This window comes from Alysiella filiformis (assembly GCF_014054525.1).
GTDB classification, from domain to species: domain Bacteria; phylum Pseudomonadota; class Gammaproteobacteria; order Burkholderiales; family Neisseriaceae; genus Simonsiella; species Simonsiella filiformis.
The window spans coordinates 2,073,324-2,188,666 of record NZ_CP059564.1 but is presented as its reverse complement, the minus strand read 5'-3'; the positions used below and the strand labels follow the sequence as shown (position 1 = coordinate 2,188,666).

The 115,343-nt window shown below is 44.7% G+C and carries 106 protein-coding genes, 4 tRNA genes and 2 pseudogenes (2 of these 112 cut by a window edge); 53 read left to right on the top strand and 59 right to left on the bottom strand.

Features of this window, described 5'->3' with window-relative positions:
- A protein-coding gene (locus H3L97_RS10740; RefSeq protein WP_097114455.1) for an HAD family hydrolase crosses the window boundary here: on the top strand, positions 1 to 1,475 show its 3' portion. It extends 490 nt beyond the left edge of the window; only the last 1,475 of its 1,965 coding nucleotides appear in the window; its start codon lies off the left edge, out of view; it ends in the stop codon at positions 1,473 to 1,475.
- Positions 1,476 to 1,487: 12 nt separating this feature from the next.
- Complete coding sequence (gene aroE / locus H3L97_RS10735) at positions 1,488 to 2,303, top strand: shikimate dehydrogenase (protein WP_097114454.1); 816 nt, start codon at positions 1,488 to 1,490, stop codon at positions 2,301 to 2,303.
- A 42-nt stretch (positions 2,304 to 2,345) separates the two neighbouring features.
- Here the strand turns inward: aroE and H3L97_RS10730 are convergent, their stop codons facing one another.
- The 3 genes from H3L97_RS10730 to H3L97_RS10720 form a co-directional block, all read right to left on the bottom strand.
- Complete coding sequence (locus H3L97_RS10730) at positions 2,346 to 3,005, bottom strand: phosphoesterase (RefSeq protein WP_097114453.1); 660 nt, start codon at positions 3,003 to 3,005, stop codon at positions 2,346 to 2,348.
- A 113-nt stretch (positions 3,006 to 3,118) separates the two neighbouring features.
- On the bottom strand, positions 3,119 to 4,600 hold the full coding sequence (locus tag H3L97_RS10725) for an RNA ligase (RefSeq protein WP_097114496.1): 1,482 nt from the start codon (positions 4,598 to 4,600) through the stop codon (positions 3,119 to 3,121).
- Positions 4,601 to 4,818: 218 nt separating this feature from the next.
- Positions 4,819 to 6,384: a TROVE domain-containing protein gene (locus tag H3L97_RS10720; protein WP_143269145.1), complete on the bottom strand. Its 1,566-nt coding sequence runs from the start codon at positions 6,382 to 6,384 to the stop codon at positions 4,819 to 4,821.
- A 928-nt stretch (positions 6,385 to 7,312) separates the two neighbouring features.
- Here H3L97_RS10720 and putA point away from each other — a divergent pair.
- From putA to H3L97_RS10685, 7 genes are all read left to right on the top strand, one after another.
- Positions 7,313 to 10,903, top strand: coding sequence for a bifunctional proline dehydrogenase/L-glutamate gamma-semialdehyde dehydrogenase PutA (gene putA / locus H3L97_RS10715; protein ID WP_097114452.1), 3,591 nt, complete (start codon positions 7,313 to 7,315; stop codon positions 10,901 to 10,903).
- Between the two features lie 94 nt (positions 10,904 to 10,997).
- Positions 10,998 to 11,294 (top strand): hypothetical protein, encoded by a 297-nt coding sequence (locus H3L97_RS10710; RefSeq protein ID WP_097114451.1) that lies wholly within the window; start codon positions 10,998 to 11,000, stop codon positions 11,292 to 11,294.
- 11 nt (positions 11,295 to 11,305) lie between these two features.
- Complete coding sequence (locus tag H3L97_RS10705) at positions 11,306 to 11,713, top strand: NUDIX domain-containing protein (protein WP_097114450.1); 408 nt, start codon at positions 11,306 to 11,308, stop codon at positions 11,711 to 11,713.
- Between the two features lie 108 nt (positions 11,714 to 11,821).
- A tRNA-Val gene (locus H3L97_RS10700) sits at positions 11,822 to 11,897 on the top strand.
- 34 nt (positions 11,898 to 11,931) lie between these two features.
- Positions 11,932 to 12,008: transfer RNA gene (locus H3L97_RS10695), tRNA-Asp, on the top strand.
- Positions 12,009 to 12,058: 50 nt separating this feature from the next.
- A tRNA-Val gene (locus H3L97_RS10690) sits at positions 12,059 to 12,134 on the top strand.
- Positions 12,135 to 12,358: 224 nt separating this feature from the next.
- Entirely contained in the window at positions 12,359 to 12,850 is a 492-nt protein-coding gene (locus H3L97_RS10685; protein ID WP_097114448.1) for a DUF302 domain-containing protein, read from the top strand.
- Between the two features lie 66 nt (positions 12,851 to 12,916).
- Here the strand turns inward: H3L97_RS10685 and H3L97_RS10680 are convergent, their stop codons facing one another.
- The 3 genes from H3L97_RS10680 to H3L97_RS10670 are packed head-to-tail and all read right to left on the bottom strand — an operon-like array spanning position 12,917 to position 15,110.
- Complete coding sequence (locus H3L97_RS10680; RefSeq protein ID WP_097114447.1) at positions 12,917 to 13,357, bottom strand: ExbD/TolR family protein; 441 nt, start codon at positions 13,355 to 13,357, stop codon at positions 12,917 to 12,919.
- Between the two features lie 4 nt (positions 13,358 to 13,361).
- The gene (locus H3L97_RS10675; protein WP_097114446.1) at positions 13,362 to 14,021 is read right to left on the bottom strand and encodes a MotA/TolQ/ExbB proton channel family protein; all 660 of its coding nucleotides are present in this window, start codon (positions 14,019 to 14,021) and stop codon (positions 13,362 to 13,364) included.
- Positions 14,022 to 14,078: 57 nt separating this feature from the next.
- Positions 14,079 to 15,110 carry an energy transducer TonB gene (locus tag H3L97_RS10670; RefSeq protein ID WP_179655842.1) on the bottom strand — a complete coding sequence of 344 codons (1,032 nt, stop codon included), beginning with the start codon at positions 15,108 to 15,110 and terminating at the stop codon, positions 14,079 to 14,081.
- Positions 15,111 to 15,243: 133 nt separating this feature from the next.
- Between H3L97_RS10670 and mutS the strand changes: the two genes are divergently transcribed.
- The 3 genes and pseudogenes from mutS to H3L97_RS10655 all read left to right on the top strand — a co-directional run.
- Entirely contained in the window at positions 15,244 to 17,805 is a 2,562-nt protein-coding gene (gene mutS / locus H3L97_RS10665) for a DNA mismatch repair protein MutS (protein ID WP_097114444.1), read from the top strand.
- 513 nt (positions 17,806 to 18,318) lie between these two features.
- On the top strand, positions 18,319 to 18,825 hold the full coding sequence (locus H3L97_RS10660; RefSeq protein ID WP_097114443.1) for a hypothetical protein: 507 nt from the start codon (positions 18,319 to 18,321) through the stop codon (positions 18,823 to 18,825).
- Between the two features lie 651 nt (positions 18,826 to 19,476).
- Positions 19,477 to 23,700: pseudogene (locus H3L97_RS10655) on the top strand (calcium-binding protein); the annotation flags it as partial.
- Positions 23,701 to 23,770: 70 nt separating this feature from the next.
- Here H3L97_RS10655 and rng read toward each other — a convergent pair.
- Positions 23,771 to 25,267, bottom strand: coding sequence for a ribonuclease G (gene rng, locus H3L97_RS10650; protein WP_097113499.1), 1,497 nt, complete (start codon positions 25,265 to 25,267; stop codon positions 23,771 to 23,773).
- Between the two features lie 35 nt (positions 25,268 to 25,302).
- Positions 25,303 to 25,950, bottom strand: a complete 648-nt coding sequence (locus H3L97_RS10645; protein ID WP_097113301.1) for a TetR family transcriptional regulator — start codon at positions 25,948 to 25,950, stop codon at positions 25,303 to 25,305.
- 226 nt (positions 25,951 to 26,176) lie between these two features.
- On the opposite strand from H3L97_RS10645, the gene H3L97_RS10640 reads away from it, so the two are divergent.
- The 3 genes from H3L97_RS10640 (at position 26,177) to H3L97_RS10630 (ending at position 32,396) form a co-directional block, all read left to right on the top strand.
- A complete protein-coding gene (locus H3L97_RS10640; protein ID WP_097113302.1) occupies positions 26,177 to 27,475 on the top strand; it encodes an efflux RND transporter periplasmic adaptor subunit in 1,299 nt (432 codons plus the stop codon).
- A 9-nt stretch (positions 27,476 to 27,484) separates the two neighbouring features.
- Positions 27,485 to 30,736 (top strand): efflux RND transporter permease subunit, encoded by a 3,252-nt coding sequence (locus H3L97_RS10635; protein WP_097113303.1) that lies wholly within the window; start codon positions 27,485 to 27,487, stop codon positions 30,734 to 30,736.
- Positions 30,737 to 30,851: 115 nt separating this feature from the next.
- Positions 30,852 to 32,396 (top strand): efflux transporter outer membrane subunit, encoded by a 1,545-nt coding sequence (locus H3L97_RS10630; RefSeq protein ID WP_097113304.1) that lies wholly within the window; start codon positions 30,852 to 30,854, stop codon positions 32,394 to 32,396.
- A 118-nt stretch (positions 32,397 to 32,514) separates the two neighbouring features.
- Here H3L97_RS10630 and H3L97_RS10625 read toward each other — a convergent pair whose 3' ends face one another.
- Together H3L97_RS10625 and H3L97_RS10620 are read right to left on the bottom strand one after the other, a co-directional pair.
- Entirely contained in the window at positions 32,515 to 32,835 is a 321-nt protein-coding gene (locus H3L97_RS10625; RefSeq protein WP_097113305.1) for a hypothetical protein, read from the bottom strand.
- A 407-nt stretch (positions 32,836 to 33,242) separates the two neighbouring features.
- Positions 33,243 to 34,436 carry a class I SAM-dependent methyltransferase gene (locus H3L97_RS10620; protein ID WP_371271211.1) on the bottom strand — a complete coding sequence of 398 codons (1,194 nt, stop codon included), beginning with the start codon at positions 34,434 to 34,436 and terminating at the stop codon, positions 33,243 to 33,245.
- Positions 34,437 to 34,513: 77 nt separating this feature from the next.
- Between H3L97_RS10620 and H3L97_RS12100 the strand changes: the two genes are divergently transcribed.
- The 17 genes from H3L97_RS12100 to H3L97_RS10540 all read left to right on the top strand — a co-directional run bounded on the left by H3L97_RS12100 (position 34,514) and on the right by H3L97_RS10540 (position 49,876).
- Positions 34,514 to 34,648, top strand: a complete 135-nt coding sequence (locus tag H3L97_RS12100) for a hypothetical protein (RefSeq protein ID WP_257010971.1) — start codon at positions 34,514 to 34,516, stop codon at positions 34,646 to 34,648.
- A 75-nt stretch (positions 34,649 to 34,723) separates the two neighbouring features.
- Positions 34,724 to 35,683 carry a 16S rRNA (cytosine(1402)-N(4))-methyltransferase RsmH gene (gene rsmH / locus H3L97_RS10615; protein WP_097113306.1) on the top strand — a complete coding sequence of 320 codons (960 nt, stop codon included), beginning with the start codon at positions 34,724 to 34,726 and terminating at the stop codon, positions 35,681 to 35,683.
- 34 nt (positions 35,684 to 35,717) lie between these two features.
- Positions 35,718 to 36,056 carry a cell division protein FtsL gene (locus H3L97_RS10610; protein ID WP_224446351.1) on the top strand — a complete coding sequence of 113 codons (339 nt, stop codon included), beginning with the start codon at positions 35,718 to 35,720 and terminating at the stop codon, positions 36,054 to 36,056.
- An 8-nt stretch (positions 36,057 to 36,064) separates the two neighbouring features.
- Entirely contained in the window at positions 36,065 to 37,867 is a 1,803-nt protein-coding gene (locus H3L97_RS10605) for a peptidoglycan D,D-transpeptidase FtsI family protein (RefSeq protein ID WP_097113307.1), read from the top strand.
- Positions 37,868 to 37,939: 72 nt separating this feature from the next.
- The gene (locus tag H3L97_RS10600; RefSeq protein WP_097113308.1) at positions 37,940 to 38,476 is read left to right on the top strand and encodes a hypothetical protein; all 537 of its coding nucleotides are present in this window, start codon (positions 37,940 to 37,942) and stop codon (positions 38,474 to 38,476) included.
- Between the two features lie 464 nt (positions 38,477 to 38,940).
- Positions 38,941 to 40,077, top strand: a complete 1,137-nt coding sequence (locus tag H3L97_RS10595) for a glycerate kinase (RefSeq protein ID WP_097113310.1) — start codon at positions 38,941 to 38,943, stop codon at positions 40,075 to 40,077.
- A 270-nt stretch (positions 40,078 to 40,347) separates the two neighbouring features.
- Complete coding sequence (locus H3L97_RS10590) at positions 40,348 to 41,601, top strand: GntP family permease (RefSeq protein WP_097113311.1); 1,254 nt, start codon at positions 40,348 to 40,350, stop codon at positions 41,599 to 41,601.
- A gap of 218 nt (positions 41,602 to 41,819) precedes the next feature.
- A complete protein-coding gene (locus H3L97_RS10585; RefSeq protein WP_097113312.1) occupies positions 41,820 to 43,349 on the top strand; it encodes a UDP-N-acetylmuramoyl-L-alanyl-D-glutamate--2,6-diaminopimelate ligase in 1,530 nt (509 codons plus the stop codon).
- 28 nt (positions 43,350 to 43,377) lie between these two features.
- Positions 43,378 to 44,385 (top strand): phospholipase D-like domain-containing protein, encoded by a 1,008-nt coding sequence (locus tag H3L97_RS10580; RefSeq protein ID WP_097113313.1) that lies wholly within the window; start codon positions 43,378 to 43,380, stop codon positions 44,383 to 44,385.
- Positions 44,386 to 44,749: 364 nt separating this feature from the next.
- A complete protein-coding gene (locus H3L97_RS10575) occupies positions 44,750 to 45,076 on the top strand; it encodes a hypothetical protein (protein ID WP_097113315.1) in 327 nt (108 codons plus the stop codon).
- A 29-nt stretch (positions 45,077 to 45,105) separates the two neighbouring features.
- Positions 45,106 to 45,747, top strand: coding sequence for a sulfatase-like hydrolase/transferase (locus H3L97_RS10570; protein WP_097113316.1), 642 nt, complete (start codon positions 45,106 to 45,108; stop codon positions 45,745 to 45,747).
- 126 nt (positions 45,748 to 45,873) lie between these two features.
- Positions 45,874 to 46,176, top strand: coding sequence for a type II toxin-antitoxin system Phd/YefM family antitoxin (locus tag H3L97_RS10565; protein WP_097113317.1), 303 nt, complete (start codon positions 45,874 to 45,876; stop codon positions 46,174 to 46,176).
- Entirely contained in the window at positions 46,163 to 46,573 is a 411-nt protein-coding gene (locus tag H3L97_RS10560; RefSeq protein ID WP_097113318.1) for a type II toxin-antitoxin system VapC family toxin, read from the top strand. Before H3L97_RS10565 ends, H3L97_RS10560 begins: the two co-directional genes overlap by 14 nt.
- Positions 46,574 to 46,624: 51 nt before the next feature.
- A complete protein-coding gene (locus H3L97_RS10555; RefSeq protein ID WP_097113319.1) occupies positions 46,625 to 47,446 on the top strand; it encodes an NYN domain-containing protein in 822 nt (273 codons plus the stop codon).
- A gap of 62 nt (positions 47,447 to 47,508) precedes the next feature.
- Positions 47,509 to 48,864, top strand: a complete 1,356-nt coding sequence (locus H3L97_RS10550; protein ID WP_097113320.1) for a UDP-N-acetylmuramoyl-tripeptide--D-alanyl-D-alanine ligase — start codon at positions 47,509 to 47,511, stop codon at positions 48,862 to 48,864.
- 322 nt (positions 48,865 to 49,186) lie between these two features.
- Entirely contained in the window at positions 49,187 to 49,456 is a 270-nt protein-coding gene (locus H3L97_RS10545; protein ID WP_097113321.1) for a type II toxin-antitoxin system prevent-host-death family antitoxin, read from the top strand.
- Positions 49,457 to 49,876 (top strand): type II toxin-antitoxin system VapC family toxin, encoded by a 420-nt coding sequence (locus H3L97_RS10540; protein WP_097113322.1) that lies wholly within the window; start codon positions 49,457 to 49,459, stop codon positions 49,874 to 49,876.
- A gap of 53 nt (positions 49,877 to 49,929) precedes the next feature.
- Here H3L97_RS10540 and H3L97_RS10535 read toward each other — a convergent pair whose 3' ends face one another.
- Positions 49,930 to 50,652 carry a 16S rRNA (uracil(1498)-N(3))-methyltransferase gene (locus H3L97_RS10535; RefSeq protein ID WP_097113323.1) on the bottom strand — a complete coding sequence of 241 codons (723 nt, stop codon included), beginning with the start codon at positions 50,650 to 50,652 and terminating at the stop codon, positions 49,930 to 49,932.
- Between the two features lie 62 nt (positions 50,653 to 50,714).
- Between H3L97_RS10535 and H3L97_RS10530 the strand changes: the two genes are divergently transcribed.
- Positions 50,715 to 51,518 carry an inositol monophosphatase family protein gene (locus H3L97_RS10530; protein ID WP_097113324.1) on the top strand — a complete coding sequence of 268 codons (804 nt, stop codon included), beginning with the start codon at positions 50,715 to 50,717 and terminating at the stop codon, positions 51,516 to 51,518.
- A gap of 661 nt (positions 51,519 to 52,179) precedes the next feature.
- Here the strand turns inward: H3L97_RS10530 and mraY are convergent.
- The 11 genes from mraY to H3L97_RS10475 all read right to left on the bottom strand — a co-directional run bounded on the left by mraY (position 52,180) and on the right by H3L97_RS10475 (position 58,925).
- Positions 52,180 to 53,265 carry a phospho-N-acetylmuramoyl-pentapeptide-transferase gene (gene mraY / locus H3L97_RS10525; RefSeq protein WP_097113326.1) on the bottom strand — a complete coding sequence of 362 codons (1,086 nt, stop codon included), beginning with the start codon at positions 53,263 to 53,265 and terminating at the stop codon, positions 52,180 to 52,182.
- A 105-nt stretch (positions 53,266 to 53,370) separates the two neighbouring features.
- Positions 53,371 to 54,066, bottom strand: a complete 696-nt coding sequence (locus H3L97_RS10520; RefSeq protein ID WP_097113327.1) for an aspartate/glutamate racemase family protein — start codon at positions 54,064 to 54,066, stop codon at positions 53,371 to 53,373.
- 31 nt (positions 54,067 to 54,097) lie between these two features.
- Positions 54,098 to 54,376 carry a type II toxin-antitoxin system RelB/DinJ family antitoxin gene (locus H3L97_RS10515; RefSeq protein ID WP_097113328.1) on the bottom strand — a complete coding sequence of 93 codons (279 nt, stop codon included), beginning with the start codon at positions 54,374 to 54,376 and terminating at the stop codon, positions 54,098 to 54,100.
- Between the two features lie 73 nt (positions 54,377 to 54,449).
- A complete protein-coding gene (locus H3L97_RS10510) occupies positions 54,450 to 55,115 on the bottom strand; it encodes a methionine ABC transporter permease (RefSeq protein ID WP_034295050.1) in 666 nt (221 codons plus the stop codon).
- Positions 55,116 to 55,166: 51 nt separating this feature from the next.
- Positions 55,167 to 55,613 (bottom strand): hypothetical protein, encoded by a 447-nt coding sequence (locus H3L97_RS10505; protein WP_097113329.1) that lies wholly within the window; start codon positions 55,611 to 55,613, stop codon positions 55,167 to 55,169.
- 31 nt (positions 55,614 to 55,644) lie between these two features.
- Positions 55,645 to 55,848 (bottom strand): lysozyme inhibitor LprI family protein, encoded by a 204-nt coding sequence (locus H3L97_RS10500; RefSeq protein WP_097113330.1) that lies wholly within the window; start codon positions 55,846 to 55,848, stop codon positions 55,645 to 55,647.
- Positions 55,826 to 56,014, bottom strand: a complete 189-nt coding sequence (locus tag H3L97_RS10495) for a lysozyme inhibitor LprI family protein (RefSeq protein ID WP_143269085.1) — start codon at positions 56,012 to 56,014, stop codon at positions 55,826 to 55,828. Before H3L97_RS10495 ends, H3L97_RS10500 begins: the two co-directional genes overlap by 23 nt.
- Before the next feature lie 37 nt (positions 56,015 to 56,051).
- Positions 56,052 to 56,855, bottom strand: a complete 804-nt coding sequence (locus tag H3L97_RS10490) for a hypothetical protein (RefSeq protein WP_097113332.1) — start codon at positions 56,853 to 56,855, stop codon at positions 56,052 to 56,054.
- A gap of 30 nt (positions 56,856 to 56,885) precedes the next feature.
- On the bottom strand, positions 56,886 to 57,461 hold the full coding sequence (locus tag H3L97_RS10485; protein ID WP_097113333.1) for a GNAT family N-acetyltransferase: 576 nt from the start codon (positions 57,459 to 57,461) through the stop codon (positions 56,886 to 56,888).
- A gap of 32 nt (positions 57,462 to 57,493) precedes the next feature.
- On the bottom strand, positions 57,494 to 57,925 hold the full coding sequence (locus tag H3L97_RS10480) for an META domain-containing protein (RefSeq protein ID WP_097113334.1): 432 nt from the start codon (positions 57,923 to 57,925) through the stop codon (positions 57,494 to 57,496).
- Positions 57,926 to 58,001: 76 nt separating this feature from the next.
- Positions 58,002 to 58,925: a MetQ/NlpA family ABC transporter substrate-binding protein gene (locus H3L97_RS10475; RefSeq protein WP_097113335.1), complete on the bottom strand. Its 924-nt coding sequence runs from the start codon at positions 58,923 to 58,925 to the stop codon at positions 58,002 to 58,004.
- A 547-nt stretch (positions 58,926 to 59,472) separates the two neighbouring features.
- Here H3L97_RS10475 and glnA point away from each other — a divergent pair.
- Positions 59,473 to 60,891: a type I glutamate--ammonia ligase gene (gene glnA, locus H3L97_RS10470; RefSeq protein ID WP_097113336.1), complete on the top strand. Its 1,419-nt coding sequence runs from the start codon at positions 59,473 to 59,475 to the stop codon at positions 60,889 to 60,891.
- A 282-nt stretch (positions 60,892 to 61,173) separates the two neighbouring features.
- Entirely contained in the window at positions 61,174 to 61,911 is a 738-nt protein-coding gene (locus H3L97_RS10465) for a methionine ABC transporter ATP-binding protein (protein ID WP_097113337.1), read from the top strand.
- 55 nt (positions 61,912 to 61,966) lie between these two features.
- On the opposite strand, the gene H3L97_RS10460 is transcribed toward H3L97_RS10465, so the two are convergent.
- From H3L97_RS10460 to H3L97_RS10450, 3 genes are all read right to left on the bottom strand, one after another.
- Entirely contained in the window at positions 61,967 to 63,589 is a 1,623-nt protein-coding gene (locus H3L97_RS10460) for a ShlB/FhaC/HecB family hemolysin secretion/activation protein (protein WP_179655760.1), read from the bottom strand.
- 77 nt (positions 63,590 to 63,666) lie between these two features.
- The gene (locus tag H3L97_RS10455; RefSeq protein ID WP_097113339.1) at positions 63,667 to 68,586 is read right to left on the bottom strand and encodes a two-partner secretion domain-containing protein; all 4,920 of its coding nucleotides are present in this window, start codon (positions 68,584 to 68,586) and stop codon (positions 63,667 to 63,669) included.
- Between the two features lie 185 nt (positions 68,587 to 68,771).
- Positions 68,772 to 68,858, bottom strand: a tRNA-Leu gene (locus H3L97_RS10450).
- A gap of 85 nt (positions 68,859 to 68,943) precedes the next feature.
- On the opposite strand from H3L97_RS10450, the gene rnr reads away from it, so the two are divergent.
- The gene (gene rnr, locus H3L97_RS10445; RefSeq protein ID WP_097113340.1) at positions 68,944 to 71,349 is read left to right on the top strand and encodes a ribonuclease R; all 2,406 of its coding nucleotides are present in this window, start codon (positions 68,944 to 68,946) and stop codon (positions 71,347 to 71,349) included.
- A gap of 50 nt (positions 71,350 to 71,399) precedes the next feature.
- On the opposite strand, the gene rfbC is transcribed toward rnr, so the two are convergent.
- The 28 genes and pseudogenes from rfbC to sodA form a co-directional block, all read right to left on the bottom strand.
- Complete coding sequence (gene rfbC, locus H3L97_RS10440; RefSeq protein WP_097113341.1) at positions 71,400 to 71,942, bottom strand: dTDP-4-dehydrorhamnose 3,5-epimerase; 543 nt, start codon at positions 71,940 to 71,942, stop codon at positions 71,400 to 71,402.
- Between the two features lie 46 nt (positions 71,943 to 71,988).
- Positions 71,989 to 72,375: an SMI1/KNR4 family protein gene (locus tag H3L97_RS10435; protein WP_179655761.1), complete on the bottom strand. Its 387-nt coding sequence runs from the start codon at positions 72,373 to 72,375 to the stop codon at positions 71,989 to 71,991.
- A 74-nt stretch (positions 72,376 to 72,449) separates the two neighbouring features.
- Positions 72,450 to 72,626, bottom strand: a pseudogene (locus H3L97_RS10430) (dTDP-4-dehydrorhamnose 3,5-epimerase family protein); the annotation flags it as partial.
- Between the two features lie 23 nt (positions 72,627 to 72,649).
- Positions 72,650 to 73,027, bottom strand: coding sequence for a hypothetical protein (locus tag H3L97_RS10425; protein ID WP_097113342.1), 378 nt, complete (start codon positions 73,025 to 73,027; stop codon positions 72,650 to 72,652).
- A 119-nt stretch (positions 73,028 to 73,146) separates the two neighbouring features.
- Positions 73,147 to 73,419: a hypothetical protein gene (locus H3L97_RS10420; protein ID WP_097113343.1), complete on the bottom strand. Its 273-nt coding sequence runs from the start codon at positions 73,417 to 73,419 to the stop codon at positions 73,147 to 73,149.
- A gap of 44 nt (positions 73,420 to 73,463) precedes the next feature.
- Positions 73,464 to 73,664 (bottom strand): hypothetical protein, encoded by a 201-nt coding sequence (locus H3L97_RS10415; protein ID WP_097113344.1) that lies wholly within the window; start codon positions 73,662 to 73,664, stop codon positions 73,464 to 73,466.
- A 48-nt stretch (positions 73,665 to 73,712) separates the two neighbouring features.
- The gene (locus H3L97_RS10410; protein ID WP_143269086.1) at positions 73,713 to 74,204 is read right to left on the bottom strand and encodes a hypothetical protein; all 492 of its coding nucleotides are present in this window, start codon (positions 74,202 to 74,204) and stop codon (positions 73,713 to 73,715) included.
- Positions 74,197 to 75,069 carry a dTDP-4-dehydrorhamnose reductase gene (gene rfbD, locus H3L97_RS10405; RefSeq protein ID WP_218839667.1) on the bottom strand — a complete coding sequence of 291 codons (873 nt, stop codon included), beginning with the start codon at positions 75,067 to 75,069 and terminating at the stop codon, positions 74,197 to 74,199. The genes H3L97_RS10410 and rfbD overlap by 8 nt, the downstream gene beginning before the upstream one ends.
- 54 nt (positions 75,070 to 75,123) lie before the next feature.
- On the bottom strand, positions 75,124 to 75,522 hold the full coding sequence (locus H3L97_RS10400) for a hypothetical protein (RefSeq protein ID WP_097113347.1): 399 nt from the start codon (positions 75,520 to 75,522) through the stop codon (positions 75,124 to 75,126).
- A 2-nt stretch (positions 75,523 to 75,524) separates the two neighbouring features.
- On the bottom strand, positions 75,525 to 75,641 hold the full coding sequence (locus tag H3L97_RS12150; protein WP_306454126.1) for a sugar nucleotide-binding protein: 117 nt from the start codon (positions 75,639 to 75,641) through the stop codon (positions 75,525 to 75,527).
- 13 nt (positions 75,642 to 75,654) lie between these two features.
- Complete coding sequence (locus H3L97_RS10390; protein WP_097113348.1) at positions 75,655 to 76,023, bottom strand: hypothetical protein; 369 nt, start codon at positions 76,021 to 76,023, stop codon at positions 75,655 to 75,657.
- Between the two features lie 211 nt (positions 76,024 to 76,234).
- Positions 76,235 to 76,870 (bottom strand): hypothetical protein, encoded by a 636-nt coding sequence (locus H3L97_RS10385; RefSeq protein ID WP_097113349.1) that lies wholly within the window; start codon positions 76,868 to 76,870, stop codon positions 76,235 to 76,237.
- A gap of 68 nt (positions 76,871 to 76,938) precedes the next feature.
- On the bottom strand, positions 76,939 to 77,043 hold the full coding sequence (locus H3L97_RS10380; RefSeq protein WP_097113350.1) for a methionine/alanine import family NSS transporter small subunit: 105 nt from the start codon (positions 77,041 to 77,043) through the stop codon (positions 76,939 to 76,941).
- A gap of 1 nt (position 77,044) precedes the next feature.
- Positions 77,045 to 78,538 carry a sodium-dependent transporter gene (locus H3L97_RS10375; RefSeq protein WP_097113351.1) on the bottom strand — a complete coding sequence of 498 codons (1,494 nt, stop codon included), beginning with the start codon at positions 78,536 to 78,538 and terminating at the stop codon, positions 77,045 to 77,047.
- 269 nt (positions 78,539 to 78,807) lie between these two features.
- Positions 78,808 to 78,912, bottom strand: a complete 105-nt coding sequence (locus H3L97_RS10370; RefSeq protein ID WP_101597820.1) for a methionine/alanine import family NSS transporter small subunit — start codon at positions 78,910 to 78,912, stop codon at positions 78,808 to 78,810.
- 2 nt (positions 78,913 to 78,914) lie between these two features.
- Positions 78,915 to 80,408, bottom strand: coding sequence for a sodium-dependent transporter (locus H3L97_RS10365; protein ID WP_097113354.1), 1,494 nt, complete (start codon positions 80,406 to 80,408; stop codon positions 78,915 to 78,917).
- Positions 80,409 to 80,517: 109 nt separating this feature from the next.
- Complete coding sequence (rfbA, locus tag H3L97_RS10360; RefSeq protein WP_097113355.1) at positions 80,518 to 81,402, bottom strand: glucose-1-phosphate thymidylyltransferase RfbA; 885 nt, start codon at positions 81,400 to 81,402, stop codon at positions 80,518 to 80,520.
- Positions 81,403 to 81,450: 48 nt separating this feature from the next.
- The gene (locus H3L97_RS10355) at positions 81,451 to 81,909 is read right to left on the bottom strand and encodes an SRPBCC family protein (protein ID WP_034292264.1); all 459 of its coding nucleotides are present in this window, start codon (positions 81,907 to 81,909) and stop codon (positions 81,451 to 81,453) included.
- A 27-nt stretch (positions 81,910 to 81,936) separates the two neighbouring features.
- Positions 81,937 to 82,530 carry a WG repeat-containing protein gene (locus H3L97_RS10350; RefSeq protein WP_097113356.1) on the bottom strand — a complete coding sequence of 198 codons (594 nt, stop codon included), beginning with the start codon at positions 82,528 to 82,530 and terminating at the stop codon, positions 81,937 to 81,939.
- 19 nt (positions 82,531 to 82,549) lie between these two features.
- On the bottom strand, positions 82,550 to 83,614 hold the full coding sequence (gene rfbB / locus H3L97_RS10345) for a dTDP-glucose 4,6-dehydratase (protein WP_097113357.1): 1,065 nt from the start codon (positions 83,612 to 83,614) through the stop codon (positions 82,550 to 82,552).
- A gap of 126 nt (positions 83,615 to 83,740) precedes the next feature.
- A complete protein-coding gene (locus H3L97_RS10340; protein WP_097113358.1) occupies positions 83,741 to 86,563 on the bottom strand; it encodes a tetratricopeptide repeat protein in 2,823 nt (940 codons plus the stop codon).
- 188 nt (positions 86,564 to 86,751) lie between these two features.
- The gene (locus tag H3L97_RS10335; protein WP_097113359.1) at positions 86,752 to 87,636 is read right to left on the bottom strand and encodes a hypothetical protein; all 885 of its coding nucleotides are present in this window, start codon (positions 87,634 to 87,636) and stop codon (positions 86,752 to 86,754) included.
- Positions 87,637 to 87,923: 287 nt separating this feature from the next.
- On the bottom strand, positions 87,924 to 88,964 hold the full coding sequence (locus tag H3L97_RS10330) for a glycosyltransferase family 2 protein (protein WP_097113360.1): 1,041 nt from the start codon (positions 88,962 to 88,964) through the stop codon (positions 87,924 to 87,926).
- Positions 88,965 to 88,975: 11 nt separating this feature from the next.
- On the bottom strand, positions 88,976 to 91,948 hold the full coding sequence (locus H3L97_RS10325) for a CDP-glycerol glycerophosphotransferase family protein (protein WP_224446352.1): 2,973 nt from the start codon (positions 91,946 to 91,948) through the stop codon (positions 88,976 to 88,978).
- A gap of 5 nt (positions 91,949 to 91,953) precedes the next feature.
- Positions 91,954 to 93,228 carry a tetratricopeptide repeat protein gene (locus H3L97_RS10320; protein ID WP_097113361.1) on the bottom strand — a complete coding sequence of 425 codons (1,275 nt, stop codon included), beginning with the start codon at positions 93,226 to 93,228 and terminating at the stop codon, positions 91,954 to 91,956.
- 9 nt (positions 93,229 to 93,237) lie between these two features.
- On the bottom strand, positions 93,238 to 93,642 hold the full coding sequence (gene tagD, locus H3L97_RS10315) for a glycerol-3-phosphate cytidylyltransferase (RefSeq protein WP_097113362.1): 405 nt from the start codon (positions 93,640 to 93,642) through the stop codon (positions 93,238 to 93,240).
- A gap of 88 nt (positions 93,643 to 93,730) precedes the next feature.
- On the bottom strand, positions 93,731 to 95,071 hold the full coding sequence (gene argG / locus H3L97_RS10310) for an argininosuccinate synthase (protein ID WP_097113503.1): 1,341 nt from the start codon (positions 95,069 to 95,071) through the stop codon (positions 93,731 to 93,733).
- A gap of 115 nt (positions 95,072 to 95,186) precedes the next feature.
- Positions 95,187 to 95,807 carry a superoxide dismutase [Mn] gene (gene sodA / locus H3L97_RS10305; RefSeq protein WP_097113363.1) on the bottom strand — a complete coding sequence of 207 codons (621 nt, stop codon included), beginning with the start codon at positions 95,805 to 95,807 and terminating at the stop codon, positions 95,187 to 95,189.
- 234 nt (positions 95,808 to 96,041) lie between these two features.
- Here sodA and H3L97_RS10300 point away from each other — a divergent pair, with 234 nt between their 5' ends.
- On the top strand, positions 96,042 to 96,551 hold the full coding sequence (locus H3L97_RS10300; protein WP_097113364.1) for a hypothetical protein: 510 nt from the start codon (positions 96,042 to 96,044) through the stop codon (positions 96,549 to 96,551).
- Positions 96,552 to 96,782: 231 nt separating this feature from the next.
- Positions 96,783 to 97,259 carry a transcription elongation factor GreA gene (gene greA / locus H3L97_RS10295; RefSeq protein WP_097113365.1) on the top strand — a complete coding sequence of 159 codons (477 nt, stop codon included), beginning with the start codon at positions 96,783 to 96,785 and terminating at the stop codon, positions 97,257 to 97,259.
- Between the two features lie 64 nt (positions 97,260 to 97,323).
- On the opposite strand, the gene H3L97_RS10290 is transcribed toward greA, so the two are convergent.
- The 3 genes from H3L97_RS10290 to H3L97_RS10280 form a co-directional block, all read right to left on the bottom strand.
- Entirely contained in the window at positions 97,324 to 97,794 is a 471-nt protein-coding gene (locus H3L97_RS10290; RefSeq protein ID WP_097113366.1) for an outer membrane lipoprotein, read from the bottom strand.
- Positions 97,795 to 97,890: 96 nt separating this feature from the next.
- On the bottom strand, positions 97,891 to 98,427 hold the full coding sequence (locus H3L97_RS10285) for a DUF2726 domain-containing protein (protein WP_097113367.1): 537 nt from the start codon (positions 98,425 to 98,427) through the stop codon (positions 97,891 to 97,893).
- Positions 98,424 to 99,335: an AraC family transcriptional regulator gene (locus tag H3L97_RS10280; RefSeq protein ID WP_097113368.1), complete on the bottom strand. Its 912-nt coding sequence runs from the start codon at positions 99,333 to 99,335 to the stop codon at positions 98,424 to 98,426. Before H3L97_RS10280 ends, H3L97_RS10285 begins: the two co-directional genes overlap by 4 nt.
- Positions 99,336 to 99,364: 29 nt before the next feature.
- On the opposite strand from H3L97_RS10280, the gene H3L97_RS10275 reads away from it, so the two are divergent.
- A complete protein-coding gene (locus tag H3L97_RS10275) occupies positions 99,365 to 99,979 on the top strand; it encodes an HAD family hydrolase (RefSeq protein WP_097113369.1) in 615 nt (204 codons plus the stop codon).
- Between the two features lie 4 nt (positions 99,980 to 99,983).
- On the opposite strand, the gene H3L97_RS10270 is transcribed toward H3L97_RS10275, so the two are convergent.
- Positions 99,984 to 100,652, bottom strand: a complete 669-nt coding sequence (locus tag H3L97_RS10270) for an HAD family hydrolase (RefSeq protein WP_097113370.1) — start codon at positions 100,650 to 100,652, stop codon at positions 99,984 to 99,986.
- Positions 100,653 to 100,843: 191 nt separating this feature from the next.
- On the opposite strand from H3L97_RS10270, the gene H3L97_RS10265 reads away from it, so the two are divergent.
- From H3L97_RS10265 to H3L97_RS10225, 10 genes are all read left to right on the top strand, one after another.
- Positions 100,844 to 102,016 carry an extracellular solute-binding protein gene (locus tag H3L97_RS10265; RefSeq protein ID WP_097113371.1) on the top strand — a complete coding sequence of 391 codons (1,173 nt, stop codon included), beginning with the start codon at positions 100,844 to 100,846 and terminating at the stop codon, positions 102,014 to 102,016.
- 192 nt (positions 102,017 to 102,208) lie between these two features.
- Positions 102,209 to 103,249 (top strand): porin family protein, encoded by a 1,041-nt coding sequence (locus H3L97_RS10260; protein WP_097113372.1) that lies wholly within the window; start codon positions 102,209 to 102,211, stop codon positions 103,247 to 103,249.
- A 456-nt stretch (positions 103,250 to 103,705) separates the two neighbouring features.
- Positions 103,706 to 104,056 carry a RidA family protein gene (locus H3L97_RS10255; RefSeq protein ID WP_097113504.1) on the top strand — a complete coding sequence of 117 codons (351 nt, stop codon included), beginning with the start codon at positions 103,706 to 103,708 and terminating at the stop codon, positions 104,054 to 104,056.
- 240 nt (positions 104,057 to 104,296) lie between these two features.
- Positions 104,297 to 105,088: an enoyl-ACP reductase FabI gene (fabI, locus tag H3L97_RS10250; RefSeq protein ID WP_097113373.1), complete on the top strand. Its 792-nt coding sequence runs from the start codon at positions 104,297 to 104,299 to the stop codon at positions 105,086 to 105,088.
- Between the two features lie 134 nt (positions 105,089 to 105,222).
- Complete coding sequence (locus tag H3L97_RS10245) at positions 105,223 to 106,068, top strand: hypothetical protein (RefSeq protein ID WP_097113374.1); 846 nt, start codon at positions 105,223 to 105,225, stop codon at positions 106,066 to 106,068.
- An 8-nt stretch (positions 106,069 to 106,076) separates the two neighbouring features.
- Positions 106,077 to 107,411, top strand: a complete 1,335-nt coding sequence (murD, locus tag H3L97_RS10240; RefSeq protein ID WP_179655762.1) for a UDP-N-acetylmuramoyl-L-alanine--D-glutamate ligase — start codon at positions 106,077 to 106,079, stop codon at positions 107,409 to 107,411.
- Between the two features lie 396 nt (positions 107,412 to 107,807).
- A complete protein-coding gene (locus tag H3L97_RS10235) occupies positions 107,808 to 109,898 on the top strand; it encodes a TonB-dependent receptor domain-containing protein (protein ID WP_097113376.1) in 2,091 nt (696 codons plus the stop codon).
- Positions 109,899 to 110,024 (top strand): hypothetical protein, encoded by a 126-nt coding sequence (locus H3L97_RS12095; protein ID WP_257010974.1) that lies wholly within the window; start codon positions 109,899 to 109,901, stop codon positions 110,022 to 110,024. It abuts the gene before it with no gap.
- A gap of 14 nt (positions 110,025 to 110,038) precedes the next feature.
- A complete protein-coding gene (locus tag H3L97_RS10230; protein WP_097113377.1) occupies positions 110,039 to 110,323 on the top strand; it encodes a virulence factor in 285 nt (94 codons plus the stop codon).
- A gap of 84 nt (positions 110,324 to 110,407) precedes the next feature.
- The gene (locus H3L97_RS10225; RefSeq protein ID WP_097113378.1) at positions 110,408 to 111,433 is read left to right on the top strand and encodes a siderophore ABC transporter substrate-binding protein; all 1,026 of its coding nucleotides are present in this window, start codon (positions 110,408 to 110,410) and stop codon (positions 111,431 to 111,433) included.
- 132 nt (positions 111,434 to 111,565) lie between these two features.
- On the opposite strand, the gene yiaA is transcribed toward H3L97_RS10225, so the two are convergent.
- Positions 111,566 to 112,036 carry an inner membrane protein YiaA gene (gene yiaA / locus H3L97_RS10220; protein ID WP_097113379.1) on the bottom strand — a complete coding sequence of 157 codons (471 nt, stop codon included), beginning with the start codon at positions 112,034 to 112,036 and terminating at the stop codon, positions 111,566 to 111,568.
- Between the two features lie 118 nt (positions 112,037 to 112,154).
- Between yiaA and H3L97_RS10215 the strand changes: the two genes are divergently transcribed.
- The 4 genes from H3L97_RS10215 to H3L97_RS10200 are packed head-to-tail and all read left to right on the top strand — an operon-like array spanning position 112,155 to position 115,142.
- Entirely contained in the window at positions 112,155 to 112,841 is a 687-nt protein-coding gene (locus H3L97_RS10215) for a hypothetical protein (protein WP_097113380.1), read from the top strand.
- Positions 112,842 to 112,874: 33 nt separating this feature from the next.
- Complete coding sequence (locus H3L97_RS10210; protein ID WP_097113381.1) at positions 112,875 to 113,840, top strand: ABC transporter permease; 966 nt, start codon at positions 112,875 to 112,877, stop codon at positions 113,838 to 113,840.
- A 38-nt stretch (positions 113,841 to 113,878) separates the two neighbouring features.
- Positions 113,879 to 114,163, top strand: coding sequence for a hypothetical protein (locus tag H3L97_RS10205; protein WP_097113382.1), 285 nt, complete (start codon positions 113,879 to 113,881; stop codon positions 114,161 to 114,163).
- 25 nt (positions 114,164 to 114,188) lie between these two features.
- Complete coding sequence (locus tag H3L97_RS10200; protein WP_097113383.1) at positions 114,189 to 115,142, top strand: iron chelate uptake ABC transporter family permease subunit; 954 nt, start codon at positions 114,189 to 114,191, stop codon at positions 115,140 to 115,142.
- A gap of 183 nt (positions 115,143 to 115,325) precedes the next feature.
- Here H3L97_RS10200 and H3L97_RS10195 read toward each other — a convergent pair whose 3' ends face one another.
- A protein-coding gene (locus H3L97_RS10195) for a MarR family winged helix-turn-helix transcriptional regulator (RefSeq protein ID WP_097113384.1) crosses the window boundary here: on the bottom strand, positions 115,326 to 115,343 show its 3' end. 408 nt of this gene lie beyond the right edge of the window; only the last 18 of its 426 coding nucleotides appear in the window; the start codon falls outside the window, past its right edge; the stop codon is at positions 115,326 to 115,328.

Below are 115,343 nucleotides of genomic sequence, written 5' to 3'. Positions count from 1 at the left end.
AGGCAGCCAACGCCGATACGGTTTTTGTGTCGGGCGATTACCGTTGCAATAAGCATGGCGGCAAATTGTATCAGTTGGTGCAAAAGAAATTGAATTTGAGTTTGTCCAGTTGGTTGCATTTTGGCGACAATCTTCATGCCGATGTGCAAGCGGCACAAAAAGTGGGTTTGTCATCGCAACATGCCACTTGGTCAAAAGTACACAATGTGCCACGCACTTTGCCGCGCATTGCCGATGTGCTGCCTGAATCCATTGTGGCAGGCATCAAATTGCCGCAACACCGCGCCATTTACCAGCCTGAAAATGATTACCAAAAAATCGGCTATGAAATATTTGGTACTTTGCTGTTTGGTTTTTACGTTTGGCTCAACCGAAAATTGCAGGCATTTGAACCCGATAAAATTCTGTTTTTTGCCCGCGATGCGTATTTGATTGAAAAAATTCATCAAATCATTCAGCCCAATTCGCCTTATCCCAGTGAATATGTGTATTTATCGCGCAAATCGGTGTATCCATTGAGTTTGGTGGATTTTCCTTTGCAGCGTTTGCATTTTTTGATTGGTGGCAAATCGCGCCGCAGCCTGAAAAACATTGCCGATGCCTATCACATTGATGTGCATCATCATGCGCTGACCATGAACCAATGCGGTCTCAACCCCGATAGCATCATCACACCTGAAAATTATGGGGCGTTTTTCCAATTTTTTTCCACTTGTTTTCAAGAAATCAATGCACAAAGTTGCCGTTTGCGTGATGAATTTGCGCCATATTTTACCAATATGATTCAAAACCATAAAAAAATTGCGGTGATTGACATTGGTTGGTCGGGCAACATTCAGGCAGCCGTGTCGCGCATCATCATGCCATATAAGCAAGATGTTGAATTATCGGGATTTTATTTGGGTCTTTTCCCCGAGGCAGGTTTAAACATTCGTGAAAATTGCAGCATGGCAGGCTATTTTCATCATTTGAACGACCGCCCAGAATACAATCAACTGATTTCAACAGGCGGTGCAGAATTATTGGAATTTGTTTTGACTTCGCCAGATGGTTCCACCATTGCTTATGAAAAAGATGAAACAGGCAAAATTGTGCCGATTTTTGAAAAGAAAGACAAAAACGAACAAGATTATGAACGCAAAGCTTTGGAAGTTCAAAAAGGCGTGTTGGCATTTGCCAAAGATTATGCGTTTTTGTGCCAACATTTTCCGCTTGAAGCTTTGGACAGCCTCAAATGGGCAGACCCATTTTGCGAATTGGTACGCAACCCCACACGCGAACAAATTGCATTATTGGCAGATTTAACCCATTCCGATACAGGCAGCAACACCAATCGTGAAGTGTTGGCAGAAAAAATGTCGTGGTTTGATATTGTGTTCCGCACCAAAAAATACCGTACCAGCTACGATAAAGCCTTTTGGAAAAAAGCGTTTTACTATCGCAACAACCGTGCACCGTGGAAATATCGCGGTTAAGGGGGAAACAAGATGGCTGCTCAATACACCGTTTTTGGCAACCCCATTGCCCACAGTAAATCGCCGCAAATCCACACCCTGTTTGCGGCACAGCAGGGCGCGACCATTTGGTATGAACGCATTTTGGTGGAAAATTCGCCCCAGCATTTTCAGGCAGCCGTGCGGCAATTTTTCGCGCAAGGCGGCTTGGGGGCGAATGTTACCGTGCCATTTAAACAATATGCGTTTGATTTAGCAGATGAATTATCGCAACGCGCCCAAGCAGCAGGTGCAGTAAACACCCTGATTTTGCTGCCTGAAAACCGCATTCGTGGCGACAACACCGATGGTGTGGGTTTGGTGCATGATATTCAGCACAATTTGACATTTTCTTTGCAAAACAAAAAGGTGCTGATTATCGGTGCAGGTGGCGCAACGCGCGGAGTGATTTTGCCGATTGCCGAGCAAAATCCCGCCAGCATAACCGTTGCCAATCGCACCCACAGCAAAGCCATTGAATTGGCAAAACAATTTGGCATTCAGGCAGCCGAATTTGCCGATTTGCAGCAATACGACATCATCATCAATGCCACATCAAGCGGTTTGCAAGGCGATGTGCCAGATGTGCCAGCGCGTGTGTTTGCAGGCTGCCAGTTGGCTTACGATATGCTTTATGCCGCCCAGCCCACGCCATTTATGCAATTTGCCCAGCAAAATGGTGCGGCGCAAACGGCTGATGGCTTGGGTATGCTGGTGTGTCAAGCTGCCTATGCTTTTGAATTGTGGCGCGATTTTGTACCTGAAACCGCCAGCGTCATCGCCCAAATGCGCGAAAACATGAATGCCTAAAACAAAGCAGCCTGAAAACATTTTCAGGCTGCTTTTTGGTTTTTATGCGTTATTTCGCTTCAAAATCACACGCAATTTCCGTGTATTTTCAGCCACATCTGCCACAGGAAAATCCGCCGATTTGTCGCCAAAATACGAGATTGTCGGCAAATGTCGCAGAAAATCGTCCACATCTTGCGCCGTGAGAAAACGCCCATGCAAATCCCAACCCACATTCAACACGCGCCCACGCAAAGTCGCCACGCGGTCGTGAATGTGTCCGTGCAGATGATACCAACCTTTGTGGCAACCGTCCCATTCCAAAATCGGATAATGGAATAAAATCAAAGTGTTTTTGATTTCAGGCAGCCTTAATTGCAAATAATCTTGCGCGGACGACAACATCGGCAAACCGTCATGTTTCGTTTGATTGAGCAGGCGGTCAATGTGCTGGCGGATTTGCCCGTCATGGTTGCCGTAAATCAAGTGGTGCGTGCCGTTCAAACGAGATAATACGCGCTCTATCTGCTTGAAATCGTGCGCGAAAGACAAATCGCCCAAATTGTAAACCACATCTTCTGGCGACACGGTTTCGTTCCAACGCGCAATCAAAAATTCGTCCAATTCCGCCACATTGTGGGCGTTGGGGCGAAAAGTCGGGCAGAATTTCACAATGTTTTGATGTGAAAAATGCCAATCTGATGTAAAGAAAATTTTTGCCATTTCTATATCTTTCAATAAGTTAGTTTGTAGGGTGCAACTTGTTGCACCATTTGAATTTTGTGGTGTTTGGTGCAACAAGTTGGCACCCTACATCAAAATGTTTTCAGGCAGCCTTAAACCGAATTTTTCAAAAAATCCTGAATAAACGCGATTTTATCCAGCTCCGTCATTTCATTGAAAATCGCTTTATTTTCAGCAATATAATCCGCCAAAGGATAAAATTCCTCGTCCAAATTGCGCTTATCCAATTTGCGCCCCAAACTCGTCTCCGAACTGCGCCCAAACAATTTGGACACCAAATAATACGGCGATTTCAGCTTAAACAACATCGTTTCCGTTGCCGCGTCAAACACCATAAAGCCTTCGTGTTCCACCGTTTTCAGCAGCGATTTTAATTCGCCAAATTCAATATTTTCAATGGTTTGTGGGCGTTTTATATCAAATCGTGCCGCCACATCGTCCAGTTCGCGCTCACGCCATTGTCGCCCTGTTGCCACTTCAATCGCGCCAATCAGCGTTGCGCCAAAATCTTCGCGGATAATATGCACATCGCTCGGGTCGCAAACTTCAAACAAAAACGTGTGATTGGGGTACGCTACAAACAGATTTTCGTATTGAGCACAATGATTTTGCGTCATTTTGGCAAAATCGCTGTCCAGCGAACCTGTGGTGGAAAACAGCGTTTTGCCATCAAATGCCGCACCCAAACTGGGGTGGTTTTCAGGCAGCCTGACGTGGGTGCAGCAGCCCAAAAAACCGTTCACTTTCACCACCGCATTCACGCGATGATTATCCGCAATTTCAATCGGATATTTGCTGTTACGCGCCACACGTTCCGAATAATTGAACACTTTTTTGAATGGGCGAACAATGATTTTGCCAAATTTATCAATGATTAAACCACGCATTTCCAACAAAGCATCATCAAAACGGTTTTCGTAAAACACTTGGCGGCGGTATTTCAACACGCGCAATTCGGGGTAAAGGCGTGAAGTTTTTGCCGTGAAATTGCGTTGCCCATTTTGCAAATACCTTTGTGTAACAAAGGTTTGTTGCTCATCATCAAAATCCAAAGGCTGGCTGCGGAAAGTCGCCATTTCGTCCAAAATCGCCTGTTGCGCGGCAGAAATGGGGCGAGCGGCTGGCACATGAATTTCGCCTTTCACGCGATTTTCATTCAAACGTTGGTATGCCGCCAAAACTTCGTGTTCAGGCACATTGTGGGCATTGGGATAAAAATTGTGCAAGCGGTAAACTTCTGTTTCAAAATGATGTTTTTTTGCCAAATCCAGCAGCGCACGGCAAGCGTTGGCTTTTTGATTGGTGTTGGAATTGATGATTAAAATGTCGGCATGGCGGTGCTGTTGTCCGAATTTCAGCGCGTTTTTGAAAGTTGCCGCGCCTTTTTTCTGCGCTTTTTCAACGGCTTCGGGCGACCAACGATAAACGCCCTGTTCATCGGTCAATTCCTTATCGTTTTCAATGTGATGGATAATCGCTTGCGGATAATCACGTTGAAATTGTGCGATTTTTTCTAAGGCAAATGTGGATTTGCCTGAACCTTGATGTCCGCGTAAAAGTATGAATTTTTGCATGATTTTGTCTTTCTTTTTGGTTTCAGGCTGCCTGAAAATGTACAACCCATTTGTCCCCTCCCCCGTCTAAAACGGGGGAGGGCTAGGGTGGGGGAAAATCTTGGATAAACAATAATTTGTGCAACTCCACGAACCACCCCCACCCTAACCCTCCCCCGCCAGACGGGGGAGGGAATAGAGTTCAGGCAGACTGAAAAAATATTGTTCATAAAATTTATTTATAATTCAATCGCTTGAATTTGCTTGACCCACATATCGCCATGTAAATCTTGCTCTGCAAACGCTCCAATCACACCAAAAACATGGTCGCTAAACCCGCCAATATTCAAAATATCGTTCCGATTTTGCGCTTGCGTGGTCGCGTTGGGCTGAATGTCCAAGCAGACCAATTTGGCGTTTGGACAACGCTGTTTTAACTTATCCCATTCTTTTTTCAGGGAGGTTTGGCTGCCAAAATGCTGTTCGCGGTCTGCCCAACTTTCGTTGTCGGACACCATAATCAGCAAATCCACATCGGCTTTTTCCGCGTTCAATTTGGCGAGCGGTGCGCTGCAAGTCGTGCCGCCACCACCGATTTTTGCCAATTTTTCTGCGTTGGTCATGATGCTGTCGCGTGGATTGATTTTTACGCCTACCACGATGTTTTCAAAGGGTAAAATGCGCGCTTGCGGATTTTGGCGCAACACGGCAGCCGACACCAAAGCCGCCACGTCTATGCAGCGCGTTTTGCTGGTCGCGCTGCCACGATAGCCCGTTGCAGGGCTTTGCATGGAACCCGATACATCGGGACAAACCACAATATTTCCTTTAAAAACAGGTACATTTTCCACCGCGTGTTCCATTGCGTCTTGCAGGGCATGGCTGATGTCTCTGGGCAAATTGCAGGCTGCCTGAAATGCAGTCAGCAACTGATACGGTAAAACACGCGATTTTTTAACCAGTTGTTTATCCGCAATTTTTTTTGCAATGGCGTGGGTGTTTTTGTTTTTGTCAAACACACCATGCCTTTGAAATGTATTCAGATTTTGGCGAACTTGTTGCCATGAGCCGTTCAGCGCGATTTGCGTCCACGCGCCCGTGTCCAAATCCAAAGACGTGAGCATTTGAAATGGCACATCGGGCAATTTGCCTGCGCGATTTTGTTTATATAATTCAAAAGATTGTGTAATGGGTGGCAAATCTTCAAAACGGTATTCGCGCCCAATCAGCCACGCAAACCAAGCCGCTTGCCATGTTTCACGCGGTTTGGGGTGCACCATTTTGACCAGGTCCGCCAACGATGGCGCGTTGCCGATTGCCGCGTTAAGTAATTGTTTTTCATCGGCATGGAGCAGCCAATTTTGCACCAATTTTTTCGGGCGCGTTCCCAGCGATTTGCGTCCAGTCGCGCCACTTCGCAGCATTTGCACGAAGTTACGCAACATTTTGCCGTTGTCAATCACGCGCTCAAAAATTTGGGCGCACAATGCCACGTCTTTTTGCGCCAAAATCGCCAATAAAAACGCGGGCATGTCTTTCATTGCGCCTTTTTCGCGGGCGTAAATCGCGGTTTGGGCGATGAATTTTGGGGAAACGTGTTCGCATAATTGGCGCACTTGGTCTAATTGTTCGGCGGCGTTGGCATAATAAGTGTTGTTAAAACAGCCAGTTGTGGCGAATTGTGCCAATGCGTGTTCGGGCGTGAAGGCGTAGGCAATGCCGCCTGCTTGGTTGTGGGTGTGGGTGGCGTTTTCTTGGTTTTTATTTTTATGAAACAAGGTGTTGAATATGTTTTTGTTTGCCATGATGTTTTTCCTTTGTGCAATAAAAAGGCTGCCTGAAACAAGGGTTTTCAGGCAGCCTTAAAAAATGGGTGGGCGACTAGAATTAACAAGACCTTACCGCACACCGAAATGCACGGATAGGATTCGAACCTATAAAATAACCGATGTAATCTTGTTGGCATTCGCCCAAAAAGGGGTGGCGACCAAAATGTGTAAGATGATTTCTCCAATTAAAATGTAATCTTACACGCATTCGCCAAAAACTGAATTATCCTTGTTAATCAAAAGCCTGTCAAGATTTGCCTGAAAATCATCGGCAGGCTGCCTGAAAAAAGGTGGGGCGTGGCGACCAAGTTTGCAGAAATTCAACCCGATGTTTTGCCAATTAAACTACTTCGCGATAAGTATTTGGCGCGAAAGCAGGATTTGCACCCACATCTTCGGGGGTGGCTGTAATTTCTGCGGCATTCGCCTTGCCCCAAAACTGGGGCGCAACCCACAACAAGAATTGAAGAAATGTTTCGTGCTCTAACCTTCTGAGCTACTCTGCCATAATGGAAATTGGCGGCAGAGACGGGACTCGAACCCGCGACCACGAGCTTCGTAGGCTGTAATTCCTTCGGCATTTGTGTGTTGCGTTAATGGAGTCATCGCAAAGTGCGTGCCAACTGTTTTTCAGGCTGCCTGAAATGTTTTCAATATATTGATTTTAAATGAAATAAAATTTTTCAGGCAGCCTGAATGCGGTTGATGTTGTATTGATTTTCTATTTTTTTATCTATAAAAATATTTTTTAAGATAGGATAAATGAGCAGCCCATGCCACAACTTTCTTGCACTGGGCTATCGCATGAAAACGCAAATTCCGTTAATATTGAACTGCTGCTTAAAACGCTTTCAGGCAGCCTGAAACACGGTTTCCAACAAAAATTGTTTTCAAAGATTTTGCCATGTTCCATTTTACCCATAGTCAAGCCAATCCTTTGCGCGAAAAAATCACTGCCACTTATCGTAAAGATGAAGCCACGGTGGTGGCAGAATTGTTCCAACTCGCCCAATTTACCCATCAAGAACAAAGCGAAATCATGGCGCGCGCCCATGTTTTAGCCGAAAAAATCCACATCAAACAAAATAAATTGGCAGGCGCATCGGCATTCATTCGCGATTTTTCCCTGTCAGAAGACGGGCATATTGCCTTGGCAACGCTGGTTGAAAGCCTGTTGCGGATTCCCGATGAAACCACACGCTACAAATTGGTGTGGGACAAACTCAACGAAATTGACGATTGGGAACGCTACGCCAAACACCGCAAATCGGCATTGGTGGATTTGGGCGGATTGGGCTTGCGTTTGCGCCAAAAAAGCCATGACGACAACAGCCCACAAGCCACTTGGGTGCGCGTGGCAGAAAAAAACATGGAACAAACCTTCCGCATGCTGGCTGAACACTTTACCGCAGGCGAATATTTTGCCGATGCCATCAAAATTGCCAAGAAAAAAGCCAAACAAGGCTACCACTATGCCTTTGATTTGTCGTATTTGCCCGCGCAAACCCAAGCCGAAGCCCATCGCGCCTACGATGATTACGAACGCGCCATTCGCTTATTGGGCGATGAAACAGGCAAAACCTCGGTGTACGACAATCCCCATTTGGCATTGAAATTGTCGGCACTGTTTCCGCGCTACGAACACACCCAGCGCGACCGCGTGATGATTGAATTTTATCCGCGCATTAAAGCCTTGTATGTGTTGGCAAAACGCTATCACGTTGCCATGCTGATTGATTCCGAAGAATCCGATACTTTGGAAATGTCTTTGGACATCATGGAAGAATTGCTGGCTGAACACGATTTATTGGGCTTTGAAGGTTTGGGTTTTACCGTGCAAGCCTATCAAAAACGCAGTATGTTGGTGGTGCGGCATTTGATTGATTTGGCAGAAAAAAATCAACAAAAATTGATGATACGCTTGGTTAAAGGCGCATTTTGGGAAAGCGAAATCAAATCGGCACAACAGCGCGGTTTGAATGGCTATTCGGTGTTCACGCAAAAGGCGCATACCGAATTGTCGTTTTTGGTGTGTGCGCGTATGCTGTTGGCAAACCCTGCTTGGATTTACCCACAATTTGCCACCCACAATCCCTACACCATTGCCGCCATTGAAAAATTGGGCGGCAGCCAAGCCTATGAATTTCAAATTTTGCAAGGCGCAGGAGAAACCCTGTTTGAACAATTACAACACAACAAAGCCGAACACAAACCGCAGCGTTATCGCATTTGTGCGCCTGTGGGCAAAGTGGAAACGCTGTTGCCCTATTTGGTGCGCAGGCTGGCTGAAAGCGTGGCTGCCGATGCTGCCGCTCGCCATTTGATTCACGAAAAAAATGCGTGGATTCAGCCACCGCAAGATTTGGTTTTGAGAACACAAGGCAAACCCAATTCGCATATTGTGTTGCCGCGATTTTTGTATGGCAGGCAGCGTCTCAATCCCAATGGTTTGGATTTCAGCAGCGATATGGTGTTGATTCGTTTGCAAGAATTAATGAATGAGACTTTTGACGCAGGCAAAATTCATGCCCAATCGCTCATTCCCATGAAAGCGGCGCATGGCAACACCATTTCGGTGGTCAATCCAGCCGACCACAACGACATTTTGGGTTCGGTGGCGTTTATGCCCATGGCGGCGATGTTTAACGTGATTGCCACCGCCAAAAACATGGAAAAACGTTGGACAAACACCTCGCCCGATAAGCGTGTGGAATTGCTGCTCAAAGCCGCCAATTTGATTGAGGCGTATATGCCCGAACTCATGGCGTTAGTCATACGCGAAACGGGCAAAACGCTAGAAAGTGCCATTCGTGAAATCCGACAAGCGGTGGATTTTTGCCGCTATTATGCCCAAGAAGCCGAAAGCACCTGTGCAGGACGTGCGCCCATCGGCACGGTGGTGGCAATCAGCCCTTGGAATGCGCCTTTGTCGGTGTTTGTGGGGCAAATTGCGGCGGCTTTGGCGGTGGGCAACACCGTGATTGCCAAACCTTCGCCATTTAGCAGCTTAACCGCGTTTCGGGCAGTGCAGATTTTGCATGAAGCGGGTTTTGCCAAAGCCGCATTGCAATTGGTGTTGGGCGACAAAGAAATTGGCGAAGCACTCATCGCCGATACGCGCATTAACGGCATTTTGTTTACAGGCAGCATTGAAGTGGCACAAAAAATCCACCAAAAGCTGGCTGAACGCGATGATTTACCCGTGTTCATTGCCGAAACAGGCGGACAAAACGCCATGATTGCCGACAGCAGCGCGTCATTGGAGCAGTTGTGTAAAGATGTGATTTTGTCGGCATTTGGCAGTGCAGGGCAAAATGCCAATGCCTTGCGGATTTTGTGTGTGCAAGAAGACATTGCCGATGCGATGATAGACAAAATTCAAGGCGCAATGGACGAATTGCAAATTGGCAATCCCATGGACATTTCCACCGATATTGGACCGATTATCAACCAAGAAGCGCAAAAACGGGTGTTGGCGCATGTGGACAAAATCAAATCATCGGCACGGTTTTTTCATCAAATTGTGCTGCCTGAAACGCACACGCGCTATGCCACATTTGTGCCGCCCACCGCGATTGAATTGCACAATTTAGAACAAATTCAACATGAAGTATTTGGGCCCGTGTTGCACATTTTGCGTTATCGTGCCGAAGATTTGGGTCGCATGATAGACCAAATCAACAGCAAAGGTTACGCACTTTCGGTGGGCGTACACAGCCGCATTAACCACACGATTAACTTTGCCGCCAACCGCATTGAAGCAGGCAGCATTTACATCAACCGCGATTTAAAATCCGTTACCGCAGGCGTGCAACCTTTGGGTGGACACGGTTTGTCGGGAACCGGTCCCAAAGCAGGCGCATCGTTTTATTTGCAAAAACTCACGCAGGGTAAGTGGTTGTTGCCTAAGCGTTTTAGCCGTTTGGGGCAAATTGATGCAAATGCCTTGGCGGTGGTGGAGCAAATCATTGCCGAAGGCAGCTTTTCGCGTGAAGAGCAGGTGCAATTTGCCTTGGCATTGGGCAAGGTACGCAACAACCACACCTTGCGTTTGGCTCAACTGACGCTCAAAGGGCAACTGGGCGAACACGATGTGATGACATGGCGCGCCCCAAAACACATTTGGTTGCAGGGCGGTACATTGGCAACATCGTTGGCGGCACTCATTCCCATGCTGGCATCGGGTATGCAGCTTGTGATTGACAGCCAGCACCCTTTGGTAGCCCACCAAGCCAGCCTGAAAAACTGGGTTAAATTGAGCGAAGACCCCATGAATCACCCCAATATCAGCCATGTGGTGTGTTTGGATAAACCACTTGCAGCATGGAAACAGAAGTTGGCACAACGCGCTGGTGCCATTGTGAAAATCATGGACGCATCAGACGGTCATTTGGACGTGTTGCCTTTGTTTGAAGAAGTGGTGTTTTGCAACAACAAAACCGCCATGGGGGCGAATTTCAATCTGCTCATTCCCAAAGAAAGCGACAAAAAATAAGCTGGTGGGCGTTTTTCAGGCAGCCTGACGGTACACGAAAAAATACAGTTTTTGCTGTATGATTTTAATTTAAAATGAAAATTTAAGGAAAACAATGAAATATTTAAACATTTTGGGCAATGCCTTATTCATCAGCAATGTGGTGGTGGGGATTTTGCAAATTCATTGGGCAATCATTGCCCTGTTTGCCGTGCTGCACATGGTGGCGCGTCATCTTTACATACAAGCCGAATTGAAAGCCGCCCAAGGGCAAGATGAAGAACTGAACAAAATTCAGGCAGCCATGCCAGCCGTGCGTCATGCGGCAACGGTGGTCAGTTCCATTGTGGTGGCAGCCATTTTGTATGGTTTGGGCTATGGTGCGCGCGCCTTGGTCAATGCCATTATGTAAGGGGGGGCGCAATGAAACCCATATTGAACGTGGTGGCAGGCATTGTGTTTAATGCCCATGGCGAAATTTTGTTGAGTTCACGTCCAGAAGGCAAAGCCTATGCAGGTTATTGGGAATTTGCAGGTGGCAAAATTGAAGCAGGCGAAACCCATTTGGCAGCCTTAAAACGCGAATTTTTTGAAGAATTGGGTGTGCAGATTCATGACGCAAGCGCATGGTTAAGCCCTTGTTATGAATACGAACACGCGATTGTGAATTTGCATTTTTACTTGGTGCAGGCAGGGCAATGGGCTGGTGAAATTCAAGCCAAAGAAGGGCAAAATTTCACATGGCGCAAGCCCAATCAGGTTGCCGATTTGCCCATTTTGCCAGCCAATTATGAAATTATCCAAGCATTGTGCGATTTAAATTTCAATTAAAAATAATGATTTGTGTTAAATCCATTTAATTTTTGCAAAATAATGCTTGCGCGGCAAAACAAAATTTGGTTTAATAACGACTTCGCAACACAGCGAACAAAACAAATCGGGTGATTAGCTCAGTTGGTAGAGCGTCTGCCTTACAAGCAGAATGTCGGCGGTTCGACTCCGTCATCACCCACCAGCTTTTATCGGTTGCTTTAACGGCAGTCGGTTACGCGGTGGTAGCTCAGTTGGTTAGAGTACTGGCCTGTCACGCCAGTGGTCGCGGGTTCGAGCCCCGTCCACCGCGCCAAAATCAATTCTCTTTAAGTTTTCGCTTAAAGAGAATTTTCCTTTCAAATCGGGTGATTAGCTCAGTTGGTAGAGCGTCTGCCTTACAAGCAGAATGTCGGCGGTTCGACTCCGTCATCACCCACCAAATTTTCCCTTTGGGCTTTGGCTTGAAGGGATTTTTTGCATTGGGCTGGTCAATTTTTTTCAAAAGGACAATGGGGCAGGGCGTAACGGTTTCAGGCCGCCCAAAAGCCACGTTCACTTTGTCGCCTTGACGCAAAAAATGGTTTAAATATCGCAACGCATTTTCAGGCTGCCTGAAATGATTTACAATCCACTTTTCCCTTTTATTTTTATAGAAAGTTGATTATGCGCCACATTTTATTGTTGATTACCGCCACTTTTGCCTTGTCTGCTTGCGCTCAAACGCAATCTGCGGCACAGGTTCATCATCATGCTTCTCATCATCAAACCCATTCCAAAATCATGCAATCTGTTGAAAGTAAATACAATTTTTCTGAAACCGTATCGCGTTTAACCAATGCCGTAAAAGGCAAAGGCATGACCGTGTTTGCCACCATTGACCACCAAGCAGCAGCAAAACAAGCGGGTTTGACCATGCAGCCTGCCACCGTGATTGTGTTTGGCACACCCAAAGCAGGCACGCCTTTGATGATTAAAGACCCCACTTTGGCATTGCAACTGCCCTTGCGCGTGTTGGTAACGGAAGTGGACGGTAAAGTGCAAGTGGTGTTCAACGACACCCGTGCCATCATTGCTGGCACAAAAATTGAATACAGCGATGTGGAAAACAATTTGGCAAACGCCGAAAAATTGATTGCGGCAACGGTAACGCAATAAATTTTCATAAAAAAAGCTGCCTGAAAATGCGAAACATCATTTTCAGGCAGCTTTGTTTTGGCGAAGTTATGGTGTGCCGTTTTCCACTTTCATGCGAAAGCCGATTTTGCTCAAACCTGCTTCACGCGCGGCTTCCAATACTTTAACCACATGGTCGTAAGCCACGTCTTTGTCGGCATCGATTGCCACCACGGTGTTGGGGTCTTTTTGCGCGATTTGGCTAAACTGGCTTTTAATTGCCGCCAAATCCACTTTGGCATTGGAATCGGAGCCGATTGCGTATTGTCCTTTTTCGTCAATGGCGATTTCAAGCGGTTTCACGTCCACTTTGGCTTGCTCTGTTTTGCTGGATGTGGTGGGCAGTTCCAAAGGCAGCGAATGCGTTAAAACAGGCATGGTAATCATGAACACAATCAACAAAACCAACATCACGTCCACCAAAGGCGTTACGTTGATGTCGGACATTGGCGCGTCTTCATCGCCATCGCCCATAGAGCCAAAAGCCATAATTTTAATCCTTTAAGTTAATCAAATAAACGTGCAAATCGTGGGCAAAGTTGTGCAAATACCGTGCAAACATCTTGTTTTTGCGTGTGAAAAAATTGTAGCCCAACACGGCAGGAATCGCCACAAATAAACCAATGGTGGTTGCCACCAAAGCCTCGCCAATTGGACCTGCTACGGCGGCAATGCTCATTTGCCCTTTTTCGGTAATGCTGATGAGCGCGTGGTAAATGCCCCAAACTGTGCCAAGCAAACCAATAAACGGCGCGGTTGAACCCACCGATGCCAACACGCTCAAACCGCCATCGTAGCGATTGAGGATTTTGGTGTAGCTGTGGCGGATTTCGCGTTCCAAGAAATCGCTTTTGGGCAGGCTGGCTGAAAGCATTTTTTGTTGGCTGTCGGCAAATTGTTTGCGTGCAAAAAAGGCATCGCGCACCAATTCGGCAATGGGCGAATCGTTGTTTTGAATCAGCTTTTCGGCGGCTTCTGTGTTTTCGGCTTGCCAAAATGCGGTGTCAATGGCGTTGCTGCTGCTTTTGGCTTTTTGCAGGGCGATAAAACGCCAAATCATGATGCACCATGTGGCAATGCTCATCACAATCAGCGATAAAAATACGCCAATTAAAACAACATCGCCGCTTTTAAATGCAAGGGTTAAATCCATAATGTTCTCTTTTCATGAAAATAATTGCTTGGAATGGGTTTCAGGCTGCCTGAAACATCAATCGTCCAGTTTAAAGTTGTAGCCTGCCACAAATCGGGTTCGCATGGGCACACCGCCTTGTGATTTGGGTTTGTAGCTTGCGCTGGCGGCAGCGTCTTTGGCGGCACGGTCAAGTCGGGGCGAGCCACTTGATTTGACCACTTTGGCACTTTCCACATTGCCGCTTGCGCTGACGATGACTTCCACTTTAACTGTGCCTTCTTCTTCGCGCTCACGCGCGGCAGCAGGGTAGGGTGGAGCAGGTTTGGTGATGTAACCGCCATCGGCAATGCCTGTGGGATTGTGCGGTTTGTCATCGCCTTTTTTGTCATCGCCTTTCAAGCCTTTGCCTGAATCTTTACCGTTTTGGCTGCCCACGCCATTGCTGGGGTTGCTGCTGTTGGGGTTGCTGCCACCACCGCCATTGGTTTTGCCGTTGGGCGATGTGTTGGCGGCATGGCTGTTGCCTGAACCTTTGCTGTTGGCATTTTTGTTGTCGCCATCGCCATGTGTGTCGCTTGACGCATTGGCTGCTGATTTTTTGTTGAAATGGCTGAAATCGGTTTTCTTTTCAGCCGTTTTGTCTGTTTTTTCAACGGTTTTTTCAGCCGCTTTGGATGTGGTGGGTTCAACGGTTTTTTCTGTCGTTTTTTTGGGCTTTTTCGGTTTGGGTTCGAGGATTTTTTTGGCTTGAACCAAATCGGCAGGCTCATTGTCTTTCACCACTGCTTTAACCTGTGGTTTTTCAACAGGTTTCTCCACCGCTTTGGGGGGCGGTGGTGATTTTTTTTGTGGTGGGGGTGGTGTGATTTTTTTGGGCGGCGGCGGTGGAGGTGGTGCGGCTGGGGCAGGTGGTAAAGCAGGTGCGCCATCGCGTCCTGCTTCGCCGTTGCCGTCTGGCGCACCCAAATCCACAAAGGTTAATTGGTCGGCGATGGGTGGCTCGGGTGGTTTTTTTTGTGATAAAACATAGAGCCATATCCCGCCAACAATGTGCGCCGCGCTAACCGCAAACACAATCGCTGTTTTGAGTGGGGTATCTTTTTTCATGGGCGCGTATGCTAATGCAAACGGTTCTTGTTTGCAAGCTGTTTTCCAACTATTTTTAACATTTTCATAACTTGATTTTTCAGGCTGCCTGAAAATGCTAAAATCACGCCCATTTTTGAATTTGAGACCGACCATGACCGCCACCAAACCCCCATCGCCCATGATGCAACAATATCTCGCCATTAAATCACAACACCTTGATAAATTGGTGTTTTACCGCATGGGCGATTTTTACGAACTGTTTTTTGATGACGCAGTCGAAGCCGCCAAATTGTTGGACATCACGCTGACCACGCGCGGACAGCATTTGGGCGAACCCATCAAAATGGCAGGTGTGCCACACCACGCGATTGAACAGCATTTGATTAAATTGGTTAAACTGGGGCGCAGTGCCGCCATTTGCGAACAAGTGGGCGAAGTGGGCGCAAACAAATTGGTGGAACGCAAAGTAACACGCATTGTTACCGCAGGCACGCTCACCGATTCGGCTTTGTTGGAAGACAAGCAAACCAATCGCATTGCCGCCCTGTGCGTGGGCAAAAAACAAACCGCTTTGGCATGGGCGGCTTTGGAAAGCGGCGAATTTCGCACCAAAATCATCAACATCAACAAATTGGCAGACGAATTGGCGCGTTTGCAAGTGGCAGAATTGCTGGCAGACAACGATTTCAGGCTGCCTGAAAATTGCCCCAAAATCCCAATCAGCCGTTTGAATGCGTGGCAATTTGCACCCGACACCGCTTTCACGCTTTTAACCGATTATTTTGGCAGCCAAGATTTGCGCGGTTTTGGCTTGGATTTGGCGGAACATTCGGCGGCAATCGCGGCAGCAGGCGCATTGTTGAATTATTTGAAATTGACCCAAAATCAACTGCCACCTCATATGGAAGCGATTGTTTTTGAAAAAGAAAATCAATTCGTGGAAATGGATGCCGCCACACGCCGCAATTTGGAAATCACGGCAACATTGAGTGGCAAAAAATCGCCCACGCTTTTTTCTGTTTTAGATGAATGTGTTACCCACATGGGCAGCCGTTATTTGGCGCATTGTTTGCACCACCCTTTGCGTCATCGCGCCCACATACAGGCACGTTTGGACGCGGTGCAGGTGTTGCTGGAAAACGACTTTGCCGCCATTTCAGGCAGCCTGAAACACATCGCCGACATGGAACGCATTGCCGCGCGTGTGGCTTTGGGTTCGGCACGACCGCGCGATTTGTCGGCATTGCGCGACAGCTTATTGATTTTGCAAGATTTGTCTTTGCCGAAAAGTGCTTTGCTTGATACGCTGGCGGCGTGTTTTCCGCAAACTTTGTCGGTGGCGCGGATTTTGCAGGCAGCCTTAATGCCCGAACCGTCCGTGTGGCTCAAAGACGGCAATGTCATCAATCATCAATACAATCAAGAACTTGACGAATTGCGCCATTTGCAAACGCATGGCGATGATTTTCTTCAAGAATTGGCGCAGCGCGAACAACAACGCACCCAACTTTCCACGCTCAAAGTGGAATTTAACCGCGTGCATGGTTTTTACATTGAATTGTCCAAAGGGCAAGCGGAACACGCACCCAGCGATTATCAACGCCGCCAAACGCTCAAAAATGCCGAACGATTCATCACGCCCGAATTAAAAGCATTTGAAGACAAATTTTTGGCAGCGCAAGACAAGGCTTTGGCTTTGGAGAAAGTGTTGTACGAACAATTATTGCAGCAATTACAGGCAGCCTTAAACCCAATCCAACAAGCCGCCAAAGCCGTGGCAATACTGGATATGCTGTGCAGTTTCGCCCGCACCGCCCACAAGCAGCATTACACCATGCCGCGATTTACCGATGTGCCACAAATCCACATTCAGGCAGGGCGACACCCCGTGGTGGAGCAGCAAGTCAAACATTTTACCGCCAACGATGTGGCACTCACACCGCAACAATCCTTGTGTTTGCTCACAGGACCCAATATGGGCGGCAAATCCACTTATATGCGCCAAGTTGCCCTGATTGCATTGATGGCGCACACAGGCAGCTTTGTGCCAGCCGAACGCGCCATCATCGGCAACATAGACCAAATCTTCACACGCATAGGCGCAAGCGATGACTTGGCAAGCAACCGTTCCACCTTTATGGTAGAAATGTCGGAAACCGCCTACATTTTGCACCACGCCACACCCCAATCGCTGGTGTTGATGGACGAAGTAGGGCGCGGCACGTCCACCTTTGACGGATTGGCATTGGCGCACGCCATAGCCTTGCATTTATTGCAAAAAAATCAATCATTGGCATTGTTTGCCACCCACTATTTTGAATTGACCAAGCTGCCTGAAAGCCAGCCCCGCGCCTTCAATCGCCATTTATCCGCATTGGAGCAGGGGCAAGACATTGTTTTTCTTCATCAAGTGCAAGATGGCGCGGCAGAAAAAAGCTACGGCATAGCCGTGGCGAAATTGGCAGGATTGCCGCCACGTGCCCTAAAAATGGCGCAAAAACAACTGCATTTACTGGAAAACCAATCGTCCCATCCACAGTTGGATTTGTTTGCCGAGCCAACTGAATTGCCGCCCGATGACGATGTGGCAGACATTGCAGGCAGCCAAATTGCCGAAAAATTGCGCCAAATCAACCCCGATGAATTGACAGCGCGGCAGGCTTTGGATTTGGTTTACGAATGGAAAAGGCTGGCTGAAAATACGCCAGAATGATTTTCCTGCGTGGCGTAGGGGCAGATTGCATATCTGCCCCTTTTTTGCGGCATTGGCTCAAAGGGCGGATATGAAAAAAGATTTGACAAGTTGGGATAATAAATGGTAAAAAATCGTTAATTTGAATAAGGCTAAATGGTTCATTGTTTTATTCAACGAACAATCGGTATTGGATTGAAATGAATTTGTTATTTGCGGTTTAGTGCATTTTTATTTTCAGGCAGCCTGAAAATGAATTTTGATGAAAAGCAATGATGTAAGGAATAACAGAACGCGTGGGTGCAAGCACCCACCCTACGTTGGCTAACTAAAATTCAAACCACAATGCAATGTGAAAAAAGATTTGACAAATTTCATCAATAATATGGTAAAAAATGTTAATTTAAATAAGGCTAAATGGACAATAGCTTTATTTAAAATAATTTTTGTTTCTTTCAATTCAAAAAAATTTTTTTAATTAAATCAACTCTGGAAAAAGAGTTGAGAATGGCGTAATAACTAGGAATTTACTAAATGAAATCTTTCAATTTAAAATTTGTATTTTTTTTATTTGCTTTTTGTTTGCTTGGTTTTACAGCTTGTAAGAAAAAAGGCAGTTATTATGAAACGTTTTACGCAATTCAATTAAACAAAGATAATCGCAATTTCAAATTCTTGGTAAAACCTAATTCTAGCAATCCTTATAGGATAATGATGATTCTCTACCCTAAAAATGATATTGAAAGAAAAAAAATTTTTAGTTTCTATAAAAAAAATCCACCACGCATATCTGCTTCTGTAAAGATTACCGATAATGGCAATAATATTATCTTACAGGATAAAAAATATGTAGATATATCAGCTTATGATAATGATAAATTTGATTTTTACTTAATAAATAATCCTGTTGTATTATCAAGAAATATAGAATATACTATAGATGTTGAATTTGGAAATTTAAATGAGTATGAATTATTTTACATAGATACTAAATTGGCTTTTGGATTAGGTCGTTTTTACAAAACCAATCTTTTCCACTAAAAATTGAACTAAAACTATTTAGATTTTTGGAGTTTTACTATGAAATATACAATGACTATTCATATTTCACCTCGTAACACAATGCGTTATCTTGATGGTCAACCATCAGGTCCTGGACATATTTTTTATTCACTTCATGATGGAAGTGATTCAAAATTGTCTAGTTATGGATTTGCTCCTGAAAGCAATAAAGGGGTAGGAGATTTATTAGGGGCACCAGGCAAGGTTTATACAAAGAACGAAAGTGATTATGAAAATTATGACAAACAAACCACTCGTTCATATACTATTGAGATTACTAAGTCCCAATATGAAAAATTACATGATTTTGGTCAAAATCCAAAAAACTATGGGTTTGATAGTGAATATCATGGTATTACAAATAGTTGTGTTGATTTTACTTATAAGGCTTTAGATGTTGCAGGTTTTAAATTACCAGCAGATAGAAACTATCCTCAACAAGGATATGAAGGGAAAATATATCCTCATGATAATGAAAGGGTTATAACTAAATTATTGAATCCTGAATTACCAAATGCAAGTGTAAAGCCTAATTTAAACCCAACAGATGTACCAGGTAACGCTTATGGTGATTACAATAATATGCATCCTTCTTTACTACCACGTAATTACTCTGGAAGTAGCTCTAATTGGTATGATAATGGACACGAGTGTGTTGTTTTACCATGGGCAAAAGATTTATTCCCCAATCGCAGTGAAAAATACCACATTGTAGACCCCCTAGCTTTGGATTTAGACGGTAACGGCATTCAAACCACCGCCACCGCAGGCTTTTCAGGCAGCCTGTTTGACCACAATAAAGACGGCATTCGCACTGCCACAGGCTGGGTTGCGTCTGGCGATGGTTTGCTGGTGCGCGATTTAAATGGCAATGGCATCATTGATAATGGTGGTGAATTGTTTGGCGAAAACACCCTGTTGGCAGATGGCACATTGGCGCAGCACGGCTATGCCGCATTGGCAGAATTGGATAGCAATGCCGATGGTGTGGTGGATGCCAATGATGCGGCTTTCGCCACCTTGCGTGTGTGGCAAGATAAAAACCAAGACGGCATTTCCCAAGCCGATGAATTGCACACTTTGGCAGATTTGGGCATCCAATCGCTCAATACCGCTTATGAAGATGTAAACCAAGATTTGGGTAATGGCAACAGCATAGCGCAATTAGGCAGCTACACCAAAACAGACGGCAGCACTGCTGAAATGGCAGATTTGCTGTTCCACAACGACCATTTATACAGCCGTTTTGCCGAGCGCATTGAATTGACGGCTGAACAGTCTCGTGCCGCTAATTTAAGCGGTATTGGTCGTGTGCGCGATTTGCGCGAAGCGGCTGCATTGTTTGGCGATTTGTCTGCCACATTGCAATCTTATTCGCAAGCCGATACCAAACAAGTACAAATGGCGTTGTTAGACAAATTGGTACAAAAATGGGCAGAAACCGACCCACAATGGGGTAAACGCGCATATGCGTTTAACAGTGGTTTGGTAGAAACAAAAAATCAAGGATATGCTTTAACACCAAATGAATTGAAACGTGTGATGAGTGGCGAGATATTTTCGGAAGAAACACGCATTGGACTTGCGGAGTCCGTGAATAAGCGTGCCATTTTGGACGCATTCACAGGACAAGACACCAGTCGCTTGTTTGTGTTTTCCGAAAGTGAAGCCAAACGAGTTGTGAAATTGACCAATGAAACTTATGCCAGCTTAACCAACAATATTTATAAAGGTTTGTTGTTCCAAACACGTTTGAAACCTTATGTGAGTGAAATTGCATTCAAGATTGAAGATGGGCAATTTGCCTTGGATTTCACACGCGTAATTGCCACATTCAATCAAATTCACGAAAGCAATCCACAGAAAGCGATTGTGGATTTGGCTGAATTGATGGGCTATGCCAAAATTGAGCTGAAACAAACAGGGCTGCCCGAGTTGTTGGCGCATTATGTTGCTGTTGCAGATGAAACGGTGTTGAATGATGTTGCATCGATTCTGGATAAAAATGTGATGGAAACTTTGGATTTGTATTTTGCCAATGCAGAGCAAGCCAATGTTTCAGGCAGCAGCAAAAATGATTTCTTGATTGGCGATAAAGCCAACAATACTGTGAGTGCTGGCGATGGCGATGATGTCTTGATTGGTGGTATTGGCAATGATACTTTAAATGGCAGCTATGGCAACGATACTTATGTGTTTGCCAAAGGTCATGGGCAAGATGTCATCTATGATTATGGTTCAGATAAGAACGATACCATTCGCTTTGTTGATGTGGCATCGACCGAAGTGCAATTCCGCAAAGATGGTCATCATTTGATTATTGAGGGGTACAATGAACAAGACAGCATTAAAATTAGCGACTTTTTCTACAGTGAAAATTATCAAATTGAGAAATTCCAATTCAGCGATAAAGTCGTTACTTTGCAAGAATATTTTGAAAACGGTTTGACTTTAACGCAAACAGCTGAGGATGATACCGTTCAAAGTTGGAGTGGTAAAACCATTCTGCTTGGTGGTGCTGGCAACGATAAATTAAGCACATATGACAAAGATGATGTGTTAGATGGCGGTGCTGGTAATGATATTTTGAGTGCAGGAGATGGCAACGATACCTTAATCGGCGGTATTGGTAATGACACTTTAAATGGCAGCTATGGCAACGATACTTATGTGTTTGCCAAAGGTCATGGGCAAGATGTCATCTATGATTATGGTTCAGATAAGAACGATACCATTCGCTTTGTTGATGTGACATCGACCGAAGTGCAATTCCTCAAAGATGGTAATCATTTGATTATTGAGGGGTATAATGAACAAGACAGCATTAAAATTAGCGACTTTTTCTACAGTGAAAATTATCAAATTGAGAAATTCCAATTCAGCGATAAAGTCGTTACTTTGCAAGAATATTTTGAAAACGGTTTGACTTTAACGCAAACAGCTGAGGATGATACCGTTCAAAGTTGGAGTGGTAAAACCATTCTGCTTGGTGGTGCTGGCAACGATAAATTAAGCACATATGACAAAGATGATGTGTTAGATGGCGGTGCTGGTAATGATATTTTGAGCGCAGGAGATGGCAACGATACCTTAATCGGTGGTATTGGTAATGATACTTTAAATGGCAGCTATGGCAACGATACTTATGTGTTTGCCAAAGGTCATGGGCAAGATGTCATCTATGATTATGGTTCAGATAAGAACGATACCATTCGCTTTGTTGATGTGACATCGACCGAAGTGCAATTCCGCAAAGATGGTAATCATTTGATTATTGAGGGGTACAATGAACAAGACAGCATTAAAATTAGCGACTTTTTCTACAGTGAAAATTATCAAATTGAAAACTTCCAGTTCAGCGATAAAACCATTACTTTGAAAGAATATTTTGAAAATGGTCTGACTTTAACGCAAACTGCTGGCGATGATACTGTTCAAAGTTGGAGTGGTAAAACCATTCTGCTTGGTGGTGCTGGCAACGATAAATTAAGCACATATGACAAAGATGATGTGTTAGATGGTGGTGCTGGTAATGATATTTTGAGTGCAGGAGATGGCAACGATACCTTAATCGGTGGTATTGGTAATGACACTTTAAATGGCAGCTATGGCAACGATACTTATGTGTTTGCCAAAGGTCATGGGCAAGATGTCATCTATGATTATGGTTCAGATAAGAACGATACCATTCGCTTTGTTGATGTGACATCGACCGAAGTGCAATTCCGCAAAGATGGTAATCATTTGATTATTGAAGGCTACAATGAACAAGACAGCATTAAAATTAGCGACTTTTTCTACAGTGAAAATTATCAAATTGAGAAATTCCAATTCAGCGATAAAGTCGTTACTTTGCAAGAATATTTTGAAAACGGTTTGACTTTAACGCAAACAGCTGAGGATGATACCGTTCAAAGTTGGAGTGGTAAAACCATTCTGCTTGGTGGTGCTGGCAACGATAAATTAAGCACATATGACAAAGATGATGTGTTAGATGGCGGTGCTGGTAATGATATTTTGAGTGCAGGAGATGGCAACGATACCTTAATTGGTGGTATTGGCAATGATACTTTAAATGGCAGCTATGGCAACGATACTTATGTGTTTGCCAAAGGTCATGGGCAAGATGTCATCTATGATTATGGTTCAGATAAGAACGATACCATTCGCTTTGTTGATGTGGCATCGACCGAAGTGCAATTCCGCAAAGATGGTAATCATTTGATTATTGAGGGGTACAATGAACAAGACAGCATTAAAATTAGCGACTTTTTCTACAGTGAAAATTATCAAATTGAAAATTTCCAATTCAGCGATAAAACCGTTACCTTAAAAGATTACGGTAGTTATGGTTTAACATTGTCTGATGAGCATCAACAGGATAGTGTTTATACTCATGCAAATTATCGTTTGTCGGATTTTGTAGAGAATCTGTCGTTGCTTGGTAATGCTGTTTCAGGTGAGGGAAATGCGCTAAATAATATTATTCGAGGTAATGATTTGAATAATGTATTAAAGGGTGCAGCAGGTAATGACCGTTTGGACGGTGGGCGTGGTAGTGATACTTTAACAGGCGGTGATGATGCAGATACTTTTGTATTTAGCTCCTTGCTGGACGGTACAGTAGACACAATTACGGATTTCACGCTGTCACAAGACAAAATTGAATTGGCTGTGAAGGCGTTTTCGGGTTTGACTGCCGATAATCTTGCGGAGCGCGTGAAATATGATGTGGCTTCAGGTAGTTTGTCCTATGACCCAGATGGAGAGGGGAAAGAAGATGCCATTCATTTTGCCACTTTGCAAAATAAACCCCATCTGACGATTGACGAAAACCACTTTATCTTGGTGTAAAACGGTATTTCAGGCAGCCTTTAAAAAGGCTGCCTGAAAAATCATGTTAAATCAAAATTGATGAAAAAATTCAAATAATCACAATATCATATTGTTCTGGCGAATAATGCCCATCTGTTTCCAGCATAATTGGTTTGCCAATAAAATCAATCAGCAATGCCAATGATTGTGATTCTTCGTCCAAAAATAAATCAATGACTTGTGGTGAGGCAATAATCCGAAATTGTTTCACGTCAAAACGCCGACTTTCGCGCACAATTTCGCGTTGAATTTCATAACATACTGTTTGGGCGGTTTTCAGCCTGCCGCGCCCTTGGCAAACGGGACAGGGTTCGCACAGCACTTGGCTCAAACTTTCGCGCGTGCGTTTGCGTGTCAATTCCACCAAACCCAAGCTGGTAAAGCCGTTGAGCGTTACGCGGGTGCGGTCTAGGCTCAATGCTTTGGCAAATTCGTTGAGTACGGCTTCGCGGTGTTCGGGTAGGGTCATGTCAATGAAATCAATCAAAATCATGCCGCCCAAATTGCGTAAACGCAGTTCACGCGCGATGGCGTGGCAGGCTTCCAAATTGGTTTTGAAAATGGTCTCGTCAAAATTGCGTGAACCGACAAAGCCACCTGTGTTCACATCTATGGTGGTCATGGCTTCGGTGGCTTCAATAATCAGGTAGCTGCCAAAATTGAGATTGACGCGCGGTTGTAAGGCGCGGTTGATTTCGCCTTCTATGCCGTAGGTTTCAAATAGGGGGCGTTCGCCTTTAAACAGGTGGATTTTTTCGGCGGCATTTTGCACATATTGTTGGGCAAATTCGCTCATTTTTTCGTGATTGCGCTTGGAATCCACCAAAATTTGCACTGTGTTGTGATTGAACATATCGCGCAACACGCGCAAACTCAATGGCAAATCTTGATACAGCAGGGTTTCAGGCTGGCAGGTTTTGGCGCGTTGGCAAATGTTGTCCCACACACGCGTTAAATAATGAATGTCGGCTTGCAATTCGGCATCGGTGGCGGTTTCTGCGCTGGTGCGTATGATGTAGCCGTGGCAGGCGTTTTCAGGCAGCAGGGCGTTGAGTCGTTCGCGTAGGCTGTTGCGTTCTTCTTCATTTTCAATGCGTTGTGATATGCCGATGTGTTCATCTTGTGGCAAATGCACCAAAAAACGCCCCGCCAGCGAAATTTGCGTAGAAAGCCGTGCGCCTTTGCTGTTGATGGGGTCTTTAATCACTTGCACCAGCAGGGTTTGCCCTTCAAACAGCATGTGTTCAATGCGTTGGGTTTCATCGGGTTTTTGTTTTTGCTCCAAAATGTCCACGATGTGCAAAAAGGCGGCGCGTTCCAAGCCTATGTCCACAAACGCACTTTGCATACCTGGTAACACGCGGCGCACCACGCCCAAATAAATGTTGCCCACCAAGCCGTGTCCCGAATTGCGTTCAATGTGCAGTTCGCAGATTTCGTTTTCTTCCAACAGGGCAACGCGGGTTTCTTGGGGTGTGATGTTCACCAATACGGTTTCGGGTGGGTGCAACACGTCTTTGGGTAGGGGAATGGTGTCAAAGGGCATAATCATGGTGTTGAAAATCAAATAAAAATGGGGTTTCAGGCAGCCTGAACAGGATTTTGCAGCAAATGCGGACTGTGCATCAAAGCACCCAAGCTGGTATCCACAAATGGCACGATAAGTTGAGTTAAATCAATGGATTCGGGGGTGGCAAGCCACAGTTTAATCATGCCCGTTACGGTGCTTTTTAAATAGATGTGTGCCAAATGAAGATTGACGTTTTCAGGCAGCGATTTTTGTTCCACACACATTTGTAAAGCCACCGCAATTTGCTGAAATAAACATTCATGGTATTTTTTGGACATGGCAATGATTTGTTCATTGTGTTGAATTTGTTCGCATTTATCGGTAATCACACTACAAAATTTTTGATGAGTGGGATTGTTTGCCAAAAACAAGAGCGTATCGCACAAATTATCGCGCAAATATTGCCACGCATTGGGGGCTTGTTGCACCGTTTCGGGGTTGAAACGCGACAAAATATCGTTGTAAAAATCTTCAAACATGGCGGCAAACAAATCTTCTTTGTTTTTAAAATGCCAATACAATGCACCGCGTGTTACGCCTGCTTCTTGGGCAATTTCTTGCAGCGTGGCGCGGGTAACACCTTGACGGTAAAACACTTCCAATGCAGCGTGCATTAGGTGTTGTCGGGTTTTGAGTGATTCAATTTTGGTTTTTCTCATGGTGGATTGGGCGTGTAATGGTTTGTGAAAATGGCAATTTGCAGATGTGAATTTGCGTAAAATTGGGCTTACAACATTCGCTGATGTATGTATAATACACGTTTTTTATGGCTTAAAAAACAGTTGGCTGCCTGAAAATCGTGTAAAAATGAATGTAAAGAAAATTCAGGCAGCCTATAATTGTAATTTTATTTCAATCAATACATCAGCTTAATCAGGAAGCAATATGAATATCAGCAAAAATGTTCAACCCACATGGCGTTTTGCCGCCTTGGCTTTGGCAAGTGCGCTGGCATTGGCGGCGTGTGGCAACAAAGTTGAAGAACAGAAAAAAGCCCAACAAGCCAAAATGGCAGAATTAACGCCAACCGTTCACGTTTTGACGGTTTATCCACAAAACGTGTTGTTGGAAAACAACCTGCCTGCACGCTTGGAAGCCACGCGCAGCGCAGACATCATTCCACAAGTGGGTGGCATTGTGCAACGCCGTTTGTTTCAAGAAGGCTCTTATGTTAAAGCAGGTCAGCCCCTGTATCAACTTGATGATGATACCTACACCGCCAATTTGGCAACCGCCAAAGCCAGCCTGTTGAGCGCAGAAGCCGCGCTTGCCAAAGCCGATGCCGATTTGGCGCGTTATCGCTCCTTGGTGCAAGCCGATGCAATCAGCAAGCAAGAATGGGACGCAGCCGTTACCGCCAAGCGTTCTGCCGAGGCGCAAATTGAATCTGCCAAAGCCGCCATTCATGCCGCCAATGTGAACGTGAAACGCGCCCAAATTGTTGCGCCCATTTCGGGCTTTATTGGGCAATCGCTGGTAACAGAAGGTGCATTGGTGGCAGCAAACAGCACCAAAATGGCAAACATCACACAAAACGACCCCATGTATGTGAACATCACCCAATCGTCTGCCGATATGCTCAAATTGCGTAAGCAGTTGGCAACGGGCGAACGTGTGATGAACAGCCATGTTGATGTGAGCATTGTGTTGGAAGATGGTTCGGTGTATCCCGAAAAAGGACGTTTGTTGTTTTCTGATGCCACGGTGGACAAAACCACAGGTCAAGTTACCCTACGCGCTGCCATTCCCAATCCGCAACAGGTGTTGATGAGCGGCATGTATGTGCGCGTGAATTTGCCTTTGGCGGGCATTTTGGACGCATTTGCGGTGCCACAAAAAGCCTTAACACGCGGTAAAACCGATACGGTTATGGTGGTCAATGCCCAAGGTGGTGTTGAGCCGCGTACCGTGAAAGTGGGCGGTCAAAAAGGCGATGCGTGGATTGTTACCGAAGGCTTACAGGCAGGCGACCGTGTGGTGGTAGATGGTATGTCCATTGCAGGTATGTTGGGCGCGAAGAAATTTGATTTCAAAGAATGGCAGCCTGAACAATCTGCCAACCCCAATCCGCAAGAAGCCAGCCCCATGACAGGCTCTGTCCCACACGATGATGCTGCCGAACGCGCGTCCGAAGTCGCCGCGCCTGCCGCAAAAGATGTTCAGGCAGCCTCCGAAGCACAATAAGGATAGGTTATGGCAAAATTTTTCATTGAACGCCCCGTGTTTGCGTGGGTGATTTCCATATTCATCATTTTGGCGGGCGTGATTGCCATTCGCAATTTGCCCGTGTCGCAGTATCCATCGGTGGGTGCGCCCACCATCACATTAAGTGCCACCTACCCTGGTGCATCGGCACAAGTGATGGAAGACAGCGTGTTGGCAGTAATAGAACGCGCCATGAACGGCATTGAAGGCTTGGATTACATGTCCACCAATGCCGACTCCAACGGTGCAGGCAGCGTGTCTTTAACGTTTAAGTCTGGCACCAACGAAGACATGGCACAAATGAACGTGCAAAACAAATTGTCTGAAATCACCGCCACGCTGCCTGCAACGGTGCAACAATATGGCGTAACCGTGTCCAAATCGCGTTCCAATTTCTTGATGGTGATTATTTTGAAATCGGAACAAAAAACCTTGGAAGACATGGCAGACTACGCCCAACGCAACGTGATTCCCGAATTGCAACGCTTGGAAGGCGTGGGTGGCGTACGCATGTTTGCCGCACAACGTGCCATGCGCGTGTGGGTGGACCCCGTTAAACTGAAAAGCTACGATTTGTCTTTTGCCGATGTTTCGGCGGCGATTCAAGCGCAAAACGCGCAAATTTCCGCAGGCAGCTTGGGTTCATTGCCCGCCACCGAAGGTCAAACCATTACCGCCACCATTACCGCACAAGGGCAATTATCCACGCCCGAAGAGTTTGGCGAAGTGATGCTCAAAACCACCACAGGCGGCGCAAACGTTTATTTGAAAGACGTGGCACGCATTGAATTGGGTACGGAAAGCTATGCCGCCAGCACCCGATTAAACGGCACACCAGCCGTGGGCATGGCAGTCATGTTGTCCAATAGCGGCAACGCCACCGCCACCGCCAAATTGGTTCGCGCCAAAATGAAGAGCCTCCAAAGCTATTTCCCTGCCGATATGACTTGGGCAGCCCCCTACGACACCTCCAAATTTGTGGACATTTCCATCAATAAAGTGATTGCCACTTTGGTGGAAGCCATGGTGTTGGTATTTATTGTGATGTTCTTGTTTTTGCAAAATTTCCGCTACACGTTGATTCCAGCCATTGTGGTGCCGATTTCATTGTTGGGTGGTTTTGCAGGCATTTACTATTTGGGCATGTCCATCAACGTGCTGACCATGTTTGCCATGGTGTTGGTAATTGGTATTGTGGTGGACGATGCGATTGTGGTTGTGGAAAACGTGGAACGCATCATGGCAGAAGAGGGCTTGCCCCCCATGGCTGCCACCAAAAAAGCCATGAGCCAAATTTCAGGCGCGGTAATTGGTATTACGGCGGTGTTGATTTCGGTGTTCATTCCTTTGATGTTTTTCTCGGGCGCACAGGGCAAAATTTACACCCAATTTGCCGCAACCATGGCTTTGGCGATTGGTTTTTCGGCTTTCTTGGCTTTGACTTTAACGCCCGCTTTGTGTGCCACCATGTTGAAACCGATTAAACAGGGTCATCATGAGAAAAAAGGCTTTTTCGGTTGGTTCAACCGCAAATTTGACAAAACCAATCATCGCTACAAAGGTTGGGTAGAAAGCATTTTGCGCCGTTCAGGCAGCCTGATGATTACTTGGATTGCCCTAACCGCAGGCGCAGGCTATGTTTACACCACCTTGCCCACCTCATTTTTGCCCAGCGAAGATTCGGGCAACTTGTTTGTGATTGCCCAATTACCTGCTGGCGCAACCAAAGCGCGTACCGATGAAACGGTAGAGGCTTTGGAAAAAACCGCGCTTTCCTTCCCCGAAGTGAAAGACATCATTACCGTATCGGGTTTCAGCTTTGGCGGTAGCGCGCAAAATATGGCAATGGGCTTTGTGATTTTGAAAGATTGGGACGAACGCCTTGCCATGAGCAAGGAAATGGATTTGATTCCACGCTTGATTGCAGGCGATTTCATTCACGATGCGAACATTGTTGTGCAAAAATTGACAGGCGCATTATTAACAGGCTTTGCCAACGGTCAAAAGCTGCCTGAAAACCATTTAATCAAAGATGGTTTCACTGTGGCGGTCAATCCCCCAGCCATTATGGAATTGGGTACGGGCGGTTTGGAATTTTACGTTCAAGACCGCAACAATATGGGTCATGACGCGCTGCTGGCAAAACGCAATCAGTTGATGGGCGCGATGGCGCAGGCAGGCATTTTCACAGGCACGCGCCCCGATGGTTTGGAAGATGCCCCCCAACTGGTGTTGAACATTGACCGCGAAACCGCCGCCGCACAAGGCGTGAGTTTGGCAAGCATACGCAGCACTTTGGCAACCGCATTGGGTGGTTCGTATGTCAATGACTTCCCCAATAATGGTCGTTTGCAAAAAGTGATGGTGCAGGCTGAAAACACCGCCCGTATGCAAGACGAAGACGTGTTGAATTTGTCGGTGGTCAATAACAAAGGCGTTGCCATTCCGCTTTCCACTTTTGTGAGCAAAGAATGGAAAGTGGGCATGCAGCAAAGCATTCGTTTCAACGGCTATCCTGCCATGAAATTGAGTACCACCCCCACAGGCGTGTCTTCGGGTGAAGCGATGGCGCGTTTGCAAGCGATTATGAGCGAAATTGGCGAAGGCAATTACAGCATTGAATGGGCAGGTCAAGCGCGTGAAGAAGCCAAAGGTTCATCTGAAACCACTTTGGTGTATGCTTTGGCGTTGTTGGCGGTGTTTTTGGTGCTGGCAGCTTTGTATGAAAGCTGGGCGATTCCTTTGTCGGTGTTGTTGGTTGCGCCTTTGGGCTTTTTGGGCGTGGTGTTGGGTGTGTGGGCGCGTAATTTCTTCAACACGCGCTTGGGCATTCCGATTAGCTATGCCAACGACATTTACTTTGTGGTCGGCATGATTACCGTGGTCGGATTGAGCGCGAAAAACGCCATTTTGATTATTGAGTTTGCCAAAGACTTGCAAGAACAAGGCAAAACCGCCTTTCAGGCAGCCTTGGACGCGGCACACTTGCGTTTCCGCCCCATTTTGATGACTTCATTTGCCTTTATTTTGGGTGTGGTGCCATTGTATTTCTCGTCTGGCGCAAGCGCGGCGAGCCAACGCGCCATTGGCACAACCGTATTCTGGGGCATGACTTTGGGTACGCTGTTGTCGGTGTTTTTTGTGCCTGTGTTTTATGTGTTTATCCGCAAAATTTTTAAGGGCAAACACGAAACGCGCACCGCACGAGAAGCCGCCAGCGATGCAGGTTTAACCCACTAATCGTCAAAACATGGTTTGTTGGATTACGCGATTGGCAACCGACAAACCATGTTTATTGTGCCATTTCAGGCAGCCTGAAACCCCACCACACCAATTATTGAGGATAATTGAAAAAATGAACAGCACATTTAAACCCCTATTTACCGCCAGTTTATTGGCAATGACTTTGGCAGCGTGCAGCAATTTGGGCATCAAGCCACTCAAAGACTACGCCCCCGAATACGAACAACCCGTGGTAGAAATTCCCGAAACCTTCCGCTACGATTTGAGCGCGGAAGAAGGCGCAGGCATTCAGGCAGCATCATTGGGCTGGAAAGATTATTTTGCCGACCCCCGTTTGCACGCCCTGATTGATTTGGCTTTGCAAAACAACACCGACTTAAAAACCGCCGCCTTAAAAGTGGAAGAAGTCCGCACCCAATACCGCATTACAGAAAACAGCACCCTGCCCAATGTAAACGCATCAGCCAGCGCAGGGCGTTCGGGTGCAGCAAATGGCGCAGGCAACCGTTTCAGCACAGGATTAAGCACCAGCTACGAATTGGATTTGTGGGGCAAAGTCAAAAACACCAACGAATCGCTGTTGCAAGCCTATTTTGCCACAGGCGCAGCCAAAGACAGCGTTCATTTGACCCTGATAGACAGCATTGCCAAAGCCCATTTTCAAGAAATTTACGCCGAAGCCAGCATGAAATTGGCAGAGCGCACCTTGGCAAGCTACCAAGAAACTTATCGTTTGAGCAAATTGCGCCACCAAGCAGGCGTGATTTCCAACGTGGATTTGCTGGCACAACAAGCCCAAATTGAAAACGCCAAATCCAGCTACGCCAGCGCAACCCGTGCGCGAGAAATGGCGCGTAACGCATTGGAAGTGTTAATCAGCCAGCCTTTGCCCAAAAACCTGCCCAAACCTTTGGCTTTGGACAAACAATACAAAATCCGCAATTTGCCTGCTGGTTTGAGTTCACAAGTCATGCTCAATCGCCCCGACATTCGCAAAGCCGAATTTGACTTGAAACAAGCCAACGCCAACATTGGCATTGCGCGTGCGGCTTTGTATCCCAGTATCAGCTTAACAGGCAGCTTGGGTTTGGTTAATTCGCAGTTGTCCAATTTGTTTAAAAGCGAAAGCAAAAACTGGTCGGTGGGCGCAGGTGTAAACAATTTCTCCATTTTTGATTGGGGCAACAAAAAAGCCAATATTGAAGTGGAAAAATTGCAACAACAACAAGTGGCTTTGGCATACGAACGTGCCGTAGAAACCGCCTTTCAAGAAGTGTCGGACGCATTGGTCAGCCGTGCCGCTTTCAACAGCCAGTTGCAATCCAACCAAGCGCAACGTGCCGCGCAGAATGAGCGTTTGCGTTTAATCAATTTGCGCTACAAACACGGCATTGCCAGCTCATTGGATTTGCTGGACGCACAACGCAGCAGCTATCAAACCGAAAATGCGCTGTTGGCAACGCAATTAAATTTGTTGAACAACATGGCAGATTTGTACAAAGTCTTGGGCGGCGGTTTGAAACGCCACACCAGCGATGAACCACAAATCATGGAGCAAATCCAAACCGCACAAAAAACTTTGCTGGAAGCAGCCAAAGATGTGAAAGAAAAAGTGCAAGACAAAATCAGCAAAAAAGCGAAAAAAGCGGCTGAGTAAAATGAAAACAGGCTGAAAATTTTGCAAAATCCACTTGCAAACTGACACAGGGGCGGATTTCATGTCCGCCCCTTTTTCAATTTAACTTATTTGGCAAAAAATGCGTGGGTGTAAGCATTTACCCTGAGCTTGCTCCAGTTAGGAAATAATATCCTTGAATGAGCATCCAACCGCCACCCCATTGAATCCCAATTAAAATATCGTATAAATAACTTCCAAAGACAAATCTTTTCTTGCGTTTATCATAATAAAACTCATCTAATTTTAATAATTTAAACATACAAGAAGCTATACTAGAAAAAAATGGCACAATAAATAAATTACCTAAAAAAATATACTTCATTTCAAAAAACAACAAAGCCACTTTATAGTTTATAAAAATATAAATTAAACAAATCAAAATGGTGATGATTAATCCATAAATTTTTTTATTTAGCATGATTTATAAAAACCCCATATAAAATATAACAAGAAGAGCAAATGTAGGGTGGAGGGCTTGCACTCACGCGTTCTGTTTTTTCATTATATCATTGTTTTTCATGAAAATTCATTCTCAGGCTGAAACCTTTGCAAAACTCAGTTTATAGGGGCAAATTTCACATCTGCCTTGTTTAGACTTGCAGAAATTTTTATTTTTATCAATAACGTGAACTCGGGATAAATCACTGTCAATTTGCCAACAAACCTGCTCTCTCTCCCTATGGGAAAGCGTTGGAGAGAGGGCTTGTTGAGCAGCATACCCTCTCCCCAGCCCTCTCCCACAGGGAGAGGGCGCAAAGTGACTTAAATTGATTAATCACTTTTATCCCGAAATCGCGTTATCAATAAAAAGCAAGCGTACTCAAATCACAATTTGTGGCACATATCGCCCAGCGCGAAACCTTGCCAATCCACGTCCACATCTTTGCCAAAGGCGATGACTTTAAACAATTCGCCCATTTCATGTTGCGCTGTCAAAAGCTGTACCGCGTGGGCTGCCTGAACGTAATCTGCTGAATTGGTTTGCGGAAATTGTTGCGCCAAATTGTCCAAAATCCCCAAATTAAACAAAAAATGCGCCTGTGTGGTGTAGCCGATTAAATCCAAACCCGATGAAACGCCTGCTTCGGCAAGGTCGCTGAAATTGACGTGTGCCGTCAAATCGGTCAAGCCCAGCCGAAAAAAGGGGTTGTGGACGCTGCGGTGTTTGTGGTGTCCGATGAGTGTGCCTTCGTTGCGTTGTGGGTGGTAATATTGTGCTGAATCAAAGCCATAGTCCAGCCAAATCATTGCGCCGCGTTGCAATTTTTCAGCCAGCGTTTTGATGAAGGCGTGTTGTGTGGGGTGCAATTCGCTGGTGTAGGGCAGGGTAGGGGGGAAATATTGTGTGGCTGCCTGAAACAGGTTTTCATCATCTAATTTTTTGTATTTTAAAATAAAATCATCATTTTCCATTGCCACAAAAGCGCGTTCCCATTCGCCTTTTTCGTTTTGGCGGATTTTTTCTATGGGCATGGCGTCCAGCACTTCGTTGCCCAAAATCACGCCATCAAAATGTGTGGGTAGGGTGTTGAGCCAAATCACTTTTTCGGCAAATTGGGGGGCGTGTTGGGCGATGTGTTCGCGTTGGCGTTGTGCTAAATTTTCTGATAATTCAATGATGTAATAATTTTTCAGGCTGCCTGAAAGGGCGTGTAGCAAATCCGCCGCCAATGCGCCTGTGCCTGCGCCAAATTCGTACACATTGCCTGCGGTTTGTGGCAAAAGTGGGGCAATTTGCCGCGCCAAAGTTTGGGCAAAAAGCGGTGTGAGCGTGGGCGCGGTAATGAAATCGCCAGCCGTGCCAATTTTGTGTGCGCCGCCCGAGTAGTAACCGCATTGCGGTGCGTACAAAGCCAGTTGCATAAAATGCGAAAATGTGATTTCGCCATTGTGGGCAGCGATTTCACGCTTGATGTGTTGCACTATGGCGTGATTTTGCGCGATTTCATCGTGGGATAATGGGGGAAAGATGGGGTCTTGCATGGTTAAATTTTGTAAAAAATGAAAAAGTGTTGTCATATTAACACGCTTTACTTGACTTGGGGGAAAAATGGATTGCCCTTGTTTTATTTGGGGATTTTGATGTGGGATAAAAAATGTGGGTGCTTGAAATGCGTTTTGCCGATTTTCAGGGCAGCCTGAATGCGATTTTTTTGTTTAAATCAGAAAGGTTTAAAGCGATTGGTCGGTTTGCCGAAGGGCGGATTTTTGGTTATAGTTCAGGTTTTTGATGAGCTGCCTTGTGCGGCTTTCGTTTTTGTAAAATCTGAATTCGCTCCCCTGCTTGCGGGGGAAGGCAGGGGGCTATGGGCGAAACGCAAACTTTTGAACACATCACGGTTTTGTTGCACGAAACGGTGGACGCGCTCAACGTGCAAGCCGATGGCGTGTATGTGGACGGCACGTTTGGGCGCGGTGGGCATTCGCGCTTGTTGCTGTCGCGTTTGGGCGAACGGGGCAGGCTGATTGTGTTTGACAAAGACCCACAAGCCATTGAAGTTGCTGAAAATTGGGCAAAAAACGACAGGCGCATCAGCGTGATACACAATGGTTTTGCCACTTTTCAGGCAGCCTTAAACGATTTGGGCGTGGGCAAAATTGACGGCGCATTGTTTGATTTGGGCATTTCATCGCCGCAAATTGACGATGCTTCACGCGGATTCAGTTTCCGTTTTGACGCGCCACTGGATATGCGCATGGACACCACACGCGGACAATCCGCCGCCCAATGGCTTGCCCAAGCCGATGAACAGGAAATACACGAGGTAATCAAAAATTATGGTGAAGAGCGGTTTAGTCGCCAAATCGCGCGCGCCATTGTGGCGCAACGTGGCGAAAGTCCCATTGATACAACCCGCCAGTTGGCGCAGATTGCGGCGCAATGCGTCCGTACTCGCGAGCGCGGGCAAGACCCAGCCACGCGCACGTTTCAAGCCATTCGCATCTACATTAACCGCGAGCTTGACGAAATTGAACAAACGCTCCCCCAAGTTACCGCGCGGCTCAAAACGGGGGGCAGGTTGGCGGTCATCGCATTCCATTCGTTGGAAGACCGCATTGTAAAACAGTTTATTCGTACGCATTCCACCCATGCGCCTTTGCCAAAATGGGCTGCCGTGCGCGACAGCGATTTGCCACAACCGCCCTTGTTGGCAATCGGCAAAGCCATCAAACCCAGCCATGCCGAAATTGAACGCAATCCACGCGCCCGTTCTGCCGTGTTGCGGGTGGCAGAGCGAACAGGTGGCGATTTTCAGGCAGCCTGAATCATCAATTCAAGATAAAAAAAGGAAAACGCAGATGAACTCATCTGAAATCATGCAAACCGCCAAAAAAGTGCAGCAACAATTCAGGCTGCCTGAAAACGTGAAACCCTACGCCACCAAGCTCAATTTGATTTTGTTGTCGCTGGTGTTGTGGTCGGCATATCATGTGGTGGATTTGAACAACAGCATTAAACGCGAAACCCACGCCTATGGCAAAGCACAAGAAGAAGAAATCCGTTTGAATCAAGACTTTGCCGAATTGCAATATGAGCACAGTCAAGCCGTTGATGCCAAATTGGTCGGCACCGCCGCCAAAGAAATGAATATGCGCGAACCAAGTGAGCAAGAAACGGTTATTTTACGTTTACAATAAAAATCATCATGCTAATCAATACCGAACACGAAACCCACAAGCCCGAAATGGCAAGCAAAAAATCCGCCAAACCCCAAGCCGTAAACAGCAATGGTCGCTTGTTTACGGTGTTGGGGGCTTTGACCGCAGGTTTTGCGGTGTTGATTGGATACAGTTTTTTTGTTCACATCAATCACAGACAAGAAATCAGCAAATCAGGCAGCGACCGCACCGTTCGCAGCATCAAAGAACCCGCCTTGCGCGGCATGATTACCGACCGCAATGGCACGGTTTTGGCGGTCAGCCGCCATTTGCGGATTCCCACCTTCAATCCCAAAGCGATTTACGAGCCAAAACGCAAAGGCGACAATGTGAATTGGCAAACCATTTCCGATGAACAATTTGCCAAACTTGCCGAAATTTTAAAGCTGCCTGAAAGCGAAGTCCGCGCCAAAATGCAGGACACCAACAGCAAATATTGGAACACCAAAGCCGCTTTGTCGTTGAGCGAAGCCGATGCGCTTAAAGCCTTGAAAATCCCCAGTTTGCGTTTTGAAGAGCAAAGTGAACGCGCTTATCCAACAGGCAGCCTGTTTTCGCATATTGTTGGTTTCTCCAACAGCAAAGGCGTGGGCTTGGAAGGCATAGAACGCACCCAAAACGACATTTTGAGCGGCGAAGATGGCAAACAAATCGTCTTGCGCGACCGCTATGGCAATATTGTGGAGTTGTTGGATTCGCCTGAAAACACGCCTGCCAAAGTGGGCAAAACCTTGGTGCTTTCGGTGGACCAAGAAATTCAGCGTTTGGCGCGACAAGAATTGCAATCGGCAATCCGCCATTTCAACGCCAAAGCAGGCGGTGTGGTGGTGCTGGACGCGCAAACGGGCGAGATTTTGGCAATGGTCAGCCTGCCTGATTACGATGCGAATTTTTACAGCGAATACCCCGATGAAAGTTTTCGCAATTTTGCCGTTGCCGTTGCCATGGAACCGGGGTCAAGCATGAAACCTTTTGTGGTGGCAAAAGCGATTGACGATGGCAAAATCGGACGCTACACCCCATTTGACACGCGCCCCTTTACCATTGGGCGCAAAACCATTCAAGACACGCATTTGTATCCCAGTTTAAGCACCGAAGGCATTTTGCAAAAATCGTCCAACGTTGGCACGAGCAAAATTGCTGCGATGTACAGCAACCAAGCCTTATACGATTTTTATTCATCGGTTGGCATAGGCAAAAAAACCAATTCGGGCGTGAGTGGCGAACAAAGCACACCGCTCAAACCCGCTAACCGTTGGGGGGCTTTGGACAAAGCCGTGATGTCGTATGGCTATGCTTTAACTGCCAATTTATTGCAAATGGCGCAGGGTTACACCATTTTTACCACCAATGGTCGTTTGCTGCCTGCCACCATTTTCAAGCAAGAGCAAGCCCCACAAGGCACACCTGTGATTAAACCCGAAACGGCAAAATTGATGCGCGACATGATGGTTAGTGTAACGCGCAAAGGCGGTACGGGTACAGATGGCGCGATTGAAGGCTACGATGTTGCCGCGAAAACAGGTACGGCAAAAAAAGTGGTGGCAGGTGGTTATGAAGACCGCTATCGTGCCAGCTTTATCGGTTTCGCGCCCGCACACCGCCCACGCCTGATTGTGGCGGTAACGATAGACGAACCACGCGGCAAAGGCTATTATGGTGGCGTGGTGGCAGGACCTGTGTTTCGTGGTGTGATGGGTGGCGGCTTAAAAATTTTGGGCGTGAAACCCACTTATCAAGTTGCCAGCGAAGCCGCCAACACAGCAGGTGGCACGAAAAAAGCACAGTAATTTTTTCGGAAAATGGGTTTTCAGGCTGCCTGAAAGCCCATTTTTTTGAGATTGTGAAAATAAGGACATATCATGAATTGGATTGATGAAATTCAACAGACCAAGTCGCAATATGAATGGGCGATTTTGCAAGAACACGCGCCATTTGGCACATGGGCTTGGTTGAGCAATCGTACGCTGGTGTTTACATGGTTTCAAATACCAAATTATCTGTGTTTAATCATATTAATCATGATGTTATACACGTCGCCAATACTTTCGCTGATATTATTTTGTTGGTGGCTGTATGCGGCATTGCGTGAACAAAACAGTCAAATTGTATGGAATAGCGACACCAAACAATGCACCATTTTTCATAAAAATGAAAGCCAAATCATTGATTTAGACCAAACGTGCAGCCTGAATGTTCACATTAGCCAAGACCCCATATTAAATCGCCGCGCAGTAGTTAATTTTTTACTTTATTATCAGTATGATAAGCAAGTTGCGATATTGCGTTATCGCACGAAAAATGATGATGAAATTGCCATATTGAAAAAATGGGCGCAAGATTTATGCCAACAAAGTGGTATCAAATTCAGCATAGAAAACCACATTGAACAAGGATAATTCGCTTTTCAGGCAGCCTGAAACCTTTGCAAAACTCTGTTTGTAGGGGCAGATTTCATATCTGCCCTGTTTAGAATTGCAGAAATTTTTATTTTTATCAATAACGTGAACTCGGGATAAGTCACTGTCAATTTGCCAACAAACCTGCCCTCTCTCCCTATGGGAGAGAGTTGGAGAGAGGGTTTGTTGAGCAGCATACCCTCTCCCCAGCCCTCTCCCACAGGGAGAGGGCGCAAAGTGACTTAAATTGATTAATCACTTTTATCCCGAAATCGCGTTATCAATAAATTGAAAAAAGGGCAGATATGAAATCTGCCCCTACGAATTGAGTTTGGCAAAAGTTTCAGCCTGAAATGTGTTTTAAGCACAAAGCGTTTTTGCGTTAAGGCGCAGGTATTTTGGCGGCACAGGCTTACGGCAATCTTTCAGGCAGCCTGAAAGCGTATTTTTAAGGTTGAAATAATATGAAAATCGTCATTGCTCCCGATTCATTCAAAGAAAGTTTAAGCGCATTGGCTGTTGCCGATGCGATTGAAACAGGCTTGCGGCGCGTGTTACCCGATGCCCACATTGTCAAAATCCCGATGGCAGACGGGGGCGAAGGCACGGTTCAATCGCTGATTGACGCAACGCAAGGCACATTGCACACAACCGAAGTATCCGACCCTTTGGGCAAGCGTGTGGCAGCGTTTTTTGGCGTGTCGGGCGACCAACACACCGCGATTGTGGAAATGGCAGCCGCTTCGGGTTTGCATTGGGTGGATTTAGATAAACGCAATCCATTGAAAACCAGCAGTTATGGCACAGGCGAATTGATACAAGCCGCACTCAATTTGGGTGTGAAACACATCATCTTGGGCATAGGCGGCAGCGCAACCAATGATGGTGGCGCAGGTATGTTGCAAGCGCTTGGCGCACAATTTTTCAATTATCACAATCAGTTAATTACAGAAAAAATCTCGGGTGGCATTTTAGACCAAATTGCGCGTGTGGATTTTTCCATTATCCATCAAAAATTTAAAGGTATTTCAGTAGAAGTGGCTTGTGATGTGAACAACCCTTTATGTGGTGAACGCGGTGCTTCCGCCATTTTCGCACCACAAAAAGGCGCAACGCCCAACATGGTCGCCATTTTGGATAAAAATTTGCAACACTATGCCCACATCATTCAACAAAATTTAAATACAGACATCGCCACGCCAGCAGGTTCAGGTGCGGCGGGCGGTATGGGGGGCGGTTTGCTGACTTTGCCCCATGTGCAACTGAAATCGGGCGTGCAAATCGTGCTGGACACCGTGTGTTTAGCCGAACACATTGCCGATGCCGATTTCGTGATAACAGGCGAAGGACGCATGGACGCACAATCCATCGCAGGCAAAACCCCGATTGGCGTGGCGCGTACCGCCAAACAATTTGGCAAACCCGTGATTGCGATTGTGGGCAGTTTGCGCACCGATTATGAAGTTGTGTATCAACATGGCATAGACGCGGTGTTTCCGATTATCCGCCAACTGGACACGCTGCCTGAAACGCTCGCCAATGCGCGTGAAAACCTGATTTCTACCGCGCAAAATGTGGCAAAATTGATGACATTGGCGTGAATTTTTGATGTAGAGCAGGTGCGGGTACTAGGGGCTAATGACAATTCGTTTCGCGATTGTTTTTTCATCAAAATCGCCAACTTCTGCGTCAAAAATACTCGCCAATGGGTGGCATTGACTCGCATTTTTTCCTTGAATTTGACGATTTTGCCTGAAAAACCAACTTCGCGCCCAAATTGTCATTAGCCCCTAACCAAAAAAACATCAATTATTTTAATATGGTGGATAAAATACCCCACACAATGATTCAATACATGAAGGAGCAAAAAAATGGTCAGCGTATCGGCTTTGGGTGCGATTGTCGCTTTGGTGGTGGCAATCGGTTTGATTTTACGCAAAACACCACCTGTTTACGGCATGATTGTGGGTGCATTGCTGGGCGGATTGGTTGGCGGTGCGGATTTGGTACAAACCGTCTCGCTGATGATTAAAGGCGCACAGGGCATTACAACGGCGGTCATGCGGATTTTGGCGGCTGGTGTGTTGGCAGGTGTGTTGATTGAGTCGGGTGCAGCAAACACCATTGCCGAAACCATCGTCAAAAAACTGGGCGAAGCGCGCGCGCTACTGGCATTGGCAATCGCCACAATGGTTTTGACCATGGTGGGCGTGTTCATTGATGTGGCGGTGATTACCGTTTCGCCGATTGCTTTGGCTTTGGCAAAACGCGCCAATTTATCCAAAGCAGCGATTTTGTTGGCGATGATAGGCGGTGGCAAAGCAGGCAATTTGATGTCGCCCAACCCCAATGCGATTGCGGCTGCGGACGCATTTCAAGTGCCACTTACGTCTGTGATGTTGGCTGGTGTGATTCCTGCGGTGTTTGGTTTGACGCTGACGTATTTTTTGGCGAAGCGTTTGCGTTCGGGTGGCTTGATTGACAACAGCGAAGTGGTGGCACACGACACACAGAATTTGCCATCTTTTTGGGCGGCGATGTCTGCACCTTTAACGGCAATCGCTTTACTGGCATTGCGTCCGATGGCAAACATGACAATAGACCCTTTAATCGCCTTACCTGTGGGCGGATTGGTGGGCGCATTGTTGATGGGGCGATTGGCACACATCAATCAATACGCGGTTTCAGGTTTAAACAAAATGGCTTCGGTGGCGATTATGTTGTTGGGAACGGGGGCTTTGGCAGGCATTATCGCCAATTCGCAACTGAAAGACGTGCTGATTAACGCACTGACGGCTTCGGGTTTACCAGCGTATTTGCTTGCACCTGTGTCTGGGATACTGATGTCTTTGGCGACCGCTTCCACAACAGCAGGGACGGCAGTTGCATCCAGCGTGTTCAGCAGTACATTACTGGAATTGGGCGTAAGCAGTTTGGCGGCAGCAGCGATGATACACGCAGGCGCAACGGTTGCCGACCACATGCCGCACGGTTCGTTTTTCCATGCCACAGGCGGCAGCGTGAACATGGACATGAAAGCGCGTTTGAAGTTAATTCCCTACGAAAGCGCGATTGGCTTAATCATGACGGTGGTCTCCACGCTGATTTATGGCGTATTCAGATGATGTGCTACTTTGACCGTTGTACCAATGCTTTGGGGTACAGTCAAAATTGCCTTGCCCACGTTTTGATATTGAATTGAAATGAAACCCCAAATTTTCGTGATGAAAATTTGGGGTTTAGTGTATTTTTTTGAATGAGTAAACCTTTTCGCTATTTTTACGTTTAAAATAATGTGTATTGAACATGAGTTTAACCATTTGCTACAAAGGACAAATCCCAAATGTACAGCCAAATCGCAGCCCCAAATTCCCTAAAATTACCCGAATTAAAACATCACGTTAGCCAAAGCGAAAAACTCACGTCCGACAGCCGTCAAATTCAACAAGGCGATGTGTTTGTTGCGTGTCAAGGCGAATACGCGGACGGCAGAAATTACATTCAAGCCGCGATTAACAATGGAGCGAAATTTGTGTATTGGGACGCAGATGGCGATTTTGTTTGGCAAAATCAATGGGCTATTCCCAATCAGCCGATTGCCGATTTGCGCCAATGCGCAGGCATTTTGGCGGCACAGGCTTACGGTAATCTTTCAGGCAGCCTGAATATTGTGGGCGTAACAGGGACAAATGGCAAAACGTCCATCACGCAATGGCTTGCCCAAGCGATTGATATTTTGGAACAAAATAACCCCCTCTCCCAGTGGGAGAGGGCAGGGGAGAGGGTAAATCAAAAATCCTGCGCGATTATCGGCACGGTGGGCAACGGTTTTTTTGGCGAATTGCAAGAAACCAGCCACACCACGCCCGACCCCGTTTCCGTGCAAACTTTATTGCGTCAATTCAAACACTTGGGCGCGAAACACATTGCCATGGAAGTGTCCAGTCATGGCTTGCACCAATTCCGCGTGAATGGCGTGCCGTTCCGCACAGCCGTGTTCACCAATTTAACGCGTGACCACTTGGATTACCACAGCGACATGGACGATTATGGCGCAACCAAAGCGCGATTGTTCCATTGGCAAGGTTTGGAAAATGCCATTATTAATCAAGATGATGAATTTGGCGCGAAACTGATTGCCGAATTGCGTGAAAAATATCCCCATTTAAAAACAATATCTTATGGTTTTGATGAAAACGCGGACATTCACATCAGCGGATTTGTTGCCGATACACGCGGTATGCGATTGACTTTAAAAACGATTTGGGGCGATGGCGAAGTGGAAACGCGCTTATTGGGGCGTTTTAACGCGCAAAATTTTGCCGCTTGCGTGGGCGTGTTGTGCGCGAATGGTTGGGATTTGCAGGCTGCCTTAAACGCTTTGAGCCAAATCCGCCCTGCCACAGGTCGCATGGATTGCATCATCAATGAAAACAAACCCTTAATTGTCGTGGACTACGCCCACACGCCAGACGCGCTGGAAAAAGCCTTGACCACTTTGCGTGAAATTCAGCAGCCTGAAAGCCGTTTGTGGTGCGTGTTTGGCTGTGGCGGCAACCGAGACCGTGGCAAACGTCCTTTGATGGGGGCGGTGGCAAGCCAGTTCAGCGATTGCCCTGTTGTTACCAGCGACAATCCGCGCATGGAAGACCCACAAGCGATTTTGGACGACATTTTGCCAGCCGTACCCAATGCGGTGTTGGTGCAGGTGGACAGAAAATTGGCGATTGAACAAGCCATCGCGCAAGCAAATCCGCAAGACATTGTTTTGATTGCAGGAAAAGGGCATGAAACCTATCAGGATATTCAGGGCGTGAAAACGCATTTTTCGGATTTTGAAGTGGCGGAAGAGGCGTTGAGCAAACGCGTTTAATTTTTGGGATAAATAAGGAACTTGCAATATGAGTCATAAAGTATTTTTTAATAGTAAGAAAAATAAGAATGAGGATATTATCAATATTTTGATTACTAATTTAAATAGAAGATACAAATATGAATTGCATATTGCAAGTTGTTACCTATCTAATGATTTGGAACAAGTATTTAAATTTATTTTAAATTTAAATCAGCATTTTAAGTTAGATAGAGTAATTTTTTATATTGATGCTCGCCAAGTGGTTAAATCAGGTATTGAAAACATCAATAAATATTTAGTTAAAAAAATCAATGAAAAGTTATCTCTTGATGTGGCATTTAATGTTGTTGATGATAATGTTTTATTTCATACAAAAGCATTGATTTTAAAAAATGAACATCAGGGTATTTTATTGATTGGTTCAAGTAATTTCTCTGATTTAGGTTTATTTTCTCAACAGGGTAATTATGAAAGTTTAATTTTTACAACAGAAAATGATGATATTGATGATTTTTTATCAACTTTGCCAAGAAATAAATTCAGAACGTTGGAACATTTTTCTGAATTTAAAAGCGCTGATAACCTGACATTTCAATATGCAATATTACAACAAGGTAGATTTGTTCATAAATGGCAACAAACAATAAATCAATATTTTGCTGTTAAATATGATTTAACAGAAGATGGTCGGGTACAAATTTCATCAAATGAATTGAAAGAATTGGGATTTGATACTGATGTTGCTAGTATTAGTAGACAATTTTTTAAATTTGATGAAGGTAGTCATGAAATAAATAATGAATATAATAGATTACGAAGTAAGGGAATTGAAACTTATTTGGGTCATTGGATACCGATTTCACTTATTCCTAAAATAGATAATAAAAAGTTTGAGTATTTTTTATGTGATTTGGAAAGTTTATTCCATAATCAAATAATTCATCATAGGGAAGAAATGGATAAAGTTTTTCATACTTTATTATATAAGAATTTTATTTCTCATTATTCTCAACCGCCTGAAGAAATTTTATTAGATAAGTTTGCTAAATTATAGTGGATTCAATTTAAATCAGGACAAGGCGACAGCGACCGCCGTGTACACCCAGTACATAAGGGAGCTGACAACGCTGTACTGGTTTAAATTGAATTCACTATAAAAGAAAATCATACTAAATTATTAAAATTTATGTATAAGTTTGAGTTTTTTGAATTGCCTTATGATTTTTCACAAAAAGATGAAATTACTAAATTATATGAATATTTGCATTCTGCTTGTGTTAATAGGGGTAAGAAAAATCAAGCAAGTGATAGGTTTTTACATTCAGTAGAAAAATTGAATCCTATGTTGATTAATCATATAGATAACAGTGAAATGTAAATTTCAGGCAGCCTGAAAATAAAAAACAAAGGAAAATCAAATGAGCAGAAGCAAACGAAAAAATCCCATTATGGGACACACAAGCTGCCGCAGCGAAAAACAAGACAAAAAACTTTGGCACAAATGCTGGCGTTCAAAGCAAAAAATGGCTTTGCGCTCGCCGCATTTATTGGATTTGGAAGCGATTTCGCCCATTTTAGAACGTGAAATCAGCGATGTTTGGGCGATGGGGAAAGATGGAAAACAGTATTTTGCATTCTATTGGCAACATCACTTGGCGGAACGATTGGCAGCAGAATACGCCAAAAATCAGCGTGAAAAAATCAATTTAAAACAACGCTATTTACATCAATTTATGGCGAAATAAGTTTTTCAGGCTGCCTGAAAGTCAAAATCATGAAAAAATCGCGTATTTTTCTCACCACTTTAATAATTGATTTATTGAGATTTGTATTGAAATTGGCGTTTTGGCTTTTGCTGCTAAAAGGCTTGATTGTGTGGCAATCGCATTTATCCACCATTCATTATCAACGTGGCGATGTGCTTGATGAGCGGTTTCGCGTTTTGGCGGTGATGGAGCAGGGCAAAATATATCCTGTCAAATTAACGCAATTTGATTACAAAAGCGAAAAAATGTCGTGCTATGTGAGTTCTATTAAAGAAACCGATGATTTGTTGCGCGATATTGTGGAAATTTTGAAAAAACAAGGACAAAGCTACTCGCTGGTGTATTTTTCCGACCATGGACTCAAACACACAGGCATGGGCGATGCCCTTACGCTGATACACGGTGGCGACACTTATCAAAGTTTTGAAGTGCCATTGGTCAAAATTTCATCGGACGACACCGAACACAAAATCATTCAAACCCAACGCAGTGCTTTTAATTTCCTGAAAGGTTTTGGACAATGGACGGGCATTCACGCACAAGAATTGCCACAAAATGGCTATGATTTTTGGGGCAGTCAAGCCGATGTGCCAGAAAAAGGCAATAATCTACAACAGGTTAATGCCATGCCGCGCGATTCAATTCAATAATGGCTTATTCATGAACAAGGGGATGGGTTTTTCAGGCAGCCTGAAAAAAAGAATGCCCTTGTTTTTTGCTTGATTTTTCATTAAACTAAATCCATTTAGTCTAATCTAAACTTGTGGAGCAAAATCATGTCGCAAACCCCATTTGTCAGCCCCCCGCCCGAAATCATCAACATTCACGAAGCCAAAACCCATTTATCGCGGATTGTGGAAGAAGTCAAAACCTACGGCAAACCCGTGATTATTGCCAAAGCAGGCAAACCGCAGGTGCAGATTGTGCCGATTGAAGTTGCGCCTGACACACCGTCTTTATTTGGTTTTATGCAATCGGACGAGATGGCAAAATTATCACAACTCATTGATGAATTTGATGAAAAAAATCCCCATTTGATTGAGCAACTGTTTGCAGGGGAATACGATGAAACAGAATAAATATCTGCTGGATACCCATGTTTTGCTGTGGTTGGCGGACAATCGCAAGGAAAAATTTTCGTCTGAAATCATTGCTGTATTGGAAAATCGCCAACAAAATCAGTTTTTTGTCAGCGCGGTAAGCATTTGGGAAATCACACTCAAAGCTGCTTTGAACAAACCTGATTTCCCCTACCAAGCCGAAGAAATGCTGAAAAATATGCAAAAAGTGGGCATTCATTTATTGGATATTCATATTAATCATATTCTTATGCTCAATCATGTGCCACTTATCCACAAAGACCCGTTTGACCGCTTACTGATTGCCCAAGCACACAGCGAAAAATTGAATTTACTCACAGCAGATACAGCAATTTTACAATATCCATCTGATTTGATTGTGGATATTCGTCCGTAAATATTTTCAGGCAGCCTGAAATCTCAATTTTTTATTTTAAGGAATTAAAAAATGTCTAATAAAATTAAAACCAGCTTCAATATTGTAGAAGAAAAATCCGCACGTTTGGCAGTATTGATTGATGCGGATAATGCTTCTGCCAAAGATGTCAAAGCCATTTTGGAAGAAGTTGCAAAATTTGGCGAAGCGACTGTTAAACGTATTTATGGCAATTTTGTTTCTGCTAATGGTCAATGGAAACAAGTTATTAATGAATTAGCAATTAAACCCATGCAACAATTTGCTTTTACCACAGGTAAAAATGCGACTGATGGTTTCATGATTATTGATGCAATGGATTTACTTTATACAAACCGTTTTGATGGATTTTGTATTGTATCCAGCGATAGCGATTTTACGGCATTAGCAATTCGTTTAAAAGAACACGGAACTTCTGTTTATGGCTTTGGTAAAAAACAAACACCAGCAGCTTTTAGAAATGCGTGTAGTCAGTTTATTTATGTGGAAAATTTGGTTACAGAAACAGAAGAGTGTGTTATTCAAGAAAATACATTAACTGATAAAACCCAAATTAATCAATCTAATGAGAATAAATTAAAAAATAATGCAACTAATAAAAATACTGAATTAGAAGTAATCCAATTACCATTAGATACTTTACGAAAAGTATTTGAAAACTTTGATGATGAATGGGTAGGAATTAGTGCTTTTGGTGCAACATGGAAACGTTTACAAGTAGATATTGACCCACGAACCTATGGTTGTTCTAAATTCACAACACTAATCAAAAAATATCCTGAAGTATTTGATTATGAAATGAGAAAAGTAGCGGATGGGGAACAAGAACATATGTATGTCAAATTAAAAATCTGATTTTTAGGCTACCTGAAACCCATTTCCCATTATTTCAATCTATTTTTAATTAAAGTCAAATTATGAAAACCCTAACCCTTTCTTTCATTTGCCAAACCTTAAACTTGGCACAACCCACTGAAAACCTTGAATTTCAGCGCGTGATTACCGACAGCCGCCAAGCCCAAGCTGGCGATTTGTTTGTCGCGCTGATTGGCGAGAACCACGATGCGCACGATTTTGTCCCCCAAGTTTTGGAAAAAGGCGCGTGGGCGTTGGTGTCGCGTGATGATTTGGCAAGCGTTTCAGGCTGCCTGAAAGTGGACAACACCTTGACCGCATTGCAAAAAATTGCCGCAAAATGGCGTGATGAAATCAATCCCTTTGTGTTTGGCATCACGGGTTCAAGCGGCAAAACCACCGTCAAAGAAATGCTGGCGACCATTTTGCGCCACCGTTTTGGCGAAAACGCGGTTTTGGCGACCGCAGGCAATTTCAACAACCACATCGGTTTACCACTTACCCTATTGAATTTACGCGAAAATCATCGTTATGCCGTGATTGAAATGGGCATGAACCATTTTGGCGAATTGGCGGAATTGACCCAAATCGCGCGTCCCAATATCGCTTTGGTAAACAATGCGATGCGGGCGCACATCGGTTGCGGATTTGATGGCGTGGACGACATTGCGCGTGCAAAAAGCGAAATTTATCAAGGATTAAGCCCTGAAAACGGCATGGCTGTGTTGCCAGCCGATGATGTGAATTTGCCGATTTTTCAGGCTGCCTGCACAAATTTGACACAAAAAACCTTTGGTTTGCAGCAAGGCGATGTTCACGCCCAAAATATTGTTTTAAAAGCATTAAGCAGCGAATTTGATTTGGTTTATCAAAATGAAACGGTTCGCGTGGCGTTGCCTGTGGCGGGCAAACACAATATCAGCAATGCTTGCGCGGCAGCGAGTTTAGCGGTGTTGGCTGGCGTGAAATTAAGCGAAGTTGCCGCAGGTTTGGCGCATTTTGCGAACATTAAAGGACGTTTGCAGGCAAAACAGGGCAAGCGCAACAGCACGATTTTGGACGACACCTACAACGCCAACCCCGACAGCATGAAAGCCGCTTTGGACGTGTTGGCGCAGTTGCCCGCGCCGCGCGTGTTTGTGATGGGCGACATGGGCGAATTGGGCGAAGACGAAGCCCCCAAAATGCACGCAGAAATCGGCACTTATGCGCGTGAATTGGGGATTGAACAGGCGTATTTTGTGGGCGATTTTTGTGCTCATGCGGCAGAAGCGTTTGGCGGAAATGGGTTGTGGTTTGCCGATAAAGACCCGTTAATTCAAGTGCTTACTCATGATTTGCCTGAAAATGCGAGTGTGTTGATCAAAGGTTCGCGTTTTATGAAAATGGAAGAAGTGGTGGCGGAATTGCTTGCCTAAAAAAATGAAATTGTGAAATGCACACGAAAACATGGGGTGCGTATCATGCGCCAAATCAAATAGGGTGTTGGATACGCGCCTCATGTTTTTTGTTGTTTCAGGCTGCCTGAAAACCCAATCATTTGAAAATAAGGATAAATAATGAATAGAGAAGAATTAATGGATTTTTTTGAAAAGCACCGTTCCGTGCTGTATGGGGTTTGCCGATGTTGTTTGTGGGATTGGGTTGGCTGGCGCGGTTTTTGTTTGGTTGAGTGCGGCTGTTTTTTGTGCGAAAATGGCACAATGATTGATACTTCACTACATTTTTGAGGAGAACACCATGACCGTGATGACCAGCCGTGAATTTAACCAAAAGACCAGTCTCGCCCAAAAACACGCACAAACCGCACCTGTGATTATTACCAATCGCGGTAAGCCCATGTTTGTGTTGATGAAATACGATGATTATCAGCAAAGCAAACCGTTTCGCAGCGCGTTGGAAGCCTTAACACCTCCGCCAGAAATTGCCGCAGCATTGGCAGAAATTGAATTTGAATTGCAGCCACGCAGCCGCGCGCAACGTCGCCCTGTGGATTTTGGAGAAGATTAAATGTATTTGTTGGATACCAATGTGATTAGTGCCACGCGCCGCCAAACGCAACATAATTTAAATGTTTTCAAATGGTTGAAGACGATTAACGAGCGTGATTTGTACACCAATGCCGTGGTGATGATGGAATTGGAACGTGGTGTGATGGCAATGGAACGCAAAGATGTGCAACAAGGCAGAATTTTGCGAATTTGGTTAGATGAAACCGTAAAACCGACTTTTAGCGGAAAAATTCTGAAAGTTGATGAACATACGGCGACAATCTGCGCCAAACTTCATATTCCCGACCATGCGCCTGAAAATGATGCGTGGATTGCCAGCTCTGCCATTCAGCACAATTTGATTTTGGTTACGCGCAATGTGGCGGATTTTGCGCGGACGGGCGTGAAATTGTTCAATCCCTTTGAATTTCAATCGTAAACATCTTTCAGGCAGCGTGAAATGTTGGGTTTTCAGGCTGCCTGAAACCTTTTTCACACAAAATCGCCCCACAAAGTTTGCATGGCGGCAATGGCTGCCAACGATGCGGTTTCGGTACGCAACACGCGCTTGCCCAGCGTGATGGCTTGGCAGCCTGAATCAAATGCCCATTGTTCTTCTGTTGCCGTCCAGCCGCCTTCGGGTCCGATGAGTAAGCTGATGTTTTGTGGCACAGGGTCGATGTCGCGCAGACTTTTGGCGTGGCGTAAACTCATCAAAATGTGCAAATGCGTTTCTTTTTGCTGCAAATAATCTTTTAAAGAAACAATGGGTAAGACTTCGGGAATGCGATTTCGCCCACATTGTTCACAAGCGGCAATCACGATTTCTTGCCAGCGTTGCACACGCTTGTCGGCGCGTTCGCCAGATAGTTTGACCACGCAGCGTTCGCTGACAATGGGCTGAATGCGGCTCACGCCCAATTCCACGCTTTTTTGTAGGGTAAAATCCATGCGTTCGCCGCTTGAAATGGCTTGCACCAACTGAATATGGAGTGGACTTTCGGCAGATTGTTCTGCCACATCAATGATTTGACATGTGGCTTCGCGTTTGCCCAATTCCTGTAAATGGGCGATGTAGGCGTTGCCGTTGCCGTTGAACAAAACGATGTTTTCGCCCACGCGCAAACGCAAAACCTGTATGTGGCGCACCACGTTTTCAGGCAGCCTGAATGTTTGTTGGGGCGATAAATCTTGGGAAACATAAAATCGGGGCATGGTTTTGTTGAATTAAATGGGTTAATATTGCCCATTTTATCACGCATTGGCTGGGAAAATTTATGATAAATCATGAAAAAATACTTCAATTAAATGAAATAATTGCAACAGTTGCCCAAGCCGAAATCGTACCACGCTTTTTGAATGCCAAAAGCCAAATCAAATCAGACGGCAGTTTGCTTTCCGAAGCCGACCTTGCCATGCAAGCGCAGCTGGCGTTCAGGCTGCCTGAAATCATCAATGCCCCCGTTTTGGGCGAGGAAATGTCGCCCGAACAGCAAAAGCATTTGTGGCAACACAATCAAAGCGGCTTGTGGATTATTGACCCCATAGACGGCACCACCAATTTTTTGAATGGTTTGCCGCATTTTGCGGTGTCGGTGGCGTTTGTGCAGCAGGGCGTGCCGCAACTGGGTGTGATACACAATCCCATTTCCCAAGAAACGTTTTACGCCAGTCAAGGTGGTGGCGCGTTTTTGAATGGGCAAAAATTGCCTTTGCGCCAATCATCACCGCGTTTGCAAGACGCGGTGGCGGGGGTGGAAGTGAAACGTTTGCGTTCGGGCAATTTGTCCACGCGCATACACACGCTATCGCCCATACGCAGCATACGCAGTTTGGGAAGCAGCACTTTGGATTGGTGTTATTTGGCGGCAGGGCGTTATGATGTGTATGTGCATGGCGGGCAGAATTTGTGGGATTATGCCGCAGGCGCGTTGATTTTTACCGAAGCTGGCGGCAAACTCGCCACTTTGGAAGGCGATGATTTTTGGAGTGGCAAACACGTTTTCAAGCGTTCTGCCATTGCCGCGATTCAGCCCGATTTGTTTGAAAAATGGGTAAAGTGGATACGCGAAAATCAGTAAAAAACGTTTTCAGGCAGCCTTTTCATTATCCTACAAAAATGGATTTTGCCTTCGGCGACTTACTTTTTAAAAAAGTAAGCCAAATACCTTAATGTGGAACAGTTTGTGTTTCAAAAAACATTTCAGGCTGAAACTTTTGCAAAACTCAATTCGTAGGGGCAGATTTCATATCTGCCCTTTTTTCAATTTATTGATAACGCGATTTCGGGATAAAAGTGATTGATAAATTTAAGTCACTTTGCTCCCTCTCCCTGTGGGAGAGGGCTGGGGAGAGGGTATGCTGCTCAACAAACCCTCTCTCCAACTCTCTCCCATAGGGAGAGAGGGCAGGTTTGTTGGCAAATTGACAGTGACTTATCCCGAGTTCACGTTTTTGATAAAAATAAAAATTTCTGCAATTCTAAACAGGGCAGAGCCCCTACAAACCGAGTTTTGCAAAAGTTTCAGGCTGCCTGAAAGTACCAAAATACTTTTTTAAAGAATAAAATAGATGTGTATTGGGGTGTTTGGCTTACTTTTCAAAAAGTAATGCGCACACACGGTGGTAGAGCGCAAATAAATGAATTGACCATAAATGGAAAAAAAGGGGCAGATATGAAATCCGCCCCTACGTCAGTTTAAAAAGTGGGTTTTACAAGTTTCAGGCTGCCTGAAAATGGTTTCAACGAATTTTCAGCGTACTCAAACCAATCAACACCAAAATAATCGTGATAATCCAAAAGCGAACAACCACTTGGGTTTCTTTCCAGCCCTTTTGTTCATAATGATGATGAATGGGTGCCATCAGGAAAATGCGTTTTTTGGTGCGTTTGTACCAGCTCACTTGCAACATCACGCTCAACGCCTCCACCACAAACAAGCCGCCCATAATCACCAACACAAATTCTTGACGAATAATCACGGCAACCGTACCCAAAGCCGCACCCAATGCCAACGCGCCCACATCGCCCATAAACACTTGTGCAGGATAAGCATTGAACCACAAAAAGCCCAAACACGCGCCACAAATTGCCGCACAAAAAATCACAACTTCATTCGCGCCAGCCACATAGGGTAATTGCAGGTAGTCGGCAAATTGCGCGTGTCCCGTTGCATAAGCAAAAATCGCCAAACCGCCTGCCACCAACACCACAGGAAACGATGCCAAGCCATCTAAACCATCGGTCAAATTCACGGCATTGGACGTGCCAACAATGGTTAAATACGACAAAACCATAAAGCCCACCACGCCCAAAGGCAATGCCACTTGCTTGAAAAATGGCACAATCAAAATATTATTGGCATTGTTTTGCGCCAAATAAAACAACGCCAAACCTGCCGCCAAAGCCACCGCACTTTGCCACACCATTTTGAATTTTGCCGATACGCCATTGGGGTCTTTGTAAACCACTTTACGCCAATCATCGTAAAAACCCAATGCGCCTGTAAACAGCAACACCAGCAACAACACCCACACATAGGGATTGTCCCATTTTGCCCACAGCAAAGTGGCAATGGTAATGGCGGTTAAAATCAGCGAACCGCCCATGGTGGGGGTGCCGTTTTTAACCAAATGGGTTTGAGGCCCATCGGTGCGTACGGCTTGACCCACTTTCAGCAAAGTCAATTTACGGATTGTCCAAGGACCAAAAAGCAGGCTGAACCCCAACGCCGTTAAAGCTGCCATAACGGTACGAAAAGTGGTGTATTGGAAAACATTGAATATCGTAACGTATTGTTGCAAATATTCTGCTAGGTAAATCAACATATTGCGTTCCTAATTGTGAATCATAAAATGGCTTGGCGTTGCCCAAGCGTTTTCAGGCAGCCTGAACGCCAAAAACAGCGCGAAATTTTAGCATAATTGGGCTTTTCAGGCAGCCTGAAACGCAAATTCCACCGCTTTTTGAATGTGAATGTCGGTGGTGTCAAACAAGGTCAAATCCATATCTTCTTGATTAACCAGCAAACCGATTTCGGTACAACCCAAAATCACGCCCTGTGCGCCTTGTTTTGCCAAATCCGCCATCGTGTTCAGATAAAATTGTTTGCTGGATGCGTGGATTTTGCCCACACACAATTCTTCAAAAATAATGCGGTGGATTTCCGCTTGCGTTTCATCATTGGGAACAAGGGCTTGTATGCCACGCACTGCCAATCCGCCACGGTAAAAATCATCTTGCATGGTAAAGCGCGTGCCGAGCAAACCCACGGTGTGCATTTGATTTTGTTGAATGTTTTCCGCGACCGCGTCCAAAATGTGCAAAAAGGGTACATCAATATTTTGTTCAATTAAATCAGCCACTTTGTGCATGGTATTGGTTGCCAACACAATCGCGTCTGCCCCTGCGTTTTGCAGATTTTTTGCCGATTGCGCCAAAATTGCGCCTGCGCCTTGCCAATCGCCCGATTTTTGCTTTTGGACAATTTCTTCAAATTCAAGGCTTTGTAAGATGATTTTCGCGCTGTGGTTGCCGCCCAAACGCGCATTGACCAAACGGTTGATTTGCGTGTAATAAATCGCGGTGCTTTCGGGCGACATGCCACCGATAATGCCGATTGTTTTCATGTGCTTATCCTTAAAACCTGTGTTCATCATCTTAATAGCTTGTTTTTATTGCTACTTCACGCAAACCCAAATCTATGCGTTCAAATTCAATATCCAAACCATCATCACAAGCCAATTTTTCCGCCAAAGTATTTTGTGTTGTGGCATAACTGTGTGGATTCACATTCACAGGTAAAACCCGCGTTCGCGCAATTTCTGCCAACAGCAAATTGAACATTTTGGCAGGCGTTAAGCCATGACTTTTGATGACGTCAAAGGCTTGTTTTTTAATGTTTTCATCAGCAAGGAAATGAATATGGCTGTAACTCATTTGATGACTCCTTTGTCTTGATTGAATTGTAAAGGGTATTTTATGGATTTTCAGGCTGCCTGAAACAGAAAAATCAACGCTTATTCAATTTTTTGGACAACACATTACCCAAAGTTTGCATGGCAACCACCAATACCGTCAAAATCGCCACCACCGCCGCCATCACATCGGGCATATAACGCTGGTGTCCGTAACGTATCCCCAAATCGCCAATGCCGCCGCCGCCAATCAAGCCAGCCGCCGCGCTTTCGCCCAAAATCGCAATCATCAAAATGGTAACGCTCAACACCAAGCCCGAACGTGCCTCGCTCAATAACACTTTGAAAATAATGGTTTTGCGTGATGCACCCATGGCTTGCGCCGCCTCAATCACGCCTTTGGGGACTTCGTTGAGATTTTGTTCCACCAAACGCGCAAAATAAAAACTTGCCGCCACGCTCAACGACACGCAAGCCGCGCCCCAACCAAATGATGTGCCGACTATCAGGCGTGTGAGCGGCATCAGCACTATCATCAAAATCACAAACGGAAACGCGCGCATAAAACTGACCAGCCAGCTTAACACGCCATTTAATTTTGTGTTTTCAAAGATTTGTCCGCGCCCAGTCGTGAACAGCCACACGCCCAGCAGTCCGCCCAAAACCACGCTCACGCTGGCGGACACGCCCACCATTAACAAGGTTTCCAACAGGGCTTTTTGAAATTCGGGGAGTAATTTGATGATGTTTTCTAAATTCATGATTATTTTTAAAATAGTGGGTTAAAAAAGGGGTTCAGGCTGCCTGAAAAATCAATCATAAAATTCAGCAGGAACATCATGATTGAGTTGCTTAAAAATGCTTGTATTAAATTGCAAAGTTTTGGGTTTGCAAACCACGTCCGAGACTTTGCCCATGCTGTTTCGCAGCCATAAGCCAGATTTTTGCTGACCAATCATATAGGGACTAAATAAAACTGTACCGTTTGTCAGAAAAATATCAATGGTTTCAATATTTTCGCCATTGTCCGCAATCACGCGTGTGCTTGTGCCATAAACTTCGCCAATTGGTACAGAAAAACGCCATTCAGGCTGCCTGAAATTTTTGCCAAATTGATAATGAATGCGGTCATTTTGTTTACTTAATTGAATGATTTTATTGTTTTTTGTTTTACAAGCAAACAAAATCTGCCTTTCCGATTTGGCATAAGCAAAACCATTTAGCAATACCAAAAAACACATCAAAATCCGTTTTTTCATCGTCAAAAACCCTTTCAGGCTGCCTGAAAATTTATTTTAATTCACGCAATTCACGCACAATATTTTGCATTTGTTTCAATCGTGCCGCGTAACGTTCATGTTTGCACGCCAACAAACCCAATCCAGAGCCTGCACCTTGTGCCATTGCGCTGGGCGTATTTTCAAATTCACAATCTTTTTCAATGAATTGCAACCACAATTTTTGTGATTGTTCAAAACTTTTGTGCGCGTTCATGCGTGTTCAGTTTGACCAATTCGCGGTAAGTGGCGTTCATTTTCGGTTTGATTTTGGCGATTTCACGTTCATGGCAATCTATGTCTTCGTAAACATTGCCTTTTTCGCAAACGGCTTGCGCCAACAAGGGCAAACACAACATCATTAAAAATAAAGATTTTTTCATCAAAATCACCTTTCAGGCTGCCTGAAAAATATTTGGCTCAATATTCTATGTCTTTCAAAACATAATTTTTCGGCTCAATGTATTTGCCTGATTTGGCGTCAAAATTCATGCGGTAAACCTGTTGGCGGTATTTTTTCTGCCCCACATGACCGTCTACCGTGATTTGAATGGGGTAAAAACCGCCGCTTGGCGTTTGGTCGCGCAAGATTTTGATTTTGCTGTCCAAACTTTGCAAGGTGTTTTTCACGCAATCTTTTTGGTTTTTCGGTTCGTCTTCGTAAATTTCGCATTTGTCGCCATAATAGCCGTAATTGCTGTGGCTTTCGCCCAGCCAGCTTACGCCGATTTTGCGCCCGCCATTGTGGTGGAACAGCACATAATGGCTGCCTGAAACGCCTTGATGAACATCGCCGTGCGTGGTCAAAAAGCCCCATTTGTCTTTGCCAAATTCGTGGAACGTCCATTTTTCGGGCGCAACGCCAAATGAACCCACGCTTTCACGCGGTGCGCTGGCGAGCAATGCCCAATCATTGCCCGATTGGTGTTTCAACACAAAAAATCCCGCCAAACCTGTAAACACGTGTGCGCTGTCTTCGCGATTTTCAGTAAAATCAAAGCGGTCGCCTTTGTACAATAAATACATCAGCTTACCTTGTGCGGTATCGCGGATTTCGCGCTTGTGTTGGCGCATGCAATAATCGCCCGCATCGCCATCTTGCACTTGATGACATTGATTTTGTTGCGAATATTTGGGATAGATTTTTTGGATAATTTGTTCGGGTGTTTGCGCGAAAACATTGCCACTTAAAAACAGTAAGCTGAATAATAAGGTTTTTTTCATGATTTTCTCCGTTTTAGGCTGCCTGAAACTTTATTTTTGCAATTTTTTCAATAAATGGGATTTACTTTCCAGCCATTCGCTTGCCAATAGACTGTACATCACGGTATCGCGGATTGTGCCGTCTTTGCGAAGTTGGAAACCGCGCAATATGCCGTCTTTTTTTGCGCCCAAGCGTTCAATCGCGGCTTGCGAGCGTGTGTTGATGATGTCGGTGCGCCAGCCAATAACGTGGCAAGCCAATGTTTCAAAAGCATAATTCATCAACAAAAATTTGCACGTTGTGTTGATGTGGGTGCGTTGTGCGCTTTGGGCGTACCAAGTGTAGCCGATTTCCACGCGCGGCACTTGTGGGTTGATTTCGTAAAAACTGCTTGTGCCGACCACTTTTTCATTGCTTTCGTCAATCACGGCAAAGGGATAGCGTGTGTTGATGGCTTCTTGAATGTAGTCTGCCACTTCATGCGGTGCAGGGGCGGTTGTATAGGGCAAACGCCACAATTCGCCATCGCAAACGGCTTGGTGCAAACCCGTTTCATGTGCCAATGTGAGTGGTTCCAGGCGGACATGATTGTGTTTTAAAATCAAATCTTGGGGAATGAAATTCATGGGGTTTGCTTTCTTTCAGGCTGCCTGAAAAATCAGTTTGTGGCTTCAAAAACCATGGTGCTGCCTTTGTCATCTTGCAAAATCAAGCGATTGTTTTCCAAACGATAATGTGTGGCTGCCTGAATCTGCTTGGCAAACGCCATTTCCAATTTTGCCACATCGGGGCAGTGCATGCGCGTCATTGCCACGCCTTGCACTTGCCAAAGATTGGGGGCGTTGGTGGCTGCCTGAAAATTCATGCCATTGCAACCCACCGTGGCATAAGCGCGTGGTAATTGGCGCAAATCCAAAATGCTTTGTGTCAATTCTTTGGGTTGAAAGGTTTGAAATTGAATCAATTTCCATTGTTGTTGTAAATGGGTTGGTGGAGTGCTGGTGTGGCTTGTTGTGGTGGCGGCTGGATTGGGGGCGGTGCAGGCAGCCACAGCCGCCAAAGCCATTGCAGATAAAATGGGTTTCATCATGATTTGATTGCCTTATTTGGTTTTTCAGGCAGCCCAAATGCGCGTTCAGGCTGCCTGAATTTTGTTTTAAATCCAATTATTGCGCTGCCGATGCCGATGACGCTGCCACAGCAGAGGCTTCCGCTTTTGCGCCACTGGCGGCATTTTCGCCCCAAGCGGCAGGGAATTTGTAGCCCGCAAATTTGGCTTTGGCATACGATTTAAATTCATCGGAATTGTAGGCATCGGTAATGTCTTTGACCCACGCGCTGTCTTTGTCGGCGGTGCGCACGGCAGACCAGTTCACATAGGCAAAGCTGGGTTCTTGAAACAGGGTTTCGGTCAATTTCATGCCAGAAGACATGGCGTAGTTGCCATTGACAATCGCAAAATCAACGTCTTGGCGTGAACGGGGCAAGTTTGCCGCTTCCATTTCCACTAATTTGATTTTTTTGATGTTGTCGCCAATGTCGCTCACGGCGGCTTTGAGTGGGTCAATGCCGTCTTTCAGTTTAATCCAGCCCAATTCGTCCAACATCACCAAGGCGCGCGCCAAATTAGATGGGTCGTTGGGAATGGATACGCTGCTGCCTTCTTTCACGTCTTCCAATTTTGCCAATTTGCCAGCGTACAAGCCCAAAGGCGCGGTTGGCACTTGGAACACTTCCACCAAATCCAATTTGTGTTCGGTTTTAAAGCCGTCTAAATAAGGTTTGTGTTGGAAGATGTTGATGTCAATGTTGTTTTCTGCCAAAGCCTTGTTGGGGGTAACGTAGTCGGGGAATTCGGTCAGCGTGACTTTGTAGCCTTTTTTCTCCAACATGGGTTGAATTTGTTCTTTAACCATGTCGCCAAAATCACCAGGGGTGGTGCCAAAACGGATTTCGGCTTTTGCCACCACAGGTGCTGCCGCGCCAGATGCGGCATTGGCTGGTGGGGTTGGATTTTGCTGCTGTCCACCGCAAGCCGACAATGCCAAGGCAATCACGCCCGCCAATGATAATTGAAATGCTTGATTCATAAAAAACTCCAAAAAATGATACAAAATGCTTTTCAGGCAGCCTGAAACGCATGATTATAGCAAATTCCCATATTAATTAAATGATTTGGCAAAAGCAGCCTGAAACCTTTGCAAAACCCACTTTTGAGCTGGCGTAGGGGCGGATTTGATATCTGCCCTTTTTTAATTTATTGATAACGCGAGTTCGGGATAAAAGTGATTGATAAATTTAAGTAACTTGGCTCCCTCTCCCTGTGGGAGAGGGCTGGGGAGAGGGTATGCTGCTCAACAAGCCCTCTCTCCAACTCTCTCCCATAGGGAGAGAGGGCAGGTTTGTTGGCAAATTGACAGTTACTTATCCCGAGTTCACGTTATTGATAAAATAAAAATTTCTGCAATTCTAAACAGGGTGGATATGAAATCTACCCCTACAAACCGAGTTTTGCAAAAGTTTCAGCCTGAAAATCGCTTTAACAAATGTAAAATACATTTAACAAATGGGGGGCGATGTGGCACAATAGCCCCGATTTTTTTCTTATCATCTCTTTATGTTTACGGAGCAGCAATCATGTCCATCAAAAAAGTCATTCAAATGATTGAAGACAACGATGTGCGTTTTGTGGATTTGCGTTTTACCGACACAAAAGGCAAACAACATCACTTTACCATTCCAGCGCGTGTTGTGCTGGACGACCCCGAAGAATGGTTTGAAAACGGTCAAGCCTTTGACGGTTCGTCTATTGGCGGTTGGAAAGGCATTCAAGCATCGGATATGCAAATGCGCCCCGACCCCGACACCGCCTACATTGACCCATTTTACGATGACGCAACTTTGGTCATGACCTGCGATGTGATTGACCCTGCCGAAGGCAAAGGCTACGACCGCGACCCACGTTCCATCGCCAAACGTGCCGAAGCGTATTTGAAATCGTCTGGCATTGGCGACACGGCATTTTTTGGTCCTGAACCCGAGTTTTTCGTGTTTGATGGCATTGAATTTGAAACGCACATGCACAAAGCGCGTTTTGAAATCACTTCCGAATCAGCAGCTTGGTCTAGCGGCAAACATTATGATGGGCAAAATACGGGTCATCGTTCGGTGGTCAAAGGTGGCTACGCGCCTGTTGCGCCGATTGACCAAGGGCAGGATTTGCGCTCGGCTATGGTTCGCATTTTGGAAGAAATTGGCGTGCCTGTGGAAGTGCATCATCAGGAAGTGGGTACAGGCAGCCAAATGGAAATTGGCACCAAATTCAGCACTTTGGTTAAACGCGCCGACTGGACGCAAGACCAAAAATATGTGATTTGGAATGTGGCACACAATTTCGGCAAAACCGCCACCTTTATGCCCAAACCGCTTATGGGCGACAACGGTAGTGGTATGCACGTTCATCAATCCATTTGGAAAGACGGCAAAAACCTGTTTGCTGGCGATGGCTATGCGGGGCTGTCTGAAACGGCATTGTATTACATTGGCGGCATCATCAAACACGCCAAAGCCTTGAACGCGATTACCAACCCTGCCACCAATTCCTACAAACGCCTTGTGCCGCATTTTGAAGCCCCTGTGAAATTGGCGTATTCGGCAAAAAACCGTTCCGCGTCCATTCGCATTCCGTCTGTAAGCAGCCCCAAGGCGGTACGCATTGAAGCGCGTTTCCCCGACCCAGCCGCCAATCCGTATTTGTGCTTTGCGGCATTGCTGATGGCTGGCTTGGACGGCATTCAAAACAAAATCCACCCTGGCGACCCTGCCACCAAAAATTTGTACGATTTGCCACCCGAAGAAGATGCCCAAGTGCCAACCGTGTGCGCGTCTTTGGAAGAAGCCTTGCAAGCCTTGCGCGAAGACCACGAATTTTTGACGCGCGGTGGCGTGTTCAGCAAAGATTGGATTGACAGCTACATCGCATTCAAAGAAGAAGACGTGCGCCGCATGCAAATGGCACCGCATCCTTTGGAATTTGAAATGTACTATTCTTTGTAATAACGTGAATTTTGGATAAGTTCCTTTGAATGCACCAACACACTGGCTCTCTCTCCCTGTGGGAAAGCGTTGGAGAGAGGGCTTGTTGACGGAGAACCCTCTCCCTAACCCTCTCTCACAGGAGAGGGGATTGGGTTGCTTAACAAATCAATGACTTCCATTCTAAACTCGCGTTAATATTTTGAATTGACGGAAGAAACCACTTTTCAGGCAGCCTGAAAAGTGGTTTTAGGGCTTTCAGGCTGCCTGAAAACCTGTGTTTCTCATCTTAATGGCAAAATCATGATTATTTTAGACAATGTTTCCAAACAATACCAAAACCGCGACAAAACGCGCTTTACCGCCGTAGAACCAACCAGCTTAACCATAGAACAAGGCGAAATTTTCGGTTTGATGGGCTATTCGGGCGCGGGCAAATCCACATTATTGCGCCTTATCAATCTGTTGGAACGCCCCGATACAGGCAAAGTTTGGGTCAATAATCAAGACCTGACCGCCATGAACGAAGCCCAATTACGCCAAGCACGCCAACACATCGGCATGGTGTTTCAACAATTCAATTTATTGAGCAACCGAACCGTTGCCGAAAACGTGGCATTTCCATTGGAAATTGCAGGCTGGCAGCCTGAAAAAATCGCACCGCGTGTGGCAGAATGCTTGGAAATTGTGGATTTGAGCGAAAGAGCAGGGCATTATCCCGCACAGTTGTCGGGCGGACAAAAACAACGTGTCGGCATAGCCCGTGCGCTTGCGCCCCAGCCCAGCGTGATTTTGGCAGACGAACCCACTTCCGCGCTGGACCCGATTACCACACGCAGCGTGTTAGCCTGCCTGAAAGACATCAACGAACGTTTTCAAGTAACCATTGTGATTGTTACCCACGAAATGAGCGTGATTCGCAAATTGTGTCATCGCACCGCCTTGTTGCATCAAGGCAAATTGCTGGAAGTGGCAGAAGTGAAAAACGGCGAAATTTTGGCGCAATCCGAAATCGGGCAAGAATTGTTAAGAGATGATTGAATGGTTCAGGCAGCTTGTTTGCCATTCATGCAAGAAAAGCTGCCCAAATCATGATTCAGAAGTTGTAACCCGCTTTCACCCAAACACGCGGATTTTTGTTTTGACTAAAACGCGCCTTACTGCCTTGCCACGCTACTTTACCTTGTAAAGACAAGCCTTTGTATTGGCTGTATACGCCCACACCGCCACCGTGCAATTTTGCCGAATTTTCGCCATCGGTAAACGGTTTTTGGCGCAATTTGCCACGACCCACATCATAAAACGCGCCCAAAGCAAAAGCAGGGGAAAACGCATAACGCCCTTCAAATTGCGCGACTAATGCCGAATCTGCCGAAACATTGTTGCTGTGGTATGCCGCCACGCTGTCTGAACCGCCCAAACTCATTTGTTCTGCCGAATCCAGATTTTTGTTTGCCCATTGCCCGTTCAGGCTACCTGTTAAGCTGAATTTGGGCGTGATGAATTGTGTGCGCGACACCGCAGCCGTGCCTTTGTAATAATTGCCATCGGTTTTTGCCGAAACACGGTCTATTGCCAAAGCGTCAGCACTTTTGATGTCCAAATGCCCCAAAGTGTGGTTCATACCCAGTTGGGTGTAGCCCGAATCATCTTGCAAAGTTGCATTAATCCCCACATTGGCGGAACGCAGGCTTTTGCGAGTCAGGGTTTGGGTTGCACCCACTTCGTCTTTTAATTTGCGGTTTTCCGCGCCCAAGTTCAACCAAACATTGTTTTGATTGCTGCGGACAATCGGATAACGCAACGCCAAATCCAGCGTATTGGATTGACCCGTTGCGTCCAAATCTTTGAATGCACCGCCCAAATCATAGCGCGTTTGCGCCACGCCCAAGCTGGCGGTTAAGCCATCGCTGCCCAAAGGCACATCCGCGCCCAAACGCGCAAAATGCACACCTTTAAAGCTGCTCATACCCTGAACAGAAAGGCGTTCGCCATGACCAAATGGGCTGTTGAAATTCACACCAGCGCGGGTGCGAACCGTGCCTGTGGATTTTGAGCCATGATTGTCCACCTGCACAAAACCATCAATCAATGGGGCTTTGCCCAAATCCACCGCAACCGCCATGCCCTGCTCAATGGGTTGCAAACGGTAGCCGACTTCTTCGGTGCCAGCCAAATCTTTCAATAAAAGCAAAGCGCGTTCGCTGTCAGCCTGTTTTAAGGCTTGATTGGGCTTGATGCCACGATTCAAATGGTTTTGCACCACCGTATTGTTTACGCGAGATTGGTTGTTCAATTCCACGCCAGCCGTGCGCCCTTCTACGATTTCCAGCGTAATCACGCCATTTTCAATGCGTTGGGGTGGCACAAGGGCTGTGGCAAGCGGATAACCTGCTTTATGGTAAACATCGGCAATATTTTGCGCCAAAATTTGCAATCCGCCAAAGGTGGTTTCTTTGCCAATATATTGATTTAACAGGGGTTGAAATTGACTTTCGTCCAGTAAAGTGCGTCCATTTAAGATGATTTGTTGGACGGCAATGGGCGTGCGGTCTTGGCTGGCTGAAATGGGCGCGTGAACTGTGGGCGTGGCAATTTGCCCTTGAATGGGCGCAAGTTGGGTTTCAGCTTCGCGTGAAATGGAGCCAGCATTGGGGATTTCAGCCAGTACGAATGCGGGCATATATACCAAGGCTGCTAGATAAAGTGTTTTTTTCATATTTTTAAACCTTTTCATTTCGGGAAAAATTTAAATCGTAATTTTTTATTAGGATAAATTGACCTATTTTATGCAAATTATTGATTTACATTTCTCTCAATCCTTTTACCCTTAATAATAGCAGTTGCACTACCAGAAATAATTTGAACTGTACTTGCAATATCTTTCCCTGACTCATACTTCATTTGAATAACAGTATTTGGTTCTAACTCCAATTTACTACCATCAGAAAAAGTAATCGTCATTCGATGATTGTTAGTATTTTTAATACGCGAATTTTCAGGTAATACCAAATTATTTATGCCCGCTCGCAGTCGTGGAGTAAACCATTTATCTAAAGATACATTTGCTTCACCATTATCTAGTGGTTTACTATAAGATACAGTATATGGGATAATAACTGTATGATATTGCCTAGTCTTATCATTTGCATCTTGTTGAGCTTTTAATAACACCTGATAGTTTTGACATTTAATATCATGACAAACTTTAGGTAAAGTTGCTTTTAATTTTTCAACTTCAGCATTCGCTTGGTTCTTTTTAGCCTCTGAATTTTTATGACTACGATAAAACCAAGTATGTTTTTGATGTACTATTGGCTTCTTTTCAAGAAGTTTGTAGTTTTCATCCACAATATTTACAGCATGACGAGTGAAATGAATATGTGGCATTACATGGTCTAAATCTCCCGTGATTTTTCCACCTAAAGTATCTTGTTCGGATAAAAAGTAAATATTTTGTGTATCATATAAATCTTCCGTAGATAAATCTGTGGAAGCCACTTTATCCCTATTAAATGCATAACCTTTCCTATATGGTCTCGAATGAGAATAATATAAGTCTGCCAAAGCAGCATGTCCCATGTAATTGCTTTTTGCGAATAAATTATAATCTGAAGTTAATTGAGCAGCATTAAAAAATATCCCCTTCCTATCTAGTGAAATAGCCGTATAAGATGCTAAGCCACCACCAAGAGAATGCCCTACAAATTTTATTTCTGCATTTTGATCATTTTTTATTAAATTAATCATGTTACTTGCCCATTTATATGCTTCATGATATTGAGGTTTATGGGGTAGTACATTATTTCTTCCATCTGCATTAAATAGCGATAAAGGATGACCATCATCAGTGCCTCTGAAGACAATAAAATACTTATTTGTACCAGATTTCTTGTACACGGCTGCAGCTAAACCAGCCCCTTTTTTATCTGTTTCATCTTTTGCGCTAATATCAATAACATTAATATGCTGAACATTTGGATTTTTATTGGTTAAATTTTCTGTAACTAGCTCCAAATATTTTCCTTTGGCATCTTTATCATAAGGCTTTAATTCATAACGTTTTCCACCTATGGCATTTTTATCAGCAATCTCATAAACTTCAAAAAAGCGAGAATTTGAACCTATTTCTACTGGAGCAATACCTTTTTCCTTATCTCCAAATACACTTCCTGCACCATATACCGCGTCAGCCAATAAAATTTCATCATAAATATCATTCAGCGTAGCTGCATAGTCTGCAACAGTTTTTGCTTTGTGTTCTTCCATATTAATTGGGAAATTATTATCGGGTACAACAGCTTGTGGAATGACTAAAATCTTGCCAGGTTTATACTGAATATCATAGTTTGAAGCCTTACCTTTAGAAAAATGAGCATTATTTGGTGTAACTGCATATATATCATGCAATTTGGCTTTTTTGGCTTGGGTATCAGTTAACGAAAAATTCAATCCAATATCTTTAATCTCTTGACCTTTTACAAGACCGCGATTTTTAGTTTCACTTTCTATTAAAATACCAATATTCTGTTTATCTGGATTGGTTTCATACAAAGGTTTAAAATTATTCATCGCCTGAATAATTAATGGACGTTTATTAATTTCCCACTTGCTACCATCAAGCATTAATTCGTAGTTTTGGCTATTTTTACCAGTTAAAGCCAGCTTTTTATCACCATATTTCAATGATGTGAGTTTTTGTGTTCCATTTGGCACAACATCAGCTCCAGCCAAAGTACCTGAACCTGTTACTTTGACTGTTTTCATATCATTGCCAATTAATCCTTTGATTTCTTTAACTTCAGAGTCTCGTGCTTCTTTTGTTCCATCGTACACACGACTACCGTGAATCGCAATTTTCTTTGGAGTAATCGTTAAAATACCTTTTTTCCAATCACTAATGATGTATTTTTGGTTAAATTCATCTTTGAGCTTACCTGTTGGATAGATGTCATAACCACCTTTTTTCACATTAACAGCACCTTTCCAATTACCTTTGTTTTCATCAATGGTTAGTGTGCCTACCTGAAAAATATTATCTACGGTATCGCCATCTTTTAAACCCGTTGCGGTAAATCCATCTTTCCAACCTTGTAGTACTGTTAAATCGGCAACAGAATTAACTGGCTTGCCATCATAGGTTTTGGACAAGTCAGGTGCTTTAACACTTGCGTCAGCTTGTTGGGGAGCTGGCGGTGTTGGCTGTGTTTGTGTAATACCAATAGGCGTGGCAAACACGCGCAATTTTGGCATACTATCTGGGTTCATATACCAAATTTTGTCAAAATCCCAATCGGTAAAGGTGGATTCTTGTTTCATTTCACTGTCTAGTTTACCTAAAACATTCATAATATTTGTTTTATTACTTTCAAATTTTCCGATAGATTGTAAATTTGAATCTTCATTTTTCCTAAAAAAACTATTTTTAACAGTATCATAAAATGTACGATCAGAGGAGCCAATTAACCCACCAGTATAGGAGTCCTTACCTATTGCTACAATTTTACTATTAGAATAACTATTATCTATTCCAGTTCCCCAACCAATTAAACCTCCTGCATCAGCCCTTTCACCAGATGTCACTACAGAACCCATCGCATAAGAATTTTGTATGTTATGTCCCAGACCTATCAAACCGCCTGTAGATGAATGTTGACCTTTACTCTTAACATCTCCATCTACATAAGATTGGTAAATATTTCCACCGTTACCCGCTAAACCACCTGTTCGTGTACCACTACCTGTTGAAGAAACACTTCCTTTAAAATAACTAGAAATAATTAATGGAGTTTCGCCAGCAAGTCCTCCTACTTGAGATTCTTGACCAGAAGTTGCAATATTACCAGTAACATAACTATTTTTAATATAAGGTGTCCACCCAGATAATCCACCTGTATCAGAAAAATTACTAGTAGATTGAATATCTACATTTTTTAGTCCAATATCTCTAATGCCATATGCATAATTATTTACATTATTTACGCTAACTACTTTTTGAATGAAACCTGTATCTCGTTTGTTTTTTTGATTTCTTAAATAAAGATTATTGATTGTATGACCCAAACCATGTATAGTTCCTTTATTTTCAGGTAAGGTATATCCAGCAAATCCATCATAATTTTTAGTAAACCCAACATCTAAATCAGTACCAAATGCAATATTATTTGTGGGAAATCTACTTTCAAAATCACCGTCTTTATTTTTTACAATTTCAGGCATTTGATGAATCACAACAAAATTGAGTGTTTCTCCATAATTACCTTTTTTAATAGTAAAAGTCCTGCCTGATGGTAAATTAACTTTTGTACCCATCATAATATGGTAATCGCTTTCTCCGCCATCTGCCGTGCCTTGACCATATTCCAAAGCCAATTGCGCCGTACCTGTACCGTTCAAAGTCTTATTGATGTGAATGTCGTTGTGTGCAGATAAGGTTAATTTATTTTTATCCCATGAAACAGGCGCATTAATATAAATATTGCCTTGCTCTGAACCAGTAGCAACAGTTTGAATTTTAATATCCGTTTTTTGCAAATTATTGCTTAAAGTTTCTGCACCAATACCAGTCTCTGTGTGTTCGTCTGTTCCATCAGATACAGTAAAATCTTGTGGGTCAATCAACCAAATACCTGTTTTACCATTTTTGGCTTGGGTAGAAATTTGTGCGGTTTCTTGAATTTTGACATCAGCCGCACTGGTTTCAATAAAACCACCATCGCCATTTTCTTTCGCTTCCGCTTTCAGGCTGCCTGAAACTTCAAGGCGAGAGTTGTCCAAATCGCCCAATAATTCAATCACGCCATTTTTATTTTGCACGGTATTGGCTTCAATTTTGCCTGTGTGTTTAATCAGCGATTTTTTCACTGCGTCTGTGCCTTTGGCGGTCAAAATCACATGACCGCCGTCCGCTAAAATCGCGCCGCCGTTGTCCACCAAACCTTGCAAAGTGCCTCTGTCCAAAGTGTAGGCAAATTGCCCATTGTCAGGCAGGGTAATGGAAAATTGTTCCGCCGAAGCCAATAACACTTTGCCTTGTGGCGCGGTAATTTTGCCTTTGTTTTCTACGATGGGCGCAATCAATGCCACCACGCCACCTTCGGGTACTTTGATGTTGCCCAGTTGCGTGATTTTGCCTGTGGCTTTGTCAAATTGGAACATGTTGTTCATGAAATCGCGGTCGCTGATTTTGCCTGTGGTGGCAAGCAATGCGCCCACATTGATTTGGGCATTTTTGCCCATTAAAATGCCATTCGGATTGGCAACAAACACTTTACCATTGGCATTGATGATGCCGTCAATAATGGATTTTTCATTGCCAATCACGCGATTGAGTGTAATGGATTCGGCATTGGGCTGTTTGAAATTAACGGTTTCGCCTTTTTGCACGCCAAAACTTTGCCAGTTGATTGCCGCTTTGGGGCTGGACTGATGAATGTCGGTCATGTTGCCATGCTGATGAATGCGTGCTTCACCTGCGCTGACTTGTCCGCCAGTGGGGGCTGCCAGCGTGAAACTGCTGCCCAAACCCATGGCTACCGCACACAAAACGCACAAAACGCTGGGTTTTAATGAAAAATAAGCACCCATGTCTGCTTTTTCAGACGGGGTGCTTGCGGTATTTTGGGAAATGGCTTTGTGTTTGCCTGTGCTGTTTTCTGGCACGGCTTGATAGGTGTTGGTGGCGGCATTGTACACAACGCGGTAAACATGATTCATGATTTGTCCCTTTCAAAGGCTAATCGGATTGATTGTTAAATTAAATCTACCCAATTTTACAGGACATGACGTAAAACACCAAATATTTGAAAAGAATGATGAACAATTTGTTAAGATTTGTGTGGTTTGTGCCACATCATTGCATAAAATAAAAAAGCAACCTAAAAGGCTGCTTTTTTGTAATGTGGTGCCCAGAAGAAGACTCGAACTTCCACGTCCTTACGGACACTAGTACCTGAAACTAGCGCGTCTACCAATTCCGCCATCTGGGCTTTGCAATTTATTGTGAATTGCGTTAAAGTAACGCCACTCACGAAAAAAACAAATTATATAAACGCTACATAAGGATTGTCAATAATGAAAAAACAGAAAAATCTCAACACATTGAATTTACGAAACAAAGACCCTTATTTGGAACGCGAACGTGCCAAATACGACCACCCCCTTCCCAGCCGTGAATGGGTCATTGAGCTGTTGGAACAAGCGGGTGTGCCGCAAAAAATCCCTGCTTTGGCGGATAAATTGTCCATTTTGCCCGATGAATACGAATTTTTTGAACGCCGACTGAAAGCGATGGCGCGTGATGGGCAAATTCTCATCAATCGGCGCGGCTTGGTGTGCGTGGCGGAAAAATTGGCGATTGTGAAATGCCGCGTGGAAATGTCGCGCGATGGCAGTTTTGGTTTTGCTGTGCCGCTTGTGCCGCATGATGATGGCGATTTGGTTTTGTACAACAAGCAGTTGGCTGGTGTGATGCACGGCGATATTGTTACCGTGCGCCCTTTGGGTTTGGACAGACGCGGTCGCCGTGAAGGGCAGATTTTGGATATTGTGGAACGCGCTCATTCGCATATTGTGGGGCGTTTTTATTTGGAACGCGGTGTGGCGGTGTTGGAGGCGGAGGACAAACGTATTCAGCAAAGCATTGTTTTATCGCCAGAAAGTGTGGCGCAATTTCAGCCCAAATCGGGGCAGGTGATTGTGGCGGCGCTGGAAACTTATCCTGAAAATCATCGCCCTGCGGTTGCGAAAATCACGGAGGTGCTGGGCGATTATGCCGACAGTGGCATGGAAATTGAAATTGCGGTTCGCAAGCACCGTTTGCCACACACGTTCAGCGAAGGCTGCCTGAAAGCGGCTGAAAAAATCCCCAATAAAGTTCGCAAAACCGATTTGAAAAACCGCGTGGATTTGCGCGATTTGCCCTTGGTTACGATTGATGGCGAAAGCTCGCGCGATTTTGATGATGCGGTGTATGCGGAAAAAATCGGCAGAAATTACCGCTTGATTGTGGCGATTGCGGACGTGAGCCATTATGTGAAACCCAATGATTTGATTGATAAAGACGCTTTGGAACGCGCCACCAGCGTGTATTTTCCACGCCGTGTGATTCCCATGCTGCCTGAAAATTTGTCCAATGGCATTTGCTCGCTCAACCCTGATGTGGAGCGGCTTTGCATGGTTTGCGACATGACGATTACTTACGCGGGCAATGTGAAGGCGTATGAATTTTATCCTGCGGTGATGAAATCGGCGGCGCGTTTGACCTACAATCAAGTTTGGCAATGGCTTGAAAATGATGAAAAAAATATCCCCGAAACCTTTTCAGGCAGCCTGAAAACGCTCTACAAATTGTTCCAGATTTTGCAAGCCAAACGCCAAAAACGCGGTGCAATGGAATTTGAAACCATTGAAACGCAAATGATTTTTGACGATAAAGGCAAAATTGAACGCATTGAACCCGTCAAACGCAATGATGCGCACAAATTGATTGAAGAATGTATGTTGGCGGCAAATGTTTGCGCGGCTGATTTTCTGTTGCAAAACAAGCAGCCTGCGCTGTATCGCAACCATGCGGGTCCCACGCCCGAAAAATTGGCGACTTTGCGTGAACAGTTGGCTTTGCTGGGCTTGAAATTGGGCGGCAAGGACAATCCCACGCCCAAACATTATGGCGAACTTGCCGCGCAAATTGCTGACCGTCCCGACCGCGAATTGTTGCAAACCATGTTGTTGCGTTCCATGCAGCAAGCGATGTATGAACCTGAAAACATGGGACATTTTGGTTTGGCTTATGAACATTACGCGCATTTCACTTCGCCCATTCGCCGTTATCCTGATTTGTTGGTGCATAGGGCGATTAAGGCGGTGCTGGCTGGGCAAAAATACGAAGTCCCCAGTTGGCAAGAAATGGGCGTACACACTTCATTTTGCGAACGCCGCGCCGATGAAGCGAGCCGTGATGTGGAAAGCTGGCTGAAAACCTATTTCATGCGCGATAAGGTGGGCGAAGTGTTCACGGGCAAAGTGTCGGGCATGGCGAATTTTGGCTTGTTTGTAACGCTGGACGAGATTCACATTGAGGGCATGGTGCATGTGAGCGATTTGGGCGAGGATTATTTCAATTATCGTGCCGATTTGTTGGCGATGGTGGGCGAACGCAGTGGCGTGCGTTTCAATATGGGCGACACGGTTACGGTGAAAGTGGCGCGCGCGGATTTGGAAACCAGTCGCATTGATTTGGTGCTGGTGGGTGGCGTGAAAAGCGGCAAAAAGTCGGCAAAATCCGCCAAATCCAAACAAAAGCTGCCTGAAAACGTGGCAAAATTGGTGGACGAGGCAGAACACATATTGGCAAAATCCAAACGCCAATCTGCCAGCAAAAGCGTCAAAAAAGCCGCATCTGCCAATCAATCCAGCCGCAAAAAAGCCGCACCGAAAAAAGCGAAAAAATCGGTGAGCATCAAAATCAAAAAGGCGTAAATGTGCTTTCAGGCAGCCAAATTGTTGCGTTTGGCTGCCTGAAAACCTGTTTAGGGAAAGGTGGCTGCGTGTTGAAAAAGTTTGCCTGCCACATCTTTGGTGGACAAACTCGGTTCGCCCATCAAACCCCAATCTATGCCCACCGTTGGGTCGTTCCACAATAGTGTATGCTCGGATTGAGGGTGGTAATAATCGGTGCATTTGTACACAAATTCCGTGTTGTCTTCCAGCGTGTAGAAGCCGTGCGCGAAACCTTCGGGTACCCACAATTGGCGTTTGTTTTCGGCGGACAAAATCGCGCCAAACCATTTGCCAAAAGTGGGCGATGAGCGGCGCAAATCCACCGCCACATCAAATACGCTGCCTGAAACCACGCGCACCAATTTGCCTTGCGTGTGTTCCATTTGATAATGCAAGCCGCGCAAGACGTTTTTGCTGGATTTGGAATGGTTTTCTTGCACAAAAGTGCGGTCGGCAACGTGTTCACGAAACCAATTATCGCGGAAGGTTTCCATAAAAAAGCCGCGTTCATCGCCAAAGATTGTGGGTTCTAATAATTTTACATCGGTGAGAGATGTTTCAATAATGTTCATGTTTTCAATCTCTTAAATTAAATAATATTTTCAGACTGCCTGAAAATCAATCTTCATCATCAAACAAATCCCAGTTTTCATCTTCATTAGAAAGGATTTTTGTTAATAAATCTGCCATATTATCAGCTATATGGTGCATTTTTGCTGAACCTAATGCCCCTAAATCCAAAGCGTAAATGGCATCATCGTAACCTTTTTTGTGAATAAAAAAGCCCAAATCGCCATCTTGACCAATTAAAAAATAGTCAGGGGCATTTTTTTGCACATCATAAGTCGCATTGCGCTCCAACAGATTTTTATAGCCATAGAAATAACCACCATTGCCAAAATCATCATAATAATCAAGCCCATCTTCTTCTTTTACACACGATAAAAATTCTTCGTAGCTATCTGGTAAATGAAAGCCCAATTTATTCTTCCATAGATAAAACATTATCATATCCTTCATTATGACATTTACAGGTTGCCTGAAAAATCATTCAAACATAATCTTTCAAATTCAACAAAGCCTTGCAAGACGTTTTTGCTGGATTTGGAATGGTTTTCCTGCACAAAAGTGCGGTCGGCAATGTGTTCGCGAAACCAATTATCGCGGAAGGTTTCCATAAAAAAGCCACGTTCATCGCCAAAGACTTTGGGTTCAAGCAATTTCACATCGGGAATGGGGGTTTCAATAATGTTCATGTTTTTAAAACTTTATTTAAAAATTAGGATTTTTTGAGTAGTAAAAATGGAAGCAATATACCACCTAAAATTGCACCAATAAAAATACCACCCATTAATGCGAAAGTATCACCTATTAAAATCAAAATATTTGGAAACGCGCAAAAAATACCAATTAATATTTCAAATAAAAATAATTTCTTATATAAAGTTCTATGTGGTACTTTTTTACTTATAAAAAAACAGCTTGTTATAAAAGCCAAAATGCAAACAATAACAGGATATAGCAAATTTAAAAGAACACCCATAACAAAATCGTCCATTTTGTAAATTAAGGTCGCACCTAGAACCTGAATGATTATGCCCCAAAAAGAACCCCAAAAAACCCACAAAGCGACCATAAAAGGCAATTTTAATTTCATTTTGATTTTCCTTATTTTTAGACTACCTAAAAATGCCTAATCTTAAAGTAAAGTCCGTGAATTTACCGATTTAACTTTACAAATTTCTTAACAAATAACCATATGTACTGCGTTCATTTTCAGGCTGCCTGAAATAATGCAATCCATGCCAAAAGCAACATCGCAACCATCAAAGCAGTCAAAATCCAAATCGTGCGGTAAAATCCGCGAATATCTTTGTCGCCAGACTGTTTCAACCGTTTGATTTCCAATCGGATATTTGTGAATGTGGCGGGATTACTGCCCAAATTTGCCAACGCTTTTTGCAGAATAATGCGCTCAAATTGTGCCATTTTTAACAAAGAAATGCCCAATAAGACCACTAAAATCATCAAAATAATTGCTAAATACATGATTGTAATCCGCAAAATAAGGTTTCAGGCTGCCTGAAAATCGATTATGAATTCATCAAAACCATATCAAACCAAACAACAAATCCCAAAAATAAAATGGCAAACAACCATATCAATAAGATGATTTTTGAATCTTTGGAAAGCTTACCTTTGAGGCGTAAATCGTGTTTGATTTGTTTTTTGCTATCAAAAATCGCTTGTAACAGTTCCATTAAGCCCATAATCAATTCCAGTAATGCCGACATTGTTCTCACTTTCATGAAAAAGGTTGTTCAGGCTGCCTGAAAAATCATTCAAACATTGGTATTACAGCTTTCCAAATCCAACTTTTTAGGAAGTGCAAATGCCAACAAACATGACACCAACGCACCAGCGAGCAAAGCAGAAAAAATAATGCGTAACCCAACCCAATCGTTAGATGAAACCAAACCCAATATGCCCAATAAAAATGCTGGCGAAGGATAAATCAACATACCCCAATAAATTGTTTTGAAAATATCCTTTTTATTTCTTGTGAGTTGTTGATTTTTAACTAATTTAGCAACAGACCAGCCTAAAAATAAGCCAATCGGCACAGAAATAAACCAGCACAATACCAATACAAATGGAATGTAACCAATGATTGGTATGTTATCTCTTGTCCCAAATTCTTGTTCCAGAGTAAATGCCAAAAACCAAAAAATTATCACGGTTAAAGGAAACCCAACAATAATGTTTAATAATGAATAGGTTTCATAAGCCAATTTAATTCGCTTTTCTGATGGGCTAATAGGATATTTAGACATAATCTTTCAACCTCAACAAAGCCTTACGCCAATCGCTCGTCTCAATCCCAAACGCAGCCTGAATTTTGCCACAATCCAAACGCGAATTGGCTGGGCGGCTGGCTGGCGTGGGGTAATCCGCAGTTGTAATCGCATTTAAAACAGGGATTTGCGCCAACACATTTTGCGCGTGGGCTTGCGCGAAAATCTCGCGGGCAAAATCGTGCCACGACACATAAGGGCTGCCTGAAAAATGGTACACGCCAAATTGATTGGATTGTTTTGAAATGATTTTTTCGGCAATGTGGATTAAGGCAGCCGCAATATCGCCTGCGTAAGTGGGTGCGCCAAATTGGTCGGCAACCACGCCCAAGCTGTCGCGGTTCGCGCCCAAACGCAACATGGTTTTGACAAAATTATTGCCGTGTTCGTTGAACACCCATGCGGTGCGCAAAATGATGTGGCGTGGGCAGGCTGCCTGAACCGCGATTTCGCCAGCCAATTTGCTTTTGCCGTAAACATTTTGTGGGGCGACTGGGTCGGTTTCGCGGTAAGGGGTTTCGCCTTTTCCATCAAAGACATAGTCGGTGGAAATGTGCAAAATGGCTGCACCGATTTCGTTGGCGGCTTGTGCCAAATGTTTCGCGCCCAACTCATTGACGGCAAAAGCCAAATCGGTTTCGCTTTCGGCTTTGTCCACGGCTGTGTAGGCTGCTGCGTTGATGATGATGTTGGGGCGGAAATCGCGCACGGTTTGCCAAACGGCATGTTTATTTGTGATGTCAAGGGTTTGGCTGGTGGTCGCCAAGATTTCGGCTTTGCCTTGTAATTGGGCGACAAGTTGGCTGCCGACTTGTCCGTTTGCGCCTGTGATTAAATATTTCATCATCTTTTTAATCCTTTAAGTTTTAACTAAAATGATTTCAGGCTGCCTGAAAAATTATTTGAACGCTTCTGCACCCAATACTCGATAAACCAACAAAGTACGCTTTCTATACTCTCTTTGTTCTTCAAGCAATTGATTGAATTGATTGATTAAATTTTGTTGGCGTTTGGCTGGGTGGTTAAATTCAAGTTGCTTCTTTAATATGTTGATTCGGTAAGATAAAAATTCGCCCTGATGCTCTACCGAATTTGCGGCTTGTTTTAAAGGAAATTCGCTGACCAATTTGTGCAAGGCTTTCCATTCGCGCACTTTATGGCGTTTGGGGATTGCCAATTTGGGCGTGAGTGCGTACATGATTTGACCACAATCGGGGCATTTTTTGTTTTTTTCTGTGTGGATTGTGGTGCGGATTGCCACTCTACACGCAAAGCAAACTTGGTAATAATTTTTCATATTCAAATCTCAAAATCAAGGGTTTGGCTGGTGGTCGCCAAAATTTCGGCTTTGCCTTGTAATTGGGCAACAAGTTGGCTGCCGACTTGTCCGTTTGCGCCTGTGATTAAGTATTTCATTTTTTTCAATCCTTTAAATTTGAATTTTTTGGCAAACATTGTTATGAATGATTTCATTACCCACTTTCAGGCTTGTTTCCAATTCATTTTGATTTAACTTATTGATTTTTAAAACCAATTCATCAGCAGTATGTTCCGCCCATGCTTGTTCTAAACCAAGACGAAACGCTTTCAATTCTTGTGGCTCTGCTTTATCTAATAAATTTTTCTCTCGTGATGTTACCAACATTTTGATTTTAGGAGGTTTTGTTTGAGTAAGGATAATTTGCTTATCCTTTAATCGCCATGTTCCCATGCTATCCGTACTTTGATAAAGATATAAATTGACATCATTTTTTATAACAAAAATCAGCGCATCACTGTGCCAAACACCATTTTCCAATATCGTTTCACGAGAAAAATAGCGATTTTCTGAAAATGTATCTTGGGCTTCACAACGTCATTGTCCTACCAATAATTTTTTATCATCATGATTTGTGGGAATTTGTGTGCTACTACAAGCAATTAATATGCTTGATAGCACACCCCAAAAAATCATTTTTTGAAATACCATCATTTGACCCCTTATTTATGTTTTCAGGCTGCCTGAAAAATCAGGATACTTTTTGACAAGGAATGGGCAAAACCATACCGTGCATACCACCGATTACCAAACGGAATTGTTTTTCATCTAAGGCTTTGATGGTAAACGGGACAGCATCAAAAATGCCCCAATATTGCTTTAAATCTTGCGCCATTTCGTTTTTAATGCTCAAAGCATCAGGCTCTTGTTTTTCCAATTTTGCCAAAGCCATTTGTTTGTGTGGATTGGTTTCTGGCAACAGCGTTACTTGATGTTCGCCCATTGTTTTTTCTTGATAAAAACGTTTTCGGATTTGCCATTTTGCTTGATGTGTGTGTTCAAATTCGTATTTCAAGTCATGGGTTAAATTTCGGACAATCACACCTTTGCGGGTTAATGTGCCATCTTTTTGATAATTCACGTCAAAATGGTAACGCAAATCTTCCCTAATCGGCACATCGCAATGCCATTTACCGTGTAATAAGTGGGCTTTGTCATCAAATTTGGGTTCAGTTTGGTCTTTTTGAATCATCTCTTCCAAATGGGGAACAAGGGTAAAATCATTGGCGGTGTGTGTTGAATTGTTTTGTTGAGATGGTGATGTTGTACTGGTACAGGCTGACAAGCCAATGACCAAAATCATCAAAGATAAGGTTTTATCAAACATGTTTTTCGCTCCATAAATGCTTTTCAGGCAGCCTGAAAATCGCCAAGCTGCCTGAAAATCACTTCACATTATTGGTCTGGTTCTTCTTTGGGCAAACGCACAATCGCAGCGACCAGTCCGCCCCAAATGATTGCCATCGCAATAATCATCATCAAAATTGCGGTTGAAGTCATGTTATTTCTCCTGTTTCCATTTGCTCAACGATAAGGCGGCGGCAACCACAACCAAGGCAATCGCCATGCCCCAACCAAATGTGTTCAAAAACCAAGTGGGGTAGCTGTCGTAGCCATTTTGGGCGATTTTGATGATTTCGCTAATCAGCATATAGCCCAATAAAATCGTGGTCAGCACCACCACGCATTGCCAGCCTTTGCCCAATTTCAACGATGAAACGCTGTTTACATGGTCAGACAAGGTTTTCAGGCAGCCTGAAAACACCATGCACACCAAAGACACAAACGCCACCGCCACAATGCCAAAGCTGTTCACAAATTTATCCAAAACGTCCAACATCGCCAAGCCCGTGGTGGTGCCAAACAACACAATGGAAACCAAGGACAAAGGCACACACACCAGTAAAGTGGCAGGCACACGCGGCAAATAAGTTTTGTCTTGCACCGCTGCGATAATCACTTCCAAAATGGAAATCAAAGACGTGATGCCCGCAAACAACAATGAACCAAAAAACAACACACCAATCAACGCACCGCCCACAGGCATTTGGTCAATGATGGTCGGAAACGCGATGAACGCCAAACCAATGCCCGAAGTCGCCACTTCGCTCACTTCTTTGCCCATGCTTTGCGCCATGAAACCCAAAGCGGCAAACACGCCCACGCCCGCCAAAATCTCAAAACTGCTGTTGGCAAAACCGACTACCAAGCCTGTTCCGCTCAAATCGGATTTGGGTTTCAAATACGAAGCGTAAGTAATCATGATGCCAAAACAAATGGACAATGAGAAGAAAATTTGCCCATAAGCCGCAATCCACACGCTCGGTTCAGCCAGCTTTGACCAGTTGGGTGTGAACAAAGCGTCCAAACCCTTTGTTGCCCCTGGTAAAAACAGCGAATACACCACCAAAATGGCAAACATCGCGGTCAATAAAGGCATCAAAATCATGCTGACTTTGCCAATGCCTTTTTGCACGCCCGTGCCCAGCAGCGCAATCACCACCACCCACACGCCAATTAAAGGCAACAAAACGCCAGCCACAAAATCCAAGCCCACACCCACATCAGACGACATTTTCAAATATTCGCCAAAAAAGAAGGCTTTGGGGTCTTTGCCCCACGCGTTGTTGAGCGAAAAATAGGTGTAGCTTGCCGCCCAACCGATAATCACCGCGTAATAAATGGCGATAATCACGTTAATCAGCACCTGCCACCAGCCAAATATTTCAAATTTGCGATTCAAACGGCGAAACGCCAAGGGTGCCGAGCCGCGATATTTGTGTCCAATCGCATAATCCACAAACAAAATGGGAATGCCTGCGGTCAGCAAAGCAATCAAATAAGGCACGATGAACGCACCACCGCCATTATCATAAGTTACATAGGGGAAACGCCAAATATTGCCCAAACCCACCGCCGAACCAATGGCGGCAAAAATAAACGCACGGCGCCCTGAAAAACTTTCGCGTTGGGGCGCGTTGGATTGTTGAGACATAATTTCTGCCTTGATTTACCAAAATTCATAAAAGAAACGCAATATGCCGAGTTTTTGTCAAAAAGTAAAGCCCGTTTATCGCCATGTTTTGATTTTTTATTGGTTTTAATGGAAATAAAATACCAAAATCAAGCGGAAAAATAATCAAAAAATGCCAATTTTGTTTTGAAATGACATAAATGGTTTTTTTGTAAAACTTGGTTTCAAGCATAAAAAACAGCCCAAAACACACTTGATGGCGTTTCAGGCTGCCTGAATGTCATTTTAAATCAATCGTCTGGCTCTTCTTTGGGCAAACGCACAATCGCGGCAACCAATCCGCCCCAAATGATTGCCATGGCAATAATCATCATTAAAATTGCGGTTGAAGTCATGATTATTTCTCCTGTTTCCATTTACCCAATGACAAAATGATGGAAAAGACAATGTACACCGCCAACATGCCCCAACCAAATGTTGCCACAAACCAAGTGGGGTAGTTTTCGTAGCCTTCGTTTGCCACTTTCCACAATTCGCTAACCAGCATGTAGCCCAACACGATGGTGGTCAGCGTCAAAACAATTTGCCAGCCTTTGCCCAATTTCAACGATGAAACGCTGTTTACATGGTCGGACAAGGTTTTCAGGCTGCCTGTAAACAAAATACACGCAATGGAAATAAACGCCACGCCCACAATACCAAAGTTATTCAAGAATTTATCCATCACGTCCAGCAAAGGCAAGCCTGTGGTGGTGCCAAACATCAGCACCGAAACAATCGACAAAGGCACACACACCACCAAAGTGGCTTTGGCGCGTGGAAAATGGGTTTTGTCTTGCACCGCCGCGATAATCGTTTCCAAAATGGAAATCAAAGACGTGATGCCTGCAAAAAACAGTGAACCAAAAAACAACAAACCAATCAAGGCATTGCCAAATGGCAGTTGGTCAATAATCGTGGGGAAAGCAATGAATGCCAAACCCAAGCCGTTGGCGGCAACATCGCTCACTTCTTTGCCCATGTTTTGTGCCATAAAGCCCAAAGCGGCAAACACGCCCACGCCAGCCAAAATCTCAAAACTGCTGTTGGCAAAGCCTACCACCAAACCTGTGCCGCTCAAATCGGATTTCGGTTTCAAATACGAGGCATACGTTACCATAATGCCCATGCAAATCGAGAGTGAAAAGAAAATTTGCCCATAAGCCGCAATCCAAACGGTGGGGTCAGCCAGCTTTTCCCAATTTGGGGTAAACAAGGCGTTCAAACCTTTGGTTGCACCGGGTAAAAACAGCGAATACACCACCAACAAGGCAAACATCACCGTCAATAAAGGCATCAAAATGGTGCTGGCTTTACCAATGCCTTTTTGCACGCCCGTTGCCAATAAAGCCGTAACCAACACCCAAACGCCAACCAAAGGCAACACAATGCCCGCGACAAAATCCAAGCCCACACCAGGGTCGGCAGCCACTTTCAAATATTCGCCAAACAAAAAGCCTTTTGGGTCTTTGCCCCACGCGCTGCTCAACGAAAAATAGGTGTAGCTGGCAGCCCAGCCGATAATCACGGCATAATAGGTTGCCAAAATGGTGTTGATGATGACTTGCCACCAACCAAACATTTCAAATCTGCGATTCAAACGGCGATACGCCAAAGGCGCTGAACCGCGAAATTTATGCCCAATCGCATAATCCAAAAACACAATGGGAATGCCTGCGGTGAGCAAAGCGATGAGATAGGGAATCATGAATGCGCCACCACCGTTTTCATAGGTGATGTAGGGGAAACGCCAAATGTTGCCCAAGCCCACAGCCGAGCCAATGGCGGCAAAAATAAACGCATTGCGCCCAGAAAAACTTTCGCGTTTGGGCGCGTTGGATTGTTCGGACATGATGTTGAACCTCGTTGATGTAATTTTATGACAAGATAAATTAACAAAAAGCAACAATATGCCCAATTTTTAAAGAAAAGTAAAGTTATTTTCGTTGAGATGTGGTTTTTCAGGCAGCCTGAATGCCGTTTTTTGCCAATAAACGCAACAAATATTGCCCATATTCGTTTTTCGCCATGGGTTCAGCGATTTGGCGGATTTGTTCAGATGTGAGCCAACCCTTGCGCCAAGCAATTTCTTCCAAACACGCCACTTGCAAATTCTGAACGTGTTCAATGGTTTTCACAAAAGACGCAGCTTCATGCAAACTGTCGTGCGTACCCGTATCCAGCCACGCAAAACCGCGCCCCAATAATTGCACGTTCAGGCTGCCATCGTCCAAATACATTTGATTTAACGCGGTAATTTCCAATTCGCCACGCGCAGACGGCTTAACTTGCTTGGCAAATTCCACCACGCGATTGTCGTAAAAATACAAACCCGTTACCGCCCAATCGGATTTGGGTTGCGTGGGTTTTTCTTCAATGGATAAAACTTTGTTTTCATTGTCAAATTCCACCACGCCAAAACGTTCAGGGTCTTTCACTTGATAAGCGAACACGGTTGCGCCATGTTTGCGGCTGGCGGCTGCCTGTAAAGTTTGCGTAAATGATTGACCATAAAAGATATTATCGCCCAAAACCAAACACACATTGTCATTGCCAATAAACTCTTCGCCAATCAAAAATGCTTGCGCCAAACCGTCAGGACTGGGTTGTATGGCGTATTGAATGTTTACGCCAAAATCCGCGCCATCGCCCAATAAGCGCACAAAAGCGGCATGGTCTTCGGGCGTGGTAATGACCAAAATATCGCGTATCCCCGCCAACATCAACACAGAAAGTGGGTAATAAATCATGGGTTTATCGTAAACAGGCAAAAGCTGTTTGGACACACCGCGTGTAATCGGATAAAGGCGTGTGCCACTTCCGCCTGCCAAAACAATGCCTTTCATGGGTTTTCTCCTTGTTTTATCAAATTGTTTTGATGGGAATTTTGCTTTTCAGGCAGCCTGAAACCGTTGTTCACAATATTTTTTCAAGCCCAATAATCGGCGTTCCGCCACAAATGAAAAATATTTTATCATCAATGGATTAAGCCAAAACGCACACCATTTGGGTGCAGAAAGCGAATAACAAAACCGTGCCACCGTTTCTGTTTCATTTGCTTTTTGAAACACCCAACTGCCCGCAAATTGTTCAATAAAAAAAGGGGCTTGAAACATTTTGACCGCAGCGCATTCAGGCGGTTTCACTTGTACAAAACGCACACGCATGGTCATGCCCAGTTTGGAACGGATTTCCACTTCGCGCCCCACAAACGGCATACCGTCAGCACCGTCCAAATTGCGAATGTAATCAGGAAATGCGTCCCAATCGTAACGCACAGAATAATCTTGCGAAATTTCGTAAACCAAATCAATGGGGGCGTGTATGGTTTGTTGATGATTGATTTGTGGCATGATTTTTCCTTTCAGGCAGCCTGAAAATCATTTATCTGGATAAACCCAACTTAAAAATTTGCCTTTTTTGTTGATATAAAAGTACCGATTTTCCAAATCGGTGGCAGTCGGGTCAGGTAGCGACCAACAATGTCCTTCGCCATCGCATTTTGATTTGGCGCGATAGGCGACTTTGGCACGACCATTTTCAAAAGGAAAAGCAGCCTGAAAACGCGCAGGTATCACAATTTTCTTGGTTTTTTCGCTGGCGTAGCCGATTAAACCGTTTTGTTTAATGCGAAACAAACCTTCTTTCGGATAATCCACACCCATGTCAAACCAGTAAATTTGATACCAAACTTTGCCTTGATTATCAACAAAATCATGGTCTTTGCCATTATAAAGCCATGCGTGTTTGTGGAAACATTTGGGCGAAAAAAATGGCGCGACCGCATGGGTTTTAAAACCTGCCGAGAGCGGAATAATCACTTTACCTTGTTGATTTTTATACTGAATGGGCGTACCCAAGCTGTCATTGGTAATGCGTTTGCCATTTGCCAAATACGCGCACAATTTTTCCGCATAAGCAGGACTATTGAATAATAAAGTAATGAATAATAATGTGATTTTCAATAATTTCATTTTCAGGCAGCCTGAAATCTTATTTTCCCAAACCCAAGCGTTCCAAACGATAATTGCCACTCAATACACGTTCGCACCATGCGCGGTTGTCCAAATACCATTGCACGGTTTTGCGTAAACCTGTTTCAAAGGTTTCTTGTGGTGTCCAGCCCAATTCGCGTTGGATTTTTCGCGCGTCAATCGCGTAACGCACATCGTGTCCTGCGCGGTCGGTAACGTGGGTAATCAAGTCGGCATAATGCGCCACGCCTTGCGGTTTTTCGGGGGCAAGTTCTTCTAATAATTCACAAATTTTTTTGACAACTGAAATATTGGTTTGTTCGTTGAAACCGCCAATATTGTAGGTTTCGCCAATTTTGCCGCGCGTGATGACTTGATACAAGGCGCGAGCGTGGTCTTCCACAAACAGCCAATCACGGATTTGCAAGCCATCGCCATAAACGGGTAAGGGCTTGCCGTTCAGCGCATTTAAAATCATGAGCGGAATCAGTTTTTCGGGAAAATGATAATAGCCGTAATTGTTGGAACAATTGGTGATGATGGTCGGCAAACCGTAGGTTCGGTGCCATGCGCGTACCAAATGGTCGCTGGACGCTTTGCTGGCGGAGTAGGGGCTAGACGGTGCATAAGGTGTTGTTTCGGTAAACAAATCGTCTGTACCGTGCAAATCACCAAACACTTCATCGGTGGAAATGTGGTGGAAACGGAATGTGGCTTTTTCATTTTCAGGCAGCCTGAAAAAATAAGCGCGTGCCGCTTCCAGCAATGTGAATGTGCCGATGATGTTGGTTTGAATGAATTCGCCTGAGCTGTCTATGCTTCTGTCCACATGGCTTTCGGCGGCAAGGTGCATGACGGCAGTTGGTTGATATTGTTGAAAAATGCGGTCTAATTCAGCGCGATTGCAAATGTCCACTTGTTCAAAAGCATAGCGCGCGCTGCCTGAAACGCTGGCAAGATTGTCCAAATTGCCAGCGTAGGTCAGTTTATCCACATTGATAACGGTATCGTTTGTGTTGTCAATGATGTGGCGGATGAGCGCAGAACCGATAAAGCCTGCGCCGCCTGTGATTAAGATTTTCATGGTTATGAATCCATACGCCATTCTCAACCCAATTTTAAAAATTAAAATTGTAATGTATAGAATATATATGATGTGAAATATATATTTTATATGCGTGGTTGAAAATGGCATAATTGTTTCTTTTGATTACATAAAATCCTCATATTGATTAATCAAATATTGTAAGATGGAATTATTTACACTTTTACCTTGTTGATACAAGTCCGTCTTTCTAAATGTATTATTCCAAATATGCATGGCATACATTTTGTCAGACAAAATACTTGGGTCAAAGTTTTGGTCAAGTAACATTCGTCTGGTTTGGATCGCATTTAAACCATAGAAGTGATAATATGGTTTGGCAAATTTATCCAAATTGAAATACATCAATGCTTTGGTAAGACCTGTTGGACCGCTTGCCTCACCCCAAAGCGTATGCTCGCGTCCTAAGCCCTTTTCAACACGTTTCAATTTACGTTCCACATCTTGTACCGTATCCCAAGGTAGGATTTGATTCGGGTTTTGACTCATAAATTCCATCAGTTCCACCAAATGATGATGAGCTGGAAATTTTAAGACAGCATTTGCAATTGCATGACCTTCAAAGCCATAGACATAGTCATTTTGGGTAAAGTCAAACGGTTTTAAACAGATTTCATCCATATCTACCCAATAGCCACTCTTCATGGCAATCATTTTCCATCTGAACCAATCTGAAAAGTGGGCAGGTGAACCATGTGAATAGAAAATATCTTTTTCAGGCAGGATTTCGTTACCGTCTTTAACAATTACCCCTTTAGGAATATTTTTCAAATCTTGATAAGTGTATAAATGAACTTCATGCCCATGATACAGGTATGATGCCAAACACAATTGTTGCACCACACCCAAATCATTGCCAATCCATAAAGATTGAATGGTGTCTTTAACGATATGAGTGCCATTTATTTTATCAGATTGTTTATTCTCCAGATAATCAAACCATGAAGAAAATCTAAGCACATCAATGTCTGCTAATTTTGAACGATGAGACACAAATAAATCTTTGGCTTCTTCATTCAGATTTTGTGAAAGTTTTTCATGGATAATAATATCCAAAGGTTTATTTTCACTTTTTTGGTTTCTCAATGATGCTGTTACCGTATTTTCAGACTGCATCCATTTTTGACGGTATAAATCCCAATATTTCATTGTTTCATCATAATCATTGAGACATTGGTTGATTTTAGCCAATTGTGACAATGCAGTATATGACGAACTGGTACTTGGGTTTGGCAAATTTTGTTGGTAATGAGCCAAAACATCTTTATATAAACCCAAACTTTGTTTGAGATAAATAACGTGATGCTCATTCTTTTTATCCTTACCATATCTATGGCAGTAGGTTTCATAATAAGGATAAGCTGTATAAAAATTAAAATTTTGGCACATTGTAACTGCCAAGTAGCGGTATGCCAATTCCAGTTCTGGAAATTTTTCAACAAATTTTTGAGCGTATTCAATTGCCTTATCTAACTGATTTGCGCCTTTTAAGCTGGTAATCATCAAAGAATAAGAAACGGCAATATCAGGGAATTGGTCGAAAAGTTTTTGGGCAAATACCGCTGCCGATTGCCAATCCTGTTCACGTTGGTAAACATTAACTAAACCTTCCAGTCCGCGATGGTTGTTGGGCTGTAATTTTTGTAATAGCTCAAATTCATTGCGTGCTTCGTCATAAAGTGACAGATTTTTATAAGCATCACCAGCCCACCAATAACTGTGCCACAATTCAGGAAAACTTTTGCGAAATACATAAGAGCGAGATACCACATCTTCCCAACGGTTTTGTGATTGGGAAACATTTACCATGCCTTCTAAACCATGGTGCAGATGAGGTAATTTTTCAGTCATCAATTGGAATTGTGCTTCGGCTTTATCAAATTGTTTTAGATTTCTATAAGCCTGACCAGCCCACCAGTATCCCTGCCACATTTCAGGCTTAATTTGCTGTAAGTGAACAGAGTAGGTTGCTGCTTTAGCCCAATTTTGTTGTGTGTTGGCAAGTTCAGCTAAACGCTGAACTTCTTTGGGGTCGTTAGGTAAATTGGCATTATCCAGTAATAAACAGGTATGACGGTTTTCCAACTTTAATTGTTTATCCAGTTTTGCGGTAAAGATTTTATTGCCATATGCCAAAGAAACATATAAATCATATAAACCCAGTTCAAAATCTTGGACATCAATTCCTTTCAGTCCCAAAGTGGCGAAATAGCTGGCATTATAATTGGTTGTTGCATTACCAATTTTTAAACCCAAGTTGCTCTTGCGTACTTGCCCCAATTCAAACACATATTGGCGTTGAGTAATGGGTTTCTGAGCTATCAGGTAATATTTGCCTTGGTGGAAGTTACTCAATGGTGCTTCAGCAACGACAAATTCACCTTCAATATGGAAAATTGTCCCATTTACCCAAGCATTTTCAGTGCTGATGTGGCTTTGGCTGGACACATCGGTGCCTAAAATGTCTTTTTTAGTCAGATAAACCTTGTTCCCTTCTGAAAACAAACGGTATTCGGATAAATTATCTGCTGAGTGTTTGTCTAGGTTTTGTTCGGTCATGACCAAGCTTGCATACTGTCTCATATTCTTATCGGCAGAAACAGAGATTTGGATTTCGTAAATACCGTTTTTTAAAAAGCCGATATCAATTCCTTTAAAGCCAAGTGTTGCAGTACCTGCAGCAGTATAATTGTAGTTTTGACCATTGAGAGCTTGGCTGGAAAGCTCACGTTTAGGTACTGTTCCCAATCCAAACTCCGATACGGAATCATCAAGTAAATTTCTAAATTTGATGTGTTTATGTAAATAGCGGTAATCAGGGGCATCGTAGCCTTGCAGATAAGCCAAACCTTCAATAAAGAAGGTATTTTTTACTACCCAGATTTTTTCAATTTGATTAATGGGAATGTGGTTGATTTTTGAATTCATAATGACAAAGCCTTTATATAATTTTCAAGTAAATGAGTTGTTTATGTAAAAAATAGCATTTAAAACTATTGCTTATTTCCATATCAGCCTGACTTGCTAATCAGTATTTCTGCCATAGTTCGGGCTAAATTTGCTGTAATTGAGCGAAGCAGTTTATGGTATTTGCTCAATTTTACTCAACGCTGGATTTATTGAGAGGCATTAGGCAAGTTTGAATGATTTGAGTTTTCTAGCTTTAATTGCTTATTCAGTTTTGCGGTAAAGATTTTATTGCCATATGCCAAAGAAACATATAATTCATACAAACCTGGTTCACAATCTTGCACATCAATGCCTTTTAATCCTGGTGTGGCGAAATAACTGGCGTTGTAGTTGGCTGTGGTATTGCCAATTTTTAAACCAAGACCATTTTTACGTACTTGACCTAGCCCAAATACATATTGATGTTGAATGGATTTTTGAGCTATTAGGTAATATTGTCCTTGATTGAAGTTACTCAATGGTGCTTCAGCCACAACAAATTCGCCCTCAATATGGAAAATGGTTCCATTTACCCAAGCATTTTCAATACTGATGTGACTTTGACTAGGTACATCGTTACCTAAAATGTCTTTTTTAGTGAGATAGACCTTGTCTCCTTCTGAAAATAAACGGTATTCGGAAAAGTTATCTGCCGAATGTTTGTCTAGGTTTTGTTCGGTCATGACTAAGCTTGCATACTGCCTCATATTCTTGTCAGCAGAAACAGAGATTTGGATTTCGTAAATACCATTTTTGAAAAAGCCGATATCAATTCCTTTAAAGCCAGCCGTAGCTGTACCAGCGGCAGTATAATTGTAGTTTTGACCATTGAAAGGTTGGCTGGAAAGCTCACGTTTAGGTACTGTTCCCAATCCAAACTCTGATACAGAATCATCAAGCAAATTGATAAATTTAATGTGTTTATGTAAATAACGGTAATCAGGCGCATCGTAGCCTTGCAAATAAGCCAATCCTTCAATGAAAAAGGTTGCATCTTTCATCCATATTTTTTCAATTTGATTGATGGGGTTGGGGGTAATTGGGTTGTTCATGGCTGTGTCTCCTGCTCGTTGATGTCAATTTGTTGGATAATTTGATTAAAAATACCCATGGCATTTTCAATCATTTGAAATCATGGTCGCATCCAGTGCTACAATAGTTTTTCTAAATTCAATTATATTTATGGTTGAATTTAAGATGATACCAGTATGGCATTGTTCATTTCAATGGTTAGAATTTGTTTTGCAAGCATTTTACTCAAATATTCAGGCTGCCTGAAAGCATAAATAACCTATTTAAGATGGTAATAAATTTTTAGCATGATTACCATATTGATATATTAAACTTGCTGCTTAATTTTCAATTCATCTTGGAATATTTGCGATAAAATTTGTGCGGTGTACATGAATTTGGCTTTATCGCCCACAATCAGTGCATCCAAACAAGCTCTGTTGTAACTGGCTGTAACCAAACGTGTATAAATGTACCGTTTATGTTGTTGGATAAAATGGTAGGCTGTCTGAAAAATTTCTTCTTTTTCATCTTCATTGTAAAACACAAATTCTCGCAAATAAATCAATAAATCATGATTCATATAAAATGCGATTTGATAGGCTTTACGCAATTCTGGAATGTATTGCCATAAATTGTTGATGGCAGCCATGCGACCTTGAAAATTGCTGACCGATTTGGTGGTGGTAATGGAGGTTTGGCTGCCGTAAATCAGCCACACATAAACCCGTGTATCAATTAAACCAATGCGTTCCAATTTGGAATAGAGCTTGGCGGTAAACAATTTGTCTTCATACAAACCAGTTTCAAAATAAATGCCCAAATCTTTAAGCATTTGTACTTTGTACAATTTATTGGTGGATAGGGTATCGTCAAATTGTGATAAGCGATTGGCAAAAGTGCTGATTTTGGGGCTTTTGTACAGGCTGCGAAACCATTCGCTTTCCACGCCTGTTTCAAAATCGCGGCGAACGGTTACGCCTGATACGCAATCCAATTGATGCCGTTCGGCATAAGCCAGCAATTTGCCCAAGGCATCGGGAAAAATCAGGTCATCTGAATCCAAAAAGAAAATGTATTCGCCTTTGGCATTGTGAATCCCAAAATTGCGTGTCAGTCCCAAACCTTCATTGTTTTTGTAAAAATAGCGAAAACGTGGGTCATTAAATTCTTTCACAATGTCTTCTACTGTTACGGCGTGTCCATCATCAACAATCATCACATCTAAATTGGTGTAGTGTGAGGCTTGAATGGATTTGAGCGTTGCAGGCAGGGTTGCCCTTGAATTATAGCATGGCACCAATATGGAAATGAGGGGCGATTGCCCGATTTGTGGGATTTTTTGGAATAATTTATTTAAAAAACTCATGGGGTTTGCTCTTATGCTTGGTTGGCTTCGGCATCCAATTCGCCAATCAGCTTATCCCATTTGGCAAAAATTTGGGCATTGGAAAATTGCTCAAATGTGGCTTGAATGGCTTGTGGCGATAAAGTATGGGCATTTTGAATGGCTGCAATGATGGCGGCATAATCGCCATATGCCGTTAAATAACCTGTTTCGCCGTGTTTGATGATTTCCTGTGCCGATGTGAATGAATCAAAGGCAATGACAGGGCGAGCGTGTGCATAAGCTTCCAGCACCACAAGTGGAAAACCTTCTGATTTGCTCATCAGCAGCAAAGAATCGCTGTTGCCAAAGATTTTTTCTTTATCGCTTTCAAAACCGTGCAATTTGAGGATATTTTGTAAGCCATTTTGATTTAAGGCTGCCTGAAATTCATCTTTCAATTCGCCATCGCCATAAATGTGAACCACAATATTGGCATTTTGCTTGGCAATTTCTTTGCCCAAATCAATCATGCTGAAAATATTTTTGTCTGCATCTAGGCGACTGATAACGGCGGTGTGCAAGGGGTTGCGAGGTTCAAGAGGGCAATATTGCGCGTCAATGGAATTGTGCATGTAGCCCAGTTTATTTTGCACTTCTGCCACCAAATGTGGGCGCAACAAATCCACCGCCGATTGGGTTAAAAGCAACAAACGGCGATAATTGTACAATTTGCCCTCATTCAGCCAGCCCAAGTGTGGGGCATATAATTCACGCGAAATCATGTCTTTCACATCGCCATGAAACATCAATACCGATTTGGCGTGGGTCAAATATTTTTGAAAATGCAGTTGTGCCGAAAATTGCAGGGCAATCACAATGCCATCAGTATTTTGCAAAATATTGGCACATGCACCATTTAAATATTGTGCCGACAATTTAAAGTCAATATAAGGGCTTTGTAATTGATGAAATTCACTGTTTGTTTCGGCAAATTCACGAATGGCAATCACAAAAATACGCGAATTGTATTTTTGCTTATAATGTTTTGCCATGTTTTTCAAAAATGTATGCACACCCCCAATTTGGTTGAGTTCATTGACCAAAAAAATGATGTCTTTGCCATGGCGCATATCTTTATTGAATGCCAAAGCATCCACAATGCGTTGGGTGGATTGACCGTCTTCTAATGGATAAAAGGTATTGATGATTTTGTGGTTGTTGCTGCTTAAATTGTGCCAATTCAGTTGATACAGTTCATCTTCATTTTGCACAATCTGTTCAGGCAGCAAATAATCGCCAAAATCAAAATACACACCACGTTGTTGCATATAATCTGCGTAATCATATTGAAATAACACAATGGGTTTATTCAATAAAGCAAAATCCAGCACCAATGAAGAATAATCGCTGATGAGAATATCTGAAATTTTCATCAAATCGGCAATATTGGAATAAGATGTGCAATCAATCACATTGTCATAACGCTGGTCAAGATGATTCAGGTAATGCAATTTGGTGATGATGACATATTCATGATTCAATGCGTTCAACAATTTTTGGGGCGAAAACGGCAAAGGCATGGCACCCGCTTTACGAAAAGTTGGTGCATAAAAAATGATTTTTTTATTGTGCGGAATGCCCAAAGTGGTTTTTAAAAATGCCGAGCCAATGTTTTCGTGCAGGGCAAAATCCAAACTGTATTGTTTGAGTTTTGTCCAATCCAAGCCACACAATTCGTCTTCATTTTCTGCCCTAAATGGGCGGCGCGACAAAATACGCAATTCTTGATGACGTTGGGGGTGGCTGTGGGCAAATGTTTCATAATCATGATGAAACAATGCCACAGGGCGATTGTATTGGTCAAAAGTGTATATGAGTGTGTGATAATCGCTGATAAGAATATCGGCAATGAGCAAGGCATCGCTGTCGTTCAAATCGGCGGTGTAATACACATTTTCAGGACTATTGGCAGGTGCGGTATTGGTTTGTGATGACAATAAAACCAACAGGCAGTAATCTTGACCAAACGTTGCCAGCAGGCGTGTTGCGTCAAATGGCAAAACCATCTCGCCCGATTGACGAAAGTCGGGGGCGTAAAGAATGATTTTGGCATTTTCAGGCAGCCTGATACTCTGAAACAGGCGTTTTAAACGACCTTGATTGTCTTCTTTTTGAAATAATTTATCGGTTTTGGCGCAACCCAATTGCAAAATTTTGCCATCGTAGCGCATTGCGCCACGCAAAAACACATCGGTATAAAAATCCGACATGGAAATCATGCAATCGTAGGCAAGATTGTAGCGAATGGCGGTTGCCAAATGTTTGACATCAAAATCCACAAACATTTTTTTATACGGAATACCATGCCACACCGAAACCCAAGTGTTGGTATCGGTAATGCGGTAGCCGTAATTCATTGTGCCAGCATCAATCACATAATCGGCAGTGAATTTCAAAAATTCGCCAAATGATGAGCCATTTTTAACCAAAGTGTGGGTGCTGCGATAAACAATATCTTCATTTAAATGACGCAAAATAATATAGATATTAAAATCATTTTTATAATATTCAATAAATGAATCAATATCCGCCATCACGCGATGATTGTAGTCAGATGGAATAAGCAATAATTTTTTTTTGAGTGAAATGCCCAATGATTGTGTTTCCCCGCTTTGATGAATGCGTGGCACCACAACGGGTTGGGTGGCAGCCGAAGCTGCTCCTTGGGTTTTGTATTCGATTTGGCGTTGGCATTGTTCAAGTTGAATTTGCCATTGTTGATTGTAAGGTGCCAGCTCAACAGCTTGGGTCAAATAATATTGAGCCTCGTGCAAATTGCCCAATTTTAAATGACACAAACCCAGTTTAAAGGCATTTTTGGCATGAATGGGGTTGATTGCATCGGCACTTTGAAACGCTTCCAAAGCCGCTTGCCATTTTTTTTGATTGTACAACGCCAAGCCTTGATGATAGCCTGCTGGCGCAGTAATGTGATGGTAGGCGTTTTTTAAGTGTTTCATCATTGTTGTTAATCCAAAAATTCGCCGTGTTGCCGCAAAACGTTTAAATGGCGTTCAGACGGCTTTTTGCCAGAATGCACGGCAAAGGTCATTTTTTTATACAGATAAATCAGAAATTCAGGTTCTGAGATAATCGTCATATTGGGGGTATCTAGGGTGCTGTCAAAACTCAGTTGAGGGGTATGCCAGTCGCCATAGTTTTCGGTTAAATACAAATCGTAATTGGCTGGAATCAGGTATTCGCGGTTTAAAAATGAGTAAGTATGCAATTCAAACGGCGAATTGTGCCATTGACTTTTGCCACTGGCATGCCAATAATCATCGGCTTGGCGATAATGAATAAAAATATCAATGGTAACGCCATTAACATGGCGAATAACCAAAATATCATTTGAATAAATGGGCAAAACATGAAAACAACCGCTGTTGTGAATGATGTTCGCCAAATCTTCAACGGAATGGTTATCCCACACGCCAATATCAATGTCTTTATCGTGTTTGAGCAGTTTGCCTTCGCGAATGCAGCCGAGCAGGGTGCCGCTAATCAGAAAAAAAGTAATATGGCGTTGGTCAAAATAATCTTTTAAATCGCCCAATGCTTTGGCGGCTTTTTTATCATTGTATTGGCGTGTGATGGGTGGTTTGGCTGCCTGTAATTTGGGTTTGCCTTGTGAGAGGCGATATTGTGTCCGCCAAAATGATAAGGCAAATTGGGTATTTTGGGCGCGTACTGCCGCATTGGATAAATGGCATGCTAAATCATACGCCAGTGCCTGCTGGTTATGATGGGGATGGGCTTGGGTAAATAAATGATAAAATTGTTCAAAATCAGATGAATCATCTACCAAGTTGGATAAATGTTGCCAAGTTTTACCGCGTTTATTGTGGGTTAAAATGTTTTTGAGCAGTTCAAATGCGACTTGTTTTTGTTGGGTTCTGCGTTTAATTTCTGCCAGTAAATATACCCCATCTGAGTGGGTTGGGTAATGATGTAAAAAACGGGTAATGTGGTATTCGGCTTTATCCAGTTGATTTTGCAGCAATAGGCTTTGTGCCAAATAAAAATCGCCAATATGCACACCTTGATTCAGCAGGATTTGACAATTTTTGCATACACGTTCATGCAAAGGAATGGTCAAATCATGAATAATGCGAAAAAGCGTTGGATAGAAACGCCATTTCCATGCCACATCAATGTTATTCAAATGTTTGTAAACTTGTACAATCAGCCTGATGATTTCACATTGTTGCAATTTTGTGATAAAAAAATGAAAAATAGGCACTTTAATGTCTTATTTGTATTCAGTTGGGGGGCTGGATAATGCTTCTTTAATTTGGGTGGTGGAAATGCCATCGGTACGCGGTAAGTAAATCACTTCACAATATTCTTTTAAAAAATCAAATTTACCTGCCCAATCATCGCCTATCACAAAGATGTCAATTTGGTGTTCTTGGATATCGCGGATTTTTTGTTCCCATGATGTTTCGGGAATCACACAATCAACATATTTAATGGCTTCTACAATATAAGCGCGTTCGGCGTAGGGATAGGCACATACTTTGCCTTTGCCCAAATTGAATTCATCGCTGGATACCGCCACAGTTAGGTGGTCGCCCAGTTCTTTGGCGCGTTGCAGTAAGCGGATATGACCGTGATGCAACAAGTCAAACGTGCCATAAGTGATGACTTTTTTCATTGGTATTCCTTTTTTACCCAATCCAAAGTTGGAATTTAAGCAGCCTGAAAGTGTTTTTCAGACTGCTTGTTGTGATAATAATGATGATTTATTTATTTTCCAGTTTGGGAATCACCGAGCCTTCGCCCAATTGCACCAAACCCGTTTGTGCATAAACGCCCAATTTATGACGTGTATCGGCAATGTCCAAATTGCGCATGGTCAGTTGTCCAATGCGGTCAAGCGGTGTGAATGCGGCATTTTCCACTTTTTCCATGCTCAATTTTTCGGGGGCGTAGCTCAAATTGGGGCTTTCGGTGTTCAGGATTGAGTAGTCGTTGCCGCGTCTCAATTCCAGCGTTACTTCGCCTGTAATGGCTTTTGCCACCCAACGTTGGGCGGTTTCGCGCAACATCAGGGCTTGGCTGTCAAACCAGCGTCCTTGATACAGTAATCTGCCCAAGCGTAAACCGTTGATGCGGTATTGTTCAATGGTGTCTTCGTTGTGAATGCCTGTGAGCAAGCGTTCGTAGGCGATGTGGAACAATGCCATTGCGGGGGCTTCGTAAATGCCGCGTGATTTGGCTTCAATGATGCGGTTTTCAATTTGGTCGCTCATGCCCAAGCCATGTCGTCCGCCGATTTTGTTGGCTTCCAAAAACAAATCTACTGGACTAGCAAATTCTGTGCCATTCAATGCCACGGGCACGCCTTCTTCAAAACGCACGCTTACGGTTTCGGCTTTGATGGCGACATTTTCGTCCCAAAACGCCACGCCCATAATGGGTTTGACGATTTTGATGCCTGTGTTCAAAAATTCCAAATCTTTGGCTTCGTGGGTTGCGCCCAACATATTGGAATCGGTGGAATAGGCTTTTTCTACTGACATTTTGTAGTCAAAACCGTTGGCAATCAAAAATTCGGACATTTCTTGGCGACCGCCCAATTCGTCAATGAATTGTTGGTCGAGCCATGGTTTGTAGATTTTTAAGGCTGGGTTGGTGAGCAAGCCGTAGCGGTAGAAACGTTCAATGTCGTTGCCTTTGTAGGTTGAGCCATCGCCCCAAATGTGTACATCGTCTTGTTTCATGGCGGCAACCAACATGGTGCCTGTTACAGCGCGACCGAGTGGGGTGGTGTTGAAATAGGGCATACCGCCTGTGGAAACGTGAAACGCGCCGCTTTGAATGGCGGCAATGCCTTCGTGGGCAAGCTGGGCGCGGCAATCAATCAGGCGTGCGACTTCTGCGCCATATTGTTTGGCTTTTTCGGGAATGGCGTTGTAGTCGTCTTCGTCAGGTTGCCCTAAATTGGCGGTGTAGGCGTAGGGGTTGGCGCCTTTGAGTTTCATCCACAATAATGCTGCTGATGTGTCCAATCCGCCTGAAAAGGCGATGCCGACTTTTTGTCCTGTGGGGAGATTTTGTAAAATGGTGGCGTTGCTCATGATATGGGTTAAATATTGCAATGAAATGCCAATATTATCATCTAAATACTGGAAAAAGTCAAAAAATCAGGCTGCCTGAAAAGGGGTTTCAGGCAGCCTTATTTTGCAAAATGGGGAATTAGGCTACTGCGTCAAAACGGCGTTGTGCTTCGTCCCAGTTTACCACGTTCCAAAATTCTTTAACGTAATCGGGGCGACGGTTTTGGAATTTCAAGTAGTAGGCGTGTTCCCAAACGTCCAAGCCGATGATGGGGGTGCCAGAGCAGCCTGCAATGGCTGCGCCCATCAGGGGGTTGTCTTGGTTGGCGGTGGACACGACTTTCAATTTGCCATTTTCAAATACCAACCACGCCCAGCCTGAACCAAAGCGTGTGGCGGCGGCTTTTTCAAATTCGGCTTGGAAGTTTTCTACGCTGCCAAAATCGCGTTCAATGGCGGCTTTCAGGCTGCCTGAAAGTGTGGTGCCTGTTTTCAAGCCTTGCCAGAAAAAGCTGTGGTTGGCGTGTCCGCCTGCGTTGTTGCGCAAGGGGGTTTGTTTGTCGGCGGGCAATTCTGCCAAACGCGCAATCAATTCTTCCGCGCTCAAATTTTGAAATTCGGGCAGGCTTTCCAAAGCGGCATTGGCGTTGTTCACATACGCTTGGTGGTGTTTGCTGTGGTGGATTTCCATGGTTTGCGCGTCAAAGTGGGGTTCAAGCGCGTTGTAGGCGTAGCCCAATTCGGGTAAGGTGTAAGCCATTTGTTTTCCTTCTGTGTGTTGAAGTGGGGTTGAAAAAGCCAATCATAATGCGTGATGGGCGTTGTGGCAAGTGCGATAATTTCCATTTATCAATCAAATAATTGTTTTATGATAATGGCTTTTATTTAAATGGCAAAAATCATTTTCAGGCAGCCTGAAAAGGTATTTTCAAATGTGCGCTAATCGGATAACATTCGCGTTTAATTTTAAACTAATGAATTTTTAGGGTGTGTTATGAAGATAAAAACGATTTTAACGATGAGCGCATTGGCAATGGCATTGAGTGCGTGTGTGCAATTACCCGCCCCCGTTGTGCAAACCACAAGCAGCAATCCCACGCCTGATTATTCGGGCTTATCGCGCCAAAGCGAAAGCCCATCAGCCCAGTTCAAATTGGCAGCCAATCACTGGACAGACGTGGCAAAAATCCGTGCCGAAGCCCAACGTTTAGGCACACAAGTGCATGAGAAAAAAATCACCAAAGTTCAGGCAGCCCAATATTTAAACCGATTCCGCCTGAACTTGGTGGGCAGCAACAGCATTGACGACAGCGTGTATGAAGTGTATTTGCGTGCGGCGGTGGACAGCCAACGCGGTATCATTGACACCGCCCAATCCAAAGCCTATGTGGAAAACGCCTTGCGTGGCTGGCAACAGCGTTGGGGCAATATGTCCAGCCGCCCAAGCAATCCCGCGTTTACCAATTTCCTGTTGGAATACATGAACATGAAACCATTGAAATAAATGATGCGTGATGATAATTGGCGTGCGGAGCCGAGTCATTTTGACGCAAAAACAACCGTGAAACGAATTGTCATCAGCCCTTGAATTTGATACAATGGGCAAATTCAACTTGCAAGCCGCCTTTTGGGGTGGCTTGCGTTTTTTCTTATTTTTACGACCCGATTGTTGCCACACGCAATGGTCGGGCAATTTTCAGCCTGCATTTGGGCTGCTTTTGGAGAATTGGCTTTTATGAAAAAAATCCCTTTAACGGTGCAAGGCGCAGAACAGCTTAAAAAAGAATTGCAACAACTCAAAAGCGTGGCGCGTCCTGAAATCATTGCCGCCATTGCCGAGGCGCGTTCGCATGGCGATTTGTCGGAAAATGCCGAATACGAATCCGCCAAAGAACGTCAAGGTTTTATTGAAGGACGCATTGCCGAATTGGAAAGCAAATTATCACATGCACAAATCATTGACCCACGCGAATTGAACGCCGATGGCAAAGTGGTGTTTGGCGCAACCGTAACGGTGTTGGATTTGGACACAGACGAAGAAACCACCTACCAAATCGTGGGCGATGAAGAAGCCGACATCAAAAAATTGCGCATTTCTTTGAGTTCGCCCATTGCCCGCGCCATGATTGGCAAGGAAGCGGGCGATGTTGCCGAAGTGCAAGCCCCAAGCGGTTTGCGCGAATATGAAATTTTGAATGTGCAATACATTTGATTTGCATGAAAAAGCTGCCTGAAAAGCCATTCAAAACTTTTCAGGCAGCTTATTTTTGTGTCGGTTACAAGGGCGACACATTCACATCAGAGGCATTGCCCACAATGCGAACGCGCTTGCCTTGGGTTAAGCCCAATTCTTTTTTCTGCACCACCACAATTTCTTCGCCACTGTCTTTGCGAATCACCATTTCCAGCGAAGTGGCTTGGCTGGCTTTTTGTTCAATGGCGTTGCCGATGAGCGAACCCACCACCGCGCCCACCGCACCCATGATGTCGCTGCCACGACCGCCGCCAATGCCCGAACCCGCAATGCCGCCAATCGCACCTCCACCGATTGAGCCAATGATACCGCTTGATGGGGCTTGAATTTTCACTTCGCGCACCGACACAATCGTGCCATAGCTGATACTGCGTGTTTCTTTGGCTTGTTCGCCTGTGTACACGCTGCCTTTGTACACATCGGTGTTGGCACACGCGCTCAATGTCAGGGCGATGGCAAGGCAACTGGCTTGAAATAAGGTTTTGGCTTGCATGAATTTTGTCCTTGTTGTGAAAAAAGGGGAAAATACCGCGTTTGCCTGCCTGAAACAAGCCACATCAACACGATTAAACACAAAACGACCGATTTTTTACACAACGTTGTGGTCAAATTGTGCGTCAATTTGTTCAATGCTTTGGCGGATTTGGTTTTTGGTGGGAATGTCGCGCACTTCCCAGCGCAACATGCTGATGCCTGCGGCTTGGGTTGCCAAATCTTTGCGGGTATCGGTTTCTTGGCGTTCTGGTATGTTGTGGGTGTCATCGTCAATTTCAATGGCGGCGATGGGTGTGCCATCGGTGCGGCAAACCACAAAATCGTAGCTCAATCGGTTGATGAAATTGAACCAATACAAATTGTCTTCGGGCGGCGATTCCACCACGCGCGACACTTGCACTTGGGCAAACACCATGTAATCGGGCAGGGCTTGGAGCAATTTGTCGTAAACCTGCAATTCGGTTTGCGTCATAATGGGGCGGTGGGCATAGGGCAGGGGGGTGTTGCCGTCAAAGGGATTGGGGCGTTCGGTGGGCGCGGGGGCAATGGGGTGGCGCGATTTGATTCGCGCAATCAACCCGATTATCACACCCAATATGCCCAATAGGGTGAGCCAAATGTTGATGTTCATTCGGGCTGCTCCGTGTTTTTGCGATACACGCCTGGTGGCATACCGTATTGTTTTTTAAATGCTTTGCCAAAGTGGGTTTCGGATTGAAAGCCTGTTCCCAAAGCAATTTGCAACACCGAGTCGCTGCTGTGGCGCAAACGCACGGCGGCTGCCTGTAAACGCAAATGATTGACCAAAGCGTGTGGGCTAATGCCAATGTGTTGCTTGAACAAACGCATCAGTTGCGAACGCGACACGCACGCCATTTGTGCAATTTCATCAACCGACCAATCTTGTTCAGGCTGCGCCAAAATGGCGTTGAGTACCACGCGCAAACGTTTGTCTTGCAAGCCGTTGAGTATGCCTGTGGGCAATTTGGGCTGTTGGTCAATGTAGCGGCGCAACACCAAAATCAGCAAAACCTGCATCAGCGCATCAACCATCAGGCTGGACGCGGCTTGATTTTGCTGCGATTCTTGTTGCAACAGCGAAAGCAAGTGCTTGAATTCCTGCGTGTGGGTGTTGATGTACAACACTTCGGGCAGGCTGGCGAACAAGTCGGCGTGTTGCTCATAGGCGAAATTGGCGCAAAACAGGTTCAATTTGGCATCGTCTGTGCCTTGGGTGGATTTGATGGTGAATGCGCCCATTTGGACTTGGCTGGGGGTGGATTGGGGGTTGTCGCATTGGGCATTGCTGCTCAAAATGTGTTCGGTAGAGCGTGGCAACATAATCAAATCGCCTTGTTGTAGGCGTTGTGGGGCTTGGTCGCCAATTTGAATGTAGCCCGAACCACTGCTGACAAAATGCACCATGCCTTGTCCGCATTGGCGACCGTGTTGCACATACCAATCGCCTTTAAATTGGCACATCACATTGATGCTGCCTGAAATTTGGGAAAAGTGTATCAATTTGGCGAGGCTATCCATGAGTTTTACCCATTTGTGAAATTGTATTGATGAAAAAATTTGCTTTTTTTGATTTTGACGGCACACTCACGCGCACCGATACGGTGTTGCCTTTTTTAAAATATGCTTGTGCCAATCGCGCTGATTATTATGCGAAATTGTTGCGTCAATCACCTGTTTTGTTGGCGTATTTGTTGGGGTGTGCCAGCAATCTTCGCGCCAAGGAGGCGGTGTTTACCGAATTTTTGGCGGGGCAAAAATGGGACGCGGTGCAAAACGTGGCGCATGATTTTGCGCGTTTCAGGCTGCCTGAATTGCTTTTGCCTGCGGGTATGCAGGTGTTGCGCGAACATCAGGCGCGTGGCGATTTTTGTGTGTTGGTCAGCGCATCGCCCGAAATTTATTTGCACGAATGGGGCAGAATAAACGGCTTGGACGCGGTGCTGGGCACACGCTTGCAGGTGGTTGCAGGCTGCCTGACGGGGCGCGTGGACGGCGAAAATTGCCACGATTGGGGTAAAGTTCGCCGCATTGAAGCCCAATTTGGCACAAACTGTTGGGCAAACAGCGTGGCATACAGCGATTCGGCGGTGGATTTGCCCATGTTGCAACAAGCGGCACAGGGTTTTTTGGGCAAAAAGGGGCAATTTGTGCGCGTTCAGTAAGCCATCAATCTTGTGAACAAATGATGTCCACAATATCCAAAACTTCCCATACGGAACGCGCTGAATAATCCCACAACCAACTGTCCACATCATCGTTTGGCGCAATGTAGCCCCATTCTGCCAACACGGTGTGCATTTGGGCGTTTTTGCCAGCCTGCATATCGCGTTGCGCGTCGCCCACATAAAGGCAATGTTCAGGTAGCACGCCCAGCTTTTCGCAAGCGTACAACATCGGTTTGACGCTGGGTTTGGCTTCATCGCAAGTGTCGCCACTGACCACCACGCTGGGCGGTGTGGCAAAATTCAGGTGTGGCACAAGGCGGTCGGTGAAGGTGGCAGGTTTGTTGGTGATGATGCCCCATTTGATGCCACGCGCCGCCAGTTCGCCCAATAATTCATTTACCCCATCAAATAAAACAGGATTTTGTGTGAAACATTGCTCGTATGCCGCCAAATAATCCTGTCGCCAACGCTCAAAATCGGGGTGGTCGGGCGCAATGTTCAGCGCAAAACCAATCAACGCCGCCGAACCGTGGCTGGCATGAACGCGCAAATCGGCAATGTCCCGTTCAGGCAGCCCGCGCTGGCGCAACAGCACATTGAGCGCACCGCCCAAATCCAACGCCGTATCGGCAAGCGTGCCGTCCAAATCAAACAAAACTGCGTTAATCATACGGTTATTCCTGTCAAATAGTCGCATTTTAACCGACTTGTTTCATATGCATAATCCATTTTTACAATTCCTTGATTTTTCCAAACAAAAAACCTACAATGCCGAACCCCAAAACATTTTTGGGGGCATTGGGAATGATGTTGATGGCAACATTGTTCTGCTTTAAATCTTTCTAACTAGCGAGAAGATAAATGAAAAAAACCCTGTTAAGCACGATTGTGTTGTTTGCCTTGGCTGCCTGCGGTGGCGGCAAACAAGCCGATAAAACTGCTGAAACCGCAGCACCAGCCGCATCGGGTGCGGCGGCTGCATCGGGCGTTGCCGCCAACGCGCTGCCTGAAACCAAAGAACTGCGCATTTTCAACTGGTCTAACTATGTTGATGAAAGCACAGTAAAAGACTTTGAAAAAAATCAAGGTTTGAGCAAACTGACCTACGATTTGTATGAAAGCAACGAAGGTTTGGAATCCAAAATGCTCACAGGCAAATCGGGCTACGACTTGGCTGTTCCAGGTATTGCCTTTTTGCCACGCCAAATTCAAGCAGGTGCTTATCAGAAAATCAACAAAGACTTGATTCCCAATTATGGCAACATTGACCCTGCTTTACTCAAATTGCTCAACGATGCCGACCCCAAAGCCACCGAATACGCTGTGCCTTATTTTTCAGGCGTAAACACTTTGGCAATCACCGCCAAAGGCAAAGAAATTTTGGGCGGTACGCTGCCTGAAAACGGTTGGGATTTGCTGTTCAAACCCGAATACACCAATAAATTGAAACAATGCGGCATTGCCCTGTGGGATACGCCCAGCGAAATGTTCCCCATTGTGTTGAATTATTTGGGCAAAGACCCCAAAGGCACCAACCCAGCCGATGTGGAAGCCGCCGCAGCCGTGTTGCAAGCCATTCGTCCCGATGTGAAACGTTTTAGCGCATCGTACATTGACGAATTGGCGCGTGGCGACATCTGCTTAACCGCAGGCAATGGTGGCGATTTGAACTTGGCAAAAGCCCGCTCCGAAGAAGTGAAAAACAATGTGGGCATTGAAGTTTTAACCCCCAAAGGCATGGGCGTGTGGGTGGAATCGTGGGTGATTCCGCATGACGCGAAAAACGTTGCCAATGCCCACAAATACATCAACTACACGCTTGACCCCGAAATTGCCGCCAAAAATGGCAATGCGGTCACTTTCGCCCCAGCCAGCTTGCCTGCTCGTGAAAAAATGGACAAAGATTTGGTGGCAACCCGCTCCATTTTCCCCACAGCAGAAGACATGGCAAACGGTTTTGTGATGCCACAAATGTCGGACGAAACCAAAAAACAAACCACTTCATTGTGGGCAAAATTGAAAATGGGCAAATGATTTCCCATTAAAAATGGCTGCCTGAAAGCGCGTTTGTTGGCGTTTTCAGGCGGTTTTGTTGTAAAAATGTGAATCATTGCGTTTGTTTTTGTAAATTTTTGGCTGACTGAAAGGCATAAGCAGCGAAAACCAGTAGAATTGCCCACAGTGTCGCATTGGCACCGTTTTTTCCATTTTTTAGGAGTTTTTTTGATGAAAACTGTAAAAGTATTTTCTGTTGCAGCCGTGTTGAGCGCAGCATTTGCGTCATTTGGCGCACAAGCTGGTGTGGTAACAGACGCACACGGTAACGTGGGTTACGACACCGCCGCCGAGTGTGATGCGGCTGTTTTGGCTGGCGAAGCCAAATTCTACCAAACCTTTACCCACAAATCGCCCTTGATTCGCAAAGGCGAAAAAAGCGTTACTTCTGCCAAAATCAGCGATTTGGGCGAAGAATACAAACACGGTGCGTGTGATTTGGGCGCAGCGCGTAAATTGGGTCGCGATGGCGTTTCTACCGCTTTGCAAGGCAAATATGTGCCATTTAGCCCAGATATGCCCATCAATGTTTACTTGGATGCACAAGGCAAAGCTTTGCGCGTGAGCATGGGTCAATGCGACAACTGGTTCTCGGGTAATGCGCCACGCGCTGTGGTGGCTCCTGCTCCTGTTGCCAAAGAAGAAGCTGCTCCTGTTGTTGAAGAAACCGCAGCACCTGCCATTATTGCCCCTGTGTTGGCAAAAGCGGCTGGCTTGCGCCCCTATGTGTTTGGTACTGTGGGTGCGGCTAATGAAAAAGTGGAATTGGAACGTCCTGAAATTTCATTGTCTGGCAGCAAAACCAAATTTGCTGGTCAAGCGGGTGTGGGCGTACAGTTCAACAAATACTTGGGCGCAGAAGCCTTCTATCAAACTGGCGCAAAACACAAATATGTGGACAGCCTGAAACAAGCCGCAGACATCACCAATCAAGTGTATGGCGGTCGTTTGACTTTGGGTAAAGATTTTACCGACAATTTCCGCTTGTTTGCCAAAGTGGGTGCGGCTGAAACCCAACACAAACAAAAAGAATTGGAAAACTACAAAGACAAACGCACTGTGCCAACGGCTGGTGTGGGCTTGAACTACCACTTCAACGACAATGTGTCTTTGCGTGCCGATTATGACCACCACTTCAAATCGTCCAAGAAAAACTATGCCACTTGGAAAGGCAATCACTACTTGGGCGCAGGTTTGCAATACAAATTCTGATTTGATGGTGTTGTAAAATGATTGTCAGGCTGCCTGAAAGGGGCGATTCTTTCAGGCAGCCTTTCATTAACGCGATAAAAAACATTTTGCCTTTGGCAACTTACTTTTTAAAAAAGTAAGCCAAATAAATGAATGCTAAACGGTTTCGTTTTAAACAAATATTTCAGGCAGCCTGAAACTTTTGCAAAAATCGGTTCGTAGGGGCAGATTTCATATCTGCCCCGTTTGAGCTTGTGGCAATTTTCATTTTTATCAATAAATTGAAAAAATGGCGGATATGAAATCCGCCCCTACGTCAGCTTGCAAGTGGGTTTTGCAAAGGTTTCAGCCTGAAAGCAATAATATACTGTTTTAAAAAATAAAATGAATTTTTTATGAAGTGTTTGGCTTACTTTTTTAAAAAGTCAGTCGCCTGAAACGACTGTATTTTTATTTTTGATTTTGGAGATGAAAATCATGGCGCAAATTCAACGTTTTGGCAGCAATCACCGTTTGTCGGAGGCGGTGGTGGCAAATGGCTTTGTTTTTTTGGCGGGCATGGTGCCCGAAGTGGAGGGCGACATCACCGCGCAAACCGCCGATGTGTTGCGCCAAATTGACCATTGGCTCGCGCAATGCGGCTCGGACAAAGCACATATTTTGGAGGCGACCATTTTCTTGCCCAATTTGGCAGATTATGATGGCATGAACGCCGCTTGGGACGCTTGGGTGGACGCGCAAAATCCCCCAGCCCGCGCTTGTGTGGAGGCGAAACTTGCCAAACCAGAATGGAAAGTGGAAATCAAAATTTCGGCTGTGCAAAAGTGAGAACTTGTATTCATAAAATTGATGGCTTGATTTTATTGTCAATTCTTGCGAATACAAGGCGGTTTTTCACACCAATATTGAATATATTGGCGTGGAAAGCCAACGCAGTAGGCGCATGAAGTGGCGATAAAAGCAAGCTATTGAGATTGTGAATACAGGTTCTGATGTTCAGGCAGCCTGAATGGGGGCGTGGTATAATCGCCCTATTTTTCGCCAACCAAATTTTTGAAGGAAGACAAAATGGCATTTTTAGCAGGCAAAAAAATCCTGATTACGGGCATGATTTCCGAACGTTCCATTGCCTATGGCATTGCCAAGGCTTGTCGTGAGCAGGGCGCAGAATTGGCGTTTACCTTTGCGGTGGACAAATTGGAAGACCGCGTACGCAAATTGGCAGCTGAATTGGGTTCGGAATTGGTGTTTCATTGCGATGTGCAAAGCGATGAAGAAATTGAGCAAGTGTTTACCGATTTGCGCCAACATTGGGACGGCTTGGACGGTTTGGTTCACGCCATCGCCTTTGCGCCCAAAGAGGCGTTGAGCGGCGATTTTTTAGATGGCATGTCGCGCGAAGCCTTCCGCACCGCCCATGAAATTTCCGCATACAGCCTGCCTGCATTGGCAAAAGCCGCGCGCCCCATGATGCAAGGTCGCAATGCGTCCATTTTGGCGTTGAGCTATTTGGGTGCGGTTCGCGCTGTGCCAAACTACAATTTGATGGGCATGGCAAAAGCCAGTTTGGAAGCAGGCATTCGTTTTACCGCAGCCTGCTTGGGCAAAGAGGGCATTCGCTGCAACGGCATTTCCGCAGGCCCGATTAAAACTTTGGCGGCGGCGGGCATTGCCGATTTTGGTAAATTGCTCAATCATGTGGCAACGCAAAATCCCCTTCGCCGCAACGTAACCATTGATGAAGTGGGCAATACGGCTGCATTTTTGCTGTCGGATTTGGCATCGGGCATCACGGGGGAAATCACTTATGTGGACGGTGGTTACAGCATCAACGCTTTGAGCGTGGACGAGGAAGCGTGATTTTTCAGGCAGCCTGAAACCCCATTTTCAGATAAAAAAAGTCGGTTTTTTTACCGACTTTTTTGCGTTTCAGGCTGCCTGAAATGGGCAAGCATTGTTAAAATAGCGTCCAATTCAACTCAAAAGGCATTGCCATGAATCCAAAAATCAAATGGCTGCTTGTCGTGTGTGTGCTGACGGTGTTTGCGGCAACGGCGGTGGTGGGCATCAATTTCATCATGAACGTGGAACGCGGCGCGTCCGACATCAACACGCAAGTGCCTTCCAATAAACCCCATTTGCCCATGAATGATTTGAGCCTGTCGCCCAGCAGCAGCGCGGTTGGCAATGTGGCTGATAATGTGAATTTTGCCGTGAATCCCGCCCTCAATGCCGCCGCCAGCGAGGGCAATGATGTTGCCATTGTGCGTGGCGAATTTGCCTATCGTACAGGTGCGCCTGATGTACAAATTGTTTTGAAAAATCAAGGTCATTTTCCGATTAAGGCGATTCATGTGAATGCCATTTTGCGTTTGAATGGCAAGCCAGACAATGTGGCGCAAGATGTTGCCATACCCATTGTTTTGCCACAAATTTTGTATGCCGATGAAACCGTGCGCGTTGATGTACCCGTTGCCCACGATGCTTGGGTGAGCGAGGCGGTGGCGCAAGCGCAAAGTCGGCAAGTTTTGGTGCAGGTGGTGTCGGTAAGCGGTGGCGAGGAAGAGGAAAGCATGGATTATCCCCAAATTGGCGATGCGGTTTTGCTCAAACAAACCGTTAATGACTGGAAAATGCCGCGTCATCAAATCAATGAGCCGAGCGAAAAAGCCTTGCCGCCTGAAACCGAATCCCCCCAAAATGACGATGACGACACCCCTCCACCCACCGCCGATTCGGAAGATGTGGACGTGGTCAAACGCATTTTGGACGAACAAAAGCTGCCTGAAACAAACGACACAGGCGTGATTTCATATCAAGAAAAAACATTTAAAAAATAAGGAATTGAATGATGTTACTCAATAAAAAAATCTTGGTTGCTGGCTTGGGTGGCACGGGTTTGTCGGTGCTGGCATATTGCGCCCACATTGGTGCGAACGCGGCTGGCTACGATGCCCAAATCAGCGAAAAACAATATGCCGATTTGCAAGAGCAATTTCCCAACTTTCCCCTGTTTTCAGGCAGCCTGAACGATGTTTTGCCCGATTTTGATGTGCTGGTGTTAAGCCCTGGTATTTCGCGCAGGCAGCCTGAAATTGTCGCTTTTGAACAGCGCGGTGGCAAAGTGTTGGGCGATGTGGCGATTTTAGCCGATTTGCTGAAAAATCAATCCGATAAAATCATCGCCATCACAGGCAGCAACGGCAAAACCACCACCACCAGCTTGGTGGGGCATTTGTGCGAAAAAAGCGGCTGGGATACGGTGGTGGCAGGCAACATCGGCACGCCCGTATTGCAAGCGTGGCTGGAACGCGGTGGCAAACCAGCCGATGTGTGGGTGTTGGAATTGTCCAGTTTTCAGTTGGAAACAACCGATGATTTGAACGCCACCGCCGCCGCCTGCCTGAACGTCTCCGAAGACCATTTGGACAGATACGATGATTTGCTGGACTATGCTCGCGCCAAAGACCGCATTTTCAACGGCAACACGGTGCAAATTTTGAACGCAGACGATGTATTTTGTCGCGCCATGAAACGCGAAAACCGCACGGTTCACTATTTTTCATTAAATCAAAGCAAAGATTACCATTTTGACCCCGTTTCAGGCAGCCTGAAACACGAAAACACCCATTTAATCGCCCAAAATGACATTCCACTACAAGGCAGCCACAATGCCGCAAACGTGTTGGCAGCTTTGGCTTTGTGCGAAAGCGTGGGTTTACAGCGCGAAACCCTATTGCAAAATGTGCGTACATTCAAAGGTTTGCCACATCGCGTGGAAAAAGTGGGCGAAAAAAACGGCATCATTTTCATAGACGACAGCAAAGGCACCAATGTGGGCGCAACCGCAGCCGCCATTGCGGGTTTCACGCAAAAAATCTGGTTGATTGCAGGCGGTTTGGGCAAAGGGCAAGATTTCACGCCCTTGCGCGAAGTGTTGCGTGGCAAAGCAGGGGCGGTGTTTTTGATTGGCGTGGACGCGCCCAAAATCGCCCGCGATTTGGACGGTTGCGGCGTGGAATTGGTGTTTTGCGAAACCCTGCCACAGGCGGTTCAGGCAGCCTACGCCAAAGCGCAAAGTGGCGAAATCATCTTATTAAGCCCAGCGTGTGCCAGCATGGACATGTTCAAAAACTACGCCCACCGTGCCGAAGTGTTTGTGCAAGCCATGAATGATTTGTGAGAGGCGTTTTCAGGCAGCCTGAAAAGCACATTTATGCACATTTTTTGCGGAAAAATCGTGTGGATAAGTCTGCCAAGATTTTGTTCTGCCAGCCATAAGCGCAAGCTGATTAAAAAATGAGCAGCTTAAATCACATGACAACAAATCGCCACATTGCACCACCGTGTTGTGTGGCGATTTTGTTTACCAAATTAAACAAAAAACCACAATCATTGTGGGTTTATTTTTTTATTTATGATTAATAAACAAATATTTATGTCTATTGAGTTCATTTATTAAACGCAAATAATTTGCATTTGACTAGACCGATTTTGTAAAAATATGTGATAATTGTATTTGTAAATTGTTCCCATTTATTCAACTTGAATTCATTTCTGCTGAAAGGTTTATTTCAAAATGAAAAAATTGAAAAACAATCGCAAAAAACCCGTTTTCCGTGCCAGCTTGTTGGCAGTGGCATTGGCAAGTGGCTTTGCCCAAGCCGCCGACACCGCCCCAGTGCAAAACTTGGAAACCGTGCAAGTTCGCGCCAGCAATGTGCCTTCCGCGCGCCGCATTACCGTAAAACGCATGGAAGAAACCACCAACACCCAATTAAAAGAAGTGCTGAAAAATGAACCCTCCATCAGCATGGGTGCAGGTGCAGGTACATCACAATTCATTTATTTGCGCGGCATGGGACACAACTCCATTGACGTGAAAGTGGACAATGCCTACAACGACAGCCAAATCCACTACCACCAAGGTCGCCATATGCTTGACCCTGCTTTGGTGAAAATTGTGGCAGTACAAAAAGGTGCAGGTTCAGCCAGCGCAGGCATTGGTCAAACCAATGGCGCGATTATCGCCAAAACTTTGGACGCACAAGATTTGTTGAAAAACAGCAGCAACCCCAATTTCGGTGTGCGCTTAAATGCAGGCTACAACAGCAATGACGGTCATAACTATGGCGCGGCGGTGTTTGGCAAAGCAGGCATGTTTGATTACCTGTTGTTGGGCAACCGCGTTGAAGAAAACAATTACAAAGGCGGTAAAGGCTATGTGAATACTGCCGCAAATGCCACCAATACCAGCCGCACCACCAATACCGAATTGGACAAAATCAGCTATTTAGCAAAATTGGGCGCAACCTTTGGCGATAACCGCTTTGTGTTGAGCCACATGCACGACCAAATGAAAGGCGAACGTTTGGTACGCGAAGAATTTTTCAACTTTGACAACGCCCGACAATTCCCTGCTGAACGCAAAATGTATGTGGACAAAACCGACTTGACTTGGACTGGCAAAAACTTGGGCTTTGCACAGGCTGCCGAAGCCAATGTTTACCACATGACACACGGTCGCTGGTCTGCTGATGACAGTGGCAATGGTTACGCAGGCAGTACACGTTATGCAAAAGGCGAAGAAACCAAAAACAAAATCGTTACAACTGGCGCAAATGTGAATTTTGACAGCCGCATTCACGATAAAGTTTTGTTGAAATACGGTGTGAATTTCCGCCATCAAGAAGTGAAACCCAATGCCTTTTTCAAAGAGGGTTTGAATAATCAGGAAAAACGCGATGTGGGCGTGTATGTGGAAGGCATTACCGATGTTACCGATAAATTGACTTTGACCACAGGTTTGCGCTACGACCACTTTGATTTTAAAGCCATGGACGGCAGAAAACGCAAAGACGGTGCATTTAACCCCAGTATCAGCGCAATTTACCAAATTACCCCTGAATTGAGCGTGAATGCCTTGCACAATTATGCAACACGCAGCCCTCGTATGCACGATGCTTTGTTGTCGCATGGTGGTCGTCCTTTGATTACGATTGCAAATAATACCAAAGCAGAACAAGCACGCAACACCGAAATCGGCTTTAACTACAACAATGGCACATTTGGTTTGGAAGGTGCTTACTTCTGGCAAAATATTAAAGATGCTTTGGGTACAACCAATGCACGCCAAGTTCACAATTTAGAAGGTGTATTTAGTGAACGAGATGCCGCCATTATCAATGCAGGCAAAATCAAAAACAAAGGTTATGAATTGTCAGGTTCTTACCGTTGGGATAATTTGACGGCTCGTTTGGGTGTGGCTGCCAGTAAACCGCGTTTTTATGGCGACAAAATGAGCAGCAATCCTGAATATGCGTCTGCCATTGGTCGCACTTGGACGGCATCTTTGGCATACCGTTTTGCCAATCCGAATTTGGAATTGGGCGTACAATGGCGTGCTTTGGAAAAAGTTAAGGCGGAAGACAATTTCTTTGTTCGCAATGACAATGGTATCCCCCAATATGGTCGTGATGGCGCAACGCCCAAAGCTGGCTATGGCGTGGTTGATGTTTCTGCCAACTGGAAACCTTTGAACAGCGACAAAATGAATGTGAATTTTGCTGTGAACAATGTGGCAAACAAAAACTACACACCACACGCGCAACGCGGTCAATTCCCTGGTGAGGGTCGTCAATTCCGTGTGGGTGTGAACTACACATTCTAATTGTGCTTTATCTTTTCAGGCAGCCTGAAAATCGCCAATATCATTGAAGTTGATGATTTTGCGGCTTTCAGGCAGCCTGAAAAACATTTTGCTGATTTTGGTGCTACAATCATTATTTTGAGTTAATTTAAGGATTGTTTATGTCTTACGCGATTGCATTTGATTTGGATACGGCTGTATTGAAAGATTTATACGGTTCGGAAAGCTGGCAGAATGCTTATGGCGACATCAAACGCACATTACTTAATTTGGGGTTTGACCACCAACAGGGTAGTGTGTATTTTGGTTCGGCAGAAATCACGGCTGTGAAATGTGTTTTGGCTGCGCAAAAATTATCGCAAACTTATCCATGGTTTAAGCCAAGTGTCTCCGATATTCGCATGTTGCGCATTGAGGAAATGAATGATTTAGCACCTGCGTTGTGATTTTCAGGCTGCCTGAATGCGAAACACACGTTCAGGCAGCCTGAAAACATTTTCCCCCTTTATTTAATTCAAAGGAAAAATCCCATGAAAAAATCCCTTATTGCGCTGTTTACGGTGGCTGCGCTTGCCGCTTGCGGTCAGCAACAAAATCAACAAAAACCTGCCGACAATCCCCCACCACCTGCTGCCTCAGGCGAACACGCCGCCAAACCACAAGGCGATAAACCCGATGACAAACCCTTGAAACCCCACGATAACATTCAAGGCGAAGTGATTAAAGTGAAAACCGCGCGTGGCGAATTTCCCGTTCCCAAAAATCCTGAACGCATTGCCGTTTACGATTTTGGCATGATAGACACGCTGGCGGCTTTGGGTGTGAACATTGGCGCAACGGTGGACAACACGCGCCTTGAATACATCAAACCTGTGGTGGAAAAAGCCGAACACGTTGGCACTTTGTTTGAACCGAATTATGAAAAACTCAACGCATTCAAACCCCAGTTGATTATTACAGGCAGCCGCGCCAACAAAGCCATTCATCAATTAAACGAAATCGCGCCCACCATTGAAATGACGGCAGACACCAAAGACATGCTCAACAGCGCAAAAGAACGCATTGACGCATTCGCCCAAATTTTTGGCAAACAAGCCGAAGCCGATAAATTGAAAGCCGATATTGACAAAGCATTTGCCGATGCCAAAGCCGCCGCACAAGGCAAAGGCACAGGCTTGGTGTTGATTGTGAACGGTGGCAAATTGTCGGCACAAAGCCCCAAATCGCGTTTGGGCGGCTGGCTGCACCAAGACATTGGCATTGCGCCTGTGGATACGGCAATGAAAGAAGGCTCACACGGCATGCCCGCATCGTTTGAATATGTGAAAGAGAAAAATCCCGATTGGTTGTTTGTGTTGGACCGTGGCGCGGCAATTGGCGAAGAAGGTCAAGCCGCCAAAGATGTGTTGAACAACCCTTTGATTGCCGAAACAACGGCTTGGAAAAAAGGTCAAGTGGTGTATTTGGACAGTGGCGTGTATGTGGCGGCTGGCGGTGCGCGTCAGTTGGTAACGGCTGCTAACCAAGTTACCGAAGCGATGAAAAACGCGAAATAATCACAAAAAACTTGTAACCTGCACCCTCCCTCGCCAGCAGGGGAGGGGAGAAATTTCAGGCAGTTTCCAGATTTGCGTCATACACTGAAAAAAGGCAGCCTGAAAACGCATTTTCGGCTGCCTGAAATGACATTATTCATCGTGATTTGATGACGAACGCATGGGCGTATTTTCAAGTAATTCATTGATTTTTTGTACATCACGCACATTTTTCTGAATCACGATAATCGCAAACAAACTCTGCGTGAACGCCAAACCATAAAACCCTTTTTCGTTGAGTTGCAATTCGGAATGGTACAAACCGATGATGAGCAACACGATTGCCAAAGCCAAAGCCGCCCAACTAATCGTCCAATACATTTGCGATACGGGCAAACCTTCTGCCTTGTCGCGCACCGTTTTTTGCAAGCTGATGGCGGCATACAAACCCAAAGCCAACACCGCCACATAAAAACCTTTTTCGCTCAAAGCCAGCGTGTCCACACGCACAATGCCAACCAAAAACGCAGCCACCCCAATAACCAAAACCGCCCATGCCGCAACTGTGAATGCGGTGGTGGGTTTGAGTTCGTGAATTTGTTGATAAAAATCGGATTGTTTCATTTTGTTGCTCCTGTTGGTTTGAGAATGTGAAAATCATAAAATGCTTTTCAGGCTGCCTGAAAGTGTTTTTTCGGTAAAATCGCGTAATTTCATGCAAAATAAAATAGGAACATCTGCCATGTTGGAACCCACACATTCACGCCAAACCGCCACAGTGCAAACTTGGGACGGCAAAATCGGTACAGCCCAAGCCGAAGATGATGGCATTTATGAAATTGCCATTGAAACAATGGATTATGCCCCTGTACAAGTAGGCGATAAAATTGAAATTTTTTGGTTTGACGGAAAAATGGAAAGTTGGCGGATTATGCCCAAAGTGGCACAAACAGAAACCTTGGATTATGAGACATTGTCGCAAATATCGGGCAGAAAATTCTTTGTTCAACGCAGCCAAATTTTGTTGCGTGAACTGTATCTTTTTGTGCTGCTTCTCGTACTTTTTGGTTTGATTAAGCTGATGTGGGCTGAATTTACTTGGTTTGGTATTATGGGTTATGTGTGTGCGCGTGCCATTGATTTGAGTTTTTTATTTTTTTTAGGAAAAACATGGTCTTGGACGGAAAATGACGATGCCCTTGTTGTCAGTGAATATGCAAACGTCAAGCAGGGTAATGCTTATTTAAAATGGCAAGACATCGCCAGCGCAGAAATCCGCAAAACCCCATTGTTTCGTTTGAAATATTTGCACATCGCGCCCAAGCCCAATATCAAGCAGCCTGAAATCAAACTCGCCCTGTTTTTGTTGGACAAACAAGCACAAAATGAAACCGTACACATCATACAAAAACGCATTCAGGCTGCCTAAAAATCCCCAAATTGATTTTTTGATTGAATAAAAATGTCGCAAAAATCCTTATACATCATTGCATTGACTTTAACCGCTATTTTGTTTATCGCCAGTTTGTCCATCGGTGTGGCAAGTTTTTCGTGGGCGCAACTGTTTTCAGGCAGCCTGAACGACAGTTCACAAGTCATGCTGATTAGCCGATTGCCGCGTACTTTCGCTTTGGTGCTCACGGGTGCGTCTATGGCGGTGGCGGGCATGATTATGCAAATTTTGTTGAAAAACCGATTTGTGGAGCCGTCTATGGTGGGCGCGAGCCAGAGTGCGGCTTTGGCTTTACTGCTGATGGCATTGCTTGCGCCCAGCGCAACTTTGATGTTGAAAATGTCGGTGGCGGCGGTGGCGGCGGTGTTGGGCATGTTGCTGTTTATGCGGATAACGCGCCGATTGCCGCCAACTGCCACTTTACTTGTTCCCCTGATTGGCATCATTTTTGGTGGCGTGATTGAAAGCGTGGCAACCTTTATTGCTTATGAATACGATATGTTGCAATTATTGAGTGTTTGGCGGAGTGGCGATTTTTCGGGCGTGTTGTTGGGGCGATATGAATTGTTGTGGCTCACGGGCATCATGGCTATTTTGGCGTATGTGATTGCCGACCAACTGACGATAGTCGGTTTGGGCGATTCGGTGGCGGCGAATTTGGGTTTGAATCGCAACACGATTTTGTGGGCAGGTTTGATGATTGTGGCGTTGATTACGTCTTTGGTGGTGGTTACGGTGGGGAACATTCCGTTTATCGGCTTGGTGGTGCCGAATATTGTGAGCCGTTTGCTGGGCGACCGATTGCGCGCGAGCCTGCCTGCGGTGGCGTTGTTGGGCGCGAGTTTGGTACTGTTGTGCGATGTGATTGGGCGCGTGATTGTGTTTCCGTTTGAAATTCCCGTTTCTACCGTGTTTGGGGTGTTGGGGACGGTGTTGTTTTTGTTTTTACTGTTCAGGCAGCCTGCGCGTGGGTAAGTTTCAGGCAGCCTGAAATCTATTTTTGGAATGAAATCATGCAAAAACGCACATTTTACGAAAAATTATTTAAACGCACTTTCGGCAAATACGAAGACGAATTGTCCAATGAAGAATACCAAAATATTGCCAAACAATATTTGAAAGCAGGGGTTTATTTATTTTGGATTTTATTTGTGGCAATGGTGTTTCAGGGTTGCCTGATTATTGTGGGCTATTTGATTGGCGAAACTTTGCGTTTTGATATTCCTGCTTTTATTTGGTTGATGATTTTTAGCGGATTATTGGGTTATTGGAAAAACATGAATCATTTTAAAAAATAAATTCAGGCAGCCTGAAAGAAAAATCATGACAAAAGACATCAAAAAAATCATCATTTTAACCCTGTTGCTGCTGATTGCCTGTGCCGCATTTTTGCTGTGGCACGCCAATGGCAACTGGGATTTTGTCTTGCCACTTCGTGCGAAAAAACTGGCGGCTTTGCTGTTGGTGGCGTATTCGGTGGGCGTGTCCACGCTGTTGTTTCAAACGCTGACCAACAATCCCATACTCACACCATCGGTGCTGGGCTTTGACACGCTGTATGTGTTTTTGCAAACTTTGTTGGTGGCGATGTTGGGCAGTTTTGGCTACACGCAAATGCCGTTGATGGGCAAGTTTTTCTTGGAATTGGGCGTGATGATGGGCGCGTCTTTGCTGCTGTTTCAAATGCTGTTGAGGCAGGGCGGACGCGATTTGGCGCGCATGATTTTGATTGGCGTGATTTTTGGCGTGCTGTTCCGCAGCCTGTCTAGCCTGTTGGAGCGCATCATTGACCCCGAAGAATTTGCCGTTGCCCAAGCCAACACGTTTGCCAGTTTCAACACCGTCAATCTGGATATGCTGACCATAGGCGGTGCGATTGCGGCATTGAGCGCGGTGGTGTTGTGGCGCGAACGTTATCGTTTGGACGTGCATTTGCTTGGGCGCGACCAAGTTACCAATTTGGGCATACATTATCAAAAACACACTTTGTGGATTTTATTGTGGATTTCGGTGCTGGTGGCAACGGCAACCGCCACAGTCGGACCCGTGAGTTTTTTTGGCTTATTGGTGTGTGCTTTGGCAAACCATTTTTCAGGCAGCCTGAAACACAGTTTGCGTTTACCGATGGTGTTTTTGGTGGCAGCGATGATGTTGGTGGGCGGTCAAGCGATTTTTGAACACGCATTGGGCATGAAAGCCGTGTTGAGCGTGGTGGTGGAATTTGCAGGTGGTTTGGTGTTTTTGTGGCTGGTGTTGGGCAAACGCAAGGTATTGTGATTTCAGGCAGCCTGAAAAACCAAGCTGCCTGAAAATCAAATAACGTGAACTCGGGATAAGCAACTGTCAATGTGCCGATAAACCAGCCCTCTCTCCCTTTGGGAAAGCGTTGGAGAGCGGGTTTGCTGAACAACAGCGCTATTGAAAAAGAAGAAAAATATTCAGGCAGCCTGAAATGGGGTTTTATGATGATTTTTGCGT

Coding starts and splice junctions, on each gene's coding strand:
- H3L97_RS10485 (WP_097113333.1), bottom strand. CDS start 57,461: ATGAATTTCATTCCCCAAGATTTGATTTTAAAACACAATCATGTCCGC.
- H3L97_RS10385 (WP_097113349.1), bottom strand. CDS start 76,870: ATGTTTGATAAAACCTTATCTTTGATGATTTTGGTCATTGGCTTGTCA.
- H3L97_RS10365 (WP_097113354.1), bottom strand. CDS start 80,408: ATGTCCGAACAATCCAACGCGCCCAAACGCGAAAGTTTTTCTGGGCGC.
- H3L97_RS12150 (WP_306454126.1), bottom strand. CDS start 75,641: ATGAAATACTTAATCACAGGCGCAAACGGACAAGTCGGCAGCCAACTT.
- H3L97_RS10415 (WP_097113344.1), bottom strand. CDS start 73,664: ATGTCGGCATTACTGGAATTGATTATGGGCTTAATGGAACTGTTACAA.
- H3L97_RS10490 (WP_097113332.1), bottom strand. CDS start 56,855: ATGAAAAAAACCTTATTATTCAGCTTACTGTTTTTAAGTGGCAATGTT.
- H3L97_RS10235 (WP_097113376.1), top strand. CDS start 107,808: ATGAAAAAATTGAAAAACAATCGCAAAAAACCCGTTTTCCGTGCCAGC.
- H3L97_RS10340 (WP_097113358.1), bottom strand. CDS start 86,563: ATGAATTCAAAAATCAACCACATTCCCATTAATCAAATTGAAAAAATC.
- H3L97_RS10230 (WP_097113377.1), top strand. CDS start 110,039: ATGTCTTACGCGATTGCATTTGATTTGGATACGGCTGTATTGAAAGAT.
- H3L97_RS10730 (WP_097114453.1), bottom strand. CDS start 3,005: ATGGCAAAAATTTTCTTTACATCAGATTGGCATTTTTCACATCAAAAC.
- glnA (WP_097113336.1), top strand. CDS start 59,473: ATGTCCATCAAAAAAGTCATTCAAATGATTGAAGACAACGATGTGCGT.
- H3L97_RS10460 (WP_179655760.1), bottom strand. CDS start 63,589: ATGAAAAAAACACTTTATCTAGCAGCCTTGGTATATATGCCCGCATTC.
- H3L97_RS10635 (WP_097113303.1), top strand. CDS start 27,485: ATGGCAAAATTTTTCATTGAACGCCCCGTGTTTGCGTGGGTGATTTCC.
- H3L97_RS10565 (WP_097113317.1), top strand. CDS start 45,874: ATGTCGCAAACCCCATTTGTCAGCCCCCCGCCCGAAATCATCAACATT.
- yiaA (WP_097113379.1), bottom strand. CDS start 112,036: ATGAAACAATCCGATTTTTATCAACAAATTCACGAACTCAAACCCACC.
- H3L97_RS10455 (WP_097113339.1), bottom strand. CDS start 68,586: ATGAATCATGTTTACCGCGTTGTGTACAATGCCGCCACCAACACCTAT.
- H3L97_RS10350 (WP_097113356.1), bottom strand. CDS start 82,530: ATGAAATTATTGAAAATCACATTATTATTCATTACTTTATTATTCAAT.
- H3L97_RS10510 (WP_034295050.1), bottom strand. CDS start 55,115: ATGAATTTAGAAAACATCATCAAATTACTCCCCGAATTTCAAAAAGCC.
- H3L97_RS10205 (WP_097113382.1), top strand. CDS start 113,879: ATGCAAAAACGCACATTTTACGAAAAATTATTTAAACGCACTTTCGGC.
- H3L97_RS10630 (WP_097113304.1), top strand. CDS start 30,852: ATGAACAGCACATTTAAACCCCTATTTACCGCCAGTTTATTGGCAATG.
- rfbC (WP_097113341.1), bottom strand. CDS start 71,942: ATGAACATTATTGAAACATCTCTCACCGATGTAAAATTATTAGAACCC.
- H3L97_RS10285 (WP_097113367.1), bottom strand. CDS start 98,427: ATGAACATCAACATTTGGCTCACCCTATTGGGCATATTGGGTGTGATA.
- rng (WP_097113499.1), bottom strand. CDS start 25,267: ATGCCCTTTGACACCATTCCCCTACCCAAAGACGTGTTGCACCCACCC.
- H3L97_RS10210 (WP_097113381.1), top strand. CDS start 112,875: ATGTCGCAAAAATCCTTATACATCATTGCATTGACTTTAACCGCTATT.
- H3L97_RS10685 (WP_097114448.1), top strand. CDS start 12,359: ATGCGCCACATTTTATTGTTGATTACCGCCACTTTTGCCTTGTCTGCT.
- H3L97_RS10705 (WP_097114450.1), top strand. CDS start 11,306: ATGAAACCCATATTGAACGTGGTGGCAGGCATTGTGTTTAATGCCCAT.
- H3L97_RS10540 (WP_097113322.1), top strand. CDS start 49,457: ATGTATTTGTTGGATACCAATGTGATTAGTGCCACGCGCCGCCAAACG.
- H3L97_RS10720 (WP_143269145.1), bottom strand. CDS start 6,384: ATGGCAAACAAAAACATATTCAACACCTTGTTTCATAAAAATAAAAAC.
- H3L97_RS10300 (WP_097113364.1), top strand. CDS start 96,042: ATGAAGATAAAAACGATTTTAACGATGAGCGCATTGGCAATGGCATTG.
- H3L97_RS12100 (WP_257010971.1), top strand. CDS start 34,514: ATGTGGGTGCTTGAAATGCGTTTTGCCGATTTTCAGGGCAGCCTGAAT.
- H3L97_RS10245 (WP_097113374.1), top strand. CDS start 105,223: ATGAATCCAAAAATCAAATGGCTGCTTGTCGTGTGTGTGCTGACGGTG.
- H3L97_RS10535 (WP_097113323.1), bottom strand. CDS start 50,652: ATGCCCCGATTTTATGTTTCCCAAGATTTATCGCCCCAACAAACATTC.
- mraY (WP_097113326.1), bottom strand. CDS start 53,265: ATGTTGATTTACCTAGCAGAATATTTGCAACAATACGTTACGATATTC.
- tagD (WP_097113362.1), bottom strand. CDS start 93,642: ATGAAAAAAGTCATCACTTATGGCACGTTTGACTTGTTGCATCACGGT.
- H3L97_RS10580 (WP_097113313.1), top strand. CDS start 43,378: ATGAGTCATAAAGTATTTTTTAATAGTAAGAAAAATAAGAATGAGGAT.
- H3L97_RS10370 (WP_101597820.1), bottom strand. CDS start 78,912: ATGACTTCAACCGCAATTTTAATGATGATTATTGCCATGGCAATCATT.
- H3L97_RS10480 (WP_097113334.1), bottom strand. CDS start 57,925: ATGATGAAACCCATTTTATCTGCAATGGCTTTGGCGGCTGTGGCTGCC.
- murD (WP_179655762.1), top strand. CDS start 106,077: ATGATGTTACTCAATAAAAAAATCTTGGTTGCTGGCTTGGGTGGCACG.
- H3L97_RS10290 (WP_097113366.1), bottom strand. CDS start 97,794: ATGCAAGCCAAAACCTTATTTCAAGCCAGTTGCCTTGCCATCGCCCTG.
- H3L97_RS10570 (WP_097113316.1), top strand. CDS start 45,106: ATGAAAAAATCGCGTATTTTTCTCACCACTTTAATAATTGATTTATTG.
- H3L97_RS10595 (WP_097113310.1), top strand. CDS start 38,941: ATGAAAATCGTCATTGCTCCCGATTCATTCAAAGAAAGTTTAAGCGCA.
- H3L97_RS10500 (WP_097113330.1), bottom strand. CDS start 55,848: ATGAACGCGCACAAAAGTTTTGAACAATCACAAAAATTGTGGTTGCAA.
- greA (WP_097113365.1), top strand. CDS start 96,783: ATGAAAAAAATCCCTTTAACGGTGCAAGGCGCAGAACAGCTTAAAAAA.
- aroE (WP_097114454.1), top strand. CDS start 1,488: ATGGCTGCTCAATACACCGTTTTTGGCAACCCCATTGCCCACAGTAAA.
- H3L97_RS10275 (WP_097113369.1), top strand. CDS start 99,365: ATGAAAAAATTTGCTTTTTTTGATTTTGACGGCACACTCACGCGCACC.
- H3L97_RS10375 (WP_097113351.1), bottom strand. CDS start 78,538: ATGTCTCAACAATCCAACGCGCCCCAACGCGAAAGTTTTTCAGGGCGC.
- H3L97_RS10265 (WP_097113371.1), top strand. CDS start 100,844: ATGAAAAAAACCCTGTTAAGCACGATTGTGTTGTTTGCCTTGGCTGCC.
- putA (WP_097114452.1), top strand. CDS start 7,313: ATGTTCCATTTTACCCATAGTCAAGCCAATCCTTTGCGCGAAAAAATC.
- rsmH (WP_097113306.1), top strand. CDS start 34,724: ATGGGCGAAACGCAAACTTTTGAACACATCACGGTTTTGTTGCACGAA.
- H3L97_RS10495 (WP_143269085.1), bottom strand. CDS start 56,014: ATGAAAAAATCTTTATTTTTAATGATGTTGTGTTTGCCCTTGTTGGCG.
- H3L97_RS10625 (WP_097113305.1), bottom strand. CDS start 32,835: ATGCTAAATAAAAAAATTTATGGATTAATCATCACCATTTTGATTTGT.
- H3L97_RS10660 (WP_097114443.1), top strand. CDS start 18,319: ATGAAATCTTTCAATTTAAAATTTGTATTTTTTTTATTTGCTTTTTGT.
- H3L97_RS10425 (WP_097113342.1), bottom strand. CDS start 73,027: ATGAAATTAAAATTGCCTTTTATGGTCGCTTTGTGGGTTTTTTGGGGT.
- H3L97_RS10215 (WP_097113380.1), top strand. CDS start 112,155: ATGTTGGAACCCACACATTCACGCCAAACCGCCACAGTGCAAACTTGG.
- H3L97_RS10505 (WP_097113329.1), bottom strand. CDS start 55,613: ATGAAAAAACGGATTTTGATGTGTTTTTTGGTATTGCTAAATGGTTTT.
- H3L97_RS10225 (WP_097113378.1), top strand. CDS start 110,408: ATGAAAAAATCCCTTATTGCGCTGTTTACGGTGGCTGCGCTTGCCGCT.
- rfbD (WP_218839667.1), bottom strand. CDS start 75,069: ATGAAATATTTAATCACAGGCGCAAACGGACAAGTCGGCAGCCAACTT.
- H3L97_RS10545 (WP_097113321.1), top strand. CDS start 49,187: ATGACCGTGATGACCAGCCGTGAATTTAACCAAAAGACCAGTCTCGCC.
- H3L97_RS10710 (WP_097114451.1), top strand. CDS start 10,998: ATGAAATATTTAAACATTTTGGGCAATGCCTTATTCATCAGCAATGTG.
- fabI (WP_097113373.1), top strand. CDS start 104,297: ATGGCATTTTTAGCAGGCAAAAAAATCCTGATTACGGGCATGATTTCC.
- H3L97_RS10620 (WP_371271211.1), bottom strand. CDS start 34,436: ATGACAACACTTTTTCATTTTTTACAAAATTTAACCATGCAAGACCCC.
- H3L97_RS10550 (WP_097113320.1), top strand. CDS start 47,509: ATGAAAACCCTAACCCTTTCTTTCATTTGCCAAACCTTAAACTTGGCA.
- H3L97_RS10270 (WP_097113370.1), bottom strand. CDS start 100,652: ATGATTAACGCAGTTTTGTTTGATTTGGACGGCACGCTTGCCGATACG.
- H3L97_RS10680 (WP_097114447.1), bottom strand. CDS start 13,357: ATGGCTTTTGGCTCTATGGGCGATGGCGATGAAGACGCGCCAATGTCC.
- H3L97_RS10335 (WP_097113359.1), bottom strand. CDS start 87,636: ATGAACAACCCAATTACCCCCAACCCCATCAATCAAATTGAAAAAATA.
- H3L97_RS10585 (WP_097113312.1), top strand. CDS start 41,820: ATGTACAGCCAAATCGCAGCCCCAAATTCCCTAAAATTACCCGAATTA.
- H3L97_RS10255 (WP_097113504.1), top strand. CDS start 103,706: ATGGCGCAAATTCAACGTTTTGGCAGCAATCACCGTTTGTCGGAGGCG.
- H3L97_RS10675 (WP_097114446.1), bottom strand. CDS start 14,021: ATGGATTTAACCCTTGCATTTAAAAGCGGCGATGTTGTTTTAATTGGC.
- H3L97_RS10610 (WP_224446351.1), top strand. CDS start 35,718: ATGAACTCATCTGAAATCATGCAAACCGCCAAAAAAGTGCAGCAACAA.
- rfbA (WP_097113355.1), bottom strand. CDS start 81,402: ATGAAAGGCATTGTTTTGGCAGGCGGAAGTGGCACACGCCTTTATCCG.
- H3L97_RS10380 (WP_097113350.1), bottom strand. CDS start 77,043: ATGACTTCAACCGCAATTTTGATGATGATTATTGCGATGGCAATCATT.
- H3L97_RS10260 (WP_097113372.1), top strand. CDS start 102,209: ATGAAAACTGTAAAAGTATTTTCTGTTGCAGCCGTGTTGAGCGCAGCA.
- H3L97_RS10400 (WP_097113347.1), bottom strand. CDS start 75,522: ATGAAAAATTATTACCAAGTTTGCTTTGCGTGTAGAGTGGCAATCCGC.
- H3L97_RS10330 (WP_097113360.1), bottom strand. CDS start 88,964: ATGAGTTTTTTAAATAAATTATTCCAAAAAATCCCACAAATCGGGCAA.
- H3L97_RS10200 (WP_097113383.1), top strand. CDS start 114,189: ATGACAAAAGACATCAAAAAAATCATCATTTTAACCCTGTTGCTGCTG.
- H3L97_RS10640 (WP_097113302.1), top strand. CDS start 26,177: ATGAATATCAGCAAAAATGTTCAACCCACATGGCGTTTTGCCGCCTTG.
- H3L97_RS10555 (WP_097113319.1), top strand. CDS start 46,625: ATGTCTAATAAAATTAAAACCAGCTTCAATATTGTAGAAGAAAAATCC.
- H3L97_RS10530 (WP_097113324.1), top strand. CDS start 50,715: ATGATAAATCATGAAAAAATACTTCAATTAAATGAAATAATTGCAACA.
- H3L97_RS10645 (WP_097113301.1), bottom strand. CDS start 25,950: ATGAGAAAAACCAAAATTGAATCACTCAAAACCCGACAACACCTAATG.
- H3L97_RS10325 (WP_224446352.1), bottom strand. CDS start 91,948: ATGATGAAACACTTAAAAAACGCCTACCATCACATTACTGCGCCAGCA.
- H3L97_RS10600 (WP_097113308.1), top strand. CDS start 37,940: ATGAATTGGATTGATGAAATTCAACAGACCAAGTCGCAATATGAATGG.
- H3L97_RS10465 (WP_097113337.1), top strand. CDS start 61,174: ATGATTATTTTAGACAATGTTTCCAAACAATACCAAAACCGCGACAAA.
- rfbB (WP_097113357.1), bottom strand. CDS start 83,614: ATGAAAATCTTAATCACAGGCGGCGCAGGCTTTATCGGTTCTGCGCTC.
- H3L97_RS10590 (WP_097113311.1), top strand. CDS start 40,348: ATGGTCAGCGTATCGGCTTTGGGTGCGATTGTCGCTTTGGTGGTGGCA.
- sodA (WP_097113363.1), bottom strand. CDS start 95,807: ATGGCTTACACCTTACCCGAATTGGGCTACGCCTACAACGCGCTTGAA.
- H3L97_RS10725 (WP_097114496.1), bottom strand. CDS start 4,600: ATGCAAAAATTCATACTTTTACGCGGACATCAAGGTTCAGGCAAATCC.
- H3L97_RS10475 (WP_097113335.1), bottom strand. CDS start 58,925: ATGAATCAAGCATTTCAATTATCATTGGCGGGCGTGATTGCCTTGGCA.
- H3L97_RS10435 (WP_179655761.1), bottom strand. CDS start 72,375: ATGTTTTATCTATGGAAGAATAAATTGGGCTTTCATTTACCAGATAGC.
- rnr (WP_097113340.1), top strand. CDS start 68,944: ATGAAAAAACAGAAAAATCTCAACACATTGAATTTACGAAACAAAGAC.
- H3L97_RS10355 (WP_034292264.1), bottom strand. CDS start 81,909: ATGCCACAAATCAATCATCAACAAACCATACACGCCCCCATTGATTTG.
- H3L97_RS10605 (WP_097113307.1), top strand. CDS start 36,065: ATGCTAATCAATACCGAACACGAAACCCACAAGCCCGAAATGGCAAGC.
- H3L97_RS10515 (WP_097113328.1), bottom strand. CDS start 54,376: ATGAGTTACAGCCATATTCATTTCCTTGCTGATGAAAACATTAAAAAA.
- H3L97_RS10420 (WP_097113343.1), bottom strand. CDS start 73,419: ATGTATTTAGCAATTATTTTGATGATTTTAGTGGTCTTATTGGGCATT.
- H3L97_RS10410 (WP_143269086.1), bottom strand. CDS start 74,204: ATGTCTAAATATCCTATTAGCCCATCAGAAAAGCGAATTAAATTGGCT.
- H3L97_RS10560 (WP_097113318.1), top strand. CDS start 46,163: ATGAAACAGAATAAATATCTGCTGGATACCCATGTTTTGCTGTGGTTG.
- H3L97_RS10575 (WP_097113315.1), top strand. CDS start 44,750: ATGAGCAGAAGCAAACGAAAAAATCCCATTATGGGACACACAAGCTGC.
- H3L97_RS10670 (WP_179655842.1), bottom strand. CDS start 15,110: ATGAAAAAAGATACCCCACTCAAAACAGCGATTGTGTTTGCGGTTAGC.
- H3L97_RS10280 (WP_097113368.1), bottom strand. CDS start 99,335: ATGGATAGCCTCGCCAAATTGATACACTTTTCCCAAATTTCAGGCAGC.
- mutS (WP_097114444.1), top strand. CDS start 15,244: ATGACCGCCACCAAACCCCCATCGCCCATGATGCAACAATATCTCGCC.
- H3L97_RS10520 (WP_097113327.1), bottom strand. CDS start 54,066: ATGAAAACAATCGGCATTATCGGTGGCATGTCGCCCGAAAGCACCGCG.